We start from the raw sequence: 115,343 nt of genomic DNA, 5'->3' as shown, positions 1-115,343 counted from the left end.
TTCAGCAAACTGCTCAGGTATGAGGGTGACAGATTGAGCTGATTGGCCATGTAGGCCACCGTAGGCAAACCCGATCTGAGCAATTCGTCGCTGTCCAGATAAGCCGCCAGGGTTGCCTCAAACCGGTCCAGGATGTGGTGGTTGGTGATCCGGCGGGTAATGAACTGCCGCTGGTAGAACCGGTCCGCGTAGTTAAGCAGCACCTCAAGCTGAGCCATGATGATGTTCTGGCTGAAGGCATCGATCGGAGCCTGATACTCCTGCTGAATTTGCCGGATGATGTTGACAACCACGGCTTCTTCCTTCTCCGACAGAAACAGAGCCTCCCGGATAGAATAATCGAAATAAGCGTGTTGCCGAATGGTTTTGGCCAGCGGAGTACGCCACAGAGAGTCGGGGTGAATCATCAGCAGCCAGCCGGTGTGCTCGGCGGGTTCATCGGTCGTAACGGCAAGAACCTGACCGGGGGCCAGAAACACCATTACGCCATCGTCGAAATCATACGGCTGCTGGCCGTATTTCAGTTGGCCGTTGAAATTCCGTTTCAGCGCGATCGAATAAAAATTGTTAACAATAGCTTTTGGCTTATCGATCTGTCGCGGTCTGATATCATCAAACCGGACCACGCTGATGAGTGGATGCTCTGGTTTGGGCAAACCGGCAAACTGATGGTAGGCAGATAGGGTATCGATGCGATGAAGTGTCCCGGTTGTCATAAGTCAATTAACGCTGGGCCAGGCTTCACAGCAGCAAATCCCGGCCCAGCGTCTTACAGGTTATACAATCCCTTTATTCCTTCGTGGAGGGGGGTGGGCGTACGGCCCAGCAGCGTCTCCAAATCCGGGCTGATACGGTCTTCCTGCCCATGGGCAATATCTGTGATAAACCCGGTGATTCGGCGGGCTACCACCTCGCTCAGCCCCCGCCCGATCAGCTGCGTTTCAAACGTGGCTGGATCTGCCGGCGTGTAAGTTACCACCTTATCCGACAGATCGGAAAGAGTTTCGGCTACATCATAAAACGAGTAGGATTCGCTCCCCGTCAGCAGGTAAGTCATGTTACCGTCGGTGCGTCTGGCCAGCGCATTGGCAATGGCTTCACCCATCTCGCTTCGAAGGGCAAACGCAACCCGGCCCGCCCCGGCTGGAACATAAATACCGCGCTCGAACACAGCATCACCACCCAAAAATTGCGGCAGAGCGTCCATATAGAGCACGTTCTGAAACAGGGTGTAGGCTAGCCCACTGGCTTTGATATAGTCTTCGGTCTGAAAATGGCCGTTCATCAGCTGGTTGACCAGCGTAGCCGGCTCTTTCAGGGCCCGACTCGTGTAGGCAACTCGCCGAACCCCGGCTTTTCTGGCGGCATCTACCACATGCTGGTGCTGGCGAACCCGGTTTTGCTCGTCGGTGCCCGCAATCAGGAGTACGGTTTCTATACCGGTCATAGCGCGGTCGAGGGCCTCCGTATCGTCGTAATCCCCCGGCGTATCGTTACACCCTGTTCGAGCAGATGGGCGGCTTTCTTTTCGTCTCGCACCAGGGCAGAAAGCTGGCTTGCCGGTACGAGTTGCTGTAACTGCTGAATAACGGCAGTACCCAGCTGGCCGGTGGCTCCGGTTACTAAAATCATAGCGTTGCTTGGTTTTGGTCAGGACAAAGGTCCGCCGGATTCCCCCCGCAAACGTAGCCGGATTTATGGTAGTTGTAGCCGAATCGATGACCGGCCCGGGCTGATACCGGACCGGCCTATACGCCAATGACCCGGGCGCTGATTCGTACAGAACCACCGCCCGGGCCAGCCGATAGAGAGCATTTACTTCCAGCCCCCGCCCAATGCCCGGTAAATAGTTACCATGGCATTCATCTGCTGCATCTTGGTCTCAACGAGTTCGAACCGGGCCTGTACCGCATCGCGCTGGGTCAGCAGCACTTCCATATAATCGGCTCGGGCTGAGTTGAAGAGCGTAGTTGAAATATCGATCGATTGGGTAAGTGCCTGTACCTCCTTCGACTTCACCCCGTAGCTCTTCTCCAGGTTGCTGATGTTCGAAAGCTGGTTGGCCACCTCGATATACGCGTTCAGCACGGTTCGTTCGTAGTTGTAAACCGCCTGGATCTGCCGTGCGTTTGCGCTGTTATAGGTAGCAACAATCGCGTTTTTGTTGATCAGCGGAGCGGCCAGATCTCCCGCCAGCGACATGATTATCGACTCGGGCGTCTTTAGCAGGTAAGCCGGGTTGAAAGCCTGGTAGCCGATACCGGCCGAAATACCCAGCGATGGATAAAAACGGGCTTTGGCCACCTGAACATCCAGTTTACTGGCGGCCAGCTCCTGCTCGGCCCGCCGAACATCGGGCCGGTTTTCCAGCAGCTGCGACGGAATGCCGACCCGTATGCTGTCGGGAACCAGGTCGTTGAACATTGCCGAGTTGCGCACCACGGGCCGCGGGTACCGACCAACCAGAAAGTTGATCCGGTTCTCCGTTTCCACGATCCGCTGCTGAAGGCCATACTGCAGGTTCTGGGTGTTCAGCACCTGCGCTTCGAATCGGCGCACGGCCAACTCGGTAACCCGGGTCGCTTCTTTCTGCAGCCGGACGGTCTTCAGCGCGTTATTTTGAATCTCCATGTTCTGCCGGACAATGGCCAGCTGATTATCCAGCGCCATGAGTTCGTAGTACGACGTGGCTATTTCGGCGATCAGGTTCGTGATCGTAAAGTTTCGGCCTTCAACGCTGGCCAGGTACCGGTTCACAGCCGCCTTTTTCGCATTGCGCAGCTTATGCCATATATCCACCTCCCAGGTAGCCACGGCTCCCACCATGAAGTTGGGCAGCGGGTCCGGAATTTCTTTGCCCGGCTTGATCTCCGTCGTAGCCTCCGTTGCGCCCAGCAGCGTGTAGCGACCCACTTTATCGACACCTGCTCCACCCCGCAGCCCCACAAAAGGCAGGTATTCGCCCTGCCGGGCCCGGATTTCGTTCTGGGTAATCTGAATCTCCTGCAGGGTGATGTTCAACTCCTGGTTGTTGGCCAGGGCCGTATCGATCAGGGATACCAGATTGGGATCGGTAAAAAATTCGCGCCACCGCAGCCGGGCCGTGTTGGTCGAGTCCTGTGAGGTTTGGTAACTCACCGGAACGGTGCGGTTTTCGGTTCTGGTTACCAGAGCAGGCGTCTTGCAGGCAGTAAACGCTACCGACAGGCAGGCCACTACCAGGTAGATAGGCAGGCGTATTTTATACATGGTCAGGATTGTCTTCGGTTACAGGAAACGCATCGAGCTGATGCACCAGATTTTCGGTCAGCGGATCATGTTCTTCATCCCTGATCATCTTCCGGCCGTCGGCCAGATGACCGAATATGTAGTACAGACCCGGGATGATGATGACCCCAAACATGGTTCCGAACAACATACCCCCCAGCGCCGACGCCCCGATGGTCCGGTTACCGATAGCCCCTGCACCGGAGGCCGTAATCAGCGGAATCAGCCCGGCTACGAAGGCAAACGAGGTCATCAGAATAGGGCGGAACCGTACTTTGGCTCCTTCGATGGCCGCGTTCAGGATCGTTTCGCCCTGTTGCCGCTTCTGCACCGCAAATTCGACGATCAGTACGGCGTTTTTACCCAGCAGCCCGACCAGCATGATCAACCCAATCTGGGCGTAGATGTTGTTCTCCAGCCCCATCACCTTCAGCACCAGGAACGAGCCGAATATGCCGACGGGCAGCGAAAACACAACGGCTAGCGGAATGATGAAGCTTTCGTACTGCGCGGCCAGCACCATGTACACAAAAGCCAGTACGATCAGGAACACATACAGCGACTCGTTACCCCGGATCGACTCATCGTAGGAAAGACCTTCGAACGCGATGTCGTAGCCTTTCGGCAGCGTTTTGGCCGCCACCTCCCGAATAGCCTGTATCGCTTCGGCGGTGGTGTAGCCTTTGGCCGGCAGGCCCTGAATGGCGGCCGAGTTATAGAGGTTGAACCGGGTGATCTCGTTTGGCCCCTGCCCTTTTTTCAGCTTCATGAAGGCCGAATAAGGCACCATCTCGCCTTCGTCGTTTTTCACGAAAAGCTTCAGCAGATCGGACGGGAGCCGCCGGAAGCTCGGATCGGACTGCACGTAGACCTTGAAAAACTGGTTGAACTTGATAAAGCCCTGCTCGTAGGTACTACCGATTAATATATTCAGGTTGTCCATCGCTTTGCCGATCGATACGCCTTTCTGCATGGCCAGGTTGTTATCGATCTCCAGCTCATACTGCGGGTAGTTAGCCGCGAAGAAGGTAAACAGGCCCGCCAGCTCTTTGCGCTTACCCAGATCCTCCATGAACTGCTTATTGATTTTATCGAATTCGCTGTAGTCCGTGTCGGTGTTCTTATCCAGCAGGCGCATCGAAAAACCACCCGACGTACCGAAGCCAGGAATAGCGGGTGGTTCGAAAAACTCGACGGTAGCGCCCAGGTTTTTCGACTTCTCTTCCAGCTCTTCCATGATCTCCTTCACGTTGTGCTGGCGCTCTGACCAGGGTTTGAGGTTGATCAGACAGGTACCTGCGTTGGAGCCCCGCCCTTCGGTCATGATCTCGTAACCAGCCAGCGACGAGATCGACTCGATACCTGGCACCTCTTCACAAATCTCCTGCAGCTTTCTCGACACCTGGTTGGTCTTTTCCAGGGTAGAACCCGGGGGCGTCTGGATAATGGCGTAGATCGTGCTCTGGTCTTCGTTCGGGATAAAGCCTGCTGGCAGAATCTGGTTCTCGTAAGCAATGCCCAGACAGAAAGCCGCCAGAATGGCGAACGTAACAAACCGACGGCTAACGATGAGTCGCAGCAGGCCTACGTAACGTCCGGTGAGTTTATCGAACCCGCGGTTGAAGCTGTCGAGCGCGCGGGTCAGCGGATTTTTCCGGCGGGTATGCCCATGGTGGTTCTTGAGCAGCATAGCGCACAGCACGGGCGTCAGCGTCAGAGCAATCAGCGCCGAAATCACAATAGAGCTGGCCATGGTGATCGAGAACTGCCGGTAAAACGTACCGACCGGCCCCGTCATGAACGAGATGGGCAGGAATACCGATACCATCACCAGCGTAATGGCAATAATAGCCCCGCTGATCTCGCCCAGCACTTTTCTGACTGCCCCGAACGGCGACAGGTGCGGCTCTTCTTCCATTTTGGCGTGTACAGCCTCGACCACCACAATGGCGTCATCGACCACAATACCGATGGCCAATACCAGCGCAAACAGCGTAATCAGGTTGATAGAAAGCCCGAACGCCTGAATGACGAAGAACGCCCCGATCAGCGACACCGGAACCGCCAGGATCGGTATCAGCGTCGACCGCCAGTCGCCCAGGAAGATGAATACGACCAGGGCCACCAGCAGGAAAGCATCGCGCAGGGTATCGATAACCTGCTCGATAGACGCGTCCAGAAACTGCGATACGTCATAGCTGATCTTATAATCTACCCCCGGCGGAAAGGAGGCCTTCATGACTTCGAGTTTGGCTTTTACTTCTTCGATCACGTCGCTGGCGTTACTACCGTAGTTCTGCCGCAACACGATAGCAGCCGACGCATGCCCATCCAGGTTGGAGTAGATGTCGAAGAATTCGCTACCCAGCTCAACCCGGGCTATGTCGCGCAGGTGTATACTTTCACCGGCCGAGTTGGCGCGGATAATGATACCCTCATACTCCTCGGGTTTGTTGTATCGCCCTTTGTAGGTAAGTACGTATTCGAGTGACTGAGCCGCTATACCCGAGCTTTGACCAATCCGGCCGGGCCGGCCAATGATGCTCTGTTCGCCCAGGGCCTTCATCACTTCTTCGGTAGAGATGTTGTAGGCCCGCATCCGCTCGGGGTTCAGCCAGACGCGCATGGCGTACCGCCGGCTTCCCAGAATCTGCGCCCTGGCTACCCCTTTTGTCCGCTGAATTTCAGGGATCATCTTAACGGTAGCGTAGTTGAACAGGAATTTTTCGTCGATGCTCTTATCCTTCGAGTAGAGGTTGACGTACATCAGCATGCTGGGCTGGATGGGCGTAATGATGACCCCCTCCCGCTGAACCAGTTCGGGCAGCAGCGGCATCACCTGGTCAACCCGGGTCTTAACCCGGATAACGGCATCGTTCGGGTCCGTACCCGGCTCAAAAATGATCCGGAGCGTGGCCTCACCGGCGCTGGTTGCATCGGTAGCGATGTACCGCATATCCTGCACCCCGTTGATGGCCTGCTCCAGGGTAATCAGCGTCGATTTCACCAGCACATCGGCACTGGCGCCGGGATAGGCAATAAAGATGTTTACGGTTGTTGGGGCGATATCCGGAAATTGGGAGATCGGCAGTTTTTTGATAGCCAGTACGCCGATGAAGACGATCATGACCGATATCACAATGGCGAATACGGGCCGGCGAATGAATTTGCTAAACATATCCTGGTTTGAATGACTACTAAATAATGAACAGGACACAACAGATCCGCAAATCGCTATCAATCAGCCGATAGCGACCAACCGTCGTGTCTTTCACAGGGTGCATTCTCTTATTCGGCGTACAGGCTCAAATGAGCGATAACAGCGGCAGGCTGCTCGAATTTGTATTGTATCTTCTCGTTCTCTTTTACCTGACGCAAGCCTTCCAGCAGGATTTTGTCGTTTTTCGTCAGACCCGACCGAACCACAAAAATGTGCGGCATCTCGGCGGCTACGGTGATTTCACGCGACCGGATCACGTTGTCTTTGTCGACCACGTAGACATACTTCTTTTCGAGCACTTCGAAGGTGGCTTTCTGCGGAATAATGAGGGCGTGCTTCAGCGGCAGGGTCATCTGTACCGTACCCGTCTCGCCATGTCGCAACAGCCCTTTCGGATTGGGGAAGGTGGCCCGGAACGCAATGTTGCCGGTTTCGTTGTTGAAGTCGGCCTCAATGGTTTCGACTTTACCCGAGAACGGGAACAACTGGTTGTTGGCCATCAGCAGGTGCACGTTCGTCAGATCGCCCGACTGCGCTTTGGTCCGGTAGTCGAGGTATTCGGCCTCCGGCACGTTGAAATAGACCCACATCCGGCTATTGTCCGATAGCGTCGTCAGCAAGTCGCCTTCATCGACCAGGCTACCCTGCCGTACGTGGAAGTGGTCCATTATGCCCGAAAAGGGCGCTTTGATTTTCGTGAACCCCAGGTGCGTCTGGGCCAGCGACACCTCTGCTTTGGCCTTGTCCAGTTTGGCATTGGCCATGGACAGTTCGTTGGGCGCCACGATTTTATTGTCGGCCAGTTTTTTGGTGTTCTGGTATTCGATGTTGGCAAAGTTGGCCTCGGCCTGGGCCTTCTGCAGCTCGGCCTCGTACAACTTGGGCATAATCTGAAACATCATCTGTCCCTGGTGCACATACTGCCCTTCGTCAACGAAAATGTTCTGAATATAGCCCCGCTGCTGCGCCCGCATCTCAATGTGGCGGATGGCCTGTATCTGCGATACGTACTCTTTGGTGATCGTCGTATCGCTCACCAGCGGACTGGTAACCTGATACCTGACCGCTTCCTCCTTCTTTTCTTCTTCTTTCGTACAACCTGTGCAGCACCAAACGGCAGACAGGCTCACAAGCATCAGGATTTTTTTCATACAGGTTGTATGGTTTACACGAAACGTTTTGGATAGGGGTGTATGGGGAGTTATTCTCGGCTAAGAACGCTAGTCTGACGATTGGCGCCGGGCGCTGACCATCTGCTGCGGAGGAGCGTTGGGCGCTTGCTCTAGCTGGTGAATCAGGCTGTCTTTGTGCTCATTAGCGCGTTTGCAGTCTGACAGCTGCTGCTGCCAGACCAGCAAATCGACGGGATGTACGGCGCTGCCCGCATCATAATCGGCCAGCCGTGGCGGGCGGCTTTTTTCATGCAGCAAAAAACCGTTGAACACCAGCGAAAGAGCCAGTGCTAACCCGAAGCTGTAAAGCAAAATCGATGGAGAATGCCGACGCTGCATGACTCGTGTCCGTGTTAGGTTGACACAAAGCAAACACCACCACATTAGAACGGTGTGAGAGGGAAATTAGAAGATATTAGAATAGTATAATGGGTAGTTATTGTAAAGCTCCAGCCAGCTATCTGCACTATAAATAATTATATTTTTTGATACATAAAGTCAAATCAACAAAACTAACGTAGTGTGCTGGTTGTCTCTACCGGTAAGCTACAAACGCAGTCTGTTTGGCAGGCAACTCGAACGTTTTTCAGATAATAAATTGAATTACAACTGGTCTCCGACTAAATTCATTAACAATGCGACAGCGACATACAGCTGAACAACTAAGGCATCCTATGCCTGGGCCGGCAGACGAATGGTAACCGAGGTACCTTCGTTGACACGGGAGCTGATCTGAATAGTACCCTGGTGCAGCTCCATAATTTTTTGGGTTACGGCCAGCCCAATGCCATAGCCAGGTACGCCTTCTACGTTTTTGCCGCGGTACAAGGGGTCCAGGATATGGGCCGTGTCGGTTTCGGCGATGCCCCGCCCCTGGTCGGTTACGGTCACGACAATTTCTTCGTTCAGCGACTGCAACTGCACCGAAACGGCTTCGCCGGAGTACTTACAGGCGTTGTCCAGTACGTTCAGAAAAGCCGTTGTCAGCAGCGTAGCATTGCCTTTTACAGTCATCGAGGCTTCGTCGGCGGTGGTGAATCGAAGCGGCAGGCTGCGGCCCGGATACTTGGTCTGCACCTGGCCGATGGCCGTCAGCAGGCAGTCGTCTACCTGAACAGGCGTTAGGGCCACTGTTCCGTCGGTCACCTTGGCCAGGCCCAATAGTCCATTGGTCAGCAGGATGAGTTTTTTGAGTTCGTCAACGGCTACTTCCATGCTGTCGCGCCAATCGTCGGGATTCTGGTCGTAGCGGAGGGAGGTTTCCAGCGTACCCAGGGTGTTGGTAAGCGGAGTTCGTAGTTCGTGCGACGCGTGCGAAACGAAGCTGCGCTGCGATACAAACGCATCTTCGAGCCGGAACAGCATCTGATTAAAGGTCATGGCGAGCTGAGCGATTTCGTCGCGCCGGTTGCCTTCCTGTACGCGTTTGTGGAGGTGTGTGGCGGTAATCTGCTCCACTTCGTCCACGATCTGGGAGATAGGTTTCAGCACCCGGCCCGAAAAATACCAGCCCGCCAGCACGATCAGCGCAAACCCCAGCAGGTTGGCCAGCATCAGAATCTGTTGCAGCGTACCCAGCTTGTCAAAACCGATCCGGTCGTAGCCCGACGCAAAAATATAGAACAGCTGCCCCCGGTCCCGGTACGGAATCAGGATAGACTCCAGCCGACCACTCTTGAATTCGAAGGGGACGTTGGCGGTCAACTGGTCAATCTGGCCCTTGTAGTAGTCCGATTCTTTCAGGTTCCGGTTGGTAAATACCAGATTCCGCTGGCTGTCGTAAATGCTGAGCTGCTCGTCTACGATGGTCAGCAGGTCGGTGCGCACCATATTCTCAAAGAAGTCGTCGTGCAGATGCCGACGCGAAATCAGCACCCGGCCCGTTACCCGCGCCTTTCCTTCCAGCTTATTGTAAAACTCCTCCTGCCGGTACAGCGAATAAAAGTACCAGACCAGCAACGACAGGGTAATCTGGATGGCGGTGGCCAGTAGGGTAAAGCTGATCGTCAGTCGGTTCCGGATGAGCATGGAGGTAGTTGCGCAATGGGCAGGTCTGTATTACGGCATACTTGTCAGCACCTGTCGGCCGCCATCAGTCTTCGCGGAGAACATAGCCCATACCCACAATAGTATGCAGTAGGCGGGGCGAAAAATCTTTGTCTATCTTCTTCCGCAGATAACTGATGTACACATCGATAACGTTGGTGTTGCTATCAAAATTCAGATTCCAGACGCGCTCGCTGATATCGACCCGCGAAATGATCTTTCCTTTGTTGAGCATCAGGTACTCCATCAGGGCGTATTCGCGGGTGGTCAGGTCAATCCGCTTGCCGGCGCGCGTAACGGTTTTAGTATCCAGGTTCAGTTCGAGGTCGGCCAGCCGGAGCACCTGCTTGGGTTTGGGGCCATTTCGGCGGGTTAGCGCCCTGAGCCGCAGCAGCAGCTCCTGAAACTCGAATGGTTTGGCCAGATAGTCATCAGCTCCGGCGTTGAACCCATCGGCTTTATCGGCCAGGCTATCCAGCGCAGTCAGCATCAGTACCGGTACGGCCTCGTTTTCGGTCCGGATCAGCCGACACAGTTCAAACCCGTTGATCTGCGGCAGGTTAACGTCCAGGATAATGATGTCGTAACTATCCTTGCGAAAGAGCGACAGGCCGGTACGCCCGTCGTAGGCCACGTCGACGTCGTAGCCCTCGGCCGATATGCCTTTGCGGATAAACGAAACCACCCGCTCCTCGTCTTCAACTAAAAGGATTCTCATGAACGTTCTTCATTGAGCCGCACAAGACCTGGTTGTTGCTGGCAACGGCTTCTGGTACAGACACGGCAAAGATACCAGTAGATTCATTCATATCCGGCGTGTACAAGTTACGCAAACAACCTCCATACGGCTTTAGGCGGAGCTGATTGCCCACGACGCGCAGCCAAGACAGACACGGGCTAACGATCAGCCCGCATGAGTCGTGTTATTCGGCGAAAGTCCTGGTATTCCGGTGAAATTGGGGGTTTGGCTAAACCAGGGCTCGCCAACTTGCGTTGCGTACGTATGTCTATTCTCCTTTCTCCCCTGCAACTCCGCAGCATCCGGCTCCGGAACCGGATTGTTGTCTCGCCTATGTGCCAGTACTCGAGCGTCGACGGGTTTGCCGACGACTGGCACCTGGTACACCTCGGCAGCCGGGCCGTTGGCGGAGCGGGTCTGATCATTACCGAGGCCGCTGCCATATCGCCCGAAGGCCGCATCAGTCCCGACGATCTCGGCATCTGGTCCGACGACCATATACCTGCCCTGCAACGGATCACCCGCTTCATCAGCCAGCAGGGTGCAGTAGCCGGTATTCAACTGGCCCATGCCGGTCGGAAAGCCAGCCATCGCCGACCCTGGGACGGCGGTACGGCCATTGCCCCCACGGAGCCACGCGGCTGGCAGACCGTAGCGCCCAGCGCCCTTCCATTCAACCACGGCGAACCCGAACCGACGGCCCTCGATGCCGCCGGTATCGAAACCGTGCTGTCCGACTTTCAGGCCGCTACCGAGCGGGCGCTCAGGGCGGGTTTTCAGGTCGTTGAAGTGCACGCGGCCCACGGCTATCTGCTTCATCAGTTTCTGTCGCCACTGAGCAACCGGCGAACCGACCATTACGGCGGCTCGTTCGAGAACCGGATTCGCCTGTTGATTGAGGTGATTGGGCGCGTTCGGGCGGTCTGGCCGACTGAGCTGCCGCTGCTGGTTCGTATCTCGGCAACCGACTGGACCGAGGGCGGCTGGACACCCGACGATTCGGTAGCGCTGGCGACCGTACTGAAACAACACGATGTTGACCTGATCGACTGCTCAACGGGTGGTAACGTGCCGCGCGCATCGATTCCGACCGGGCCGGGCTATCAGGTGTCGTTTGCTGATCGGGTCCGGAACGAGTCGGGTATACCGACCGGCGCCGTGGGCCTGATTACCTCCCCTGAGCAGGCCGAATCCATTCTGGCCAGCGAACAGGCGGATCTGATTTTACTGGCCCGCGAGTTTCTGCGCGATCCTTATTTTCCACTTCATGCCGCCCATTCTCTGGGCGACGATATGCCCTGGCCCGTGCAGTACGAACGGGCTAAACCAAGACAGTAATCGTTATGATGACATTTGCATCCAACCAACCCGAAGATCTATTCTTCGATGCCGCCCGCCGGGGTGATGTGGCTTACCTGAGCGAACAGATCGACGCGGGCTTCGATGTTAACCAGCAGAATGGCAAAGGCTTTACACCCCTGACCATTGCGGCCTACGACGGACAGGTCGAGGCTACCCAGCTTCTGCTCAAGGCCGGGGCCGACCCCAACATACAGGACGTGAGCGGCAACACGGCGCTGATGGGCGTAAGCTTCAAAGGCTACGCTAACATTGCTCAACTGCTGATAGCGGGTGGTGCCGATCTGAACCTACAGAACAGCAACCAGGGTACCGCGCTGATGTTTGCCACGATGTTTGGCCGCAATGCGCTGGTAAAGCTTTTGCTCGACGCGGGTGCCGATACCACCATCCGCGACGTCCGCGGCCATACGGCACGCGACCTGGCCATTCAGCAGGGCAACGAAGAAGCCCTGGCCTTGCTGGGTTAAGGATTCATCGGCATAAATGCCGATGCTATTCATGGGTCGCCCGGGAAAGGATCCGGACCGGGGACGAATCATGAATAGGCCCGGCATTTATGCCGGGATATAAATACGGGTGGGGAAACAGGGTCATCGGCATGAATGCCGATGCAATTCATAGATCGCCGGGGAAAGGATCCGAACCGGGGACGATCTATGAATAGGCCCGGCATTCATGCCGGGATTTCAATACGAATCGGATTCATTGGCATTCATGCCGGGATATCAATACGGGCATACATATCAAAATACAAATCCCGCGAGGCTGGCCGTTCATCAGGAGCGGAAGCCTCGCGGGAGTAAAGGTATTCGTTTACTTAGTTACCTTTCTTTTTGTCGGCTGGCGGAGTCGATGATCCCATTTTGGCGGGAGCGCTGGCCGGAGCGGTAGCGGTTACGATTGGTTCACCTTCTTTGTCGAGTTCAACCAGTTCGTAGCCGAGCTTGGCCAGACCGGGCTTGATCAGCTCTTTATTACCGACCACCGTAATGATCATGTTGTTGACCGGCAACCGCTTCTTTGCAATGGCATCGATCTGCGCTTTGGTAATGTTACGCAGGATCTCGCTCTGCTGCTCTACGTAGTTGCGGGGCAGGTCGTAGTCGATGATCCGGCTCAGGAAGTAGGCTTTCTGGAGCGACGTCTCGTACCGCAGCGCGTCGACCTGGCCGAGCGAGCTTTTCACGAAGGTCAGCTCCTGGTCGGTAATGCCCGTCTTGCCGTAGTTGGTGATCTCTTTGATGAATTCAACCACCGAGCTGTCGGTAGCGGCCGCTTTCACCCCGGCCTGTGCCGTAAACGGACCCGGCGTTTTGGTGCTCGAGAAGCCCGAGCGGGCCCCGTAGGTCCAGCCTTTATCTTCGCGCAGGTTCATGTTGATCCGGCTGCTGAACGCACCGCCGAGCATGTAGTTGGCCAGAGTGGTCTTGTAATACTCACCCGTGGCGTCGTAAGGCATGTCGGTCAGGTAGCCCACCCGAATCTCCGACTGAGCCGCCCGTTCCTTGTCGATCAGGTAAATCCGGGTTTTGTCGATTTTACGGCTGACGGCGGTTTTCGGCATGGCGACGGGCTTTGCCGCCCATTTGTTCAGGAATGCCAGCTTGGGCATCACCCCTGCCTGCTCGACATCGCCCACGATGACCAGGTTCGTTACCGACGGCGACAGGTACTTCTGGTAATACGCTTTTACGTCGTCGAGCGTAATGGCCTCCACCGTTTTGGTCGTACCACTTACGGGTACCGACCGGATGTTGGATGCGCCGTAGAGCAGCTTATTATAGGCCTTATTGGCAATGACAACCGGCTGGGTACTTTGATTGGCAATCAGTTCCAGCTGCTGTTTCTTGAGCCGCTCAAAATCGTCGGCGGCAAACTTGGGCCGGAACAGTTTTTCTTCGACCAGCGCCAGGGTCGAGTCCAGATTTTTGGTCAGCGACTCGACCGATACGTTGATTTCTTCGGTGCTGGCCCGAATGTCGATACTGGCGCCCAGCTTCTCGAGTTTGGTGTTTAGCTCTTCGTTCGAGAACCGTTCGGTGGCCTCGTTCATTAAGGCTGCGGTCAGTTGCGCAATACCCGCTTTAGACGGATCATTGGCCGACAGCAGGTGACCGCCTTTAATGGTGAACAGCATCGTTACGGACGGAATTTCGTCGTTGCGCGTTCCGATTACTTTCAGGCCGTTGGGCAATTTGTCGGTCCAGAAAGGCGGCACTTTCAGGGCCGGATTAGCACCGGGGCCGGGTTTCACGCTCCGGTCGAAGCTATCTTTCGCCTTGGCATAGGTCAGCGATTTGTAGCCGTAATCGGGTGCCTGATAGCCCGCCGTCGAGATCGTGTAGTTGTCGGGTTTGGCCACAATGTCGGCTTTACCTTTCGGATATACGGTCAGCAGCACCGCATTCTTACCTTTCACGTACTGGTTATACACCCGCATCACGTCGGCTTTGGTTACCTCGCGGTAGCGTTTGAACTCCTGCGGCAGGTAGTTGGGCGTTCCCAGATAGGTCTGGAAAGCGGCCAGCTGCGACACCTTACCCGATACGCTCGACAGACCGTCGATAAGCTGAGCTTCGCGGGTGGCGGTAAACTGCGCAATGTCATCGTCGGTAACGCCCCGGCGCTCAAACTCGGCCAGTGTCCGCCGAACAATGGCTTCGGTACTATCGAGCCGTTTATCGGGAAAAGGCAGGATCGTCATCGTCAGCTGACCCGCCAGTTCGGTAGCCGGATGCCCCGCGTTGGCCTGCACTGCCAGCTGCGGCTTCACCAGGTTTTTGTAGAACAAGGAGTTTTTACCACCGCCCAGAATCTCGGCCAGCGCGTCGAGCGGGGCTTCGTCGGGGTGGTAGTTCGGCACCGTTGGGAAAACGATCTGCAGCATCGGGAAACGCACGTTATCCTCGTACGAAACGTACCGGTCTTTATCCAGCACGGGCGTAGGCACCTTGGTTTTGGTTACCTCAGGGCCGCGCGGAATGGAGCCGAAATATTTTTCGGCCATCGCCACGACCTGTTTGGGGGTTACGTCGCCCCCTACCGTCAGTACCGCATTGTTGGGGCCGTACCAGCGTAGGAAAAAGTTTTTCAGATCGTTAACGTCGACCCGGTTCAGGTCTTCGATGTAGCCAATGGTCAGCCACGAGTACGGGTGGCCGTACGGAAAGAGGTTTTTGGCCACGTATTCGCTGGCCAGGCCGTAGGGCCGGTTGTCGTAGTTCTGGCCGCGTTCGTTTTTGACGGTAGCCCGCTGAATCTCGAATTTTTTCTGAGTGACGGCATCCAGCAGAAAACCCATCCGATCGGCTTCGAGCCAGAGCGCGCGTTCCAGCTGGTTGCTGGGCAGGGTTTCGTAGTAGTTGGTCCGGTCGCGGTTGGTCGATCCATTGAGCGTTCCGCCCGACTCAGTAACGATCTTGAAGTGTTCGTCATCGGCTACGTGGTCGGAGCCCTGAAACATCATGTGTTCGAAGAAGTGCGCAAAGCCCGACTTGCCGATCTCCTCACGGGCCGACCCTACGTGGTAGGTAACGTCGACATGGACAATCGGGTCAGAATGGTCTTCGTGGACAACCACCGTCAGCCCGTTAGGCAACACGTACTTTTCGTACGGGATCAGGAGCTCTTTCCCCTGCCGGGTGACTTTCTCCACGAGTTTCGTTTGCGCACTGGCTGGGTTGGTCATTAGCCCAGCCAGCAGCAACGAAAGGTAAACTGTAGCTTTTTTCATGTAGAGTACTAACAGAAGTAAGCTTCTAATTTACATAGAGAAGCCAACTCGTTAGATACTCCTGACCATTTTTTTGTCACTTATTTGCCACCCGGTCGGGATGGGCGTACTTCTACCTTGCTGGGCAGCGTACGGGGATGCATTTTCAGCAGGTCATAGACAATATTGCCAATGTCTTCGGGCTGTATTTTCCAGGCGTCGGCATCGCTGGGCTGGTGGTCGGCAAACTCCGTGGCCACCGAACCGGGCATGATCGTCGACACCTTGATGCCTTCTCCGCGCAGATCGAGCATGATGGCCTGCGTAAAGCCAACCAGCCCGAATTTACTGGCGTTATAGGCCGATCCTTTCTCGAAGAAATTGGCCCCGGCCAGGCTGGCTATCGAGATAAAGTAACCCTGGGTCTTTTTCAGTTCAGCAATGGTGGCCTTGGCGGTGTTGAAGACGCCGGTCAGGTTGATATCGATGGTTTCGCGCCACTGGTCGGGCGTCAGCTCCTGAATCGGCGCAAAATGCCCTACGCCCGCGTTGGCAATGACGTAATCGAGTCGCTCCCACTGCTGAACGATGGTGTCGACCACGCGCTGCTGCGACGCCAGGTCACGCACATCGGCCGCCAGCCCCAGCGCGTGGCCGGGCTTGATCTCGTTCAGTTTAGCCGCTGCCAGCTCGGCCGCCACCGACGACCGGCTTGTAATGGCCACTTTGATGCCTTGTTTGATGAGCACTTCGGCCACGCCGTACCCAATACCTTTTGAACCACCCGTAATCAGCGCGGTTCTGATGTAATCTGCCATGAATTGTAGAATCGGAATAATGAAAAACTCTCTGTGCCGATAACCGCGTATCAATCCCGAAGGTTTTAACGGAAAAGCCCTGACCCGCATCGCCGACAACCGATTGACCCACGTGCGCGACAGGCTGCCCGGTCTGCCCTACCGCTTTTGCGTCAGCTGTAACGAGCTGTCGTTGATCTCGAACTGCTGCTTTTTCAGCAGATGAATCACCTCCGCGCCTGCCAGCAGCACCGGACCGTAGCCATGGGCTGCGTACAGGTTGATCGGCCGGTGGTAATAAAACGCCGGATCGAAGCCCATACCCGTACCGACGCAGGTTCCCGCCACCTGTCCTTTTTCCGTTACTTTAGTCGCCACGGCGTTCCAGCCCAGCAGAACGACCGGTGCGTAGGCCAGCGGATCGATCCAGCCCCGGTTAATAGCCCGGGCCATCGAGTATACATAGATCGCCGTGGCCGACGTCTCCAGATACGAATCGGTGCGGTCGAGCAGCTGGTGCCAGAAGCCTGAACCCGACTGGCAGGCGGCCAGCCCCCGCACGTGTGTCCGCAGCAGGTCGAGCACAGCCGCCCGGCCCGGGTGGGTTTCGGGTAACACGTCCAGCAGTTCGACCGCCGTCATGACCGCCCAGCCATTGGCCCGCGCCCAGTGAAACTCCGGATGAACGCTCATGCCTTCGACCCAGCCGTGCATGTAAAGTCCGTTCTGACGGTTGAACATCCGGGTCGAGAATTGAATCACCTGTTTTACGGCTTCGTCATAGTAGGCTCCGTTACCCGTCAGTTTTCCCATCTGCGCCAGAGCGGGTACGCTCATGAACAGATCATCGAGCCAGAGAGTGTTGGGTTGTGGGCGGTTGCGGGCCAGGGTTCCGTCGGCCAGACGATGTTCTTTGGTCTGGATATACGACAGGTAGGTGTCGATCTGCGGACGCAGGTCGGCTTTGACTCGACCGGTTCGGGTGGCTTTGATCATAGCCGCTGCCATGGCGCCCGCATCGTCGAGGGCGTGGGGGGCCAGCATGGGCCGCAGCGGGGTGTTAGCCTGCGGATTAGCGCGCACCTGCTCGCGGAAATACGGAATCAGGTTGACCAGAAACGCCAGGCGCTGGTTGGTATATTCGGCATAGCGCGGATCGCCGGTGGCTTCGGAAGCCAGCAGCATACCCGCGTAGGTAACGCCCCATTCGTAGCTGGTCAGCCGGAAGTCGCCGGGTTTCAGCACTGCGTTGGGGTTAAACGTACCGAAGCTGGTAATGGGCTGGCTGGTTTGCTTGTCGATGACCTCCATCGGCGTCACACCGGCCAGGTAGGTATAGACTCGATTCAGCACCTTCGTTACATCGGCAACGGCGGGCTGACCATACGGAACGGGGTAATCGGGTTGTAACAGATGCAGGGGCGTGGTCGAGTCGTTGGCTTTGGGCGGAGTCGACTGCCCCGACGACAGCGCAGCGGTAGCGGCCCAGCATACAGTCAGGGCAGCGCGAAGAAAAACGGGAGATGCGGGCATAGGAAGTGTCTGTACGGAAAATAGGTACGTTGCCCTCAAAAGACCCCGTCGGGCCGCGGTTACTGTGCCGCCCGCGCTAGGGCTTAACCCCGACAAACCGAAGCAGACTCCGGTAGATCACGTTGTTTTTCCAGTACAGCTGCGTTACCATGCCTACGTGCTTCTTGCGGGGCAGGGTAGTATACTCGTGTTGTATACCCAGCGCCTGCAGCCGCTCATGAAACCGACGGCTGCTGCTGGTAATGCTCGGGTACGTTTCGCCACCCACAAACAGCAGCATGGGCGGATTGCCGACCCGAACGTGGTACATCGGCGACACCGCCCGCCAGACGGCCGGGTCTTTACCGAACGGAATCAGGTACTGCTCGTCGTTGGGGTACTCCAGCTTTGTCAGGTAATCAGCCATATCAAGACCGGCCGGGTCGTCGAGAATGGCTCCTTTAACGGGATTCGCTGACCGTCCCAGTCCGGCAAACAGTTCATCCTTCACCGCCAGCAGGGCCGCCAGCCCGGCACCGGCCGAGTGACCCATGGTAAACAGCCGGTTCGGGTCGCCCCCGTAGTCGGCAATGTGCCGCGCAGTCCAGTCGACGGCGCGGGCACAGTCGGCGGCCATATCGGGCACCCGAACGCCGGGCGAAAGCCGGTAGTTGATCACCACCGCCACCACCCCCTGTTTAGCCAGCCGCCGACCCACGAAACTGTACAGGTTTTTGCTGCCGCTGTTCCAGCTTCCGCCGTGGATGAACACCACGACCGGCCGCAAAGTCGATGATGTCGCCCTTGGCGCATACACATCGAGCCGATGCCGGGCGGCATCGAAATCAGGGGCCGCTGCGGCTACATACGCAACATCTTTAGTTCGGCGGCTGGCGCGGGCGGTAGCGTATTCGCTGGCAACGAGCAGCACCAGCGCCAGGGTGAGCAGCAGCGCCGGCACCAGCCAGAGCAAACGGGGGATCAGCATAATCCGGTGGGTTCAGTATACGATAACAGCCGCGCTCCTGTTGCAGAAACGCGGCTGTTGTACATACGCAGTCGGACCCGTTTGGGTTCAACCCGCTAGTAAGTGATCTTCTGTATTTTGCCGTCGGCCAGGCTGTTGATGTAGTAGGTATTAGCCGCGTTTCCCAGCTCAATATCGGTTGGCAGGTTCAGACCTTCCAGCAGCGTGGTGGCCTGCCCATTCGCCGACCGGATCAGTTTACCCGTCTTGGGCGTCAGCCCCTGGGGACCAAACTGGGCAATCTCCAGAATAAGCGGGTTCTGATCGGGCGCAAACAGCACATCGACCAGACTCGTGAAGCCATCCTGATAGAGCGATACGTTTCCGGCCACATCGATCTGGAATACACGGGCTTTACCCACCGGAAACGGGAAACCCGACAGCGTGGAGACCAGGAACCGCTTGCCGTCGAACGCGATACCGGTTGGTACCGCCTGGATGACAGGAGGCCCTACCGGTGTTGGATTGGGCAGACCCGGCAGCGTGGCAAAAACGCTTAGCGCACCGTTTTTGGCCCGGCGAATGATGGCATTGGCACCCGCATCGGCAATGAACAGGTCGCCGTCGGGTCCGAAGGTTAGGTTATACAGGTTCGAATCTTCTGTATCGTCGGTGAACTTGTAATCGAGCACAAACTGACCGATGGCTTCGCTCTTCAGCGTGTTGAACGAAACCGGTGCGTCGCCGGGTTTGAACGACCCTACATTGGCGATGTACATTTTTTCATCAATGCCATGCAGGATATACAACATCCCATCCTTATACAGCAGGTGGTTAAGTCCGTCGGGGGTATTTTCAGGGCTGATGCTAACGCTGAACCCGGTAATGACGGGGTATTTCTGACCACCGGGCATAATAACGGATACCATACCGGCTGCTGTCTCGGCAACCCAGATACGGCCCTGATTATCGGCCGACATCCCGATCGGGAAAGCCAGCTGAGTGGCTACATCATCGACCCGTAACCGGCTGGGGCCGCTGGGGACCAGGTGGTCCTGACAACTGTTGAGCAGAAGTAGCGTGCATACAGAAAGAGCAGCAAGTAATGAGGTACGCATACGTTTGGTTGTTTTGGAAGGAAGAAAAGAAAATATGAGCGTAGAATAGAGCTATTGAGAATACGGACAAAAGTTAGAAACAGCTCATGGGCGCCCTTCTTTTTAGTTAGGCAGCGGTACAACGATTTATTAATAGGTAGTTTACTGATTACCAACCAGTATGTACCAGCCAGTCGGTCGCGGCCATGCCGTATGCTGACCGTCCAGACCATTGGCTCCTCAACCTGCCGTACCTTTGTCACGTTACGACGATCAGCCCATGCAAAACCTGAAACCCACCTCCGCCAGCGGGCCTGTTACCGATGAACAGCGAGCCTACGCCCTCGACGCGCTCAGCGCCACCCGCATCAACCTGCGCCAGTCGCTGGAAGGCCTGACCGATGCACAGCTTTCCTACAAACCGGCCCCCGATCGCTGGTCGGTAGCCGAGTGTATCGAACATATCGCTTTGGTTGAGCGGGGTATCTTCGGCGGCATCCAGAAAGGAATGAGTTACCCCGCCGACCCCGCCAGGCGGGCCGAGGTGCGGCTATCCGATGTCGATGTGATCAAAGCCGTTCGCAGCCGCGCCGTTACGCTGCCGGCGCCCGATCCGTTTATACCGACGGGGCGGTTTGGCTCAACCGCTGCGGCCCTGCTGGATTTTGAGCAGCAGCGCGACATAGCCATTGCCTACGTACAGGCCCAGACAGACGACCTGCGAACGCACTACTTCCGCCATATAGCCCTGGGGTGGCTCGATATCTACCAGGCCGTTCTGCTCCTGTCGGCCCACGTGGAACGGCATCGTAAACAGATCGACGAACTCAAAAACAGCCCCGACTTTCCGGCATGATCGATTCAGCCCGCCGGGCGCTGCTGCCCATTTTGTACCAGTCGGCCGAACTGGTGGCCATCAATAAACCGCACGGACTGCTGGTCCACCGCTCGCCCATTGCCAGCGACGCCAGCGAGTTTGCGGTGCAGTTACTACGCGATCAGCTGGGGCAGCGCGTCTACCCGGTGCATCGGCTCGACCGGAAAACGGGGGGCGTCCTGTTGTTTGCGCTGGATGAGGCCATGAACGCGGCCATGCAGCAGCGATTTATGGACGGGCTTATCGACAAAACCTACGTTGCCATTGTGCGGGGTTTTACCGACGATACACAAACCATCGACTACCCGCTTCGGCGCGACGATGGGGTGGTGCAGGAGGCTGTCACGCACCTGAAAACGATTAGCCGTACGGAGATCCCGCTGGCCGCCGGGAAACACGCTACATCGCGGTATTCGCTCGTCGAGCTAACCCCCACCACCGGCCGGATGCACCAGCTGCGCAAGCATATGGCGCACGTTCTTCACCCCATCATCGGCGACCGGCCCCATGGCTGCAACAAGCAGAACAAGCTATTTCTGGAACATTTCTCGATGAATACGATGCTGCTGCACGCCCGGCAACTCCGGTTTCAGCACCCCACCACCGCCGAACTCATCGATATCACCGCCCCTTTCCAAACCGAGTTCACCCGCATGCTGGCCACCCTGTTTGGCCGTACGGAATGACCTGCCTGAATAGCATAGCTGACGCATGAACGGGCCGTGTCCTCACGGCCCGCGATGCAGGAGTCGGACTGCGCGTCCCGGACTACGCGTCCCGGACTACGCGTCTCGGACTCCGCGTCTCGGTGCAAACATGGACTACGGTTTGGAAACGCGAGCCTGCGGACCGTAGAGACGCGACCCATCGCGTCTCAGACGCGTCAGCCAAAGTCCCATCCCAAGATCCGTGTCCCCACATCCCCTGACCGAAGGGTCTGTTGCTGACGTCAGTCAGAAGTGATGGGTTGTGTCTCTACGAGAACCGGTAGAGCGTTACAGATTCTTTTGCCAGATCTCGCGCAGCTTCAGCTGTTCGGGCGTGGCCTGGGAATTGACCTGGAACGCGAACCGTTTGACCTCGTCGGTTTCGACCATGGCGTTTTTGATGGTCAGCTCCTGCCCATTCCGGCGAATGGTCATCTCGTAGCTGTCGGCCGGGGTAAGCTGGCTCATCTGTTCGATCACCGCGCCCGCGTTACCCATCGACAAAGGTTGCCGGTTGTAGCCGATCCATTCGTCGTTTTCCTGCAAACCGGCTTTGAGGGCAGCCTCGCTGAGCTTGCTGAGGATCAGCTTACCCTCTACCGGCCTTACGCCATAGCCCCTCGACACCGTTTTGCGGCCCGTTGCCAGCGCCGGACTGTAGTTGATACCCAGCTTACCGTAGTACTCGGTAAACGGCAGCGGCTCGGCGGCCTTTACGTAGCGGTTGAAGAAGTCGGCAATTTCGGGGTAGGTCTTCTGGGTGAAGATGGTAAAAAACTCTTTCTCCGGAAAGGCTTTGTTTGGGCCATAGGTTGTAGCCAGTTCGTTGACCACCTCGCGCAGGCCGCGCGTTCCCTTCGATAGCTCCAGCAGCCGAATATCGAGCAGCCCCGCTACCAGGGCACCCCGGTTGTAGATGTTGAAATACTGTTTCTGGCCTTCGTCGGTGAAGCACGTCAGGCCCAGCTGGCTCAGGGTGTAGGTCGTATCGAGCTGCTTGTCGATGCTGATTTTCTTGCTCTGCTGGTCCAGGTACGTCGGCAGGTCCATGATCTGGCCGCGCAGCTGCATGGCGTTGCTGGCCCATTCGGTTACGCCTTCATACAGCCACAAATGCTCCGATGGCGTCGGCGTAACGAAGTTGAACTGCTCGATCAGTTCGCTGTGGATGTTGAGCGGGGTTACTACGTGGAAGAACTCGTGGGCCGCAATGGAGGTAACCTCCTCCCCCACCTTCTTTGAGAACTCTTCTTCTTTGAGCACGTACTCCGAGCTGTACGAATGCTCCCAGGCGCCCCAGCTCTCGTCTTCGAAATGGTACAGGAACGTATACCGCTTTACGGGCAGCTGCTTCAGAAACTGACCGGCCGCGTTGAGCATAGCCTGCATACTGCCCAGCAGCTGTTCCGACTTGATTTTATCCGTCTTCGAATAGGTATAAACATCGATCTGTGCCCCGGCCACGGTCGTGGAAGCCTTCGTTAGCCGACCCAGCAGAATGGGCGAGTCAACGATGCGGTCGTAGCTGGCTGCTACGAAGTTACCCCTGGCATTTTTGTCCAGGGCCGTTCCTACGCTCCAGTCGGCGGGGTAGTTGATTTTCACCTCCAGCGGGGCCGCCTGCATACCCGTCGGAAAGCCAAACACACCCTGCCCGTTGATCAGTACATGGTCGTTTTCGATGGATGTGCCGCACATGTTGTACGGTTTGTGTTCGGCAACCGGCGTATCCCAGGTTTCGGCAATGCTGTACTGAATGGTCCGTACGTTCTTCGGCTCGGCAAACTTCCACTGGTTGGTAGATACCTGCTCGGTTTTCAGCTCGCGGCCTTTGCTGTCGAACGCTTTGAATGAGCGCACATACCGGCCAATGTCCATGATCTGATACGTACCTGGTGCCGTGGCGGCAAACTGGTATATGGCATTATCGGCGGTGAGGCCATTTACGCGCAGGGTTACCTTGAACTGATCGTCGGCGCGGTTGGTAAGATCGATCTCGTAGACCAGCGGAGTTGCCGGTTTAGTGGCGGCCACCGTTTCCTGGCCCAATAACAAAGCAGCCAGCAGGCCTGCCCATCCAAAACGCTTCATAGAGTTTCTAGCTGATGAAAACACGATGAAGCAAGTTACCGCAATTTGCCAACCCCGGAAACCGGGCCGTTGTTGGCGGAACGATTCGAGGATGAGCGGTTGGTTGGCTACACTAGTATCCCATCAGATCCAGTTCGTCGGTGGGACGGATCTCGACCCGCTTCCCCATCTTTTTCTGGATAATTTTGAAGTGGTGCTCATCGTCAGGGGTTATGAGCGAGATGGCTTCACCCGAGGCTTCGGCGCGTCCCGTACGCCCTATTCGGTGGATGTAATCTTTGGGCGAGCGGGGTAGTTCGAAGTTGATCACGTGGGGCAGAAACTGGATGTCGATACCGCGCGCAATCAGGTCTGTAGCCACCAGCACCGTCAGCTTACCCGACTTGAACTGCCGCAGCGCTTCCGTTCGGGCACCCTGCGTTTTGTCGCCGTGGATAGCCATGGCCTGAATACCGTTCTTGCTCAGTTTCCCGACCACGTTATCGGCCGTTCGGGTCGAGGATACAAACACCAGCACCTGCTTCATCTGGCCCGTTTTGATCAGATAGCGCAGCAGCGGCCCTTTCCGTTCAGGATCGACCCGGTACGCCAGCTGCCGGATCTGGTCGATATCCTGCGGCTCTTCGGCAATCTCGATTTTGGTCGGGCTTCGCAGCAGATTAGCGTTGATATCCTGAATGGCGTCGCCCAGGGTTGCCGAGAACAGGATGGTCTGCCGGTTTTTAGGGAGCCGCGCAAAAATGGCTTCCATCTCCTTCGCAAAACCCAGCTCCAGCATTTTATCAGCTTCGTCGAGCACCAGCACCTCTACCCCCGACAAACGCAGGGCATTGCTACTGAGCAGATCGAGCAGCCGCCCCGGCGTAGCCACCACAATTTCGGCGCCGTGAACCGCAATCATCTGCGGGTTGATCGACACGCCCCCGTACACCGCTACCGTTTTCACTTTGGGAAACAGATACGCACCGAGCATCTCGAATACTTCGGTAACCTGTGTGGCCAGCTCGCGGGTGGGTACCAGCACGAGCACGGTAGCCGACTGACTCTTGGCCGTTTTTGTCCGGTGAAACAGCTCCAGAATCGGCAGCACAAAACTGGCCGTTTTGCCCGATCCGGTTTTGGCGATGCCCAGAATATCTTTTCCGCGCAGAATGGCCGGGATGGCGGCCTGCTGAATGGGGTAAGGTTTGGTATACTGCTGATCGGCAACGGCCTTCAGCAGGGGGTCGGACAGGCCGAGTGATGAAAATGACATAGAGGTAGCTTGATTACTTTTTCCCGCTCCGCTTGATGGGTCGGCCGTATTTGATCCGTTTCTCGGCGGCATAGTCGCGCCGGACGTTCACCTTCTGATTCTTAGCGGCTTTCTCATGAAAGGCCGGTCCGACATCCTCGCGTTTGGGCGCTTTGGGCTCAACGATCTTCATGTACACCTTCGGCTGTTCGTCGTCGGTGAGCTCGTCCGAAATGGCCAGGTCGTCGGGTAAGGGCAGCATCGGAATGGTGTAGTTCATCAGCTGTTCGATAGCCGCCTGCTGGGGTTTCTCTTTCTCCGTAATGAACGTAATGGCAATACCAGTGCGGTCGGCCCGACCGGTGCGCCCAATCCGGTGAATGTAACTCTCGGGTTCGGCCGGTACGTCGAAGTTGATTACGTGCGATACTTCGGCCACGTCGAGGCCACGCGCAATGATGTCGGTCGCAATCAGGATACGGTAGGTTCCGGCCTTAAACCGCCTGACGGTTTCGAAGCGCTGGTTCTGCGCCTTGTTGGAGTGAATAACCCCGATCTGATCCGGAAAGTCGTCGTCTATTTGGTCAAGCAGCTGATCGGCCAGGGCTTTGGTGGCCACAAAGATCATCACTTTGCTCATATCGGCCTCCTGCCGGAGCAGATCGGTGAGCAGATTAACCTTCGTATAGAAGTTAGGAACCAGATAGGCCGTTTGCTGAATATTTTCCAGTGGAGTACCGGCTGGAGCCGCTTCTACCCGGATGGGGTTGTTGAAATAGGTCTGAATCAGCTGCTCCACATCGCCGGTGATGGTAGCCGAGAACAGCAGGTTTTGCCGCTTGGGGGGAAGCAGGTCCAGGATATTTTTCAGCTGAGTCCGAAACCCGAGGTTCAGCATTTCATCGACCTCATCGATCACCATGCGCCGGATCGATTTGGTTTTGACGGCGCCGTTCAGCAGCAGATCGGCCAGTCGACCCGGTGTGGCGACCAGCACGTCGGCGCCTTTCTGCACCTCGGCCACCTGCGGCTTCATGTTGACGCCCCCATACACGCCTACCGTTACGACGTTCATGTAGGCGGTCAGTTTATTGACGGTTTCAACCACCTGCACGACCAGTTCGCGGGTAGGTACCAGAATCAGTAATTGCGGCTGTTTATCCTGGGTAAATTGAAACTGACGCAGACAGGGCAGCAGATACGCCACCGTTTTACCGGTTCCGGTCTGGGCAATACCGCATACGTCGCGTCCCGACATGACCACCGAAAACACATGCTGCTGAATGGTGGTAGGCGTCGTATAGCCGAGGTCGGCAACCGCCTGCAGCAGTGGCTTGTTCAGATTCAGTTCCTCAAACGTCATGGCTATGGTGCTAACGAAACCACAAAGGTACGGCTAATCTGCCGAATGCCCGGTCGGCGATAAAAAAGACCCCTCCACGGGTAGGGCGGCATCGACCCATACGCTACGGCTCGCGGGTCCAGACCTCGTCGACTTTACCGCCGGTAGAACTCTGACCGGTATGCCGCCATTCGCTGCCGGCCACAGTATCGGTGAAGGTCAGCGACCGGCCAACGCGGCTGTTATCGCGGGAGAAGAAATCGATGGTTTCGGTATATTGCCCACCCGCGAAGCGATACGTACCGCCACCCGTCCCGGAAAACTGCCGCGTCTGCGGGTTGATGGCAGCCCACTGAAACCGGGTGCCGGTCAGCAGCTTGATGGTTTTGCGCGCCCCCCGCTGCATAGTCGTCATCTGCCCGGCTTCGCTGGCCCGCCCCGTAATGCGCCACAGGCCTGCGAGTGGGGTTTTGTCGGATGGCTGATCTACATTCGCAAAGGTCCGTACACCCGCCGGGCCATTGAGCGTCAACTGCCCGTTTTTCAGCGTTACCGAGTACAACTCAACCTGCCCCACCCGGCTGCTGTCGGCCGTATCGAACTCGACCGACAGGCTCAGCTTGTCGCCCGACCGCTGCCAGGCTCCGCCCCGGGTACTGACAAACCGGCTGGCCTCATAGGTGGTCTGCATCAGGTAGTTATCAACGATGGTCAGCATTACCGTTGCGTTGGTAGAGCCGGTCTGTTTCCACGCGCCGTCCAGGTCGGTACGGGCCGGGCGCGTAGCCAGCAGGAATCCGCAGGCCATAATAACGAAGCTAATCAGAAGCGTTTTCATAAAGGATTTATTTGTTTATTTCCTTGGCTGGGGAAACCGATTATTATTCGCCCCCGGCATGAATGCCAGTCCTATTCATGGGTCGTACTCCATTCAAATCCGGCCTGGTTCAGTCAATGACTAGCACGAGCATTTAGGCCGGAGAAACATCAACGCCGGAGAAACCGGGAATCATTCCTTCCCCCGGCATGAATGCCGGTCCTATTCATGGGTCGTACTCAATGTGAACCCTGCCCGGGTCGGTCAATGACTAGCTCCGGCATTCATACCGGAGAAACCCAGAGTCCTGTACCCGACTACTGCTTTTCCAGCTTTTTGAGGGCTTGTTGTATGTAGGCTTTGGATACCCAGTTCGTACCGATCATTACCCCTTCGATATTGTGGGTCTGATTGATATCAGCCAGAGGGTTACCGCTCAGCAGGACCAGGTCCGACACATTGCCGGTTTTAATGACGCCCGAGTCCGGTTTGTTCAGGTACGAGGCCACGTTGACCGTACCCGTCCGCAGCGTCTCGTAGGGTGTAAGTCCGGCATCGACCATGTATTTCATTTCGTGATGGATGGAGAAACCGGGCACATTAAAAATCTGGGGAGCGTCGGAACCCAGCAGCAGCTCGACCCCGTTTTTCTGGCAGGCGTAAATGAGCTTCCGGCGGATATCGATCAGCTTTTCAGCGTGCTCTTTCGAGAAGTTCGGGTTGCTGGTGTAGCTGGTCTTGGCGTTGACCCAGTTCTGCACGTCCTGGGGCTTCATGTATTTCATCTCCGGATCGGCGGTAAAAGCCTCGGCGGGCTTGGGAGAGAGCCATCGCTCGGCCAGCGCCTGCGTCGGCACCACCCTTATTTTCTTGTCACGAAGCGCACGGACGAGTTTCGGAATACGGGCGGCATCGGCCTGCCAGGCTATCCAGGAGCCAAATAGTCCCGTTTCGGGTTCGGCCAGGGTATCGCTCCCCGGCGTGATGGCTTCAATGAATCCATCCAGATGATCGATTGAGGAATACCGCGCATCAATGGCCCGCCACACGCCGACGTTGAACGAAACGTGACCTACAAACGGAATACCTACCTCCTGCGCGGTTCGGGCAATGGCCGGAAACGTTTCTTTGGTCAGACCGGGGTGTAGCTTCAAATAATCATACCCGGCAGCTTTCTGCTCCCGTACCATTTCGGCCCCGCGCCCGGCGGTTTTTACGGTCTGCCCGTTAAACGAGGGGCCCGTCGCGTAAAAATGCGGCCCCAGCACGTCACCGGCATTAATCATCCGGCGCAATTCGAGGTGTCTGGGATGGCCAAGCATGCCGCGTATGGTCGTGATGCCGTTGGCCAGGTACAGCGTCAGCACCTCTTTCATCGGCTCCAGATTGTCGATGGGCGGAACGTGGGCGTGCATCTCCGCCCAGCCGGGCGTCAGGTACTTACCAGCAGCATCGATGATCAGCGCCCCGGGGGCCACCTTCACGCTGCCGTCGTTCCCCATGGCCGTGATCCGGCCGTTACGGACAACAACCGTCTGGTTGGTCAGCACCCGTTCCCGATCCATCGGAATCACATGAACTGACCTGAACACGATGTCGCGCTGGCGATTGCTGATCACCTCCTGCGCCAACCCGGCAGCAGGCAGAACAGCGAGGATAAAAAAAAGGAAGCGTAGCATAGGCATAAAGAAACGAAACCGGACAAAAATACCCCTGATTCCAACAGGTATCAGGGGTTTGCAGCAATAATAAGCCCGCCAATCAGGCGACCTGAACGTTTACTTCGTAATAGTCAATGACGGGCGGGCCGGCAAAGTAAGTGCTCATTTCGCGGAGAACTCCCTGAAGAAATCCGTTTGTCTCGGCCTCCTGCCGGTGTGTTTCTGACTGCCACAGCGTTACCATCAGGCCTTTGTTCGTGTCAGAATTGGTCAGAAAACGGCTATTCATAAACCCGTCGAGCTGCCTGAGGGCGGGGCCAACCGTATCGCGAAAATAAGCGATAGCTGGCTCGACGCCATCGGGCCTGAGCGGAACCTGGATGATTCGTGCGTACATACTGGTAGTAGGTTTAGAGAGGAAAACGATACAAGGTATGGTCAGGTTATTCGGCCTGCTTCCGGTAGCTAATCACGAGAAAAAGTTTACTTCTTCCAACTCGCTTACCAAACCCTTATCCAAAGGTCTACCCTATTGACCGCTAAAGAAATATCCCCCCCCGCATCAGCCCTTTGCCGAACCAACCCGCCCGGTGTATGAACCTATTTGGGCCCGTTCGGATTTTGGCTAATGATACACCGGGCTGATCAGGCGGTCATGTCGGCCTCCATGATCGCCTGATCAGCCCGGTGCTCAATATAACTAACCCATGAAAGTAAACGCAATTATTACAGGGGCCACTGGCATGGTTGGCGAGGGCGTACTCCATGAATGTTTACAGGACGCCGATGTAGAGCAGATTCTGCTGTTGAACCGTAAACCAACCGGGATCTCGCACGCCAAAGTACGTGAAATCATTCACGACGATTTTTTCGATCTGACACCCGTAGCGGCTCAGCTGACGGGCTACAACGCCTGCTTCTTCTGCCTGGGCGTATCGTCGGTTGGCATGACCGAAGCCGATTACTATCACCTGACCTACGATCTGACCATTCATGCGGCTCAGCTGATGGCGCGGCAGAATCCAGACATGACGTTCTGTTACGTTTCGGGCAGCGGTACCGACAGTACGGCGCAGGGGCGGGTGATGTGGGCGCGGGTCAAAGGAGCAACCGAGAATGCGCTGCGGCTGTTGCCATTCCGGAAAACATACATGTTCCGGCCCGGTTTTCTGCGGCCGACGAAAGGGCTCAAAAACGTAAAGAGCTATTACCGGTACATTGCCTGGCTGTATCCGGTTTTCCGGCTGGTACTGCCGAGCTTCGTCTCTACGTTGCAGGAACTGGCCAAAGCCATGATCAAAGCCACAACCAAAGGCTACGACAAGTCGATTCTGGAAGTCAACGATATCGTGAAGCTCGCTAAGTCCTGATGCGGGTAGACCCGTCTGGAGTTGACAACGCTTTGTTAGCGGGGTATCTCCGCTATGTCAAGTTGCTGAATGAGCGCGGGATTTTCAGGGGTGAGCGTGAAAAACACGTCGATGTTGGCGTTCTCGCCTTCGATGATGAAATGGCCACGCAGCTGGTTTTCGGGAACTAGCTCCCCAATCCGCTTGATCTTTCCGGCTTTGGCATACAACGCCTGCACCGCTTTCCGACGGCTATCGACCGACTGATCGGGAAAGAAATTTTCGGCGAAGATGCCGCTCGATTCAGCACTGGTCCAGTCGGGCAGGAGTTTGACCAGTTCGGCTTTGCGCTGGTTCAGAATGGGCGAAACGGGTAGCTGCCGGGGCATCAGGCCAGCCTGCGATACCAGTGTATCGAGCACGACCGAATTGATGGTTCCCAACCCCGCATACGTCAGGTTTGCATAGGCAATGACGGCGATACCGTGGTTGGGTAACATGCGCCACTGGCTGCCGAAACCGGGCAAACCACCGCTATGGCCAACGCTCACCCGCCCCTCACAATTCTGCGACCAGCCGAGTCCGTAGCCGTAGCTGCTGGTAACGGGGCAGGGTTTACCAGCCGAGGTTTTTGCCTGGGTGGCCAGCCCCGAAAACATCCAGGGTTGCTGCATCTCCCGCACGGAACTGCGCTTCACGGGTCCGCTGTCAGCCCCGCTCCTGGGGGGCCAGGCAGCCAGATGAAACGCGACGTACTTACTAAAATCCTCGATCGAGGTGATCAGACCTCCCATCGCCCCGTACGAACCGTCATGAAGCAGCGGCTCCTCAACCCATTGCCCGTCCTGAGCCCGGTAGCCGTGCGCCAGCAGGCTGGCGGGCACGCTGGTGTACTCCCAAAGCGTTTGGTTCATGCCCAGTGGCTTTAGAATAGCATCGGTGATGTACTGCTGATACGGCTTACCCGACACCTTCGTGATAATATTACCCAGCATGGCGAAACCGAGGTTACTATACTCGTAGGCCACGCCCGGCGCATTGGCACTGGTCAGCCCACCTTTAATGAGGCTGATCAGGTCGGCGTCCGAATCGGCCAGCTGACGGTCGCCCCAGGGGTTGTCTTCCGGAAAGCCGGCCGAGTGTGTCATCAGGTTACGAATCGTGATCAGGGGCGCGTCGGCGGTGACGTACGCGATTGATTTCAGCTCCGGGATGTACTGTTGTACCGGGTCGTCGAGCCGTAGTTTGCCCTGGTCGCGCAGGTGGAGGATAGCCAGGGCGGTCAGACTTTTGGTCATGGACGCAATCCTGAACAGCGACTTAGGGGTAGCCGCCGTTTTCTTCGCCACATCGGTATAGCCCGTGCTGCCGGCATAGACCAGCTTTCCGTCGACCACGACACCGTACGCCAAGGCCGGGAAATTACGCCTGGCGGCATAGTCTTTGTAAAGCTTATCGATCGTTGGGGCGAGGGCCTGTATCTTTTTCAGCCGGTCAGGGTCGGTGAAAACCGGGGGTTCGTAGGTCTTCACCGATGCCACAGGTGAGCCCACTGGCTGGGCATACAGGCTGGTGAGGGTAGAAAGCAGAAAACAAACAGGGATAAGTCGCTGGAGCATGGCTATCAAGGTATGAAGCCCAAGATACGGCTTATCGCAAAAAGACGAGTGCGTATCCCAAAATCACGTATCGATCACCACCCCTGGTCCCGAACCGCCCGATACAATTCGCTGTCGCCTGCTAAATTGTCTTCGTCCGATACCGCTGCTGGACAGCCCACAAATACGGCAGGTCCGTTACCAGCCCACCCGGGGCCAAAACGGACCTGCGCTATGTTCATGATTTGTTGTTGACTGGTACTAGCGCGGCCCGCGCGAGCCCCCACGACCACCCGGAAATCCGCCCTGGGGCATCTGCGGCTGGCCAGCCGGTGCGGGTTGCCCCTGACCGCGGGACTCGAACCCACCCGACCGCTGTGGCTGAACGGGGCTGTTATCCCGTTGCGGGAACGACTCGACCCGCCCGCCCCGACTCTGGGGCATCGACTCGCGCTGGGTCGGAATCTGTCCCTGACCGCGTGATTCGAAGGTGCCGCGCGACTGACCACTCTCACGCTGCGGAAACGATTCGCGCCGGTTCGGCTGCGGAAAACCCGACCCTGCCTGTGGCGCCGGCTCAGTCGACTGAGCCTGGGGTTGCGGTTCATAACGGGGTGTGCGTCCTGAGTAGTCGGACGACTGACCCCGTGGCGAATAGCGGGGGCTATCGTAGCGTGGTCCATCGGTACGGGATGCTCCCGAACCACGTGACTCTACCTCTGGTGCTTCCATACCGGTCGCACCCGTATAGGCCCCTGAATTGGTTCGGTAGTCGCGACGACCGTAGTCAGGACGAGTATTGGAGTAAGCAGGCCGGTCGTTGGCATAGGCAGGCGCACCACCTCGCGAACCCCGGCTGGCTTCGGGCCGGTAAAAGCCGACCGTATTGTCACGCACCACGGTTCGTCCCGGGCGACCTGCGTTTTCGACCCGGTATACCGGCACGCTCCGTCGGGTTACGTATTCGATTTCTTCCCGACGCGGCCCGTACGCATAAGCCCGGTTATTGACCCGGTATACGTTATTGATGATGGTTGTATTGTGGTAGATATTCACCACGCGCGGCCGGGGTACGCAGTAGTTGTACAGGCGCGGGCTGGTGATGTACACCTGCGGTACAAACACCCAGTAATCGGCCGGAATGTTGATGTTCACGTTGATGTTGATACCCGGTCCGAGCGGAGCCCAGCCGTAATAGCCGCCCCCCGACCGCCACGATACCCAGGCTGGCCCCCAGTCGTAGCCCGGTACCCAGGCCCAGCGCCGATAGCGGTCGAGGTACCACCGTCCATAGTGGAACGGTGCCCAGCCCCAGGCGTAGTCAGATACCCAGGTATTTCCATATTCCGTTACGACCCAATGGCCGTTGGTAGCGTAAGGTTGAAAGCCCGGCTCGACATTGGGAATCCAGACCCGGCCGTATTCGGGCGTGTTGACCCACTGCCCGTAGGGGCCCAGGTCATTATAAAAATCCTGCGACGGAACGGGACCACCCGGCTGGTTATACGGTTGACCATAGGCCTGGTCATAGCCCGGCTGGTTGTAATCCGGCTGTCCATAGTCCGGTTGACCATATCCGCCTTGTGCCAGCGTCGTCGTTATGCCAGCCAGGCTCAGCGCCATGCCGACAATCATTGTCCGGAAGTTCCCTATCGTTTTCATCGCCTTGTGTTTGGCTTATAGCCATTAGATACCACTGATCGCGAAACGTTTAATCCGGGACGGATTATTTCTTTCTCCGGCATGAATACCGGGAAAATTGGGGGATTTATGTATTGCCCGGTACGGATGACGAATACCAATCAGTTTCTCTGGCATAAATGCCAGAGCTAATCATTGACCGTATCAGGCGAGATTTGAATGGAGCACGACCTATGACCAGCATCGGCATTTATGCCAGAGGAGTCCGAGCTACCCCTGATCATTGATCGAACCGGGCGAGATTTGAATGGAGTACGACCTATGACTAGCACCGGCATTCATGTCGGGAAAAATGAGGGGTATATGTATGGCCCGGTACGAATACCGGGCCATACATATACCCCCTTAAAAATGTCCCCTCACGAACTTCACCCTTTCTGGCTGGTCATGCCGGGCTGGCGTTTGCCTTGCAGTACGGGCCGGGAATCTTTGGTGTTGTTCAGTTTGGAGAGGCTGCTTTCAAAAGCAACAGACAGACTCCCGGCATCGTCGAACTGGCAGGTTACGGTTTCGTAATGCGCCGTTTCAATGAACCGCCACGTCATCAGGAACGTGTTGGCATCGGTCCAGGTGCCCGTACCCGCTACCCGCGTCTGGGTTTCGCCGGGAACGGGGGTGGCAACGAGTTTGAGCGGAGCCGTCGGGAAGGTCGTTTCTGACTCGACCCAGCGGTTCAGGCCGCACGTCACCTGATGGGTCCCCCGATCGTCACGCAGTTTGAAGATACAGCCATCCTTGCCGAACGTCAGCGAAGCCGTAGTCGCTTTCAGACTGTTATCAGCCAGAGCGTAGGTGTATCCACTGATCGTAGCCGTCAGTGGCGAGGTCGTATCCTGCTTCGGGAACGGCAGGGCCAGGCTTTTGAGTTTGCGGGTCAGGGGTTCGGTATCGGCTTTCCCGGCCGCGAGTCCTTCACCCCGCAGGGCAGGCAGGATATGGGTCCAGACCGCATCCAGAATGGCCTGCATATCGCCGGTTTCGGAAGTGATCGCTACCACAGCATCCTCCTTCGGGAGCACGATGCAATACTGTCCGAAGGCGCCATCGCCCCGATACGCATCGTGCCGACACCGCCAGAACTGGTAGCCATAGCCCTGTAGCCAGTCGTTCTCCTCGGCCTTCCGTTTGCCGCCGGCCGACATCACCTGCGAGCGGGTAGCGTCGGCAATCCAAGCTTCACTAATGAGCCGCTTCCCGTTCCAGACACCCTTTTGCAGATAGAGCTGGCCAAATTTGGCAATGTCTTCGGTGCGGACCCGCAGGCCCCAGCCCCCCGTATTGATTCCGTTCGGGTCCACCTCCCAGTCGGCTCCTTCGATGCCCAGCGGGTCCAGCAGACGCGGTTTGAGATAAGCCAGTACCGGCTGGCCGGTCAGCTTCTGCACAATGGCCGAGAGCATGTACGTCGCCCCGCTGTTGTAGACAAAGTGCGTACCAGGTTTGTGGTCGACGGGTTGGGCCAGAAACGTTCGAATCCAGTTCGTATTCCCGTCGGCGCGCATAGTGGCGGTCGTGTCTTTATCGTGGCCGGTCGACATGGTCAGCAGGTCTTTAACCCGCATAGCCGCCAGGTTCTCGCTGACCGTAGCCGGCAAATCGGCCTTGAAAAACGAAACCACTTTATCGTCGACAGACAGTTTTCCCTCCGCCACCGCCATACCTACGGCCGTTGAGGTAAAACTTTTGCTGAGCGAATAGAGCGTGTGTTTCAGCTGCGGAGCGTAGGGTGCCCACCAACCCTCGGCCACGACCTGCCCGTGCCGAACAACCATCATGCTGTGGACATGCAGCTTCTCCGCTTCTACGGCGGTGAGGAAGTTCAGCAACCCCGTCGGCGAGACACCCTGAAGGCCAGGCAGACTACGGGGCAGTTTGAGGGTACGGGCGGGTGCGCCCCAGCCCCAGCTCGTATGGGCAACGCTCAGGCTCACGGCGCCCAGGCCCAGCTGTTTCAGAAAAAGTCGGCGAGATGATATCACAACAGTAGATGAGTAGATGTGCCTGTGAAAGAACCACTCCCCCAAATTATACTTTGGTCAGCGCATCGGCAGCCCCTGCTTACCAGCCGGTCTACGGCCGGGCATGCCGCATCTCCAGACCTACCGACGTGCGGGGCTTAAAGCCCGTCCAGAGCTTGGTATTGGAATTTTCGGGCAGATCGAAGTATCGGGCGTAATCCTGTTTTTTGAGGTACATACCCAGAAAGGCCGTCACGAAATGCTGGTTGATGTTGTTGATACGCCGTTCGTTCCAGGCCGGTTCGGCATAGCGCAGGTATTCATCGAGTGGCAACCCGGGCTTCAGCGACTCGGCCGGCGGAGGGTTCGGGGCTACGTTATGCCGAGCGTTGAGGTAGGTCAGCAGGTACCGGTCGGCGTTGACAGCTCCGTCGTAAATTGCCTTGATCCCTTTCTCATAACCCGATATATCGTCCTGGCTACCCGCCACGAAGAGCGTTGGCCGGGTCAGCCCCGCCAGACCCTCGGCATCCCAGACGCCCCGTTCCATGCCCCAGGGCGCAAACGCCACTACGGCTTTGATACGCGGGTCCTGCGAGGCTTTGTAGGCCGGCGAGCTGGTCGTGCGTGCTTCCAGCGCCGTGCTGCCACCGGCCAGCTGGCTGAAAAATTTGGCAGCCTGGGCGCTGTAACCGGCTCCGGCGGCATTCAGGGCACCGTATCCCCCCATCGAGTACCCAATCAGGGCCGTGTTGCTAGCATCGAGCAGTCCGGCCAGGAACGTTTTGCTGGTTTTGGCACTCAGCCGGGCCATTTCATTCAGTACGAACAGATCATCGAGCGAGCGGTTCAGCAGCGTACTCGGAAAACCGGCCGCATCGCGAAAGGTCGATTCAGTATGGTCGATCGAAACGACAACGTAGCCTTTCGAGGCCAGGTTTTCGGTCAGATAGGTAAACAGCAGGCGTGACCCCAGATACCCGTGCGACACGATCACCAGCGGATACGCGCCCGTTCCGGGATCAGGGTCGGCATCGCGCAGAGCCCGCCCGGCAAAGGTGAACGGGATCAGGGGCCGCTTGGGATCGTTGGCACTGCCCATTACCTGCTCGTAGACCACCCGCTCGGCCTTGCCCGCCGGAATCCGGGCCGGATACCAGATCTCGACCGTAAGCGGACGGTCATAGCGGGGTGTCTGGCCATCTTTGGTGCGCAGCACATCGGCCTGATCCTTGTTGGTCAGCGTCATGGTACGCACCCCAACTCCGTACGAACCCCGCGCGGCTAGTTCGGGCGCGTCGGGAAGCAGGTCACCAAAGACAAAGCCATCCGGCGCAGTCTGGGCTTTCAGGGTAGATGGGACGAAAAGAAGGGTAATGAAGACAATAGCGAGGAAGCGGTTCACAAGCAACATACGATGGCAGGGGTTTAGGAACGGTCGGTCCCGGCACAGGCCGGTGTCGGGCGGCCAATATACAGAGAAAAGGTAGCTCCCAACCGACACTATCGGACAATCGGGGGCAGTCGCGGGCGGTTTGGCGCTGACAACGGTGTCGGCTCCGTCATTTCGGCGTACTTTTGAGGTATGCTTACTCCCGAACAGTCGGCGCAGCTCCTGGCGAATCTGGACATCACCGCCCTCAACCCCATGCAGGAGGCTGCCCAAGCCGCCATCCAGCCCGACACCGACACCTTTCTGATTGCCCCCACCGGCTCGGGCAAAACACTCGGGTTTCTGCTACCCATACTTCAGCTCCTCGAACCCGCCAGCCCCGGCGTACAGTGCCTGATTCTGGTGCCCGCCCGGGAACTGGCCCTGCAGATCGAACAGGTCTGGAAAAAGATGGGAACCGGCTATAAGGTCAACGTCTGCTACGGTGGCCATTCGATGGAGACCGAGCTGAAGAACCTCAGCAACCCGCCGGCGCTGCTCATCGGTACCCCCGGCCGCATCAGCGACCACATCGACCGGCAAACGGTTGCCCTCGACGGAGTTCATACGCTGGTGCTCGATGAGTTCGACAAGTCGCTGACGCTGGGGTTTCACGAAGAGATGGCCTTTATTGTCGATAGCCTGCCCGCCCTCCGCAACCGGGTGCTGGTATCCGCTACGGCAGGCATTACCGTTCCTGACTTTATCCGGCTCAACAACCCGACGAAGCTTAGCTTTGCCGCACCCGACGATACCGAAACCGGGCTGGCGATCAGGCTAGTCTCCGCCCCGGCGCGCGACAAAATCGATACGCTCTTTCGACTACTCTGCTCGTTTAATTCCGAAGCTGCGCTTATTTTCTGTAACCACCGCGAGGCAGCCGAACGAACCAGTGAGCTGCTGGCCGACAGGGGTATCTACTCGCTGGTGTACCACGGCGGTCTGGAGCAGGACGCCCGCGAACGAGCCCTCATCCAGTTCCGAAACGGCAGTGTCCGGTACCTGATCACGACCGATCTGGCGGCCCGCGGCCTCGACATTCCAGAGATGAAACACGTAGTCCATTACCACCTGCCGGCTCATCAGCACGAGTTTACCCACCGCAACGGCCGCACCGCCCGTATGCACGCGTCCGGCACAGCCTACGTCATCCTCCACCCGGCCGAAGACAGGCCAGCCTGGCTCCCCGCCGACCTGGAGGAGCTACCCCTGCCCACCGACGGCCCGCTGCCTCAGGCGCCCGAGTTTCAGACTCTGTACATCAGCGGAGGCCGCAAGAACAAGCTCAACAAAGTCGATATCGTAGGCTTCTTTTCGCAGCAGGGCAAGCTCGCTCCCGGCGACCTGGGCCTGATTGAGGTGAAAGATTTTATGTCTTTTGCCGCCGTCAAAACAGCAAAGGTCAGCGCCCTGCTGACGCAGATCCGGGATCTGAAAATGAAAGGTCGTAAATACAAAATCGAACTAGCCCGCTGATGGCCGAACACATACCTTTTGGCGACCCTACCCTGCTGGTCGAACTGGTCGATTATAAAATGCCGTTTGGCAAATACAAGGGTGTGCTGCTTCGTCACCTGCCGATGGCGTATCTGGAATGGTTCGCGCAGAAAGGGTTTCCGGCCGGTAAACTGGGGCAGCTGCTCCAGACACTGTACGAAATCCGGCTCAACGGACTCGACTACCTGCTCGACGGGCTGAAGCCAACCCGGCGGTAAAGCTAGCCCGGCTACTCGTCGGTCGGCTCGGGGCGGGGGCCGTATTTAGCGTCCCGGATGGCGATCCAGTCGCGGGCGGTGCCGCCGGCCGAGAAATGATCGTCTTCGTCCTGCATTTCCTGATCCCAGCTGAATTCAGCCGTAAACTGCCCCTGTGCACTCAGATCGATCTGCAGGTAGTTGGCGGGGGGCTGGCCTTCCTGTTTCCGCTGGATAAACAGCGCCTGTACAGCCTGTGTCACGTCTTCAGGCATATCAGTAGAGAGTGGTGCTTCCTCGCCCGCCGGGGTCAGGTAGGTGCCGTCGTACTCAATATCCTGCCCATCGCTCAGGGCCTGTACGTTCAGTCGGGCAATGGTCCATTCATCAGGAATGGCGCGGCTGATGGCGTCGGTTAGTATGTCGTAAATTTCGTTGGTTGTCATAACGGAATCGATTGCGGTGCAGTTACTGTTCAGCAACGCCGAAGCGCCGGATTCGGGAGCAAAAATAATCGGTCTGCTCCCGAACCCGGCGCTTCGGCGGTATATAAGTGGGCCGGTGGTCTATACCGCGTTCCCGATTTTCATCTTGACGGGGTCCCAGCTCACTACTTTTTTCTGGAACAGGCTCATGTTGCCGCACTGGGTGGGTCCGCAGGCCCGCAGCCCGAACGTAGCGTCTTCGATGTTGGGTTTCTTGTCGCGAACCGAGTTGAAGAAATTTACGAAGTGCTCGTACCGGTCGCCCTTATAGTCTTTGGGCACCGTATACTTAAACTCCTTCGGCCCTTCCATCTCGGGCACCGATGGGTACATTTTGTTGTACTCCGCCACAAACAGTTCTTTCTGATCTTTCGGAAAGTTATCGACCGACATGCCAGGAGCTTTCGGAAACTTGTTCTTGCGAACGGTCAGGCTATCCCAGCCGATAGACAGGTCGCCCTCGGTACCGACCAGCCGCACCAGATACGCGCCCCCACCGCCATCGACGAAGTTAGACCGGGTGGTCAGGTTGAACTCCGGATGTTCGGCGGTTTTGGGGTAGTCGTAGATGCTGAGCTGAATATCGGGCACGTCGCGGCCGTCTTTCCAGTAACGCGTTCCTCCGCTCGAATAAACGCGGTTGGGGCCGAGCGATCCGGTAATGGTATGCAGACTCGTGAGCAGGTGTACGTACAGATCACCCGCAATGCCGGTACCGTAGTCCTGGTAATTGCGCCAGCGGAAGAACCGGAGCGGGTCCCAGGGGCGCTTGGGGGCGCTGCCCAGGTACGTATCCCAGTCAACGGTCTGGGGCGATGCATCCGGCGGAATCGAGTACTGCCAGGCGCCCATCGCGCTATGCCGGTCGTACTGGGCTTCGGCAAAAACCAGCTCGCCAATATCGCCCGCCTTCAGCAGTTCCTTGGCTTTACTGATGATGATCGACGACGCAAACTGGCTGCCTACCTGGAATACCTTGCCCGTATCGGCGGCTACCTTAATGAGCGTATGACCGTCTTCTACCTTCTGCACCATCGGCTTTTCGCAGTAGACGTGCTTGCCTTTCCGCATGGCGTCTGACGAAATTTTCTCGTGCCAATGGTCGGTGGTGGCGTTGATCACTACGTCGATGTCCGAGCGGTCGAGCAGCGTGCGGTAGTCGCGGGTAACGGTCAGGCCATCGCCCCACAGTTCTTTGGCCCGGCGCAGACGGCCGTCGTAGAGATCGCAGGCGGCTACCATTTCAACCCCGTCGACCATGAGCGCGGTCTGCGTGTCGCCAATGCCCATACCGCCCGTTCCGATCAGGGCCAGCCGGACCTTGCTGTTGGCCGAGGTACTGGCGTGATTTTTCACCAGGTTCAGGTACTGGGTCGTGGGAGTGCTGGCCGCTTTCGTTTCAACCAGCGCCGTCGGAGCCGTTGCAGCGGCTACACCGAGGGTCTTGAGAAATGTGCGCCGGGATTTACTACCCATCGACTCCTGACTGTTGTCTTTCATCATGAATTGAGGTTAACGATTGGCTCATGGGTCGGCACGTGTCGAGACTTCCGATCCACTGAGATTATACAAAGTAACAAATTTTTAGAACGGTGCCGAAGCAAATGGCAATCATTATATGAGGGATATGGGTTTCACTGCAGATGATTTACGCCTGTATCTGATGATTGAAAGCAGATATCTTTCGATGAATTGATTGAGTCAGACACAGCAGAGCCAGGCCAATTATCATCGTTACAGTGCCGTTTTTTTAAGCGACACCCCCACTGTTTTTCAGACAAAAGGGGGAAATGCTGATGGCATCTCCCCCTACTTTATGAACGTGAGTTTCAGACTGGCTACAACCGTACCACCTGGCCCGTCCGGACGCTTTCGTCACAGGCGAAGGCGATGCGGAGGCTGTTGACGGCGTCCTGCAGATGATCTGTCAGGTCAAGATTTTCCTGAATAGCCCGCCGGAAATAGCGCTGTTCGCGGTTGCAGAGCTCCTGATGGTCGGGTTCATCGTGCATGTCGATCCAGGTGTCGGGTTGTGTAAACTGATCGTCGGCGGTCAGATCGGCCCGGTGAACGCGCAGCGATTCGGTCTTGGTGTGCGCGTCGACGTTGTCCGACTGCCCGGTATTGCCAGCGTTTTTAGCCACGATCGACACACAGCCTTTAGGGCCGATCACGTCTTTGACGAAGAAGGCCGTTTCGCTCATCATCGGCCCCCAACCCGCTTCGTACCAGCCTACGGAGCCATCTTCGAACCGAATCTGGAGCTGGCCGTAGTTGTAGTTATCAGCCGGGATATCGTCAGTGAGCCGGGCGCCGATGGCCGTTACCTGAACCGGTTTGGAGCGGGTCATCTGGCACATGACGTCGATGTAGTGAACCCCACAATCCACAATCGGGCTGAGCGACTTCATCAGGTTGCGGTGTACCGTCCACATCTGTCCGTGGCTCTGCTGGTTGAGGTTCATCCGCATCACGAGCGGTTTGCCCAGCTGCTGCGCTTCGGATACGAACCGTTCCCAGGACGGGTGAACGCGCAGGATATAGCCGACTACTACTTTTTTATCGGCTTTCCGGGCCGCAGCCACCACCCGCTCGGCTCCCTCAACGGTGTCGGCCAGGGGTTTTTCGATAAAGACGTGGCAGCCCTGTTCGAGCGCCATCAGCGCAAACGACTCATGGGTATCGGGGTAGGTAGAGATGCAGACCGCATCGGGTTTGGTTTCGGCCAGGGCCGTGGCGTAATCGCTGAACAGCGGATACCCTCCGCCGAGTTTTTCGTTGAGAACGTGTTTGCTGTTTCCGGTCGAGACGATGCCGCAGATATCAAATCCGTCGAGAGTCTGGTACGCACTGGCGTGCGACGCGCCCATATTGCCACAACCGACAACCAGTACGCGAATAGAAGGAGTAGTCATCCGGCAAAGATAAAAGAAACGCCCCACGTAGAGACGCGATCCTTCGCGTCTCACGATCCTTCGCGTCTCACGCGCGTCAGCAACAAACCATCCGGACGAGAGACGCAAGAGCCGGGATGGTTTTGCCCTTGTGTCTCCTGTGCGTCAGCAAAACCATCCGGACGGGAGACGCAAGGGATTGCGTCTCTACATGCCGGCAGCAAAACCATCCGGACTACGCGTCCCGGTGCAAAGGCAACCCCGTCTCTTACTCTCCTAATCCTTTCAACTTCTGTTTCGTATCGGCGTCGGCAGGGTCGAGTAGCAGCGCTTGCCGGAACGCATCAACGGCCCGTTGCTTCTCGCCCCGCAGCTGGTAAAGATCGCCCAGGCGTGCGTATACGATGCCTTCTTTGGGATACTGCTCCCGGGCCAGCTCCAGAATCGCTTCGGCAGCGGGCAGATTGGCGGGGCGGCTCAGCGCAAAATCATAGGCCATGTAGGTCAGTTGATACACGTTGAGTTTCAGCGCCCGATAGCCGTTCACCGCATCGGCCAGGCGACCCATCCGGATCAGCTCATTGGGCAGGTAAACGGTGTCGGGCAGTCGAGGCCATGGCTTCTGATCCCACTCGATGCGTAGCGAATCGATACGCCCAGTCTGCCCCCGGCTAAAGTACGCTTTGGCGGTATAGTCGGTCAGGGCGATGGTATCGGAGCCTACAGGTACGCAGATAATGTCGTTGCCGTTGTTGATTTTTTCGATGAGCAGATTCCCGGCGCGCCGGATCGACACAACCTCGTCGGGCCCGCGCCGGTAACGACCCACGTAGGTATCCAGCAGGGAGTCGGGCAGGACTTTGGGAACGAGCAGCTTCGGCAGAAAATCGGTCCAGCGGTAGACCTGCGCCACCGCTCGCCGAATCTCTTTGCCCAGTTCAGATGCGCCATTGTTGTTGTTCATCATGACCACCATGCCGTTCCCGCCTTCTATGCTGCCGATGGCGTAGGCAATAAAGCCCGCGTTGGTGCCCGTATGCTCGAAATAGCGCCCGCGCTCGTTGGTGCTCAGCGCACTTTGCAACAGAAACGCGCCCAGCCCGATCTGCTCCCACATGAAGCCTTCGCTGATAACGGCCAGTGGCTGCATCATGGCCCGGGCCGACGCCTGACTCAGCAGACCGCCCCGACCCCGGTAGCTGTTTTGCAGGTCAATAATAAGCCGGGCCAGTTCGGCAGGGGTGGCGTACAGACCGGCGGCAGCCTGTTGCGGATAGACGTAGGGCTTCCCTTTGAACCAGCCGTTCGACGAGTAGGCGCCCGAGGCATAGGGAGCCAGCGCAGGCGGCAGCGGCTGCGCGAAGGTAGTGCGGGTCAGGCCCAGCGGTTTAAACAGCAGCGTTTCGGTGAGGGTCGCAAAATCCTGCTTCGTCACGTCCATCAGGGCCATCTGCACCACCAGATACCCCCCGCCCGAGTACCTGAACTCCCTGGCAGGCTCGCTGTTTACGACCACCGGGCGACTTTCGGTACCCGGCTTCCCGGCCAGAATATCCGGCACCGACGGCAATGGCGTACGGTCGGGCGTATACCCGAAATACGACGACTGACTCGTGCCGCCCCGGTGGCTCAGCAGCATACGGAGCGTAACGGGCGTTTTCCGCGTGTAGTCGCTCTCGGCCAGTTTCCAGGACGTCAGGTATTGATTGATGGGGGTGTCGAGGTCGAGTTTGCCCTGATCGACTAGCCGCAGCGCGGCCATGGCCGTTACCAGCTTCGAGATCGACCCTGCCGAAAACATGGTTTCGGCCGTCACCGGCTTACGGGTTACCGTATCGGCCAGGCCATACGACTTCTGCCAGTCCAGCTTATAATCGCGAATGACGGCCACCGACAAGCCGGGTACCTGGTGAAAGCGCATCCGTTCTTCGAGCGACCAGCCTTTCAGCCCGGCCACCGGCACGTACGGGATAAGACTATTTTCGACGGCGGTAATCCGGTCGGCCAGCCGGGCGGGGGGTTGCGCCCAGACGGTGCCGACAACGCACACGATGAGCCAAAGAGCAGACAACAGTATTCTGACAGTCATGATCGAGTGATTTTTGGCTCAAACATCCGACTCCTGGAGGTCTGCGTCGTCCCGAAGTGTGATTTGGGACATCTTCAGATACGCTTTTGGGGTATATCCCGTCTGTTCTTTGAAAACCCGGTTGAAGGTTGTCTTCGACGAAAAGCCCGCGTCGAAGGCCAGCGCCAGAATAGTCAGTCGCTCGGTGTCGCCGGCGGCCATGCGTCGTTTCACCTCATCGATCCGGTAGGTGTTGATAAACTCGTTGAACGACTGGTTGAAGCCGCCGTTGATAATGCGCGACACGGCGTTTGGCGTTTCGCCCAGGTGCCGGGCCAGCGAGGCCAGAGTCAGCTCCGGGTCTTTGTAAAGTTCCTGCGCCCCGATCGCGTCGAGCACCTGCCTGCGCTGACCAGCCGAAACGGGTAATAGCCGACCAACTTTTTCGATCTTCTGCAACCGGTCATAGAACAGTCCGATCAGCGCCAGTACGTACACAAAAACGGGCAGTATCTGCGAGGTCAGGTAAAAGCGCGGCCATCGCGGGGGCAGGTAGGCCTGATTTACCAGCGGCTCAACGGCAGCTATTCCGTAAAACACGGCTAGTCCGTTCAGCAGGAGCCGCAACCAGGGTTCCGATGCATAGGGCCGACTTCGGTAGATGGCGTACAGCACCATCAGGCAGGTTCCGTAATGCTCTACATAGCGGGTGTAGGGTTTATGGACGTTCAGCCAGAACCAGGCTTTGGTATCGAGCGACTGTACCATCAATATCGTATAGAATAGCCCCTGCACCGCAACCGGCGCCCAATACCAGCGCAGCCCCGGAACCGCCTGACCCGACCGGGCCCGCACGTATCCGTACAGCAGCGGCCCGAAACTCCAGGAGAAAAACAGCGGGGAGAAATACAGCCAGCGGTGGGAGTAATACACGCCCGACCGGCTCAGAAAGTAATCGAGAACCTGCAGGGTAAGCCCGCTAATGAGCCAGGCCAGCCAGCGGTTAGACGCCCGGTCGGACCGGACAAAAAGCAGAATGGCCGTAGTGACGCCCTGTACGATGCAGAACAGATCGAACAGGTTTTTCAGGTCCAGATAAACGGTCATACGTTGGCGTAGGATTACCCGCCTAATCTACACCGATTTTCTGATTCTGGCCCAGCTTTGTCGCCCTTAATACGTGATCTCGCTGATCTGGAGCATGTCCTCGCCCTTCATGGTTCGGACTGCAACGAGATCGCCGGTTTTCTTTCCCTGCATGGCGCGGGCAATCGGGGCGGTGAAGGCAATGAGCCCTTGGGCGGCATCGGCTTCATCGACACCCACCAGCGTTAATCGGCGTTCGGGCGGGGTGGTTTTACCGGGGCGGGGTTTGAGCGTAACGGTGGCGCCAAAGCGGACCTCGTCCGTAGCGGCATGATCGTGCGGATCGACAACCCGCGCGCTGGCAATACGCTGGTTCAGCAGCCCGATGCGGCCGTTCAGTTCGGCCAGCTGACGCGTCCGCTCGCTATCATCGGCCGACCGGGCGGCAACGTGGGCGCGTTCCGTTTCCAGCCCGGCCAGTTCGGCCCGGAGCAGCGCCAGGCCCCGGGGCGTAACGTAGTTGGCAACACCCGGCGGCAGCGGTGCCCGCGCCGGAATCACGACCGGATCATCGGCCGACTCGTTTTTCAGAAAAGCCCGGCTCATCGCGTTGAGGTTTGTTTACAGAATAACCACCCAGACAAGCCGATGTTTGTCATAATCGGGGCTAACCCGCAGATTCAACCTTGCTGGCTTTAACTGACCAGACCGGGCCAGTTGCCCGGTTCTATTCTAGACGCAGCTGGCAGGAACGAGCCGAACGCTCACAGCGGGATAGCGCGCTCGGTCAGGTCTTCAACGGGAATCGTCCAGGCGCAGCGAAAATGGCCGAGGGGGCAGGCCGGCCGACCGTGAATACCGCAGGGTTTACAATCGAGGAGTTCGGGCGTCTGCACAACAACGGCGTCGTTGGCCAACGGACCAAAGCCAAACTCAGGAACCGTTGAGCAGAATACGGCCGTTGTGGGCGCGTTCATGGCCGAGCACAGGTGCAGCGGGGCCGAGTCGTTGACGTAGTTCATGATGGCGCCTTCCACAAGGGCGGCCGATTGGAGCAGCGTCAGCGTGCCCGCCAGGTTTTTCACCCCATCGCGACCGCTGTCCTGCCCGATCTTCTCGCAGACAGCCGCATCGGTGGGCGCGCCCAGCAGATAGACCGTCAGGTGGCGGGGCAACGACTGAATCAGTTCAACCCACCGTTCGGCCGGGTATTGTTTGGTGAACCAGACCGAAGTGGGTGCAATACAAACGTACGACTGCTGCTGCAAGGGCTGAACCATGTCGTAGTCGGCCCGCGACGGGTAGAGCCGGGGGCGGGTTCGCACGTAAGAGAGACCCAGCGGTTTCAGCATCCAGGCGTTTCGGTTCACCTCATGTACCCCCGGCATGAACTTGTGGGTAATGCGGTGGGTAAAAAAGCGCGAAAACGGATTTTTATCGAAGCCTACCGTAACGCTGGCGTTCGACAGGGCCGTCAGCAGGCCGGTGGCCCCGAAGCGCTGCAGGTTCAGCACGGCATCGTACCGACGCACGCGGATGGTCTTCAGCAACGCCCATAGGCTACCGTATTTGGCCCCTTTTTTATCCCAGATCAGTACTTCGTTGAGAAACGGATGATTGGCCAGCAGACTCTCGTTACCTTTCCGAACCAGTACGTCCAGTACCGCCTGCGGACGAGCGCGACGTAGTTGTTCCAGCAGAGCGGTTGCCAGGATTACGTCGCCGATGAACGCGGTTTGAATAATCAGGAACCGGGGCGGATTACTATCGGTTATCATGAGTACGCTGATCTACGTCAGGTGGACGGCGTTTATGGCTTAGAATGGAAGATTACGAAGTATATACCCTGCCCAACGGTATTCGGATTGCGCATAAGCAGATGCCCCATACGCAGATCGCTCATTGTGGTATTATGCTGGACATCGGCAGCCGCGACGAACAGCCCCATCAGCAGGGACTTGCTCACTTTTGGGAGCATATGGCTTTCAAAGGTACGGAGAAACGAAAATCCTACCACATTATTACCCGACTGGAAACCGTAGGTGGCGAACTGAATGCCTATACTACGAAAGAAAAAGTGTGTTTTCACGCGTCGGTGCTGGGGGCGCACTTCGAAAAGGCAACCGAATTGCTGGCCGACATCACCTTTCACTCGGTTTTTCCGGAAAAACAGATCGAACGGGAACGGGGTGTTATCCTCGAAGAAATGGCGATGTATTACGACTCGCCCGAAGATGCCATTCAGGATGACTTCGACGAGCTGATGTTTCCGAACCACGCACTGGGCGGCAACATCCTCGGCACCACCGAAACGGTTGGCTCGTTCCGGCGCGAAGACCTGCAGCGGTTCATCGGCGAAAACTACGACACCCGCAGAATCGTGTTTGCATCGGTCAGCAACCTGCCGTTCAAACAGGTGGTGAAGGTGGCCGAGAAGTACCTGCGCGATGTGCCCGAACAGCACGCCATCCGCCAGCGAAAAACGCCTACCGACTACGTACCGCGCCAGACCCGGGTTGAACGGCCCATTACGCAGGCGCAGTGTGCGCTCGGACGCCCCGCCTACGGACTGACCGACCCGCGCCGGCTGCCGTTTTTCATGCTCGTCAACCTCCTCGGCGGGCCGGGTATGAACTCACGGCTGAACCTGAACCTGCGGGAGAAAAACGGCCTTGTTTACTCCATCGACGCCAGCTATACGCCTTTTCTGGACACCGGTTTCCTGGGTATTTACTTCGGTACCGACCCGCGCAAGGTAGAGCGGGCACGCACGCTGATCATGAAAGAGCTGAAACGCCTGCGCGAACAGCCCCTCACGACCCTGCAACTGCACCAGACCAAAGAACAACTGGTTGGGCAGCTGGCCATGGCCGAAGAAAGCAACAACAGTTTCATGCTGATGATGGCCAAAAGTCTGCTCGACATCGACCGGGTAGAGGCTCTCAACGATATCTTTAACGACATCAAAGCCGTAACCGCCCGGGAACTACAGGACCTGGCGCAGGAAGCCTTCATGGACGATCAGTTTTCGTCGCTCACCTTTGTTCCGGAGAAAGAGTAGTTCCTGTAGTCCCGGCGGGTTTTGAGGGTGGCCGGTGGCTGCGCCGGCCTGATTTCTACCTTGTTTTCGGCATGGTCTTTACGAACGTCTTCTGGCTTAAAATAACCCTGATTCCGTCTATCATCGCCCTCATTACGCTGGTTGCCCGGCGGTGGGGCAACCAGGTTGGCGGGCTGATCGGAAGTATGCCGTGGGTAGCAGGCCCTATTTTGCTGTTCTTCATCCTGGAGCAGGGAACGCCGTTTGGCATCCAGTCTATTCAGGGCGTCATGCTGGGTATCCTGGCTTTGATCAGTTTTTCGTTCACGTACGCCACCCTGTCGCAGCGCCAAAGCTGGTTGCCAACTCTGCTGACTTCGTACAGCATCTACGCCATTACGGCCCTGGGGTTCAACGCGCTCCGACCGAATCTGTGGGTCGGCTACGCGCTGGTGCTGGGTAGCGTATGGCTGGCCCTGCGCTTTTTCCCACGCCCAAAAGCACAGACAACGTCGGCCCGACGGCTGCCGTACGAGATTTCGATTCGCATGGCCGTTGCCACGGTTTTTGTGGTCGTTATTACGGGGCTGGCCAGCGTGCTGGGACCGACCTGGAGCGGTATCCTGACGCCCTTCCCGATCCTGACGTCTATTCTGGCCATTTTCTCGCATACGCTGCAGGGCAGCAACGCCACGATCTCTACCCTCCGCGGGCTGGTTATGGGGCTGTTCGGTTTCAGCACATTCCTGTTCATGCAGGCTTTTTTGCTACCTCATTTCTCCATAGCCATCTCGTTTGGCGTGGCGCTGCTGGTCAACGCCCTGATCAACCTGCTGGCTAGCCGCTACGGACAAACCGCCTTCGGCAGGGCCGTGGCGAAAACCGGCTCGTAGGATCTCGTCAATCGGAGACAAGCCATCCATAACATTACGTTATTACTAACTCATATACAGCGCAGACCATGACCATTGAAGCAGCCCAGCGCACCGTCGACGAATGGATAAAAACCGTTGGCGTCCGGTATTTTTCAGAACTTACAAACATGGCCATACTGACCGAAGAGGTCGGTGAGGTAGCCCGCATCATGGCCCGTCGCTACGGCGAACAGTCGGAGAAAGAATCGGATAAACACAAAGACCTCGGCGACGAGATGGCCGACGTACTGTGGGTGCTGATCTGCCTCGCCAACCAGACCGGTGTTGACCTGACGGAAGCTTTCCGGAAAAATCTGGAAAAGAAAAACATCCGCGACGCCACCCGCCACCTCGACAACGAGAAGCTTCGGTAAACCCCGTACTACCGCGACGACTGGCTGAGGTAGCCCGAGCCGTAGTAAAACTCCACCCGCTGCGTCTGGCCGTTTTTGTGCCGAATCAGCCGAACGGTTTCGCCGGGTTTGGCGCGGGCGGGTTTCTGAACGACACGCGGTTTCAGCAGCTGCAGCGGGCCGTTGTTGTTCGACGCCAGATACCACAGGGCCGACCCCGTAGACAGAGCCGCGAGGGCTTTGGCATCGCCATCGACCGACAGACCAGCCTCGGCGGGCATTACCGCCCGGAAACCGCCCCGCCCGTTGCCCAGCAGCAGACAGCCGCGCCCGGCATCGTACCAGCCCGTATAGGTTTCGGGGGCGTAGGAGTTCCCAACCAGCAGCGCGTCGGGCAGGTTGTCGCCGTTGAAATCGCCGGTCTGAACCCCGAAAACGGGCGAGGCCTGTGCCAGCGTTGGCAGCGGGTGAACCACGAAGCCTTCTTTCCCTTTGTTTTCGAGGTAGCACGACCGTAGTTCAGTAGCTGTCAAGACGGTGGCTCCGTCGAGGTCATCGTCCGTAAACGCGTCGGCAAACGATTTGTCGGCGTACTGCTGGAAGCTGGTGAAGCGTTTCCGGGCAAAGGTCGGCATCTGGTCGTTCAGCACGTCGCGGATAGGAACGAGCTGTTCCTGTCCCTGGAGATAGTACGTCAGGATGGGGTCCATCTGGCCGTTTTTGTCGAAGTCTTTGGCGTATACCCGCAGCGGCTCCTGCGCTGACACCCGATAGCGCGTATTCAGCCCCAGATTACCGGCTATGTAGTCGATATCGCCATCGCGGTCGAAGTCGGCGCCGGTGAGCGAGTTCCAGAGGCCGGCTGGCAGCCTCGTTTCAGCCCTACTGAATACGCCTTTACTGTTCGTATAGATCGTGATCGGCATGAACTCACCCGCCAGCATGAGATCGGGGTCGCCGTCGTTGTCGTGATCCGTCCAGAGAGCCGCGCAGACCATACCGGCCTGCCTCAGCCCGGGGGCCAGCTGGTCGGTCACATCGGTGAAGCGCGGTGGCCCGCCGGGGGTTTTGTCGTTCCGGAGTAGGTAACAGCGGGCCGCCAGCGGGTACTGCCCCACCCTGACCCGACCGGCCCGGAACAAATCGAGATCGCCATCGCCGTCAAAGTCAGCCGCCACGACGCACGCGCCCGACGAAGTAGTTGGCGGCAACACGCCCTCCGACCGCGTCAGCGCCCCCCGGCCGTCGTTGAGGTAGAGTCGGTCCTGGTAAATACCGTTGCTGTCGGGCTGGGCGCTGCCGCCACTCACGACGTACAGATCCTGGTCGCCATCGGCGTCGACGTCGAGAAAGAGAGCGCCCATATCTTCAAGGTCGTTGGCGCCCTGTTTCTGTTCGGCAAAGCGGCCGGGCGCGGTCTGCAGGAACACACTTCGTGTTTGCCCCGGATCGGCCCCGATAAATACATCGTCGAGTCCGTTGCCGTCGGCGTCGGCGATGGCAATGGCCGGGCTGTTTCGGGCGTATACTTGCGGCAGCAAAGGGGTGCGCTCCAGATCGTTGAGCGGGGCTTCGCGGTGCTGGAAGGTCAGTCCGGCCGTGCTGCCCGCTACAGTGTCGAAAAAGGGAGAACGATCGGAACCGGCTGACGGACTGAAAGCCTGGGCGTTGGGCTGATACGCGATTCGGTGCAGCCGGTCGGCGGAGAGCGCGCCCAGTCGCTGGAACGTGCCGTCGGCCCAGCGTATTTCGACCTCGGCGCGGGTGTGTTTGCCGACGCCCACATGCACGAACGGCTCTACCGACGACGCGTACCCGCGTACCGGATGCACCGCTACCGACTGGGTTTGCCCATCGGCGGTACGAACCCGCAGTTCGGCCCCCAGCCCGCGAGCATCGGCAGGCAGATGCAGCCGGAGCGCGTGACTGACGATGGGCTTGCCGGGCTGGTTGGTTTCGTTGCGGTACAGCCCGGCTTCGGCATCCATGTTGTTGATAACCAGGTCGAGGTCACCGTCGTTATCTAGGTCAGCATAAGCCGCCCCGTTGGAGTAGGTCGGTTCGCTCAGGCCCCAGGCTTCGGACTTGTCTCCAAAAAGCGGTGGTCCCGATGGCCCTGTACCCGTATTGCGGTAGAGGTAGTTATGCAGTTTGGCGTCGGGCAGTTTATACAGTTCCTCGAGGGTTTTGCTGACGGAGCCGTTGCTGGCGTTGGCCATACCGAAGCTCGAAGCCTGGTTGTTGAGGTAGGCAATGTAGTCGAGGTTGGTAATATCGCGCCGGTAGCCATTGGTCACAAACAGATCCTTGTGGCCATCGTTGTCATAATCGGCCAGCAGGGGCGCCCAGCTCCAGTCGGTCCGGAAGACACCCGCCAGCTGACCGATTTCGCTGAAGGTGTTGTTGCCCATGTTCAGCTGCAGCGTGTTGCGCACATACTGGTCCTGATACCCCTGCTGCCGGGCCAGGTGAAAAAACTCCCAGCTGGTTTTGATGAGCATCATCTTCTGCCGGACGTTGGTCTCGGGCAGCATGTCGAGCACCATGATATCGGGTCGGGTGTCGTTATTGACATCCTGAATATCGACCCCCATGCTGTTATAGCTGGTGTGTTTAAAGTAATCGGCCGCCCGATCCGTGAAACCGCCGTTTCGATTGTTGATATAGACCAGATCGTTCGACAGAAAATCGTTGGCGCAGTAGACATCCAGCCAGCCGTCCTGGTCGATGTCCGCTACGGCGAGTCCGAGTCCATACCCTTCGGCCAGGATGCCGGCCTGCCGGGAAACGTCCCTGAAAACGGGCGACTGCTGGCCCGACCTGTTCGAACGTCCGGTCGTACGGCTCGGCTGAACATTCTGGTATAGCCGATCGGTACTCAGACCTTCGCCGTTGATCCGTTTGGGGCGGATTGAGTTTCGGCCGGTGCGCTCCATGGCGTTGTTCAGTACGTAACAGTCCAGGTCGCCGTCGCGGTCGTAATCGAAAAAAGCCGCCTGCGTGTTCATGCCGCTATCGGCCAGGCCGTACTCGCTCGCCAGTTCGCGGAAGGTGGGCACCTGGCCGGGTCGGGTCTGCTGGTTAATAAAAAGCAGGTTATGCCGAACGGCGCGGTTCGTATCAGGACCAGCCACGCTGACATAAACATCGGGCCAGCCGTCCTGGTTGACATCGGCCACGCTGACGCCAGTACACCAGGCCCGGGTCGTAACACCCGCCCGGGCCGTTACATCAACAAAGCGAAAATCGCTCCGGCCCGGCTGCGTCCGGTTCATGTAGAGTCGGCAGGTCACGTTGTTGCCCGCAAAAAACAGATCCATACGCCCGTCGCGGTCGAAATCGCCGATGCCTACCCCGGCCCCGTTGTACATCGGATCGTAGGTATTGGCGTTGAGCGAGTCACTCTCGAACGGCTGCATAAGGTTGTTGAACGTTACCCCCGACTCGGCCGAACGAATGGATGTGAATAGGGTAGTAGCCGACGGTTTGGGTTTGCACCCCACGAACCCAGCCAGCACAAACAGCAGCAGAACAATACGAACAGGCATACACAGGAGCGAAACGACTCCGGCTAAAACAAGCGGAGGAGACAGACGTTTCTTCTTTATCAATAGTAGTATAAAAGGAAGAAGTAGTAAAAATACGGAGAAAAGGGCGGAAGTTTGTGCACCCCTTTTTTGTAGATTTACTAGTCAACCCCCTATCTCGCTGACAGTGGACGGCTTACTCAACTATCATCAGGCGACCGATGCCCAGATCTGGGACGATTTTTTGCTGGGTAGTCAGCCTGCCTATTCGTTCATGTACGAGAAGTACGCCCGGATGCTGTACAACTACGGCTACAAGATTGCCCAGAACCGTCAGCTGACTGAAGATTGCCTGCAGGATCTCTTTCTGACCATTCTGGAAACCCGCGAACGGCTGGGCCATACCGACTCGATCAAGTTTTACCTGATGCGTTCGCTCCGGCGCGAGATTGTCCGTAAGCTGAACGCCCAGCACCGCTTTGCCGATAACGCCGAGCACGATGTCGATTTCAAAGTCGAGTTTCTGTACGAGCCGACCTGGCTCGATTCACAGATCAGCAAAGAGAGGTCGGAGGCTGTACTGCGCGAGTTGAACCAGTTGCCCGCCCGCCAGAAAGAAGCCCTGTTCCTGAAGTTTTTCGACAACCTCAGTTACGAAGAAATTGCGGGCATCATGGGCATCGAAACAACGTCGGCCTATAAGGTCATCTACAAGGGTATTGCCGCCCTCCAGAAACGAATGCCCGTTGATCTACTGTCGGTTCTACTGCTGTAGAGACGCGATCCTTCGCGTCTCCTATGCGTCAGCAATGGACTACACCATGGTCCGTTGGAACACAAACCACACCCGCGTCAGCAACAGACCATCCGCACAGGAAACGAAAAACCATCCGGACAGGAGACGCAAAGGATTGCGTCTCTACAAGCCTCAACGACAGACCATCCGGATAAATGGTCGAACTACGCGTCCCGGACTACGCGTCCCGGTGCAGACACGGACCATGGTGTAGGCCTGTAGAGACGCGATCCTTCGCGTCTCCTATGCGTCAGCAACAAACCATCCCAGCGGCCCGGCCATCGCGGTTCTACATAGTATTATATCCGTAAATTTTTTCCCGATTCCGGGGGATAATTAGCCGGGAAGCGCTCTTCTGGTGGTAGTGTGTTTTATACCGCCTGATGAAACAGCCTTACTCCGACTATACCGTCCGCGATTTTGTACTCGACGATGCGTTCCGCCGATGGGTTTTCGAGCCCAACGAGCAGAGCATGACCTTCTGGCATACGTTCATGCTCAAACACCCCGAGCAGCAACCGGCCATCGACGAAGCCTCGTCGCTCCTGCTGCACCTGCAGGCCAACTACGATGACCTCACCGACGCCAGCCAGCAGCGAATCGGACAGGTACTGGAACAGGCGTTTGCCCAGCGCGCCCGCCCGGAGCTGGTGGCGCCTGTTGTACGGCCCCTCTGGCAGCGAAGAACATTCATCGGCCGGGCCGTTGCCTCACTGGCAGGGATCATTATGCTGGCCGGTGCCCTACTATGGTATAGCCTTCAGCCCAGTCAGCAACGCATACAGACCGCTTTTGGGGAGAACCGCACCGTTGCCCTGCCCGACGGCTCAACAGTTCTGCTCAACGGTAACTCCAGCCTGACGTTTACCGACAACTGGGATACCGAAGCAACCCGCGAAGTCTGGCTCGAAGGCGAAGGCTTTTTCAACGTGGCTAAAAAACAGACCCCGGCCGGACGACTGAAATTCATTACCCATACGCCCGGCCTCGACATTACGGTGCTCGGCACGCAGTTCAACGTAAACACCCGCCGGGGCAGTACCGCCGTTACGCTGGTAGAGGGCCAGGTGCGGCTCAGCAAGCCCGGAGCAGCCCGGCAACAGGTTATCGACCTCAAACCGGGTCAGTTCGCCACCACCCAGCCCAGCATTGAGAAAGTAGAGGTACGCACCGAAAAACCGCAGCTGCATACCGCCTGGACCCAGCGGCAGTTTGTCTTCGAGAACACCGCCCTGAGCGATATAGCCCAGCAGCTGAACGACACCTATGGCCTGGAAGTAGTCTTTGAAGACAGCGATCTGGCCAGCCGCCGGTTTACCGGAAATCTGACCAACGAAACCCCCGAAACCCTGCTGACTACCCTTTCCCTGACCTTTGATCTGACCGTTCGGCGCGACAGTAACCGCGTTGTTCTCCAGCGAAACCCATAGCCAGTACCGGCCGGCCCATTGATTTTTCCGCCCAAGGCCCGACTACTTTTTCGTAAAAACCAACTTGATCGCCCGAATTACCACATATCTGTTCCGCTTATGAAAAACAAGTATATAGTCCTCTCGCTGTTGCTGACGGGGGTCGGTGTGTATGCATTGCCGCAGCCGGCTGCTGCGCAACTGCTGAGCCGCGCCCACGCCAGCTATGCCGGCACGAGCTACCAGGCCCCAACGCCTGCCGAAACCACGCCCGGCCGCAACCAGGCAGGCCGCTCGCTCAAACGAGCCCTGTCTGACCTTGAAAAACGGTTCGGCGTTAGTTTTGCCTACGATGAACAGCTGCTGGCCAACCGCCGGACAGAGGTCGATGTCGATGGTCTCTCGCTCGAACAGGCGCTCACCCAGCTCATCGACGCACAGGGCCTACGGTACCGGAAGGTGAAAGCCAGCCTGTACGTTATCCAGCCGGCTCAGCCAAAAAACGGCGCGGCCGGCCCCACATCCCCGGTCACCGCCCTACCCGACCGCTCGGTCAATGAACCAGCAACCGGCCTGGCCGAAGCCCCGCAGGTTAAACGCATTACGGGCCAGGTGACCGATGAGAACAACCAGGGCCTGCCCGGCGCCAACGTCATCGAGAAAGGGACCAGCACCGGTACCAGCACCGACGCCAACGGCAATTTCGTCCTGAACGTATCGGATGCCGCCACGACGCTCACCATTTCCAGCGTGGGCTACATCAGCCAGGACGTGCCGATCGGGAATACGGCTGTCGTGAACGTGAAGCTCGCGCCCGACGACAGAACCCTGAATGAGGTCGTCGTTATCGGCTATCAGGCGGTGCGGAAGCGGGACGTAACCGGGGCCAACGATGTCATTAGCCCCACGCAGGCCAACAAAGTGACGGCTAACTCACTGGCCGAGTCGATTCAGGGTCTCTCGCCCGGTGTCACCGTACGCAATACGGGCGTGCCGGGGCAGCAGGCGTCGATTCAGATCCGGGGGGTAGCCAGCTTCCTCAACACCGATCCGCTCTATATCATCGACGGGATGATTGCCGATGCCAACCCGACCATCAACAACGACGATATCGAGTCGATTCAGGTGCTGAAAGATGCGTCAGCAGCAGCTATTTACGGGTCGCGGGCGGCTAATGGGGTTATCATTATCACCACCAAACAAGGAAAAGAAGGCCCTATCCGCGTGTCGTTCTCGGGTAAATACGGCGTCCAGCAGGTTTATAGGCGCTGGGATGTGCTGGATGCTGCCGGCTTCGCAGCCCTGCAACGCACCCAGTACCAGAACGCCGGCCAAACGCCACCCGCCAGCGTGGCTACGGGTACGTTTAATCCCAACATCAATACCGACTGGCAGGATCAGGTGCTCCAAACGGGCAATCTTCAGGATTATAACCTGACGCTCTCGGGCGGCTCCAAAACCGGTACTTACCTGATATCGGGCAGCTACTTCGGCAACAAAGGCTATGTTATTGGTAGTGGGTTCGACCGGGCCAGCCTGCGGATCAACACCCGTAGCACCGTAGGTCGGTTTACGTTCGGCGAGAACGCGCTGCTGACCAACTCGAACATTGAGAACTTCCCGGCGGGCAATCCCATCTACGACATGGCTGGTATGCTGCCCGTCATTCCCGTACAGGACCCGCGCTATGTGAACGCCAGCAACCCCGGTGGCTACGGCATCGGCACCAACCCCGATGCGGTCACCTATGCCTTTAACCCGGTGGCGGTTCGGAACCTGGCCAGCAACAAAAGCAACTTTGCCAAGCTGGTCGGTAATGCCTACCTCGATGTCAAACTAGCCGACTGGCTAACCTACCGCGCCAACGCCGGGCTGGAAGTCAGTTTCGACTACACCCAGAACCTGCGCCGGATTGGCACCTATCAGTACAGTGCCTCGCCGGTGCTTAGCTCGGTTGCTGAAGACCGGTCGCGTTACCTGAGCCTGCTGTTCGAGCACACCCTGAATTTTGACCGGGTTTTCGGTAAACACAGCGTCAACGGGGTGGTCGGTATCAGCCAGCAAACCGCCCGGCGTGATGTCACCTCGGGTTCGCGTACCAACCTGGGCTTTGCGGGTGGTCAGTATTTCAACACCATCAACGCGGCTACCGGGGTGTCGAACTCGGCGGGGGGCACGCCCGACGACTACCGGATTCTGGGCTACCTGGGCCGGGTCAACTACACCTACAACGACAAATACCTGCTGACGCTGACCGGCCGCGTCGATCAGGATTCACGCTTTGGGGCCAATTACCGGACGGGTTTCTTCCCCTCGGTAGCCGCGGCCTGGCGCATCAGTCAGGAGAAATTCTTTCAGGTCGACTGGATCTCCGACCTGAAGCTCAATGCTTCCTACGGAAAGCTGGGCATTGTGGTGCCAACGCTGGGGTCGTTTCCGTATACGGCCTTCATCAATAACAACCCAAGAGCCATTTTCGGAGTCGACCAGACGGCTGTCGTAGGCGCTTACCAGGCGCAGCTGGCCAACCCCGATCTGCGCTGGGAAGAGCGCCTTCAGCAGAACTACGGCATATCGGCCAGTTTTCTCAACAACCGCATCAGCACCGAGATCAACGTGTACAACTCGCTCTCGAACGATGCGATCCTGAACCTGGCCGTACCGGGCTACCTGGGTAACCTGCGCGGCAACCCGTATGTCAACACGGCCTCGATTCGCAACCGGGGGATCGAGTTCTCGGCCACCTACCGGAACAACAAAAACGCCCTGAAGTGGGACGTATCGGGCAACTTCACAACGATCAAAAACCAGGTCGAGAACGTGGGCAACCAGGGTCAGAATATCAACTACATCCAGAGTGGCAATACCCGCTCGCAGGTGGGGCTGGCCGTGGGGCAGTGGTATGTGCTGAAGACGGCGGGTATTTTCCAGAGTCAGGAAGAGATCAACAACTACCGGGGTCCCAACGGCCAGTTGATCCAGCCGAACGCCAAACCCGGCGACATTCGCTATGTCGATACCAACGGCGACGGGCAGATTACGCAAAACGACGACCGTCAGTTTGTGAGTTCGCCCTGGCCCAAACTACAGGCGGGGGCTCAGTTCAATGCGTCGTACGGCCCGTTTTCGCTGAACGTACAGCTGACTGGCGTTTTTGGCTACACCGTCTACAACGACGTACGGCGCGGGCTCGACAGCTACCAGCTGACCAATTTCCGCCGGGACATCAGCCCCTGGTCAACCACCAATACAAACACGACCGATCCACGGCTTGGCCTCGAAGCGGGCGATCAGGGCATCATCTCGAACAACTTCCCCTATACGGACCGCTGGCTCGAAGATGCCTCCTACGTTCGGATGCGCAACGTAGAGGTGGGCTATACGCTGCCCAAAGCCCTGCTCAACCAGCTCAGAATCCGCAGTGCCCGCGTGTTCATCAGTGGCCAGAACCTGTTTACGGTCACCAGCTACTCCGGACTCGATCCCGACGTAACGGGAAGCGGCATTCAGGAGCGGGGTGTCGACAACGGTCACTGGCCTTCGCCCCGGGTAATTTCGGCGGGTATCAACTGTGATTTCTAAGGTAACCCAACGCACCGGGACCGGGCCAGTCGGGATGGAGTCCTGCTAAACCCGGAACCGCTCTTTCGTTCATCCATTCTTTCGCTTTTTCTTCTACGATGAAACATAGATTCATTCTCCTCAGTCTGGCCGCCACCGTTACCCTGACGGCCTGCGACCGGAGCCTGGACATCGTCAACCCGAACCAGGTAACGACCGAATCGTTCTGGAAAACGTCCGACGATGCGCTGGCAGGGGTCAACGCCGTCTACAGCACCACCCACCGGGGCGGTATTTCCCGATGGCTCCCGTTCTACTACATCATCCGGTCCGACGAAGGCCGTAGCCAGAGTCCGGCTACCGATATCGTCAACAACATGGATCAGTTTCTGGTGACGGACTATAACTACGGCAATGCCTACTCGATCTGGAACGATAACTACATCGGCATCAACCGGGCCAATCAGGTAATCAGCAACGTTCCGAACATCCAGATGGACGCTGCGCTCCGGGACCGGTACCTGGGCGAAGCCAAGTTTATGCGGGCCTTGTTTTATTACCACCTCGTCACGCTCTGGGGTAACGTGCCCCTGGTTCTTCAACAGTCGGTGGTGGGTGATAAACCCAATTCGGCTACCAGCGCCGAGGTATGGGCCCAGATCGAGAAAGACCTGACCGAAGCGGCAACGGTGCTTCCGACCACCTACGCGTCTACGGATCTGGGGCGGGCCACACGGGGCGCAGCCTACGCCCTGCTGGCCAAAGCGCAGATGCAGCAACGGAAGTACACCGAAGCCCTGACGCCCCTGCAATGGCTGGCCGACGGCGAAGGCAAAAGCCTCTATGCACTCGTACCCAACTACCGCGACAACTTCCTGATCTCGACCGAAAACAACCGCGAGTCCGTCTTTGAATGGCAGTTTCAGATCAACCCGGCCGAGTTTACCGACGACGATACCGAAACACCGAACCAGAACTACGGCACATCGATTGCCCAGTTCTTCGGGCCGAGCGGTATTGGCTGGTCAGATGGCGAAGCGCACCGCTGGCCTATCTACGAATTTAACGAGCGAACCACCGCCGGGGCTCGTGACCCGCGACTCGAAGCGTCGTTCCTGTTCGACTCTACCGATGTGCGGGGGCCTAACTTCACCCAGATCTACGGCGAGACGTTCACCCAGCGATACGGCACCGGCAACAAACGGGTCTGGTTCCGGAAGTTTCAGAACGACCACTGGAAAATTGAAGAAGGCTACCGCTCACCCAACAACTGGCGCTACATTCGGTATGCCGATGTACTGCTGATGTATGCCGAAGCCCTCAACGCAACCGGCAAAACGAGCCAGGCCTATCCGTATGTCGATCAGGTGCGCCGGCGGGCGGGGTTGCCCGCGCTGTCGGTAGCCAGACCGGGTCTCAGTCAGGAGCAGTTTCTGGCTCAGCTCAAACACGAGCGGGTTACCGAACTCTCGGGCGAAGGACACCGCTGGAACGACCTGGCCCGCTGGGGTGACCTCGGTCCCCAGCTCGCACCCCGCGACCCGGCTTTTTCTACATTTGTACGCGGAAAAAGTGAACTGCTCCCCATTCCACAGCTGGATCGGGACCTGAACCCCAACCTGCAGCAAAACCCGAATTACTAAGCTCATTCTGCGTCGTCAGGTGCAGCCATTTCAGTACTGAAATGGCTGCACCTGACGGCTTTATGCCGTTTCTCAACGATGAAAAACATCCTGTTTGTTGTCCTGTCGTTCCTGCTGGCCTGTCAGTCGGCCAAACAACCGGACCCCGCACCTACCCCGCCCGTAACCCCGGTCGATACCGTTGGCCGGTTCGCGAACCCGTTGCTGACAGCCGCGCCAGATCCCTGGGTGACGCAGAAAGATGGTTTCTATTACGTTATGCATACGACGGGGGCTAACCTTCGCATCTATAAGACATCGGCCATGAGTCGGCTCAGTCAGGCCCGGCCCGTTACCGTCTGGACCCCGCCCGCTACGGGGCCTAACTCGCGTAATATCTGGGCACCCGAGCTGTTCAACGTCAACGGGGTCTGGTATATCTATTATGCCGCCGACGATGGTAACGACCGGAACCACCGCATGTTCGTACTCGAAAATACGGCGGCCGACCCTACCACCGGCACCTGGACCGACCGCGGACGGCTGAATCTGCCCGAGAATAAATGGGCTATCGACGGTACGCTGCTGCAACGGAACGGCCAGCTCTACTTTGCATGGTCGGGTTGGGAAACGGATCTGGGCGGCTCGCAGCATCTGTACATTTGTCGGTTGACCAATCCCTATACCGCCGAGACGGCTACGACCCGCGTTCGCCTGTCCTCGCCCGACTATGCCTGGGAGAAAGAAGGCTTTGGGGTCAACGAAGGACCCGAGTTTCTAACTCATGGCAACAAGGTGTTTCTGGTGTATTCGGCCAGCTTCTGCGGGACCGATCTCTACGCCCTGGGCCAGCTCTCGGCCGATAGCAGCGCCAACCTGCTCGATGCCAGGTCGTGGACCAAATCAGCTACCCCGGTGTTTGGCCCCAATGCCGGTAATGGCACTTTTGGCGTGGGCCATAACGGCTTTTTTACGTCGCGCAACGGGCAGGAAAACTGGCTGGTTTACCACGCTAACGCGGCTCAGGGGCAAGGCTGTGGCGATCAGCGTTCAATACGGATGCAGCCGTTCAGCTGGAAGCCCGATGGTTCGCCCGACTTCGGCCCGCCCAAACCCCTGACCGAACTACAGAAACGGCCCGGTGGCGAATAAAGTCGGCTGGTTCCGCTTCGTAGTTATAAAAAATCCCCCTTGACCGCGTCGAGGGGGATTTTTTTGATGTGTATTTATTGCTGACGCGCGGGAGAGACGGTATATAACTGCTGACGCGCGGGAGACGCAAAGGCCGGGCCGCCGGGCGGTTGCGTCTTTACTTTTGGAATGATCCAAAGATGTAGTCCCACATAGGAGTCGAAACGCCGTAGTTGCTCTCGGGGTTTTTGTAGTGGTGAACGCTGTGGTTTACCCAGAGTTGCTTGAAGAAATTCTTCGGGGGGGCGTAGGCATGAACAATGAAATGCACGGCCAGGTAGCCCGAGTAGCCAACCAGAAATCCGGGGAAGAACGCATAGGCCGCTTCGCCCATCATCAGGAAGAACAGGCCAAAGAAGGCACCCGCTACGACGATAGCCAGCGCAGGCGGCATGGCCAGGCGGGTTTTGTCTTTCGGATATTCGTGGTGAACGCCGTGAAATGTGTACTGGATTTTAGCCCGCTGGGGCGTGCTGGGCGTCAGGTGATACAAGTAACGGTGCAACACGTACTCGAACAGGGTGAATACAAACAGCCCCGTAAAAAAGAGGGCAGCAATCATCTGCGTACCCATATCTGTATACGTAAAGGCATACCAGCCCAGGAATACAGACAATACCAGCCACATCGAGATCGGAATCATGATGTGCGTTCGCGACAGCGCTTCCAGGATTGGGTTATCGAACAGTTTTTTCGTACCGCTGTTTTTGGGGCGCGTTCTGCCGTGACCGGCCATTGTTTGTAATGTATCGTTCGGCTTTTCCATAATAAGCTTCATTCGGTTGATGAGGCAAAAATACAACGAAATCCGGGTTTACAGCCCTCATATAGTAAACCCTCTTTACTATAGCCATTCAGGTTTTACTTACTTCCAGCTGGTCGGACAGTTTTTCCTGCATGGCCGAGAAATCTCCCTTCGGCATCTTCTGCCGGATGATTAGCCGCAACGAGTTGTTATACGTCAGGTAATTGAACATCCAGTTGATAAAGATAGCCAGTCGATTCTTAACGCCAACAATGGCCATTAAGTGCACGAACAACCAGGTTAACCACGCCAAAACGCCCTGAAATTTCAGGAACGGCAAGTCAACCACGGCCAGTCCGCGGCCAATAGTAGCCATCGTTCCCAGATCGCGGTAGGTAAACTCCTCCGGCGCCTGGTTTTTCAGCCAGCGGCTCATGTTCCTGGCCAGCAGCCGACCCTGCTGAATAGCGGGCTGCGCTACCTGCGGATGACCGTTGGGCCACTTCTCTTCGCTCATCAGCGCTACGTCACCAATGGCAAACACGTCCGTGACCCCCTGAACCTGGTTGTACCGGTCAACGATGATTCGCCCCCCGCGACCGAGCACCTCGGGTGGCAGACCCGCCAGCGGACTGGCTTTGACGCCCGCAGCCCAGATCAGGTTGTTGGTACGCAGGGTCGATCCGTCGTTCATGGTAACGATACGGCCATCAAAGTCCTTGACACGGGTGTTTAGCCGAACGTTTACGCCCAGCTCCTGCAAATACGACAGCGAGTGTTCCTGCGACTGCTTCGACATCGGCCCCAGCAGCTCCCCACCCGATTCGATCAGGTAGATGTCCATCTTCATGAAGTCGAGCTCCGGGTAATCGCGGGGGAGAACCGTCCGGCGCATCTCGGCCAGCGTACCGCACAGTTCTACGCCCGTCGGTCCACCGCCGACCACAACGACATCCATGAACCCTTCGCGCTCATCTTCCGACTCGACACTGAGGGCATCTTCGAAGTTCTGAAGCATCCGGTTGCGGAGCGCAATGGCTTCGGCCACCGACTTCATGGGCAGCGCTTTCTCGATGATATTCTGCTGGTTGAAGAAATTGGTATCCGCACCGGTGGCAATGACCAGCCAGTCGTAGGTGATCGGGCCCAGCTCGGTATCTACCGTTTTATCGGCCGGCCGAACGCCGGTCACGTTGGTGACCCGGATATGTACGTTTTTGCAGTTGCCAAACACCGCCCGCAGCGGAAACAGGATGGAGTTGGCCTCCAGACCTGCTGTGGCCACCTGGTAATACAGCGGCTGAAACTCGTGGTAGTTCTGCCGGTTGAGCAACACCACCTGAAAATCAGACCGATTGGCCAGCTTCCGGGCCAGCTTGAGCCCCCCAAAACCAGCGCCGACGATGACCACGCGTTTCCGATCCGTTTGCGGTATGTTTGGATTCATAGGATAGTTGTTTATCAATAATGACCCGTAGCGCTCATTATTCCTTATTCATTATCTATTCTCAACGCTACATTGTTCAGCATCGGATGGTCATACGTTATCCATCACCTGCTGCAATACCCGTTCATAATGGGCCTCGTAGCGGGGCAGAACCCGCGACAGCTCGAACTCGGTAGCCCGGGCCAGCGCATTTTCCTGAAAGGCAGGCAGGTTAGCGTCGTCGAGCACGAACAAAGCGTTGCGAACCATATCGCTGACGTCGCCTACATTGCTGAGGAAGCCCGTTACGCCGTTTACGTTCAGCTCGGGCAGACCGCCCACATTCGACGAGATGACTGGCACCTGGCAGGCCATGGCTTCGAGGGCTGCCAGGCCAAAGCTTTCGTTTTCTGACGGCATCAGAAACAGATCGGCCACCGACAGCACCTCCTCTACGGCGTCCATCTTACCCAGAAAACGCACCTGATCGTAAATGCCCAGGTCGCGCACCAGCCGTTCGATACGCGCCCGTTCGGGGCCGTCGCCCACCAGCAGCAGCTTGGCAGGCACCTGTTGCTGCACATGGTAAAACACCATCACCGCATCATCGATGCGTTTGACGCGCCGGAAGTTGGACGTATGTACAATCAGCTTTTCGCCGTTGGGGCAGATCGCTTTCTTGAAATGCTCTTTCTTCTGCCGCTTGAAGCGCGACAGGTCGATGAAGTTCGGAATAACTTCGATGTCGCGGTGCACCTTGAAATGTTTGTAGGTATCCTGCCGAAGGTCTTCCGATACGGCCGTAACCCCGTCAGATTCGTTGATGCTGAAGGTAACCACGGGTTCATAGGAGGCATCTTTCCCGACGAGCGTAATGTCGGTTCCGTGTAACGTCGTCACGACCGGCACCGACCGACCTTGCGACCGCAGAATCATTTTAGCCATGTAGGCAGCCGACGCATGCGGTATGGCATAATGAACATGGAGCAGATCAACATTTTCGTTCGTTACCACATTGACCATCTCGCTGGCCAGCGCCGACTCGTAGGGCGCGTACTGAAACAGCGGATAAGACGGGATGTTCACTTCGTGATAGAAAACGTTTTCGTTGAAGAAGTCGAGCCGGGGTGGCTGCTGGTAGGTGATAAAATGGATCTGGTGACCATTCTTGGCCAGTGCCTTACCAAGCTCGGTAGCCACCACACCACTGCCCCCAAAGGTTGGGTAGCACACTATGCCAATTTTCATGCGAAGGAAGCCGCGAAGGCCGGAAACAGTTTGTAGGTCAACAACAAAACAGGAGTAAAAGAATCCCGAAGCGGGCGGAAAGAACGAACGATGCGGGTACCCCCGCTCAGTCCCTCGGTTTTGGCCCCGCTCCGGCTGGTACATAGCCAGGCTAAGATTGGCCGGGCGGCCTTACCCCTGACCGCCCTGTTTTCCCTATTTTTCGCGTACTTTTAGGCAAAAATCGGTCATGGTCGTGCGTCAGCCTATTCCTTTCTCGGCCTTTGTGGGTGGCTTTCTGCGGCTGATCCGGGTGCAGAATCTGCTCATTGTCGTGCTGACCCAGTTCCTGGCCCGGATTGCTTTGGTGGGGCCGCGCGAGCAGTGGCTCCAGATCCTGGTCGACCCGACAATCTGGCTGCTCTCGTTCTCGACGGTCTGCATTGCGGCCGCGGGTTATATCATCAACGATTACTTCGACATCAAAATCGATCTGGTCAACAAACCCGACCGGGTCGTGATTGGCCGGTACCTGAAACGCCGGGTAGCGCTGGTAGCGCACCAAAGCCTCAACGTCATCGGCTGCCTGATCGGGTTGTACCTAAGCCGCTGGGTCTTCGTGGTCGATGTGGTGAGCGTATCGCTGCTGTGGTTTTACTCCGCCAACCTGAAGCGGCAGCCCGTAACCGGCAACATCGTCATTTCGCTCCTGACGGCCCTGTCGCTGATCGTACTGGCCGTTTACTACCGGCAAAATGCCGATATGCTGCTCATTTACGCGCTCTTTTCGTTCGGTATTTCGCTCGTTCGCGAGATAATCAAAGACATGCAGGACATTCGGGGCGACGCCCGTTTCGGTTGCCGAACCCTGCCGATTGTCTGGGGCCTCCGCCGGACCAAATACCTGCTCTATGTCCTGATCGCGTCGTTCATTACCACCCTGTTCCTGATTGCCGACTCGCTCAACAACTGGCGCCTGGAGGTTATTTTCCTGATTCTGCTGGTTCCCCTCACCTGGCTTACCTACCGGCTCGTCTACGCCGACAAACGCAGCGATTTCGGCTACCTGAGTACCCTCTGCAAATTAATTATGCTAATGGGCGTGCTGAGTATGATCTGGGCCTGACGCCCATCAACAACCGTTTGCTCAAGGACTTAGGTGTCCATTTGCCGCCATACGTACATTTGTCTTGTATTAACCTACTTGCTTCTGTTCGTATGAAACTACACGGATTTCTTTTAGTGCTGGCGGTGCTGCTGTCGACCAGCGGAAAGGCGCAGAACTGCCTGGGCGTTCCGCTAAAAACAGGTCAGTCGTTCGAGATGTCGATGTTCAACGCCAAAGACAAACCTACCGGCAAGGTAACCTATCAGGTAACCGATATGCGCCGGGAGGGCAGCCAGACGCTGGTCGATATAACCGTTCAGATGACGGACGAAAAAGGCCGGCAGCAGGCTCCGTACACCGTTCGCTACACCTGTACCGGCAGCGAACTCCTGGCCGACCTGTCGGGGCTGGCGCAGACCATGCAGAACGCTGGCATGAAAGACACCCAGATCAAGCTCAAAACCAATCAGCTCGTTTATCCCGGCCAGCTAACCGTGGGCCAGAAACTATCCGATGGTCAGATGGAAGCCGATATGATCACGAATGGCAGCAACATGATGGAAATGTCGCTGGTGATGAGTAACCGGCAGGTAGAAGCCCAGCAGCCCGTAACCACGCCCGCCGGTACCTTCAACGCCTATAAAATTAGCTCGGATCTTTCGCTTACGAACCGGGTCATGGGTATGCCGATCCGGAGCACCATGCGCGTGGTCAGCTACCGAACCACCGATCAGCTGCTGGACATCCGGTCCGAAACCTACAACAAAAGCGGCAAGCTGATGGCCTACACCCTGCTGAGCCGGGTGAACTGAGCGTCTTTTTCTAATTTTTCGCAACTTTGTTGCAAGAAATCGGGTTGGATTGAAATACGGTTGCCGAACGCATCGTATTTTTGCTCCTGCTTATGAAGACAGATCTGTTATCCAGCAAAGCCGACTACATCGGCATCACCGGCTCGGTGCTGTGTATCATCCACTGTTTAGTAACCCCCGTGCTTTTGATGACAACCGCCGTGTTTCAGGACGAGCAGCTTCGGGTTGGTTATCTGAGTCTGGATTACGTCTTTATCGGCGTCAACATCATGGCTGTTTTCTTCGCCACCCGGCACCATGTACAACCCGCTACCAAACGGGCGCTCTGGGGTTTTCTGCTGCTGTTTGCTACGGGTATTATGCTCGAAGACGTTAACGAGATCTTTGAATACGTAGGCTACGCAGCCTCGGCGGGTCTGGTCATCAGCCACCTCATCAACATTCGTCAGCATCGGCTGAACCACGCTCACTAGTTGGGAGCGCTGAGCCGCCGGTCGGCTATGTAGTCCGTATCGGTTAGCGTCCGCAGGAAGGCCACCAGCTGCTTTTTCTCCGTGTCGGTCAGCGGCACCCCCGGTCTGCCGTTTATCCGCAACGCCGGGTCAAGTTCGGGCACATCCTGCATGTTGGTACTGTAGTGATTCATCACCTCTTCGAGCGTCCAGAACCGGCCGTCGTGCATGTAAGGACTTGTTCGCTCCACATTACGCAGGCTGGGCACCCGGAACGTAAACCGATCTTCGGGTCGGAGCGTAATCAGCGACCGGCCTTCGTCTTTGTTAGTAGCCCGGCTCAGCCCGTTGTTGCGGTACGACTGGTCGGTAAATAACTCACCCGCGTGGCAGGTGCTGCATTTCTGTTTGAACAGCGTAAGCCCGGCCAGTTCGTCGGTCGATAGCCGCCCCCCAGCCTCGTTGCGGACGTACTTATCATAGCGACTGTTGGCCGATACCATCGTGAGCATGAACTGCGATAGCGCCTTCAGAAACCGGTCGGTCGTGATGGAGTCGGTTCCGAAAGCAGCCAGGAACATGGGGCGGTACCGGGGCGACTGCCGCACCGCGTTCAGCAGAGCCGGCATCGAATGGCCCATCTCGACCGGATTTTCGATCGGTGCGATGGGCAGCAGATCCAGATCCTGGACGCCCCCATCCCAGAAAAAGGCCTTGTAGAACGCCATGTTCTGTAGCCCCAGGTTGTTCCGGGTGCCAATTTTGTCGTTGATGCCGTGGCTCAGGGCGTGGTCGGTATGGGCAAAAGCAGCCCCCTGCTGGTGGCAGAACGCGCAGCTGACCGTCCCGTTCACCGACAGCATATCGTCATAGAATAAAGCCCGGCCCAGGGCGACGCCCTCCAGCGTCAGCGGATTTTTGGCGAACGCGTAGGTTGGTTCGGGGAAGTTGGCCGGCTTTTTCCAGGGGTAGGGTGTGGTCTGGTATTCAATGGGTTTGGGCCCAGTTGGTTCCGGATCGGTAGTAGGGTCGGACCCGCCCGGCTGGCACGACACCACCGCCCCGAACAGGACGATACTGATCCATACTCCGAAAATTTGCCAGCGCTGCATAGTCTTAGTTTAACGTAGCCGTTGTTTTACCCCGGTAAGCGAACATTTGTGCGTAGTTGTTCGCAATGCTGCTCGAAAAAGGCGATATCATCACTTCCGGATTGGCCTTTATACTGAGCAGGGTTGGTCCATCAAAGATTTTGAGCACATCGGCCTGCAGCAGCACCGTTGGCACCTTCTCCGCATCGACCTGCGCCACGTCGGTACCGAACAGGACCGGTATCGTTTTCAGGTTGTTGATGGTGCGGGTATCGCGCCCACCGAAGAACCCGATGTGGTACCGAAAGGTGTTGCTGCCCGTAGCATCGACGGGGGCGCTGGGCGAGGTGCCTTCCAGCTTCATGAAGATATAGCCCGAATTCCAGGACCAGTACATCCCGTTCGCGCCGGTATGATCGCTGCCGGGATCTAGCGCGCCCGTTCGGCGGCTGATGTCCATGGTACTCCGCAGGCTATCGACACCCAGTACGAACGAAACCCCTTTGTAATCGCCGTAGGGCACATTTTTGAGGGTGATCCGCTGGCTGGCCGGGTCGGTTTCCCGTACCAGAAAGTAGCTGCTGTCCTGCGGCACCACGTAGTCAGCGCCGTTGGTCCGTATCAGCCGGATGTTGCTGACGAAGTAATTGAACGCCGTTGGCGTAAACGACTCACCCAGCGCGTTGCGGTAGGTACCCGTGTTGAGCTGGAGGTTCTGGTTACCCGCCACGTTATCCAGCTGAATCACGAACGTACCCGTAACCGCTTCGGGGTCGGGCGTATCGCAGGCCAGTAAGCCAGCCGTCAGGCCCAGGCCGGTAAGAAATACATACAGAAGTGAACGGTACATAGTGTCATCAATTAGTTAAGTCGGTTCCGACTATATAGGGTGATGAGCGTTACAATACCCGCGCTGACCAGCAACAGAAAGAGCCACACAACGGCATTGGTTACGCTGAATGGCTGCTGGAGAAATTCATTCACCAGCCCAGCTGCTGTTCCCAGACAGATACCGATCATGCTGACGTAGATGAACTGAACAATGGGCGGCAGTCGTCGGAACATCGGGTCATTGGTTTATGGTAAAAGAGTAACGAACTGTTCCGTAAAATCGTTAGTCCGGTTCAGGCTTTTTTAGGAGTACAGGCGCGGTTATGACCACATAACCGCGCCTGTTTTTACGGTTGCTTGCCCAGGAAGGCGTTGGCGTCGGCCATACTCCGGCGCATCTGATCGCGTACCTGGTTGACTTTGTTTTGCTGATCGCTCAGGTAGTCGAGTGCTTTCGTCTGGTCGAGTTTACCGAGCGTGTCGCCGTTGTACTGGTTCATCCAGGTCATCATCGCATCGTCGGCCTCGCCGAGCCGTCGGCTGATTTCGGTGCCCTGCCTGCTGGCAGCCGGCGCTGCGGCTTTGGCCGAAACCGCCTTTTTCAGCCGCATCAGGTCACTCATCTCAGCCATCAGGCTGTCATGAACGGCAAGGATTTCCTGTTCTTTTTTTGCCACCGGACCAGCAGCGGCTGTTTCGGACGAATGAGCATGATCGGCATGGCCGGCGTGGTCATCGCTTTTTTGGGCCGGCTGACAGGCAGCTGTGGTCAGCAAAGTACCGATCCAGATCAGGTGTATGAGTCGCATATGTGAAGGGGTTTGCCCGGTAGTTTCCGGGTGTTTACTGTTGATACTTGATTCAGGCTTGTTTGAGCCCATTCATTCTAATTTACCTACCCGTTGTGTAGCCAGATTTGACCCATTCAGGATCAATTTAACGGCGATCTACCCAATTTTTACCCTGCCCTTTTCTGCTCATAAGCCAGCAGCCCGGCATTTCTCACCGGCAGCGCTACCGGACAGGCAGCCTGGGCGGTTAAAACAAAAACGTTACGTGCGTACTCAACTGGTCGTTCGCCCGCAATTCGCCTTCCGACAGGTTCTGGGCAACAGGGTGCCGGTAGCTGACCCCAATCGAAACCTTTTTTAAATAAACTTCTGTCCCCAGACTCAGGTGAGTTGCGTAGCCGCCGGTTTGTTTATTTACAATACCCTTGCTGGTATCATGACCGGCCTGCTCCACAAAAAGCCCCACATTAGGCATAATGGATCGATTGTCTCCCCCTGCCAGATAAAACAAAGATAAACTGGTTGTGAGTCGGTTACCGAACTCGTAACCCATTGAATTGGTCCCGGTGAGCCGGTAGGTAACATCGGCGTTGGCACCCCAGTTTTTGTAGCGGGCTGTATAAATGGCACTGGCCATCCAGTCCGTACTGCCCGTACCGAGCTGGAAGTTGGCATTGGCCACTTCGGTCAGGCTGTTTTCGTCGTATTGATAGCGGCCTGTGGGCAGTTTAACGCCACCACCTACCAGCAGGTTGTGGTTGACAAGGTAATTTTTGTCGTTGTCCATAAACGTGTTCAGCAGATTATACTGCACCAGCGCCGACACATCGCCCAGGCCCCGCAACGGAATGGTCTGTCCGGTCTTGAGCAGGGTTTGTTCGTTAAACTGATACGGTACAAACGCCAGCACCTGCACCCGTTTCAGCGGATAAAAGCGCCCCCACAGCTCGGTGGTGCGGAACGTCTCACGGCTGCTCAGATTGAGGCTGGTCAGGTGCGAGTTGTAGGAGCCGTAGCGATAACGAACCCCAGCAAACCCCCGGTGTCCCTGTGGCAGAATACCAAAGAAAGAACCGCTGTTGCTGCAACCACACAAATCGCAGGCCAGCACAGGAGAAGCGAGGCAAACGACCAAAAAAACAAGCACACATTGTTTCATAACTGTCTACTTTTAGGGTTCAACGAAGCGCGAATCCCGCAGAAACTGGTCGTCGGTCAGTGTTTTCAGAAACGCGATAATCTGCCGCTTTTCATCGGCCGATAAGGCGATTCCCGGGCGGCTATTTTTTTGCAGGAGTGGATCGAGGTTTTCGGTCAGCTGCACATTTTCGGCGTAATGATCGAGCACCGCTTCGAGCGAGTAAAAGCGGCCATCGTGCATATACGGCAGCGTTTTCTCTACATTTCGTAGGCTGGGCACTTTAAACGTGTAACGGTCCTGCGGCAGTTCGGTTACGTGGGCTCGGCCCAGGTCTTTGCTACCCTGAATAAATAGACCGTTGTTGCGGAAGCTGTTGTCGGTGAACAGTTCACCAGCATGGCAACCGCTGCATTTGGCCCGAAACGTCGTTAGGCCCGCCTGCTCATCGCTGGTGAGCGTACCACCTGGCTCCTTCCGCACCCATTTATCGTATCGGGAATTACCCGACACCAGCGTAAGCATAAACTGCGACAGGGCCTGCAGAAACCGGGGGCCATTTATTTCGTCCGTACCAAAAGCAGCTTTAAACATGGCCGGATATTTGGTACTCTTGCGAAGTTTATTGATAACGTTTGTCGATCGCTCATCCATCTCGACCGGGTTCTCGATGGGTGCAATCGGTACCAAATCCAGATCATGTACGCCACCATCCCAGAAAAAACTGGTACTCCAGGCCAGGTTCTGGATGGGCTGCGAGTTGCGGGTTCCCACCCGATTGTCAATCCCATGACTAACATCGTGCTGATGATGGGTGAACGCATAAGCCTGGTTGTGGCACTCGGCACAGGCAATTGAACCGTCGCGCGAGAGCATGGTATCGTAAAACAACGCACGTCCCAGCTTAAAGCCCGCGCTGGTAGGCTGATTCTGGTCCAGTGCATATACTGGTTGCGGAAAGTTGGCCGGCTGCTTAAACAGAACGTCGGGTTGAGCATCGGTCTCGGTTGTCTGACAAGCGGCCAGCCACAGACAACCAACCGTCAGCGCGCTCAGCACAAATAGGCTTTTTGACATACTTACGGAACCGTTGTGAAGCCCCGGCCTGCGCAGGCCGGGGCTTCGGCATTACTGTTTTTCGTTATGGACGTGATCGACCTGAAACATGGTCTTGTAGTTGTCAGCTACCGGACCAGCAACCGCCGGGCTGTGAATCGCAGCTGTTTTGGCCAGGCTGATCCTGGTCGAGCCATCGAAGATTTTCAGTGCATCGGTAAACACATGTACAACAGGCGCAATATTGCTGCGTACCGTAGCGGGAGCAGGCATCGGTACGGTGACCGTACGCAGGTTGTTGGCCGTTTTGGCCGCCCCATTCCAGCCTCCGCCGTAGCCGCCCACGTGAATGGCAAATGCCTGACCGGGGCTGGTGGTTGTCGGAATCGCGGTAGATGTCCCTTCCAGTTTCATGAAGATGTACCCCGAGTTCCACGACCAGTACATACCGTCGTCGCCATAGCTGGTTGGATCGAGCACACCAGTGCGTTCGGCCACGGGCGAAATGCTCTTCAGGCTATCGACCCCAATCATGTACGAGAGTTCGGTATAATTACCGGACGGAACATCCTTTAGCGTGATTTTCTGCGAGTTGGGATCGGTTTGTTTTACCAGAAAGTACTGATTGGGGAATTTCAGCACCGTACCGTTTTCGTTCTTCAGCGTGATGTTGCTGACAAAATAGTTGAGCCTGGTAACGGCAAAGGTCTCTCCCGAAGCGTTTTTATAGGCAGGTGTGTTCAGCACCAGTTTCTGATCGCCGACCCGGTTTTCGAATTCGAATGTAACACTGTTCTTAACATTGGGATCGATGGCATCTACGCTTTCTTTGGAGCACGAAACCATCAAAACGCCAACCACCAACAGGGTGCCCAGCACCTGAGTAAATGATTTGTTAATCATTGGTAAACAAGATGTTGTAATAAAGAAAAAGTAAATGGAAACAGACCAGAAGCCAGATTGCCAGCTCAAACGATCAGCGGCAAACTATGACCTGGTAAGTACGGGCAGCTAGCCCAGGGGGGCAGGAAAGGGTACAGATATAGGATACCGCTCATTCAGCGACGTATACATCTGAAAACCTTTTCATTACCCGGAGAAAATCAGCCTACAAGGCGGGGGGGATGGAAGAGAGGAGCCAGGCTAATCATGTACGTACCCAGCGTATAACCGAAACGAGAGTCGGCCTGAATATCCGTCAGCACTGGCGCGAACCGGAACGAAATTACGTCATTCCAGAACAACTGCAGTGTGGGCAGATTCTGCACGCGCTCCGTCGTTTCTTTATCCTGCCGCTCCTGCGACGCCTTCAGCCGTTTGGCCAGAAAGCATTTGCCATCGCAGTGAAGCTGAGGCTTGTCGCGGTTTTCGCACAGAACACGGGCAATGTAGTCTTTGTTGGCATGGTAATACGCAATGACACCCCACTGGCTGACCGAAGGCAGCAGCGTAGCAACAAGCAGCAGGTAGATCAGCGCATTTTTCATGACCAGCGCAAAGGTACAAGCCGATATAAAACGATGAAACAAATCTTTTAAAAATAGAATTTCCGGCTGTCTCCGTCAACAGTTGTTGAGTATTTTCAGTTGTACCTAGTCTTGAACCTGGTAATGAAATTTCTCACCCACTTCCTGCGGATCCTGACTTACCTGTGGCTGGCCTTCCTGCACTTACCAACGCTGGCCCAGTCCGTACGTCCCTCCACAACCCGACCCTGGACGTACTGGTGGTGGATGGGTAGCGCCGTCAACGAAGCTGATATTTCGTGGCAACTCGACGAGTTTGCCAAAGCTGGACTGGGGGGTGTTCATATCATCCCGATCTATGGCGTACGAGGCTACGAAGCGCAGTCGATTCCGTTTCTGAGTCCGCGCTGGCTACGCGTTTTTGCGCATACCGTCCGCGAAGCCAACCGGCAGGGCCTGGGGGTTGACCTGACAACCGGAACCGGCTGGCCCTTCGGTGGCCCGAATGTAATGCCCGACATGGCGGCCCGGCAATGGCAGCTGCAGGCAGGGCAGCTGGTTAGTAAGCCCACCCGGCAGCAGGTTAAGCGGGCCGCGCCAGGGGGCGAGGGACCCGTTCTCGATCCGTTCAGTCAATCAGCCATGCAGCAGTACCTGCGCCGGTTCGATTCTACCCTGGCGACCCTGCCAACCCAGCCCCGCGCCGTGTATAACGATTCGTACGAAGCCTACGGGGCCAACTGGACAACCGATTTCCCCACTGAATTCCGCCAGCGCCGGGGCTACGATCTCAGCAGCCAGCTGACGGCCTTCCTCGACAGCACCAGTACCGATGGCGGACGCGTCCGGCAGGATTATCAGCAAACACTAGCCGAGCTGCTGCGCGATGCGTCGGTCGGCACCTGGACCCGCTGGGCGACGCAGCGAGGGTACCAGACGCGCTACCAGGCCCACGGGTCGCCGGGTAACCTGATCGATCTCTACGCGCTGGCCAGTATTCCGGAAACCGAATCGTTCGGGAGTAGCCGCTTCCCGATTCCGGGGCTCCGGGTTGACGAGAACTACGAAATCGATCGGTTCGGAACGCCCCACCCGCTGGCCATGAAATTTGCGTCGTCGGCCGCCAACCTGACCGGCAAACCGCTCGTCAGCTCCGAAACCGGCACCTGGCTGGCCGACCATTTCAAGGTGAGTCTGTCGCAGATCAAGCCGCAGGTCGATGAGTTGTTTACGGCTGGCATCAACCATATTTTTTACCACGGCACCACCTATTCACCCGCCAGCCTTTCCGGGCCGGGCCTTTCCGGGCCGGACCAATCCTGGCCAGGCCTCTCCTGGCCGGGCCTCTCCTGGCCGGGCTGGTTGTTTTATGCGTCGACCAACTACGGACCGTCGTCGCACTTCTGGCCACAGCTTCCGTTGCTGAATCAGTACATCGACCGCTGTCAGAGCCGCCTGCAGGCATCGCGCCCTGATAACGACCTGCTGGTTTATTTCCCCATGCACGACCTGTGGGCTACCCGCGCCCGATCAGCTGGGGGGCTGCATATGCTCGAGGTTCACCACGTTGACCGCTGGCTGCTGCCCCTGCCCTTCGGGCAGTTGTGCGACAGCCTGCGCCAGCGTGGCTATGCCTTCGACTACGTATCGGATCAGCTGCTGAGCACCCTGAAAACCAACCGGCAGGGCCGTATTCTGGCGGGCAACGCCAGCTACCGTGTGGTTGTTATTCCGCGCTGTACGTACCTGCCCGAAACAACAATGGCCCAGCTCGACCGGCTGGCCCGACAGGGCGTTCGGATCATCTTTGAGGGTGGCTTACCCGAGCAGGTACCCGGTTTCTATCAGCATCAGGCGCGCTCACAGACCCTCCGTCAGCTGGGCGCAGGCCTGCGTCGGCTACCGGTCGTTTCGATCAGCCGGGACGTGCTGGCCACACTCAACACCATCGGTATTCGGCGCGAAGCCTGGGCCAACCGGGGCTTGTCATTCATCCGCAAGCGGCAGGGCGACAGTGTTCAGTATTTTATAACAAATCTGGGAAATCAGTTTCGGGCCGGCTGGATAACCCTGGCGGCTCCGGGCGGCCCGGTCAGTCGCTACGACCCGCTGACGAATCAGTATACTACCCTGCCCGACCGGCGTTCGCCGTCGACCCGCTCGGTCTGGCTCCGGCTGGAACCGGGGCAGTCGTGCTTTCTGACCGTATCGCCAGCCGCCCCCCGGCCCGATCGGTCGCCAACCGTTGCGTCGGTCGGGCCCGGTCAGTCGGTCGCGCTGCCGATCGGTGGGCCCTGGCAACTGACGTTTATGACCGGCCAGCCAACGCTCAACCTCAGCCGACAGATTCCAGAGCTGACCTCCTGGACAACCCTGGCCGATTCGGCCGGTTACTTCTGGGGCACCGTTCGGTACGAAACCACGTTCGACCTGGCGGCCCGTATAGACCCGGCGGCTGTTTATGAACTGGACCTGGGTTCGGTACGCGAGGTAGCCGCCGTCCGGCTCAACGGCAAGCCACTCGGTACGGCCTGGTGCTTACCGTTTCGACTGACCATACCGGCCGGGCAGCTGCAGCAGGGCCGCAACCGACTCGACATCGACGTAACCAACCTGTCGGCCAACTACATGCGTCTATACGACCGGCAGCAACCCGGCTGGAAGAAATTCCACGATATCAACATCGTCGACATTCGGTATCGACCCTTCGATGCCAGCCGCTGGTCGGCCGAACCCTCGGGTCTGCTGGGTCCGGTGCGAATTGTGTCCTACAAATAATCAGGTATTCTGGCGGGTGGGGAGTGCTTGACTATCAAAAAGTACCCAATCATCTGTGAAGCCTTCAGCCACTCACCCACCCGCAACGAGAATGCCGAGCCGGTACCGCTATCCGTTCCTCACCGGCTTATTCCCAGACCGGGAACGGATCGCGGAAAGCGCCACCCGATTCCATATGTTTCAACTCCAGTTCGGTACAGAGGCAGTCGTTTAGCTCGGCGGTAATCTGCGGCTGGTCCAGATCCTGCCCTATAATGACCAGCTCGTTTTGCCGATCGCCAAACCGCTTGTGCCAGCGTGCTTCGATCTGCGGCTGATTGTCCAGAAACGACCCGTAACGCACCCGCTGCTGAAACGGCATTGAGGCCCACCAGACGCCAGCCGCTTCGGCCCGCAGACTGCCCCCGGCCTGACTGAAATTCAGCGCGTCGGCCGGGCGCGACGCCAGCCAGAATAGTCCCTTGCTACGAAGAATACCGGCCGGAAAATTTTCACTCAGATAGTTCCAGAAGCGGGCGGGATGAAATGGCCGCCGGTCGCGAAACACGAACGATGAAATGCCGTACTCCTCGGTTTCAGGCTTGTGTGCTTTTCCGGCCTGCTGGTTCTGCAACTCCTGAATCCAGCCGGCCGACTGCGAAACGACGTCGAAATCGAAACGGCGGGTGTTGAGCACCTCGGTCAGATCGACGCGACTGAACTGACTCTCGACCAGCCTGGCTCCGGGATTGAGCGTACGCAGTATGGCTTTCAGCTCACCGGTTTGCTGCCGGCTGAGCAGGTCCGTTTTGTTTAGAACCAGCACATCGGCAAATTCAATCTGATCGGTCAGCAGGTTCACGATGGTACGCGTGTCGCTGGCGTCTTCGTTGAGCGCCCGGCTATGTACCGTGTCGATACTGCCGAAATCCTTGGGGAAGTTGAGCGCATCGACCACCGTAACCAGCGTATCGAGCCGCGCGAACCGAGACAGGTCTACCCCACCCGTGTCCCCATCGGCCGACTGGAAAGTAAACGTCTGAGCCACCGGCAGCGGCTCCGAAATACCCGACGATTCGATGATCAGGTAATCGAACCGGCCTTCGCGGGCCAGCTTTTCAACCTCAACGATGAGGTCTTCGCGCAGTGTGCAGCAAATACAGCCGTTCGATAGCTCGACCAGCTTCTCTTCCGTACGCGACAGTCCGCCCTCCTGCCTGACCAGCTCGGCATCAACGTTGATCTCGCTCATGTCGTTCACGATGACTGCCACCCGCAATCCCTGCTTATTGCGCAAAACGTGGTTCAGCAACGTAGTTTTTCCCGCTCCCAGAAAGCCGCTCAGTACCGTGACCGGCAACCGCTGATCGGCCCGTATTGGCTGGCTGACAGCTCCCTGTATTTCTTTTGTCGTGCTCATAGTCAGGCAAAAGTAATGTTGAACTCCTTAAATGCAACAACGTTGCATAAATAATTTTGACTATTCCCGATCTGAAGTGGTTATTTCGGTATGCCACACACACACGCTCACGGGCCAGCGCATGATCATAGCCATGCGGGGCATTCGCACGGGCCGGTTACGCTGACGCACGTGAACCGGGCGCTGATTGTCGGCGCAGTGCTCAATACCGTCTATGTCATTGTTGAATTTAGCCTGGGGGTTTATTATAACTCGGTAGCGCTCATTGCCGATGCGGGTCATAACCTCAGCGACGTAGCCGGGTTACTGCTCTCGCTGCTGGCGTTTCGGCTGGCGCGGGTGCGCACCTCGACCAACTTCACTTACGGGTTCCGGAAAAGTACGGTGCTGGCATCGCTCGGTAACGCCGTCATTCTGCTCGTAACGATCGGTGCTATTCTCTGGGAGAGTATTGGCCGTTTCTATCGGCCCGAACCGGTGGCGGGCGGACCGGTCGCCTGGGTGGCGGGCGTCGGCATTGTGGTCAATACGGTATCGGCGCTGTTATTTTTTCGGGATAAAGATCACGATCTGAACGTTCGGGGGGCTTACCTGCACCTGCTGGCCGACGCGCTGGTATCGGCGGGGGTCGTGGTGGCGGGGGTACTGATCAGCTATACGGGCTGGGTCTGGCTCGATCCAGTCATTGGTATTAGCGTAGCCGGGGTCATTCTGCTCTCGACCTGGCGTCTACTGACCGAAAGTCTGCGACTCTCGCTGGACGGGGTACCGGCAGGGATCGATCTGGCCGAGGTGGTTCGCGACCTACAGACGGTGCCGGGTATCAATGCGGTTCATCATGTACACGTATGGGCGATGAGCACGACCGAAAACGCCCTCACCGCCCATCTGGTTCTGGAACCGGACCTCAACGATATACAGATCGTTACCCTGAAAGAAGAGGCCCGGCATCGGCTGCTGCATCAGAACATCAGCCACGCTACACTGGAAACCGAAGCCATTGCCAGTCCCGGTCACGACCCGATTACCTGCTGATGCACGATGTTTGTGCCATCAAATACCCGAACCTGCCGGGGTTAAAGCGTTCACAACCAACGCAAATAACCAATCGATTTACTGACATTCGCCATCGGGTGTGCAGGTCTGGCCCTGCGCCACCTCCAGGGCCGACGCGCCCGCTTCCCGTTTCCACTCGCCAAAAGAGGTTTTGATAGCCTCCAGAAACGTTTGACTTGGCTGCGCGCCCGACACGGCATACTTCCGGTCGAAGACAAAAAACGGCACGCCCTGCACGCCAAACTGCCGGGCTTCGTAGATGTCGTGCCGAACGGCATCGGTGTGCTGGTCGCTTTCCAGAACTGAACGCACCTCGGCGGGATCAAGGCCGATGGTCTGGCCTAACTCGATTAGGGTAGACCGATCGGCAATGTTCCGTCCCTCGGTGAAATAAGCCGCAAATAGCCGCTCTTCGGCTTCGTTCTGACGGCCATGCTGTTTGGCCAGGTGCAGCAATCGGTGCGCATCGAACGAGTTGGCCGTAACTGATTGATCGAAGTGGAAGGTAAGCCCAACCTGGCTGGCTACGTCGGTGACGTGGGCCGTCATTTGGCGGGCCTGCGCGACCGACATCCCCTTGCGTTCGGCCAGGTATTCGTAAATCGTTTTGTCGGGAAGCGTCGGCTGATCGGGGTCGAGCTGAAAACTTTTCCAGACAACTTCTACCGAATCCCGATCAGCAAACTGGTCCAGGGCCGCTTCAAATTTCCGCTTGCCGATGTAGCAGAACGGGCACATCACATCTGACCAGATCTCTACCTGCATTTTCGTTTCCTGAGCAATCATTGGCTTTTCTAATTAGTTAAAACAATTGGTTTTGGCTCATCAAGCGCCCCGGTTTCAACCCGTCTGGCCATACCCGGTGAGCCCGTTGGTTGTAACCTTACGGCAGCAGCAGCAGCTTTCCGGTGGTGCCTCGTCCCTCCAGATCTCGGTGCGCCTGCGCGGCATCGGCCAGGGCGTAGGGTGGCTGAATACGTACGTTCAGCTGGCCCGAACGCACCCAGTTCAGCACGGCAGTAGCCCGTTCGAGCAGGGCCGCGCGGGTAAGAATATAATGGCCCAGCGCGGGACGGGTAAACATCAGCGACCCTTTTGTATTCAGGATAGCGGGCGCAAACGGTGGCACGGCCCCGCTGGCGTTCCCGAACGATACCATGGTACCCAGCGGTCGTAAACTATCGAGGCTGCCTTCAAAAGTCGATTTCCCGACCGAGTCGTAGACCACATGAACGCCCTGCCCGCCCGTTAACCGACGTACTTCGGCAGTGAAGTCGGTCTGGGTATATAAGATAACTTCGTCGGCTCCGTTCTGGCGCGAGAGTTCGGCTTTTTCTTCAGTCGATACGGTCGTGATGACGCGGGCGCCCCGCATCCGGGCAATCTGGGTCAGCAACAGGCCAACGCCCCCGGCACCCGCATGTACCAGCACCGTATCGCCCGGCCGGATCGGGTAGGTCGTAAAGGCCAGGTAATGCGCCGTCATGCCCTGCAGGAGCACAGCCGCGGCCTGCTGATCGGTAATCTCATCCGGTACGGGAACGAGCCTATCGGCCGGAACGACCACATATTCGGCATACGAACCGGGGCCCATGCTGTAGGCCACCCGCTGCCCGACCGACAAGTCCGTTACGCCTTCGCCGACGGCCTCGATCACCCCCGCCCCTTCCGAACCGGGTACATAGGGTAGCGGCACCGGATACAGACCCGTGCGGTGGTAGGTATCGATGTAGTTGATCCCAATAGCCGTCAGCCGGATCAGCGCTTCGCCGGGACCAGGTGTCGGTGTCGGCAGATCGACCAGTGTCAATACGTCTGGTCCGCCGGTCTGAGCAAATTGAATGGCACGCATACAAAAGACGTTTGCCCTCCTAACCAAGCGACCACACGTCCGCGTTCAAAAACAAATCTAAATTTCTGGTAGTGTCTCGATTTAAATTTCAATCTCTTTTCTACTCAAAGTGCAATTGATCAGATAGTTTGTAAATTGTCTTTTATTCGAACAAGTGTTATAAATAACAATATGTAAAGAGAATAAACATTGAAGTTAAGTGTGTATTAAATAGATTCCTATCTAAGAATTATCCAATTTCCTCCTTACTGAATATCCTTCAGCTTAATCGACTTTTCTAATTTGTCATACTCAATACTACAGTCTTCAGAGTCAGATCCATCAATGAAGTTTATCTGAAAAAAATGCCCTTCTCTTGGTATAGCATAATTTCTATTTCTTACCTTGATTGGAGTACCATCAGCCAATTTCATAGTAAACTTGGTGACAAAATAGACAGATTTAACACCGTCTATTACCTTTTCTTCAGGTCTTTTGATGTACTCCATGTCTTTGAAAATCTGCTTCATTCCATTTGCGCTCTGCGTAATTACGGACATGAAATCATCAAAGTTCTTAATCGGGTTTTGCCTTACTAAGACATTGATAGTTGGAATTAGCCCGGCATGAGCTTGGGGATTGTACTTGTAATAAGAGGTTAGAGCTACTGAGTTTTGATTTTGTTTGATGATATCGTTAAGTGTTTTACTACCTATTTCATAGCGTTTAATGTTATTGATGAACTCCGTATTTTGTCGTTCTATCCAATCCGCTGGTTTGAGCATTGAAAAACTGTAGGCTTTATTAACAAAACGTTCCTGGGCTGATACACTTGTAAATTTCAACAGGCAAACCCAGACTAGAAATACATACTTTATCATTGATATTTAATTTACATTATCCCATGCAAAGTAACCTATTTTATTGTTGTATAAGTCCCGTAATGTTAACAGGTCTCTATCAGTTATCTACAACTTTTCAAAAATAGCATAGCTAATCATAATTTAAAGCGAGACACTACCAAATTTCTCGATCCATCAGTCCGGCCAAAAACCCGCGTCCCGGCTACCGTCCGACGCAGCGGAAGAACCAACTAAGCTAATCGAAGCGTAGACATCCTAATAAAATATGGCTAATTCATGGATTAGTAGTATTTATTTCTAAAAAATAGGCCATTTGCCATATAGTATAGGGAAAGAGATGTCAGTCAGTTAGTTTAGCCTATCGGACCAACTGGCTGAGTATATGCTACCTTACTTTCCTTTCGGCAATGAATTTGACCATCGTATGGGTACGGCTCTCCTGCGACCCGACGAAACCCTGGTTGAAGTAGATGAACACTACCCAACCGAAATTGCCCGAAAACGAGTGCTACTCACCCAGGATCATCAGTATTACTTTCAGGCGCGGCCCGGTACCGAGCCGGCGCAGTGGGATGTGCTGGAACGACTCCTGACCGAGGCCGCCACGCATTACCCGAATCACTTCTCCCTCACGCAAAACGGCCCGGACTGGCACTGGCAAAACTACCTCCTGAACGAAGACCAGCACTTCACCTTTGGTCAGCCCGACACGCTGCCGCTGGCCCCCCTCGACTGGGTAGGCCGTCAGGTACAGGAAGACCTGCTGATTCTGAGCGCCGAAGAAGGGGCCGCGCTGGTAGCGGGTCAGCTCTGTTTCCCGAACGGCTGGTGCCTCGATGATAAGTTCGGACAAACGTTTCTGGGTATTCACAAACCCGCCCCGGACGCGGTACAACCAACCTTGCAGGCGGCTCAGAAACTCCTGGAACGCATCCCAACCCACCGCCCCGTCTGGCGGGCCAGCTGGAATTTCAAGATTACCGACCAGCTGGATCTCTCGACCCGGTATTCGGCGTCTTACAACGACGACCTCAGCCAGCGCGCGCCCGATATGGCGGCCGATACCATTGGCGATCAGCTGTTTATCCGGGTAGAGCGGCAGACATTTACGAGACTGCCCCGCTCGGGAGCCATCCTGTTCGGTATTCATACCTACCAGAATCTGCTCGCCCGCGAAGCGTTTCGATACGATCGGGCCCGACGGATGCTCAACACCCTTCGCACAACGCCCCGCGATATGCTGACCTACAAGGCCATTGCGCCGTTCGAACGTCCGCTCCTTGAATTTCTGGAACAGCAGGTCGCCAATGGTATAGGGCTGTAGCCGGGCAACGCGATCTACTGTTTTACGTATTTATTGAACGCAATTAGTACTGACCCGGCCACAACGACATGCATCAGCTCCAGTACGACTGCCATACCAGCCGGCACGTTGGGGATCGTGAACGGCGAGGAAAACGACAGGATCAGAACGATAGCAGCTACCCAGTTAAAAATCCGGAGCGGGTTTCGGGTAAACCGAATCAGCAGAAAAAAGACGAGTCCGGCCACCAAAGCCGGTAGTATAGAGCTGATAATGACCGGCACGATGGTAAGCGGCTGCCCGGCATTCGGAATAATCAGATCAGCCGGAACAGCTCCCGTTGCCGAGCCAACCCAGAACAGAACTGCGTTGATCGCAGCCGCAACCAGGCCAGCTGCCAGGGCCGGATACAGAACTTTTCGTACACGAATAGAGAGATTTACTTGAGATTCCATAGGACAGACTGGTTTGAGATGGATACTGGATTTGGATATTCTGGTACAAGGGCAACCGACTATCGACGCAAGGGTAGTCAGGGGTCAGAGCTCCACTACAACTATTCTATATCATCGATATTTTTCATAACACTGTTTTAAATTAGGCAAAAAATAAAAGGCTACAAACCTTTTATAAATCGGCTCACGGCCTCGTCGACAAGCTGTTCAAATCGATCAGCGTGGCAATCGTGCAGAGCCAGGGCCACAAAGCCCTGCATCATGGCAAACCAGTGCATGAGTACTGACTCTACGTTATCGGCGGTAAGCTGCTCTACGACCGACTGAACCTGCCGCATGATCACCAACGCTTCTTCTGACGCATCACCATGGCAAACAGCCCCGTTGAGATTGAACATCAAAGCGTACCGCTCCGGGTTCTCCTTCGCAAACCGTAACATGGCCAGCGACACGGCTTTCAGCTGTTTCTTTGGTTTTCCGTCACGGGTAACCAGAGCCGCTTCCTGAGCAGCAGCCAACTGGCGAAATCCTTCCCGCTGCAACTCGGCCAGAATAGCATCTTTACCGCCAAAATAATGGTAAATAGCCGTGGTACTGGTCTGAAGCCGATCCGCAATCTTCCGCGTCGAAACCCCCGGCCACCCTTCCTCGCTGGCCAATGTTAACGTTTGATGAAGAATATCCTGTTTTAGCGACTCCTGGTACTCCGCTTTCCGTGACATATTTATCCCGTAACAGTGTTACACAAAAAAGGTTCATAGACGATCGAATGCATACGCCTGTTCTACCCGGCAAATCCGAACCGTGAAGGATTCATACCAGCGCTGGCGACCCTGCTGCTGGGCCAGGCGGTGTTCGGCATGCTGCTTCCACTGACGAATTGCATCCAGGCTATCCCAGTACGAGACCGTGATGCCTACCCCCTGCCGGGCCGACTCGACACCCAGGAAACCCGGCTGTTCGTGAGCTAACTCAACCATACGAGTTGCTGTATCGCCGTATCCGTCGGTCTCGCTGGTCCGGAGCGAGCTGAAAATGACGGCGTAATAAGGAGGTTGGGGCGTTTGAGCCAGCATAAAACTCTATTGATGGGACTACTGTAGACTACCCTATTGCTACTGCAATAATACGATACCCGTCGGAATAACCGTTTGACGCTATCAGCAGGACGTCTATCTTTAACGCCCTAAAACAACCCTGGCCGTATGCGTACTCTTTTCTTATGTCTGCTTATCGTGATAGTCAGTCTGGGCCCGTCGGTAGCCCAGTTGCCAGCCAGCCGGCCCGTTGGCTCATCGGCGCGTACCTACTGTAATCCAATGGATATCAGCTACCGGTACAATTTCGAACAGCTGAACGAACGAATATCGTACCGCTCGGGCGCTGATCCGGTCATCATCAACCACAAGGGCGAATACTACCTGTTTGTCACGATTCAGGGCGGCTGGTGGCACTCTAAAGATCTCTCGAACTGGCAATACGTGGTTCCCGACAAGTGGCCGATGGAAGATATGTGCGCGCCCGCAGCGCTGTCGGTACGCGATACGCTTTATCTGTTCCAAAGCACCTTCGAGCAGCGGCCCATCTTTATTTCGACCGAGCCCGAGAAAGGGAAGCTAAAATTCTACAACCGCTGGTTACCACGCCTGCCCAAAGACATCGGTCCCTGGGACCCGGCTCTTTTCCATGACGAGGATACCGACAAGTGGTATATGTACTGGGGATCCTCGAACGTTTATCCGCTCTTCGGCGCCGAGTTGGACAAGAGCCGCAACCTGACCTACGCCGGAAACAACCCGGCCGAGGCCTACAAGGCGATGCTTTGGCTCGACCCGTACAAACACGGCTGGGAACGCTTTGGTCCGAACCACTCCGACCCGTTCAAGCCCTTCGTTGAAGGGGCCTGGATGACCAAACACAACGGTAAATACTACTTACAATACGGCGCTCCCGGCACCGAATACAACGTCTACGGCAACGGTACTTACGTAGGTAAAAGTCCGCTGGGCCCATTCGAGTACGCGCCGTATAACCCCATTGCCTACAAACCGGGGGGGTTCGCCACGGGCTGTGGGCACGGAAACACCTTTCAGGATGTGTATGGCAACTACTGGAATACCGGAACTACCTGGATTGGGGTCAACTGGGGCATGGAACGCCGGATCGTGATGAATCCGGCGGGCTTCGACAAGGACGATCAGCTCTATGCCGATACCCGCTTCGGCGACTACCCGCACTTCCTGCCCACTAAAAAACTGGATACCCGATCGGGGCCAGGTCGCGAAGACCTGTTTACGGGCTGGATGCTGCTCAATTACAAAAAACCCGTTACGGCCTCGTCTACGCTCGCTACCGGTCCGGCCGATACGGTCAGCGTTGATCGCGTAGCCGACGAAAATCCCCGCACGTTCTGGGTGGCCGGCCACAACCGCGCGGGCGAAACGCTGACAACCGACCTCGGAGCGGAGCATGACATCCGGGCCGTACAGGTCAACTATTTCGACTACAAACTCGCCATTTTCGACTCTGACTCGACGGTCTACACCCAGTTCCGGATTCTGACCTCGACCGATGGGAAGACGTTCGAGGTGGTGGCTGATCTGACCAAAGAGCCGAAAAAAGATCACGCCTGCGCCTATGTAGAGATTCCTGCCCGGGCAGACGGCAAGCCGGTTCGGGCGCGCTACGTACGGTACGAGCACGTATATACCGCCGGCAAGCACCTGAGCATTAACGCGTTTCGGGTATTTGGCAACGGACTGGGAAAAGCACCCGCCCCAACGACCCTGACGGCCAAACGCCAGACCGACCAGCGCAACGCCGACCTGAGCTGGAAAAAAGTGCCCGGCGCTACCGGCTACAACATCCGCTGGGGTATTGCCCCCGATAAACTTTACCAGACCTACCAGTTCTGGAACGACGCGCCGGGCACCTTCGAGCTGCGGGCGCTGAACGTAGGGGTTCCCTACTACTTTGCGATCGAGTCGTTCAACGAAAACGGGGTGTCGAGTCTGAGCGAAGTGGTATCGATCAAGTGACCGGGCTGTTGTTTAGAGCAAATCACGAACGGCCTGCCGAATATTGGCCGACATCCGGTCGGTGGGCAGGTCGTTGTCATCGGTACCAAAGGGGTCTTCAATCTCTTCGGCGATCAGTTCCAGACTGGTCAGTACGTAAAAAACGATTAGCACGACCGGGATGACCCAGTAATGCAGCGACAGCACGTAGCCGATGGGAAGCGTAAGGCAGTATAAGGCGACAAATTTCTTCAGGAACGAGGAGTACGAGTACGGAATCGGCGTCGTATGAATTCGTTCGCAGATACCGCAGATGTCGGTAAACGACTGAAATTCGGCATTCAGCACCAGCAGGTGTTCGGGGCGTAACACACCCCGCTGGTAGAGTTCGTCCATTTTGCCGAAAAGCCGGGTCGCGATCTGGTTAGGCTGGTGCCGCTTCGGGTCGACCGTAGCCGGGTCAAAGCCAGGGCAGGCTTCCCACTCGGCGGGTTGCGCCACACCACGCAGGTGGTTCTTCAGCGCATAGGCGTAGTTCGGAATCATAACCTTAAAAAAGAGTCGGTCTTCTGCATGCTCGGCCAGGATATGCGCTAGTTTAATGGCCAGGTTCCGCGAGTTGTTGGTCAGGCTGCCCCAGGCCTTACGCCCTTCCCACCAGCGGTCGTAGGCGGTGTTGGTACGGAACACCAGCAGGGTCGAGATCACGAATCCCAGCAGCGAATGCATGATCGCTATGTTCTTCAGATCGGACTCGGGACCGGGATGAACATATTCGATGATAAAGTAGGCTACCGCGCTGCAGTACACCAGCATACCAAGGAGTGTAGGGCCCAGCTTCCGGGCCGTATCGCCCCTATGCATCGAAAAGATGGCATGAAGCCAGTCCCTGGAGTTATAATCAACCATATGGCAACCAACAAAAAGTGCCGTTAACTTGCAACTATGACCATTACCTTTCGCAACGACCGACTTGACGATTTTCTCGCCATCCTGCACGAAGTGGGCCAGTGGATCATCGATACGGGGCAGGAAATGTGGCAGTTAGACACGCTGACTATAGACAACCTAGTCGATGAGTATACACGGGATAATTGTTGCGTTCTTTACGTCGACCAAATACCGGCGGCCACGTTTATCCTGCAATGGAAAGACCCGCTCTACTACCCAGATGTACCCGACCATACGGCGGGTTTCATTCATAAGCTGGCCATCCGACGCCAGTTTGCGGGTCAGGATCTGTTCGCGGCTATACTGGACTTTTGCCGGTCGCAGTGCCTGGCCCGCAACATCCACGAGATTCAGCTCGAAACCGATGCCACCCGCCCCGCCCTCCTGCGTTTTTATGAGCGCCACGGATTTCAGCCCACCTACCAGAAACGCATCCACGAGTTCGGCCAGTCTTTCGACTGCCAGTATTACGTCCTGCCCCTCCCGTAGAGACGCAACCCCTTGCGTCTCCTATGCGTCAGCAACCCCTTGCGTCTCCTGTGCGTCAGCAACCCCTTGCGTCTCCTGTGCGTCAGCAACCCCTTGCGTCTCCTGTGCGTCAGCAACCCCTTGCCGTTAGCACGCGGTAAAGGATGTTGATATTGCTGACGCAAAATTGTTGCTGACGCGAGTGAGACGCAAGGGCCGGGCCGCCGGGCGATCGCGTTTCTACCAGGGCGTTACCCAATTTGTCGGATACCGTCTGTAGCTATAAACGATGCAGGAAAATCTGTTTGGCGGACGATACCGGATCGAGTCAACTCGCCTGGCCAGCTACGATTATGGGTCGAACGGTATGTATTTCATCACCGTTTGCACCCGCGACAGAGCCTGTTGCCTGGGCGAAGTCAGGGTTGACCCAGCGGGCGAATGCGTCGTAGAACCGACGCTGCTGGGGCAGCGGGTTATTGAGGGTTGGCTGGCTATCACCCACTATCACCCCTACGTACTGCTGGATGCGTTTCAGCTCATGCCGAATCACGTACACGGCGTTTTGTGGATCTGCAAACCCGATTACACTGATTGGCAACCGAACACGTTCGGGCCACAACGCCAGAATCTGGCTTCCATAGTCCGGGGTTTTAAATCAGGCGTCAAGACCTTTGCCACCCGAAACAAGATTCCCTTCGATTGGCAACCTCGTTATTACGACCGGGTCATCCGGAACACCGACGAACTGGATCGCATTCGCCAGTACATCGAAGCCAACCCCTCGACCTGGCACCTGGACCGCGACAACCTCGAGAACCTGTACATGTAGAGACGCAATCCTTTGCGTCTCTGGGCGTCAGCAACAGTCTGCTTTAGCAAATTGGTAAAGGTTATTGATAGTACTGTCTTGTAAGAGACGTGTAATTGCTGACGCGCAGGAGACGCGAGGGATCGCGTCTCTACAGGGTTCCCGTTGCTTTTCGTAGCTGTAGCTGGCCGCGCAGGACGTCGTATACGGCACGGAGGTAGTTATTTTCGGCGGTTTGCAGGGCGTATTCGCTGTTGCGGAAATCGGCCAGCAGCAGCGTGCCCGCGTCGAAACGCACCCGGTCGATGGCTACAATCTGCTGCGCCTGAACGATATTTTTGCGACTCTCGTCGAGGTTCTCGCGGGCTTTTACCAGGGTGTTCTGAGCCGATCGGGTCTCGTAGTCGAAATCATTCCGGAGTCGTTGCAGCGTATTCTGGCTGATTTGCGCCCGGCGCACGTAATCCTGTCGGTTAATACGCGTTTGCCGACCGTCGAAAACAGGAACACTAACCCGAACGCCTACGAAGTTATACGGAAACCATGTACCGGCCGCAAAGGGCTGAAACGCATCGGCCAATTGTTGCGCGAAGTATGCACCGTAGGCCGTCACGACCGGTGCCAGCCGGGCCTGCTCCCGGCGCTGGTTGAGTTCGTTTACCTGCCGGTTTGCCTCCTCCTGCTTTAGCTCCACCCGGTTTCCACCAGCTGGTTCCTGGGCCTGAAACGAGGTAAACAGCGCCGTCAGCGAATCGGCGGGCTCAACGGCCTGGCTGCTGTTGATCCGGTAGCGAAGGGTCTCCAGACTCAGAGCGTAGTCGCGCTGGTCGTTGCGGTAGGCCTGTTCGGCATTGCTTAGGTCGAGCGCAAAGCGGTCGAGGTCGGTCTGGAGCAGGGTGCCGCTCCCGAACCGCGTACGAGCCTGGTCGAGATACCCCTGGGCCCGCAGCCGCGCCCGCTCCGACAGCCGGATTTTTTCGCGATCGAATACGGCCTGATAATAGGCTTCCGTTACCTGCTGGCGTACGTCGACCCGCACTTTTTCGAGCAGGGCCTGCTGACCCTCTCCGTTCAACTGATTGATTTGCCGATCGATACGGCTCGTAGCGTCATAGACTTTCTGTTCGGCCTGTATATTCAGTACGTTATTGACACGGGTTCCGAAACGAAGGATCAGGTCCTGTCCATTGGCAAACGGCGCATTCTTGATCACACTCTGCTGAATCTGCGTGTTCCACCGAAAATCACCGCTGGCGCTGACCTGCGGCTGCCAGCGGGCCCGTCGGCGGGCTTCGTCACTTTCCGTAAGCTGGATCTGGAGCTGCTCGTTTGCCAGCTCCAGCCGGTTAACCTGCGCCTGTTGAAGCGCCTGGGGCAGCGTAATCTTCGCGGGCGATTGAGCGAATGAGTGATTGAGTACCAGTAGCCCAATCAGTATAAACATAGATTTCATGAGCATTCGTGAGGAAGAGCAATTGAATAATCGAGTGCATGGACACGCATCATTCAGTCACTCAATGAAACTTATCGTCTGAATACAGATGCAGGCTCCAGCGAGGTGATACGTCGAATGGCGAACAGGCTACCGCCCAGGGCGATGAAGAGCGTGATGCTGATGAAGCCAACCTCGAGCCAGACCGAGAACGAGAAGTTGGAGCCGATGGACATAAGCAGCAGCCGGAAACCTTCGACAAAAATTCGCCCGATGGCGTAGCCAATAACGGCCATAAGCATCGCCTGGAGCAGAATAAGCCGGGTTATGTAGCCGTTAGCCGCGCCGATGGCCTTGAGGGTGCCATAGTCCTGAATCCGTTCGTTCGCAGCCGAGTATAGGGTTAGACCGATGATGACGAAGCCCGCAATGATGGCGAACACGATCAGGAAACCAAACGTAGCCGCAAAGCCTCCCGATACCACGGCCTGCGTAAAGGTACTGTCGGCAAAAGCGTCGCCCGTCCAGGCCCGTACACCCGCTATCGACCCGTTGATGCGCCTGACCACAGCCGCCGGATCGGCGTCAGGCTGGGCCTCGACCAGGAAAAAACTTACCTTGTTGGGTGAGAAGCCGGTCAGGCTCCGGGCCCGCTCAATCGTGGTAAAGGCGTAATCGATCCCCAGACCCTGAGTACCCCGGGTCTGCCCCGCTTTATAGACTCGCTTGCCGTTAAACTCGAATGTTTCTCCGGTTTTCACGTCGCCGAGGTTCTCCGAAAAGACATCCATAAACAGCGCGCCATCGGTGAGCAGCAGGGCGGGCGACACGCCCGGTTCGAGGTTCCATAGCCCCACGTAGGTCGGGGCCTGTACGCCAATGAGCGATAGTCCGGCGGTTTTACCGTTGAGCCGCTTGACGGACCCCGCTGAGATCACCACTTCATGCACCCGCCTGACCCCGGCGATGCTGGCCACCTGCCGACCGATCCGAACATCGAGCGGTACCGTCTTGTTGGCGTCGCTGGTACTTTCGTCCACTAGCCAGATGTACTGCTTATTGCTGTTCACGACGTTGATGATCGAGTTGGTCAGGAACAGGAACACCCCCGACTGCTGACCGACCAGAAACACCGACAGCGTAATACCAACCACGGTTCCAATCGACTTGGCCTTGTCGTATTTGAGGAATCTGTATGCCGTTCGAAACATGATGAGAAAGAGATAAGGATGGAGAAGCAACCGCACGGCCTACTGCCCGTTACCAACCTGGATAATGCATTCGACCCGCGCGCCGATAATTACATTGGCCGGATTGTCGAGCTGTACCCGCACTTCGCGGACGCGCCGGTCTTCGAGGTTCGATGCGTTGTCGGAAAAGAGCGATTTTTTACGGAGGTAAGGCGACGCCAGCACCACCGTTCCCGTTGAAAGCCGCTCGTTGCTACCCTGGGGCCGTATATAGGCTTTCTGCCCCACCTTGACCCGAAGCGCGAACAATTCGTCGATTTCGGTCAGAGCTACCAGCGGACCGGCGGGCGCAAAATCACCGATCGACTGGTTCGTAGCCAGAAACTGCCCCACCTTGGCGTCGAGGCTCAGCAGCGTTCCGTCGACCGGCGCCTTCACGGTTTTCAGGCCCGCTACGGTTGACGCATAACGGATATCGGCGCGGAGTTCGCCGATCCGGCCCTGGGCCTGCTTCACCTGCGCTTCCGAGGCCCTAATCTGCTGCTGGAGGTTTTGAACCGCATAGCGGGCGTCGTCGAGTTCTTTTCGGGTCAGCGCGTTACCGGCAAAAAGCTTGTCGCTACGGACCAGGTCGGCTTCGGCTTTCTGAAGCTGAACCCGCAGCGTCTGCACCTGCTGGCGGGCGGTTTCGACAGCGTCCTGCTGGGTATTGATCTTAACCGCAGCCTGCCGCAGCTGGGCCGACTCCAGGGCGTTATCCATCGTCAGGATCACCTGCCCTTTCCGGAGCTGCTCGCCAATGGTTACGTTAATCTGCTGGACAACGCCCCCCGTTTCGGCCGAGAGCTGGCTGATGCGGGCGGCCGGTTCGATAACCGCTACGCCCATCACCTCGCCAATGCGTTTCGGCGCCTGTACCGTTCGGACCGAATCGGCCTGCTGTTCAGCTGTCTTTTGCTTGTTGTCCGAACACGCATTCAGCAACAAAAGAGTAAGTAGTATGTAGGGGGCTTTCATGGATTGGATGGTACAATTTTTCGTGGATCGGTAAGGCCTATGTGCAACGCTTCGGCAATTTTCAGCGATCGGTCGATGCGTTTGTCTGTCGATTTGACCGCCGTTACCAGGTAGATGAGACTTCGCTGACGGCCGGGCGTCAGTGCGTGAAAGATGTCGTTCGCTTTGGAATCGGTGGCCAGCACTTCGGCCAGTTCGTCGGGCATCTCGCATCCATACCGGCTGGTATCGGGAGACAAGGTTATCGTAACCGCACTTCCTGCCGAAACGCCTGCCGCATTGCGGGCTTGCCTGCCGATGATCAGCTGATAGCCGCCAAGACCATTGTGCATGAAGCCGCCGTGATACGACTCACCGTCGAACAGTTTGTACAGACAGCGTTTGCCGTTTGCGGGCAGCCAGGCTTCGGCCACGTCGGCCGGAATCTCGACCACCTGCATGGGGCCGGGTACGGTATGGATTCGGGTCTCAAACGTTATCATACGGCGGTGTTTATATCGGTTTCGGTAACTATTCCATTGTCTACTTCCACAATGCGGTGTGCGTAGGGCTTCAGCCGCGGGTCGTGGGTAACGACGGCTACGGATTTACCCCCGTCGGCCAGCGTCCGCAGTTCGCGCATGACAACGCCAATCGAGTCCTTGTCGAGCGAGGCCGTCGGTTCATCACACAGGACCAGCTTGGGGTTGGTTACCAGCGCGCGGGCAATGGCAATACGCTGCTGCTGCCCACCCGACAGTTGGCGGGGTAGGTTGAGCCGGCGATCAAGCATGCCTACTGTTCGGAGCGCCTGTTCGGTACGGTCGCGGGCTTCGGCCCGGTTCACCCCCTGAAGCTGCAGCGGCATCATCACGTTCTCTTCGGCCGTGAGTGGGGCCAGCAGGTTGAAATTCTGGAATACGAAGCCAATGGTGTTGAGCCGCAACATAGCCAGCGCCTTCTGACTCAGCTGATTTACATGTTTCCCGTCGACCCACAGATCGCCGTAACTGGGGTATATGACACAACCCAGCAGCGACAACAGCGTCGTTTTCCCCGAGCCGGAGGGCCCAATGATCAGCAGCAGTTCGCCCTCGTTGAGCCGGAGCGAGGCTGGCTGCAACGCCACAATAGTCTGATCGCCGGTTTTGTACTCTTTGCCAGCTCCTTTCAGTTCTGCAATCATATGGGTTAGTGCATGATAGGGTCTACTAAAACGATCATTTTACTATTATTCCGTAGCTTCTTCTCAATATCATCGGCAATATTACTACGAAAGCATAACTATTGTTACGACTTGCGTAAAAAAAATTTTAGTTTCGTAATGAATTGCCCCAAAAAACGCGTTGATCTGTACGAAAGCACAGTAAAATGGATAGAGGAGAACAGAATCTGGTTGAGCTGGTAAACCAATGGGCGGCCTATAGCGCCAACACCCCGAATGCTGATCTGGCGGGCTTCTGCCTGCATTACCTGACCGAGCAGGCCAGCAAACCGTCCATGGCTGCCGCGGAGCCGGTTATAAACGAAAACGGAGAGGTTAACCAGCACTGGGCCAACAGCCTGACGGGCGATATAGACTGGACGATGGTTCCTGTCCGGCCCGAAGCACGGCTGGGCGCGCTGGTCGGACGACTGGCCAAGTATGCTTATTTCTACTCGAAAAAGGCTATGCAGGATCTGGCCATCAAAGGCCTCGACGACCCTATATACCTGCTCGTGGTTATCCAGATGGGCACGCCTAAGAAAAGCGAAGTGATTTATGAGATGATGGCCGAATTTGCCTCGGGCATCGACGTCATCAACCGGCTGATTCGTATGGAACTGATTGAAGAGTTTCCCGATGAGCAGGATCGGCGGTCCAAGCGGCTGCGCATCACGCCGAAGGGGATAGCGCTGATTCAGGAATGCTTCCCCGTCATGAACAAAGTGGCCGATGTGGCCTACAGTTCGCTGACCGAAGGCGAAAAGGCCATTCTGGTTCAAATCCTGGACAAACTCGACCGATACCACGCTGAGCACTACAAACAGAGCCGCCATTGCGAATTTGACGAGGTCTATGAACGAATGGTAGGGTAACTTTGCAGCATGTCTACCCCACCTCCCGTGCGCGACCGCCGACTCATTCATATTTACGCGATTATTTTCATCGACGTGGTGGTAGGGTCGGCTATCGGGCCGGTGCTGCCCGAGTTTGTGAAAGGACGCCCGCAGCCGCAGCTCTGGCTGGCGCTCGGTACGGCGCTCTTTCTGGGCGTGCAGCTCTTTTCGGCCCCGCTGCTGGGCAAACTATCCGACGGCTACGGACGCCGACCGATCTTCATCGTGTCGGCCGTGGGTACGTTTCTGGCCGACTGTCTGCTAATTCCCATCACCCTGGGCTCGCAACTGGCCAACCGGTTCAGCGACGGCCTGACCAACGGCATGTACGCTACGGTGCGTTCGGCCATTACCGACATTTCGCCCAAAGAGGAGCTATTCCGGAATCTGGGCATCGAAGGAGCTATTCTGTCGCTGGGGTTCGTAATCGGGCCGGCCGCGTCGGGCCTGCTGCTGACGAGCTTCGACGTGGTTGAAGGTGATCAGGCGCGGGTGGTGGTCATCATGGCGGTCGTTCTGTCGGCGGTAAATATGCTGCTCAGCTATACCCTGCGCGAAACCCACGCCAACCCGTCGGGGGTTTCGACCGAGGCTCTGAAAACGGAACTGATCAACTCGCTCAACGTGTGGCGCATCTGGTCACGGCTGTCGGCGAAAGACCGGAAGTACCCCGGCCTCAAGCGGCTGGTGCTGATGCAGCTGGCGCTCACCATGAGTACGGGCTACTACTTCTATTTCGTAACCTTTGCCAGCTTTGGGGCGCTCCAGCTCGATGCCAAGGGAATTTCTTACTTCTTCATGTATTTCGGTGCCCTGAGCGTGGGGATCAACTACGTGTTCTACACCTATTTCGCCGACCGCATCAACCAGCGCCGGGGCATTATCTGGTTTGCCGTGCTGGGCGCGCCGGTCCTGGCTGGCTACGGCTTTATCGGCGATTCGGTCCTGTGGCTCTACATCCTCGTCACAATCGACTGCCTGACGCTTTCGCTCATTCAGGGCCTGATTGAAGGGCTGATGGCGCAGCGCACGACCGACGAAGACCGGGGCGAAGTGTTCGGGATCAACCAGGCGTTGCAGGGGCTGGCCAGTTTTGGCACGACGGTGGTTTTCGGGGCGTTGTCGCTGCTCGATTTGCGGCTCCCGTTCGGCTGGTTCGCCATCTGCCTGGCGCTGGTGGCCTGGCTGGCGTGGCAAACCCGGCCCACCCCAGCAACCGAAACCAGCCCGAATTAACCTTACTGCACCTGAATAAGTTGCGTGGCCGCTACCGGCCGGCCGTCCTGGGTTATGCCCTGAACCGTTACCCGAACTGTCCGAACCACATCCGAGAGCGGGAACAGCAGGCGCGTTTGCCCGTTGCTGTCGGTCTGGGCAATGGGTTTCCAGTAGAGCACATCCCGCCGGTCAACGGGGCTCCCTTCGGCGGGTGCGACACCAGCCTCGTAACGCGGCACGGTAAACGCCGGCGGCACAGACGGGTAACCGATCAGCTGGAGCGATTGCGCGGTCTTTTGCCGACCCGGTCCGCTGGGTTCCGAAGCGCTTCGTTTGGAATAGAACGCAATGACCCCGTTGCCGCCCCGAACCCCGTACATCCCTACCGACCCCGCGTTTTTCAGTACTTCAATCCGTTCAATATCGTTCGGACTGAAGCCAAACAGCGCTGTGGATGGGTCGCCGGTAATGGGCATACCGTCCATCAGATAGAGCGGTTCCGTACTGCTCTGCAGGCTGTTGATACCCCGTATCGTAACGGCATACCCATTGGACGACTCGCTGGATGCCAGCTGCATGACCGACACCCCCGACACCTGGCCGCGCATCATCTCGTACAGGTTCGAAAACTGGGTGGTATTGCCCGAAAACGTAACGGTAGCGTCGGCTTTTCCGTGGAGGCTCATGCCCCGAACCGCATCGCGGGGGTCGGCCTGCTTCCGCGCGCTTACGTTCACCTCGGCCAGCTGACGGGCTGCTTTCTGCCGATACTGCCCCGGATCGGCCTCCTGCCGGAGCCGGGCCGCAGCCAGCACCGCCGACAGCCGTTCCCAGTCGACGAGCGTATCGGCGCTGGTTCGCGGCCAGATCATGCCGGGGCGCTGTAGCACCAGCCGGGTATCGGTAACGGGCAGACTTTTAAACTGCCGGTCGGTAAACTGCACCAGTAGCGGCAGAGTATCTTTAACGGCCAGCCCCGCCAGCCGGAAACGCCCCTGCTGATCGGCTCCAACCGAGTTGACAAAATACTGGGCCGCACTAGTCGATGCCACGACCAGCTGCGCATCGGGTATCGGCAACCCGGCCGCATTCAGCACCTGTCCCATTATCGACACCCCACCCAGCCAGCCGGCGTCGTGGATGCCCCCCATGCGTCGCCATTGTTGCCGCGCCAGCTGCTGGCTGAGCCGCTGGTGCAGGTCGGGCCGGTTCGTTTTCAGATAGTCGTTGGATAGCCGGATGGGTTCGCTCAGCTCACCGGTAAGAAACAGATGCGTGGGCAGGTCGTCGGCAGCGGTATCGGGCGGAACCTGGTCAGCGTCGGTGATCGACACGGATAAAGCGGCTACGGCTGGCCGGCCACCGTCGTTGAGTGAAATGGTGAGCGAAACCGACTCGCGGGGCTGGTAGCGGGCTTTGGGTGTCGTCATGGTCACGGCTACGGGCGGCAACCGATCCGGCACAACGACCAGCCGTTCGGCCTGCAGGCGGGCCACATCGTTATACAGCCGCAGCTGAACCAGCCCCGGCGGCAACCGGAGAACGGGTATGCTCAGCTGCGCACGACCGGCCTGTAGCAGCACTTTCTGCTGATCGACCAGCTGTCCCCGTTGCTGAATGAGGAGATACACCGAATCTGGCCGCTGTTGCGCGCCCCCATCCATGGTAATGGCGAGTCGGCTGGTATCGGTGCTGAGATCGACCGACAGACTCAGCCCATTGGTTCTGGCGGGCTCGGCCACAACCTGTTTTGCCATGGCGGTTTCCCGGGCGGGTCTGGCCGAGCGGTCGAGCGCATTGTAAATAGCGACCGAACGCTCGAAGGCGGGCCGAAACTGCCTATCGTCTTCGTCAGTATAAACGCGCAGCCGGTACAGGCCCGACCCCAGCGTATCCGACAGCCGGAAGTTACCCACGCCCCGCCCCTCGGCTACGTGGAGCCACTGGTGCTGCACGAGTTGTCCGGAAGGGGTCAGCAAATCGGCCTGGGCGGCTGTTTCGCCGGCCGGGCGCCGATGGGTGGGCGTGTCGAGCAGGTAGACGCTGAACCAAAGGCGGTCACCGGTCAGGTAAAACGGCTTGTCGATGTGGGCATAGGCCGTCGGGCCCAGCTGCCCATAATGACTCGTAAAATCGGCGGCAATCCGCTCCAGTCGCTGATCAGGTGGCAGCAGCTTCCCCTGTGTTATGAAAGTCTGGCTCGCTTCATCGCCTGGCTGGGTTTGGCCCGGCAGCCCGGTTAGTTTCCAGTCGGCGGGCATCTGGGTCGACAACCGATCGTCGGCGAGCGATCCGGAGGCTTCCAGCCCGTTGGGAACGGTGATCAGCCCATCGGTCGCCAGCTGGCTCCATCCCTGGGGCAGGGTCAGCTGCGAGTAGGCGTAGCGGGCATCGCGATAGGGTGAAAAGGTAGAGGTAGCCCGCGTATAGAAAACGACCAGCGGGCGGGCCGTTTCGAGCCGCCGTTCAAACGGCAGCCTGCCGGGCTGAATCAGCGTAGCCACCGTAACGGGCGTTAGCCGTTTGTATTTGTGTATGGCCTCGTACAGCAGCGGCTGCCCATTGATGGGGCCCATGGGTTTGGTAATGTCTTCGTAGTAGACCTGAAAGTCGTTCTGTTCGTGCGTACCGCTGATGAGGCTGGCCATCAGATGCCGCAGCGACCCCAGATAAGCCTGCATCCGGTTCCGGTGGTAACGCTCGGCCTGTCGGTCGTCGGCGGGGGTCAACGGCTCGAAGCGGCTTGCTCCGGCATAATACACCTTGACCAGACTTCCGTCGAAGCGCTGAAGATCGTAGTAGAGTCGGTAGCCCAGGGCCTGATTCTCGATGATGAGCGGAGCGGTAGCGGTAGCGATCAGGTGTCCTTTTTCTTCCGTAAACGACAGCACGAAGCTGTTGGTAATCTGGCACTGGCTGCCGAACGGATCGCCCAGGAGCTGCCGCCTAAACTGGCGAAACTGCCGCTCCCAGGTCCGGTTCTTGCGGTTGGCCCGCACCGTCACGTCGGCCAGTACCCGGCTGTCGGGCGTGAGCGCGAAGGCGAGGGTAGCTGGTCTGGCCTGATCGAGCCGCAACGTTTGCCGCGCCGTTTGATAACCCAGAAACGACGATACGACCTCAATGGTACCGAGGGGCACATTCGGCAGGTCGAACCGCCCCTGCTCGTCGGTAGTGGTGCCGCGCGTTGTTGCGTTCAGGTACACACTGGCAAACGGCAGGGGCTTGCCGGTAGCCGCATCGGTTACGCGCCCCGACAGGCTGGTTGTCTGCGCCAGTCCCGACCTGACCAGGAGCAACAGGCCAACCGCCAGAAAAGCAATGGTTCTTGAATAAGAGTGACCCGCCATACGAATAAACTGCTGGTAAACTGCTGGTTATTCTCAAAAGTACAGCGGGTGAGTATTTTTACTTAACCCCAGTACGTCAGGGCAGTACTTCCAGCTTCTCGCCCGAAAAGGCCAGCGCTTTTTCGGCGAAGAGGACTTTGGTAGCAGCCCAGGTCGTGCGGAACAGCGCGCTCTGCCGATAGGCCTCCAGGGCGTCGGCAGAGTCCCAGAGGCTGTAGGTCATACGCACCGCGGGATGGTCAGGGTCATGCAGGAGCTCGAGGTGGCGGTTGCCGGGAAAAGCCCGGATGTGGTGTTTCGACCGATCGAAGATAGCCTGAAAATCAAGCAGGGCATCTTCCCGAAAGGTCATGCGGACAAGGCGAACAAGCATAGCGAATCGGTGACGACAGCCCCGGATACCGGTTGTTTTACCTGCGCAGTACCTGGTAGCTGTATGTTTTCTGGTTGCAAGGTAACACCTCTGTGCCAACGCTACCAGCCTTACCGGTCTGTATGTCACTCATGACCCCGTCGGTATGCCGCTGGAGGAGCCGTATAACCGTATGCGGCTGTACTTCACGACTCTTTAACTTACCCCGTTTCAGACCCGGCACTGTTTTTGTACACATCATCTTGTATCCATATAGAATAACCTCACTTTAAGCGCTTCTTTTTCCGTTTCAGCCGACCATCGGTTGCCAGCAACCGGACCGCGACGGACTTTTGCCAGCACTGACACAACCCGGAACTAACTACTACCATGTCATTTACTTACCCGCATTCCGTTGAAAACAGTACTGGCGAAACGCTGATTTTTCACCAGGTCATTCCCGAACCCGATGGCGACCGCGTGGTTGGGGAGAACTTCGTAGCCCCGGGCTCTGGCCCACCTATGCATGTACACTGGCTACAGGATGAAGGCTTTACGGTCCTTAGCGGAATCATAGGCTACCAGCTGGCCGGCCACAAAGAGCAGTATGCGCAGGCAGGTGAGACTGTCGTGTTCAAACGCGGTGTACCGCATCGATTCTGGAACGCGGGTACCGACCCACTGCACTGTAGTGCCTGGCTCAAGCCTGCCAACTCGATTGTCTTTTTTTTATCGGCCCTTTTTGCCGCTCAGAAGAAATCAGGTAGCCCTCGCCCGGAAGCCTTCGACGCGGCTTATCTGCTGACCCGATATGCCGACGAATACGCCATGCTGGAGGTTCCCTGGCTTGTCAGGCATGTTCTGATGCCCATTACGTACCGGCTGGGAAAACTGCTGGGTCGGTATGAGCACTTCAAAGACGCCCCAGAACCGCTGAAACGGGCAACCCGTCTACGGCAGTCGGCTGTTTCGACCACTATTGTCCAGTCGAAACAAACGCTGCCGGCTACGCACTAGCATCAGTTCCGACTGGGCTATGGCCGGGCATAACTGGCTCATCAGTCAATTATCACGATCTGCTTTTCATCCCTGCGGGTCAGGACAGGCCGGGTCATCTACTGGGCATCGAAATTGGTAACGAATAGAGTACGGAGCACCACCTGTCTACCCAGACTGGACAAGCGACGAACCAGATGGTCGAAACGGTTTCGTAAGCCTATGAAACCTTAGATACCACGGCTGAATAGTGGCAACAACGCGGCTGTCTGACCAGCAACCTTACCTGCACCCTCGGCCCGGCAAAACAGGGTCTGCTTTGGGATAAACCGCTTTTTTTACCGGATAACCGTCAATTCGTACCAGTTCCGCAGGCTGCCCCGCCGGTAGCTTTGTCTCATCCATTTGGGTCAGGCACTTCCGTTTGCCCGATTGGCAACCATCGATCGACATTACTCGGAACAGGTATGGATAATCGCATTTTAGGTCTTCATCATATTACGGCCATCGCCAACAGCGCCCAACGCAACTACGACTTTTATACCCGCGTGCTGGGCCTGCGGCTGGTCAAGAAAACGGTCAACTTCGACGATCCCGGTACCTACCATTTTTACTACGGCAACGAAGAAGGCACACCGGGTACCATCCTGACGTTCTTTCCGTGGGAGGGCATCGGGCCGGGTAAAAACGGCGTCGGTATGGCCACCGAAATCGGCTATTCGGTACCCGTCGGGAGCCTCGACAGCTGGGCCGAACGGTTCCGCGAAACAGGCGTCGTTACGGGCGAACGGGCCGAACGGTTCGGAGCACGCTACCTACCCTTCAAAGACCCCGACGGGCTGGCGATCAGCCTGATCGAGCATCCCGACAGTCGGCCCGCCTGGGAAACCGAAGCCGTTCAGCAGGCTATGGCAACCCGGGGGTTTCACAGCATAACCCTGACACTACAAACGGTAGATGCCACAGCACGCATACTGACCGACCTGTTCGGCTATGAGCTACAGGCGCAGGATGGCAATCGCTATCGATTCGGTACCGACGCCATCGACACAGCGTCGATTGTCGATCTGCTCGAAGAACCTAAAGGCCCCATAGGCCGCAATGCCGCCGGCACTAATCACCACGTTGCGTTTCGGGTGGCCAACGAGGCTATTCAGATGGCGCTCCGCGATAAAATTTTGAGCCAGGGCCTGTCGATCACCCCCAAAATAGACCGCGACTACTTTTTCTCGCTCTATTTCCGCGAGCCCGGCGGGGTGCTGTTCGAGATAGCCACCGACAATCCCGGCTTCACTGTCGACGAACCCCTGTCGGCCCTCGGCTCGTCGCTCCGGCTCCCGAAACAATATGAAGCCTCACGAGTGCACATCGAGAAGACCCTGCCTGTACTGACCACCACCTGAGGGTTGGTCGACCTGTTTTTCCCAGCCTCTTTACTCATCAATCACCAATCCTGACTGCGTATGGCCACGATAGCCTTATACGGATTTGGCCGCATTGGCCGACAGTTTCTGCGTATAGCTCTGCAACATGACCTGTTTACGCCGGTTGCCGTGGCCGATATCCGCGACGAAGCAACGCTGGCAGCTCTGTTTGCGGTCGATACCAACTATGGGCGCTGGCCCGAAGCCGTTACCGGACGGGCCGGTACGCTACAGATCGGCGATCGCAGCCTGCCCTACATCAACTCAATGCAGGAAGTACCGAACTGGGGCGCGCTGGGCGTCGATCTGGTCGTTGACTGTACGGGTCGGGCTACTACCCGCGCCGGGGCCCAGGTTCACCTGGATCGGGGCGCCCGCTACGTACTCATCAGCGCCCCCAGCAAGACCCTGGCCGACTGCGATGCCGTCCTGCTCAAGGGAATTAATCTGGATACATTCGACCCGGCCCGCCATCACCTCATCAGCATGGGCAGTTGTACAACCAACGCCCTGGCTGCGGTGGTGAAGGTAATCCGGGAGAGTTTCGGCATTCAGTACGGTCTGTTTTCGACGGTACACTCGTACACGAACACCCAGTCGCTGACCGATCAGCCGATGAAAGACCGGCGTGACTCCTGGGCCGCAGCCGAGAATATCATTCCTTCTTCGTCAGGAGCCGCCCGGGCGTTGCAGTTTATCTGGTCCGATCTGAAAATTACGGGCAAAGCCTACCGCGTTCCGACCCGAACAGGCAGCATTGCCGAGCTGAATCTCATTACCGAAAAAGACTGTACAGTGCAGAACGTCAACGACGCGTTTCGCCAGGCCGCTACCGAGGGACCACTGAAGGGGGTTCTCGACGTACTGGATGGCGAATGGGCCTCGTCGCGGATTGTGGCCGATCCTCACTCCTCAATCGTTGATTTACCCCTGACCGCCAAAGAAGGTAATCTGCTGTCGGTAGCCACCTGGTACGACAACGAGTGGGGCTTCGCTAACCGCCTGGCCGAAGTGGCTGCGTTTCTGGTCGATCGCATCTAGCCGACCGCATCTAGCCGACCGCATCTGGCCGACCGCAAATTTTCTAATCAACACCCGCGCACCATGGGACAACTCCATTACGATACCGTTTCGGAGGCCGTTGCTGCCTTACAGAAACAGGGGTTCACGACCGATTTCCGACTCGAGCAGGACCGGCTGGTCTGCCCGGTGGCGTCCTTTGGCGCCGATGAGTTTACGATCGTCGACATCTACCGCTACGAGGGCGATACCGACCCCGCCGACGAAGCCAGCGTCTACGCCATCGAGTCCCGGTCGGGATTGAAAGGGATACTGGTTACCGGCTACGGCGCTTCGGCCGATGCGGTATCAACCACCCTGCTCGAAAAGCTTCATAGCCGATAAATTCCATTCCTGGTCTCCCCCACGACAACAACCAGATTCTTATGAAAACAACTATTGGTATCTCGCCCGAAAACCGCGAAGTCGTTGCGCATCAGCTGGCCATACTGCTGGCCGACGAATTTGTACTCTACACCAAAACCCTCAATGCCCACTGGAATCTGGAGGGTATCGACTTTCACTCCGTACACCGTTACTTTGAAGAGCTTTACACCCAATCGGCCGACATGGTCGACGATGTGGCCGAGCGCATCCGGCAACTGGGCCACTATGCTCCCGCTACCCTGAAAAATTTCCTGCAACTCACCCACCTGACCGAGCAGGACGAAGATGGCAATGACAGCCGCAGCCTGATCAGAAAATTACTGGCCGATCACGAGAGCCTGATCGAGTTTATTCGGGGTACGATCAACGAATTTCAGGAAGCCCATCACGATGCCGGTACGAGCGATTTCGTTACGGGACTGATGGAAAAACACGAGAAAATAGCCTGGATGCTGCGGTCCCATCTGCGCTGAATAACTACAAAAAGAGACAGCAGCCTCCAGAGAGAGCCTCCAAAAAGAATGCGACTCTCCAGAATAACTGGAGGTTGCTGCCAGACTAACAATAGAATAAATCCTTAACAACCAACAGATTACCCCAAAAACAGCCCCATTTTTCAAACTGGCATTTTCTTGGCAATGTAGTTCGTACTGGCCGGGTCAACCTCCCCTCCGAACTCTTCGCTTTATGAAACCAAATACGCAACACGGGCTCCTCGACGTACAGCGATTCGAGGCAAGTCACTGGCCGCTGGCCGGTCGTGCGCAGCGCCAGTTCAAGCTGATCCTGATCCGGGCCGGCTATGGCTATCACTGCATCAACGGCAATCAGTTTCCCTACCGGTCCGGCGATATTTTTTTTCTTGGCCCGGTAGACAACCACTCTTTCCTGATCGATCAGCCGACCTCGTTCTGCGTACTCTCCTTTACGGAGTTATACCTCTCTCGCCTGTCGGCAAGCGGTCGGGAGGCCTGGCCGCAACTAAGCGAGCAGAGCCAGCTGGTCAGCCAGCCGTTCGCTGGCAGTATTGTCAGCAACACGACAGAACAGCAGCACCTGAGCGCGCTGGTCGATATGGTCCAGGCGGAACAGCTCAACCACGGGCATTTGCTGGCCAACCCCATTGTGGAGTCGCTGATGAAAACGATTGTCAGTCTGATAGACCGTCAGCTGGCGCGGCATCCGATGCGGCTCCCGACGCCGAAGAATGCCGCGCCATCGCTGATCCGGCGCATGGGTGCTTATATCTGTCATCATATTACCCAGCCCGATCGGCTCCGCATCGACAAGATGGCCGATGTCTTTCATTATTCGCAGAGCCACCTAAGCGCGCTCTTCAAGCAACAGGCGGGTGAGTCGATTCAGCAGTACATTATCCGGTACAAGCTCCAGCTGGTAGAAGCCCGGCTGCGGCTGAGCAACATGACCGTTTCGCAGATTGCCGACGAGTTTGGCTTTACCGACATCTGTCATCTCAACAAACTGTTCAAACAGCGGTATCAGACAACCCCTACCTCCTACCGCAGGCGGGTGCAGGTGTCGGGGCTGATCGACCCTACCTACGCCCATGACACTTTTGATGCTGTCTGACCACTCCGCCCGGATCGACCGAACCGATTGGTCATACGCCGACTATTGGCTGTTGCTCTATTTTTTCTTCCGCAAAGGTCAGGCTGATCTGTACGCCGTTGGCCTGGCTGATCTGGAGGTTGCCGCCAAGCTGCTTGCTCAGCCCCCGAATCAGGCTCATGCCCAGCGTACGACTCCGGTTCGGGTTCAGGTCGGGGGGCAGGCCGACCCCGTCGTCTGCCATGACAAGCCGGTAGGTCTTTTTGTCGAGCACTACGAAGTCGATGCGGATGAGCCCACTTTGCTGACCCGGGAAGGCGTATTTGAGCGAGTTGGTGATCACCTCATTGATGATCAATCCCAGCGGAACGGCCAGCGTAACATCCAGATCGACCGGGGCGATGGCGAGTTGTTTCTGCACCGTATCCTGCCGCGCAAAGGTCGTCAGCAGGTACTCGACAATATCGGCGATGTAGGCCCTCATCGAGATCGTGGAAAGCCGCTCGGACTGGTATAGCTTCTGATGAATGAGAGCCATCACATGTACCCGGTTCTGGCTTTCGCGGATGGCCGACAGGGCGGCTTTATCTTTCAGGTAAACGCCCTGCGAATGAAGCAGGCTGCTGATGATCTGCAGGTTGTTCTTGACCCGGTGGTGAATTTCCTTGATCATCCATTCTTTCTCGTCCAGCAGACCTTCTTTTTCATCGAGCAGGCTGTCTTTGTCCCGGATGAGTATTTCCTTTTCGGCCAGAATCCGCTCCAGCGATTCGTTTTTACGGTTGATTTCGAGCTGTTTGGCTTCCAGCAGCTGGTTGCTGCGCCGTTTCAGCCGGTACTGGCTGTAGCTGAGTCCCAGCAGGCCGAGCAGCAGAACGGTGCCGGACAGTATGCCGTTGCGGGTGGTCTGGGCGCGGGCCAGCTCGTTCTGCTGCTGCTGAATCTGCTGCACTTTTTTGGCGGTGGCATACCTCACTTCCAGCTCAGCCAGCTTCCGGGTTTTGGTAACGGTAAAAATACTGTCGTTCAGCGCCTTGTGCTGCCTGAAGTGATCAATAGCCGAGAGGTAGTTACCTTCGATAGAATCGACCTTGAAGAGCATGTAATGAATATCCTTGACGGTCGAGAGCGAGTTTTTCTGTGGATTATACGACAGCGCCTTTCGCAGATAAAACCCGGCCTTTCTGACATCGTTGCGCGCCAGATAAAACTTGCCGACGTCCTGCTGCACCTTCTGCGACATCTCGAAGTCACCGCCCGATTTTTTATAGTGGGCCACCGCCTGGAGGTAGTAGCGTTCGGCCAGGTCGTATTTTTTCAGATCATCGTAGCAGTAGGCATAGCTCTGGGCCACGCATCCGTTCTGAATGTTGTTGATTGTCGGAATCTCCTGAACCAGATTGGTGATCAGCCCCAGCGCTTCGTAGGTTTTCCGGTGCGCAATCAGATCCCGCACCAGCTGGCTGGCTGCGTTGTACAGCGAGAAATTGGGCAGCTTTTCCTGACGCCATTGCTCGAAGCTCTTCCTGTACCAGTAGATACTCTCGCTCTGATGCCCCAGCTCCATGTACATCTGCGCTAGCGTACCGTAAAAAACGGCCGCCGACAGCGTATCCTGGGTCCGGTTCATGCTTTCCAGACACTGGAGCGCATAAAAGAGCCCTTTGTCGAAATTACCTTTCAGCCGGTTCACGCTGGCCAGACTGTTGTAGGTATAATGCAGCTTGGGGTACTTCAGCTGTTTATAGCGCCTGAGTACGTCGGTAAAGGCCTGTTCGGCCACGTCGAGTTCGCCAAAGTCCATATGCAGCGACGCTGCCTGCTCCATCACCTGCACTTCTTTCGGCTGATTACCGAGCTTTTTGTACAAAGCAGCGGCCTGTCGATAGTACGCAAAGGTTTCCGGGTAGTTCTTGATGATGTACCGCGTACAGGTCGCAAAACGCAGCGTAGCTTCGGCCTCGGTTTGCAGGTCGCTGGTTCGGCGGCAATCGTCGATCAGGTTAGCAAAAAGTGCCTTGCCCAGCTTTACATTCCCCCGTTCAATGTAGGCAACGACCAGCAGGCTCTGAGCATCATGCTGGTCGTTTACCCGATGCAGGGCGTTGCTGAGCTCGTTGGCCTGCTTCAGGTAGGTTATCGCACTATCCAGGTCGCGGGTAACCTCGCCCGCCTTATACACCTGAAACTTACCCAGCTCGATCAGCGCGTGGAGCCGGTTGGTGTCGGGCCCACTGTTGTTGAGCTGAACCAGCAGCTGGCTCGCCATTTTGCGGGTAATGTTCTGCGCATCGGCGGGCCGGGCCGCCAATGCCGCTAACGCCAGGCCACACAAAAGCAGCCTCGCTCCCCGTTCTGGTCCGGGCAGTTGCCTGATGAATCGAAAAATAGCAGCAGACTCAGCCATGGGTTATGTTTTTAGCAGAATGGCACCGGCAGTAAGACATAACGGACTTAGCGATCACCCGACGAAGAGGTCGGAAACTGGGTGGCCAGCACTTTCCGGATGCCCAGTTTCTCCATCCGGTATTCCAGCGTTGTGGGCTTCAGATTCAGCCGTTCTGCCGCCCCCCCGCTTCCCCGGATACGGCCGTTGGTTTGCTTCAGCACCGACAGGATGTACTCCCGTTCGGTATCCTGCTGAATCTGTTTCACATCCTGTAAATCCCGGGGCGCCGACATGGCGGACTGCCCCTGAGCCGGATAATCGCTGGCAGACGGCACCCGGGCTACCGGGCAGCTCATAGCCAGCAGACTGTTGACCAGCGGCCGCCCCAGGCTAAGTGGTGTGTAGCCGTCGTTGATGATAACGGCCTGCTCAATGACGTTTTCCAGCTCCCGGATATTACCCGGCCAGTTGTGCCGGATCAGCTCGTTCAGTGCGGCATCGCTGATGCCGTGGTAGGGTTTGCCCAGTTTGCGAGCCGATTTCTGGGCGAAGAACTGGGCCAGCAGGGGTATATCGCCCGGTCGTTCGCGCAGCGAGGGCAGCGTAATCGGGAAGGTAGCCAGCCGAAAATAGAGGTCCATCCGGAAGCGGCCTTCGGCTACTTCTTTCTCCAGCTGCCGGTTCGTAGCGGCAATGACCCGCACGTTGGTTCGGATGGGCGTTTTGCCGCCCAGGCGTTCAATTTCTTTCTCCTGCAACACCCGCAGCAGCTTGGCCTGAAGCTCCAGCGGCATCTCACCAATTTCGTCCAGAAAGATGGTGCCACCCTGCGCCAGTTCGAACTTGCCGATCCGCTTCTCGAAGGCGCCCGTAAACGCGCCTTTTTCGTGGCCAAACAGCTCCGATTCGATGAGGGTAGCCGGCAGCGCAGCGCAGTTGATCTTGACCAGAATTTTATCTTTCCGCGCCGACAGGTTGTGCAGCGCCCGCGCAATGAGCTCCTTGCCGGTGCCGCTCTCGCCCAGAATCAGTACCGTAGTGTCGGTATTGGCCACCTGCGTAACCTGATCGAACACCTGCAGCAGCCGTTGACTGCGCCCGATGATTTCTTCGAAGTTGACCAGCGTTTTTACTTCTTCCTGCAGATAGGTGTTCTCCCGTTTGAGCTGTTCGCTGAGCCGGGCCACTTCTTCGAACGCAAAAACGCGCTCCAGCATCAGCACAATGGGCTGTTCGAGCCGCTCGAGCAGGTTACTATGCCGCGACTGGTAGACATCGGCAGTACGGCTCATGAACGTGATCACGAACCGGTCGATCTGCCCCAGCTGCAGCGGCATGATCAGCGCCGACTCCAGCCGAAAGGCAGCCGCCAGGGCCTGCACCCGCCGATTCCGTTTGCCCAACGCGGCAAAGGTATCGGTGCTGTAGCGCGCCGGTCCGTCGGCAACTGAGTCGGCCGGTACCTGGGTCAGCTCGCCGACGGTTGTGCTGGTTACCTGCCGCAGATCGTCGAGGCTGAGGGTCTGGTATTCGTCGAACCCGACCCGGTAAAAATTGAAGCTGTGCGCCGTTCCGTTTTTCTGGTAGCTGACGGTCAGGAAATCGAACGGTACGTGCGGCTGAAATACTCGGGCTGCGCTCAGCAGCTTCTGTTCCCAGCTCACCGGCTCCGAAAGCGCATCCGTCAGCGCAATCTGAAGCGCCTTTTCTTCGCGAAGCCTTAGTTCAGCACTGTGCGCCTGGCGGTACCGACTGATCTCCAGCGTAGTTAGAATGTCTTTCTCCCGAAATGGCTTAACAATATACCCAATGGGCTGAGTGGCTTTTACGGCTTCGAGCACCCGCCGGTTGTCGTTGGCCGATATATAAATAAACGGAATGCCGCGTTCCTCCAGCTGCTTGGCCAGGTCGATGCCGGTTTCGTGGCCTTTCAGGTAGATGTCAAGCAGGACGATATCGGGCTGCTCCTGCGCCATAAAGGCCAGGGCTTCGGCTACCGAGTCGGCAATACCGATGATGGAATAGCCGGCCTGTAGCAGAATGAGCTCCAGATCGTTGGCAATGATGTATTCATCTTCGACAATCAATAGTTTGCAGAACGATGTTGATGAAAGAGGAAGGCCGATGGATGATTGCATAGTCTGAAGAGCTTTATCTGAATATCGAATACAGACCGCGTTGTCGTCTGGCTAACAAGAATTATTCCCGTTCGTGGCCCGGCGCCGTTATCGCCGAAAAACCCCGGCCAGGCCAGCCGTTTTGTGTCCATATCTACTCATCACTGCTATAAATACGCGGCTAATCAGATCAAAAATAACAACTCTGCGCCACGTTACCGGAAATAATCGCTAGATGTATCCGACTGTCGGCAGAGCACCCGCTACGGGCTGTATGGAGAACTCCAAACATTCTGGAGTTCTCCATACCTGACGGCTCAACTTACTGGAGCTACCCAAACAGGCTATGCGCGTTATGAATTGACAATGAATAATTTATTCCTCCACCACCGTCTGTGTAAGATATAATTACTAACCGGAGAGGTTGGCACTTGGGTTGATGTAGGGTCTGGATAAAGCCCTTCCTTTTCAGATCGTTATGCCCACCTCCAGGCAGCTTATCGAAGTCGTTTATAGTGTGGCTACAGACAGCAATCTGAGCCGAATCCTGCCGATACTGGACGAGGATATCGTCCTGTATATGCCCGACTACATGTCGATCGGTGGCGAGTATCACGGGCGGAGGGGATTCCTTACCCTTATGTCGAGGGTGTACAAACGCTGGGAGCGCATCGAGCTCAGCGCGCTGGTATTCTTCATGCCGGACCATGACCCTCTCTCGAACGCGGTTGTAACAACGGGCCTGTTCAGCGGAACTCTCATCCCCGATAGCGAACCGGTCAGCCTGCCGTTTTTGCATTACTGGCAGCTCAAAGACGATAAAATAATCGCGCTACGGGCCTTTAGCTGGCATACCGCTCCCCTGCTCAATCGGTTCAGCCGGGACCAGACCCCGTTCAATAACGGCCCGTATACCTGGCCGAACGGGAAGCGGTCCAACGGATCAGCGCCCTGATCACAAGGTTCGATCGGGTACCAGCGGTAGCCCCGTTCGGCTACCGCATTCCGGATCACCCCGGCCCGTCAGGGCCATTATAGCGCAGCGTCGGTAGCGAGGGAATCAAATATCCGGCACCCCGGCCCGTAGGGCCTTTACAGCGTAGCGTCGGTAGCAGGCGGGCCAATCTGTTGTAATCAATCCCTCTTCCCTGATAATTCCTCTGCGCGGGCACGTACTGCATTGCGTATAAGGCACCGCGTTATTGGGTTCCTAGGGGCAGGCTGATGGTAAACTCGGTAAACTGCCCCTCTTCGGAGGTCACCGTAATGGTGCCGCCGTAGCCTTTGGTGATGATATCGTAGCTTAGGGACAGGCCCAGGCCGGTGCCCTCGCCGGTGGGCTTGGTCGTGAAAAATGGTTGAAACAGCTTGGGCAGCACCTCGTCCGGAATGCCGGTTCCATTATCGCGAATTTGCAGGCAGATGCAGGCATCGTACCCGCGAGTGGTTATGTGTAGGGTAGGCTGATAGCCCGGTTCAGCCGTTTGCTGCCGTTTGTGCAGCGCGTACAAAGCGTTGCTGAACAGATTGAGCAGCACCCGCCCCACCTCCTGCGAAACCACCGACACCAGCCCCAGGGTCGAGTCGAAATCCGTGACCAGTGCGGCCTCGAAGGCCGGCACCCGGGTCTGGAAACCCGTGTAGGCCAGCTTGTACGTTTCGCTGGCCAGCGCGTTCAGATCGGTAAGCTGTTTCTCACCGGCAATGCTGCGGCTGTGCTCAAGCATGCCCTTCACGATCGACGAGGCCCGGTTGCCGTGGTGGGTTATTTTTTGCAGATTTTGGGTCAGGTCGGCCAGCAGCTCGGCTTCCAGCGCCTGGTCGCGGTTGGGGCTCTGGGCTTCCTGCACCAGCTCCGTAACCAGCTCGGCCGATACTTCGGAGAAGTTCTTCACGAAGTTGAGTGGATTCTGGATTTCGTGGGCAATACCCGCCGTCAACTCACCAAGACTGGCCAGCTTCTCCCGTTGAATCAGCTGCGTCTGGGTGTCGCGAAGCTCAATCAGCGACTGATTGAGCTCTGCCGTCCGATCGGCTACCTGTTGCTCCAGCAGTTGGTTCTGATTGGCCAGCAGGTACTGCTTTTCCTGCTCCTGCGCCAGCGTTTGTGCTGACAGACGCCTAACGGCCTCAAACTGCTCCCGCAGGGCCTGGTACGTACGGGCATAGTCGCTGACGAGCGAAAACGACAGGCCTATCGGGATGCTAAACATCATCATCAGCCCCAGAATGGCCGTTGGCAATACCAGCCAGAACGAGGGCGGTGCCGTATCCGACAACCCGTTCAGCAGCTGGGCCACGATGTTGATACCGATGATGGCCAACAGTGAAAACAGCGAAAAGCGCAGCGATTTCCAGGGCAGATGGGAATCCGGATCGGGGTTTCGGCGCCGGGCCAGCCAGCTTACCCGCGTGTATTCGATCAGCACAACGATGAACGAAATCCAGGCCTTGCCATTGATAACGGAGTACAACACACAGCCATAGACCACCATAAACAGCAGAACAGCCATAATGAGCCAGAAAACAACTCCTAACCGCCGGCCCAGGTAGATATAGACCGATAGCAGCAACAAGCCGAGCGCCAGATTGACCATGACCCAGAAGCCCATCAGCAGCCCGGAGTCGAGAGTCAGCGTACCGACCTGACTACTGATCTGATCGATCAGAAAAATCAGCGCGAACGACAGCATGGTCAGGGCAAGCACCAGGTTGACCCGTTGGGATCGGTTAGCCCGGTAGAACAGCAGGTGTAGCAGGCTGAGTACCCCAAAAATACCCGCCAGCAAATACTCCATAGCGGCCGACTGAACCTGGTTGCTCATGAGTTCGACGGGGGCCCGGTCAGCCGTTTGGAATGACACCTGAAACGGCATTTTGTTCACGGAGTTGCCGATGATCGAGTCGCGCCGAAAGGTATAATGAACCGCGAGCGTATGTCGACTGGTATCGCTGATCGGAAGCGGCACGAAGGCAATCAACCGCTGTGAACCACCCGAATCGAACAGGGCCGGTTTCAGGGTAGCCAGCTGCTTTCCATCCAGGTAGACCTCCGATGCGCCAAACTGCCGGAACGTCATGACCAGTTCGTCTTTTTCGGGCCGCTGTAGCTGAATGATTCGGCGGAACCAGCCATGTCCCGCCTGCCAGAGCTTCGTGTTTTCTGTAATACGGATTCGGGGGCTGATTTTTTGCCAGTGTCCATGATCATAGGCCGGGTTGGCCCAGCCTGTACTATCACCAGCCCGAAACCGCCAGGCGTTTTTCCAGCCCACGTCAACCGACGAAAAATTTTCGATCACAATCGCCTGAGCGCGGGCGTTCAGGGAACCTGACAGAACAAAAAGGCACATACCTAAGCGGTAGAGGTATCGCATCATAAGGCAAAGAAAGTAGACCCGGTCAGCAAAACATTTTTACTGTATTTAGTTGTACAGCGTAGTATCTGCAGGTAGCCAGCGTCGCCAGACTGCGGCACCGCTCTGTATCTAAACCAATCCTATCGTATGCAATATCGCACATTCGGCCGCACTGGCTGGCAAGTTTCTGAAATCGGCTATGGCATGTGGGGCCTGGCGGGCTGGACCGGCTCCGAGCGCCCCCAGATCGAGCAGGCGCTCGACCGCGCCGTTGAACGGGGCTGTAACTTCTTCGATACGGCCTGGGCCTACGGCAACGGCCTGAGCGAACAGATTCTGAAAGACCTGCTGGCCCGTAACCGCGACAAACAACTGTACGTGGCCACCAAAATTCCGGGCAAAAACTTCAAATGGCCGTCCAAACCCGACTACGCCCTGGAAGACGTTTTCCCGGCCAGCCACATCATCGAATACACCGAAAAGAGTTTGAAAAACCTGGGCGTCGAAACGATTGACCTGCAGCAGTTCCACGTCTGGGAAGACGCCTGGGCCGACCAGGACGAATGGCAGCGGGCCGTAGAGCAGCTGACTCAGCAGGGCAAGGTACGGGCGTGGGGCATTTCGGTGAACCGCTGGGAGCCCGACAACTGCCTCAACAGCCTCCGCACCGGCCTTATCGACGCGGTACAGGTTATTTACAATATTTTTGACCAGAACCCCGAAGACAATCTCTTCCCGCTCTGCCGCGAGCTGAACCTCGGCGTTATTGCCCGCGTCCCGTTCGATGAGGGTACGCTGACGGGTACGTTCACGAAAGAAACGACCTTCCCCGCCGACGACTGGCGGTCGACCTATTTCGTACCCGAGAACCTCAACAGCAGCGTTGACCATGCCGACGCCCTCCGGCCGTTGATTCCGGCCGGCATGACCATGCCAGAAATGGCACTTCGGTTCATTCTCAGCAACCCCGATGTGCACACCACCATTCCCGGCATGCGTCAGCTCCGTAACGTAGAAGCCAACACGGGCGTCAGTGACGGGCAGGCTTTACCGGCCGAGCTGGTAAACGCCCTGAAAGGCCACCGCTGGGACCGTACCCCGACCGAGTGGAGCCAGTAGGTAACGCGTGTCCGTCAGTCAACAACCAGTACGGAGTGTAGCGTCAGTTGCGGAACCGTTACGGTAGCCACGCCATTGGCATAGCGCATCGGCAATGACCGGCCTTCCGGTTGCTGTACGATGCGCTTTGGCTTTTTGTCGGTCCGCACCCGAACGGTCAGGTTGGTCAGGGGCGGCACTTCATCGTACGTAAATACCCGGGGGTCGGCATGTCGACCCCCGGTATTGATCAGGTTGACTGTCAGCCGATTGTTATGCCGACTGGGTACCACATGAACCAGGCGCGACCCACTCACCTCCACGATCGGGTTCGGCAGCAGCGGCCGGGCCAGACCCGCCAGAAAGTCACGCAGTTTGGTCGACTGGTGGGTGCGGTAATCGGTGCTCAGGTCGGCATACACGGCCGTTATCCGCCCCTGCCCGAATGGTGTTTCGGTAGCCGCTACGCCAGTTACTGACCCAGCCGTTGCCGAGCTGTGGAGCTGCGCCACCGGCCGGGTGTGGGCGCCTGTAAGCTGAACGGGCAGAAACGGACCCGCCAGCACGACCGACTGCCCGCTGGCCTCCACCCGCCGGGGGCCGTTCAGCACCGACCCCGTTGGCAATACGCCCAGTTCAGCGGCAAACTGACGGGTATTGGTAGCGCCGATGATGAGCAGATGGCCGCCCTGTTCTGCGTACGTAAGCAGCTCTTTCCGAAACGACGGGTCGAGCGAATCCTGCTGCGACAGCACAATGACCGGGTACTGCTGCATACGGCCGCGCAGATGATGCTCTGACAGGATTTCTACCGGTAGCTGTGCATCGAGCAGGGCCGTCAGTATGCCATTGATGCGCTGGGTCTGGCCACCAAACAGTGACTGGCTGGTGGCTCTGACCGTGGTATTCGAATACAGCAGCGCCACCTGCGGTACGGCTACGCTCCCCTGACAGAACGGTTGTCGGGCTCTGACAAACCGGCCCAGTTCAGCCATAACCGGCAGGTCGCCCAGCGGTAGTGAGCCGTCGCGCTGCTGCTGGTAGTAGGCCTGAAACCCGCCCCCCAGCGACAGCACTTCGGCCGCTTCCTGCATGAGGTGAACGGCCGTTTTCTGATCACCCTGCCGTGGCGGGCCAAATTCGTACCAGAATCCCCACGACATTAGATCCCAGGGTTTCCTGTACAACTGCCCCTGCGCGGCCAGGATACGCCCTTCTAGGGCGGCCGAGTTTACGCTGTTGCCCGGCGTCAGATCGCCCGATAGGTAATCGACGTTGGTGGTGATGGGCTCGGGCATCATGGATGAGTAAGCCCAGTTGGAAGCAATCTGGAACGTGGGCCGATGACGGTGTACTTCGTCGACGTAATGGCCGATGTACTGGATAAACGACTCGCGGGCCATATTCTTAAACAGGTCGTAGCCAGGATCATTGCTGGAGCGCGGAACGGATTGCAGCCCCGTTGTGGTCCGGAACCGGTCGAGCGCAGCGGGCGAATAGTCGGGTACCGTGGCCCAGCACTCGCCATCGACCCAGACACCATCGGCTCCATAGTCGGCCAGTTCGCGGAGCTGCGGAATCAGCAACGAATCGGCGTAGGGGCCATAGACCGATGCTTTCGACAGGTCGGTGCTGCCGTCTGCTTTCCGGGCGGCCCAGCCGGGATACTTGGCCAGTGCGGCATCGTCATATACGCCCGAATAATGCAGATACAGACCCACGCCGTGCTTTTTAGTGATGGCCCGGTAGAAGGCCAGCGGGTCGTTAGCAATACGGGGCGCTACCGAAGCTGTAGCCACCCGCGATGGGTAACTACTGATGCCGGGATGACCCTTGCAATCGACCTGGATAAAGTCGGGCTTAACGGCCGCCAATAGTGAATCGATCTTTTTCTCGGAGAGGTTTCGGCCAATCAGCGAATCGTTGGAGCCGGC

Annotated in this window: 94 protein-coding genes and 1 pseudogene (2 of these 95 cut by a window edge); 34 read left to right on the top strand and 61 right to left on the bottom strand. The window is 57.0% G+C overall.

Going from position 1 to position 115,343, the window contains the following annotated elements; translation table 11 throughout:
* The 8 genes and pseudogenes from FBR45_RS03675 to FBR45_RS03640 form a co-directional block, all read right to left on the bottom strand.
* Positions 1-716 carry the 5' portion of a helix-turn-helix domain-containing protein gene (locus FBR45_RS03675; protein ID WP_138499429.1) on the bottom strand. The gene continues 199 nt to the left of window position 1, outside the view, so the window shows 716 of its 915 coding nt (coding positions 1-716); the start codon lies at positions 714-716; the stop codon falls past the left edge of the window.
* A gap of 53 nt (positions 717-769) precedes the next feature.
* Positions 770-1,632 (bottom strand): annotated as a pseudogene (locus tag FBR45_RS03670) (SDR family oxidoreductase).
* A gap of 183 nt (positions 1,633-1,815) precedes the next feature.
* A complete protein-coding gene (locus FBR45_RS03665; protein ID WP_138499427.1) occupies positions 1,816-3,249 on the bottom strand; it encodes a TolC family protein in 1,434 nt (477 codons plus the stop codon).
* Complete coding sequence (locus FBR45_RS03660) at positions 3,242-6,445, bottom strand: efflux RND transporter permease subunit (protein WP_138499425.1); 3,204 nt, start codon at positions 6,443-6,445, stop codon at positions 3,242-3,244. Before FBR45_RS03660 ends, FBR45_RS03665 begins: the two co-directional genes overlap by 8 nt.
* Before the next feature lie 110 nt (positions 6,446-6,555).
* Positions 6,556-7,638: an efflux RND transporter periplasmic adaptor subunit gene (locus tag FBR45_RS03655; protein WP_138499423.1), complete on the bottom strand. Its 1,083-nt coding sequence runs from the start codon at positions 7,636-7,638 to the stop codon at positions 6,556-6,558.
* Positions 7,639-7,707: 69 nt separating this feature from the next.
* Complete coding sequence (locus FBR45_RS03650; RefSeq protein ID WP_138499421.1) at positions 7,708-7,998, bottom strand: hypothetical protein; 291 nt, start codon at positions 7,996-7,998, stop codon at positions 7,708-7,710.
* A gap of 333 nt (positions 7,999-8,331) precedes the next feature.
* Positions 8,332-9,687 (bottom strand): sensor histidine kinase, encoded by a 1,356-nt coding sequence (locus FBR45_RS03645; protein WP_138499419.1) that lies wholly within the window; start codon positions 9,685-9,687, stop codon positions 8,332-8,334.
* A 64-nt stretch (positions 9,688-9,751) separates the two neighbouring features.
* The gene (locus FBR45_RS03640; protein WP_138499417.1) at positions 9,752-10,423 is read right to left on the bottom strand and encodes a response regulator; all 672 of its coding nucleotides are present in this window, start codon (positions 10,421-10,423) and stop codon (positions 9,752-9,754) included.
* A 285-nt stretch (positions 10,424-10,708) separates the two neighbouring features.
* Between FBR45_RS03640 and FBR45_RS03635 the strand changes: the two genes are divergently transcribed.
* Both FBR45_RS03635 and FBR45_RS03630 read left to right on the top strand, forming a co-directional pair.
* The gene (locus tag FBR45_RS03635) at positions 10,709-11,782 is read left to right on the top strand and encodes an NADH:flavin oxidoreductase/NADH oxidase (protein WP_138499415.1); all 1,074 of its coding nucleotides are present in this window, start codon (positions 10,709-10,711) and stop codon (positions 11,780-11,782) included.
* A gap of 8 nt (positions 11,783-11,790) precedes the next feature.
* Positions 11,791-12,273: an ankyrin repeat domain-containing protein gene (locus FBR45_RS03630; protein ID WP_138501905.1), complete on the top strand. Its 483-nt coding sequence runs from the start codon at positions 11,791-11,793 to the stop codon at positions 12,271-12,273.
* A gap of 350 nt (positions 12,274-12,623) precedes the next feature.
* Here FBR45_RS03630 and FBR45_RS03625 read toward each other — a convergent pair whose 3' ends face one another.
* From FBR45_RS03625 to FBR45_RS03605, 5 genes are all read right to left on the bottom strand, one after another.
* Positions 12,624-15,539, bottom strand: a complete 2,916-nt coding sequence (locus tag FBR45_RS03625) for a M16 family metallopeptidase (protein WP_138499413.1) — start codon at positions 15,537-15,539, stop codon at positions 12,624-12,626.
* An 80-nt stretch (positions 15,540-15,619) separates the two neighbouring features.
* Positions 15,620-16,336 carry an SDR family oxidoreductase gene (locus FBR45_RS03620; RefSeq protein ID WP_138499411.1) on the bottom strand — a complete coding sequence of 239 codons (717 nt, stop codon included), beginning with the start codon at positions 16,334-16,336 and terminating at the stop codon, positions 15,620-15,622.
* A gap of 138 nt (positions 16,337-16,474) precedes the next feature.
* On the bottom strand, positions 16,475-17,848 hold the full coding sequence (locus FBR45_RS03615) for a glycoside hydrolase family 88/105 protein (protein WP_138499409.1): 1,374 nt from the start codon (positions 17,846-17,848) through the stop codon (positions 16,475-16,477).
* A gap of 76 nt (positions 17,849-17,924) precedes the next feature.
* Positions 17,925-18,815: an alpha/beta hydrolase gene (locus FBR45_RS03610; protein WP_138499407.1), complete on the bottom strand. Its 891-nt coding sequence runs from the start codon at positions 18,813-18,815 to the stop codon at positions 17,925-17,927.
* Between the two features lie 95 nt (positions 18,816-18,910).
* Positions 18,911-19,912, bottom strand: a complete 1,002-nt coding sequence (locus FBR45_RS03605; RefSeq protein WP_138499406.1) for a ScyD/ScyE family protein — start codon at positions 19,910-19,912, stop codon at positions 18,911-18,913.
* Between the two features lie 235 nt (positions 19,913-20,147).
* On the opposite strand from FBR45_RS03605, the gene FBR45_RS03600 reads away from it, so the two are divergent.
* A complete protein-coding gene (locus tag FBR45_RS03600; protein ID WP_246082094.1) occupies positions 20,148-20,747 on the top strand; it encodes a DinB family protein in 600 nt (199 codons plus the stop codon).
* Entirely contained in the window at positions 20,744-21,454 is a 711-nt protein-coding gene (locus FBR45_RS03595) for a pseudouridine synthase (RefSeq protein ID WP_171044824.1), read from the top strand. The genes FBR45_RS03600 and FBR45_RS03595 overlap by 4 nt, the downstream gene beginning before the upstream one ends.
* Before the next feature lie 309 nt (positions 21,455-21,763).
* On the opposite strand, the gene FBR45_RS03590 is transcribed toward FBR45_RS03595, so the two are convergent.
* From FBR45_RS03590 to FBR45_RS03565, 6 genes are all read right to left on the bottom strand, one after another.
* On the bottom strand, positions 21,764-23,566 hold the full coding sequence (locus FBR45_RS03590) for a M61 family metallopeptidase (RefSeq protein ID WP_138499404.1): 1,803 nt from the start codon (positions 23,564-23,566) through the stop codon (positions 21,764-21,766).
* 112 nt (positions 23,567-23,678) lie between these two features.
* Positions 23,679-24,821, bottom strand: a complete 1,143-nt coding sequence (locus FBR45_RS03585; RefSeq protein WP_138499402.1) for a DEAD/DEAH box helicase — start codon at positions 24,819-24,821, stop codon at positions 23,679-23,681.
* A gap of 13 nt (positions 24,822-24,834) precedes the next feature.
* On the bottom strand, positions 24,835-26,163 hold the full coding sequence (locus FBR45_RS03580; protein WP_138499400.1) for a DEAD/DEAH box helicase: 1,329 nt from the start codon (positions 26,161-26,163) through the stop codon (positions 24,835-24,837).
* 103 nt (positions 26,164-26,266) lie between these two features.
* Positions 26,267-26,980 carry a membrane or secreted protein gene (locus tag FBR45_RS03575; protein ID WP_138499398.1) on the bottom strand — a complete coding sequence of 238 codons (714 nt, stop codon included), beginning with the start codon at positions 26,978-26,980 and terminating at the stop codon, positions 26,267-26,269.
* Between the two features lie 296 nt (positions 26,981-27,276).
* Positions 27,277-28,638, bottom strand: a complete 1,362-nt coding sequence (locus tag FBR45_RS03570; protein ID WP_138499396.1) for an amidohydrolase family protein — start codon at positions 28,636-28,638, stop codon at positions 27,277-27,279.
* 82 nt (positions 28,639-28,720) lie between these two features.
* On the bottom strand, positions 28,721-29,017 hold the full coding sequence (locus tag FBR45_RS03565; RefSeq protein ID WP_138499394.1) for an antibiotic biosynthesis monooxygenase family protein: 297 nt from the start codon (positions 29,015-29,017) through the stop codon (positions 28,721-28,723).
* Between the two features lie 310 nt (positions 29,018-29,327).
* On the opposite strand from FBR45_RS03565, the gene FBR45_RS03560 reads away from it, so the two are divergent.
* Positions 29,328-29,990 carry an NAD-dependent epimerase/dehydratase family protein gene (locus FBR45_RS03560; RefSeq protein ID WP_138499392.1) on the top strand — a complete coding sequence of 221 codons (663 nt, stop codon included), beginning with the start codon at positions 29,328-29,330 and terminating at the stop codon, positions 29,988-29,990.
* 35 nt (positions 29,991-30,025) lie between these two features.
* On the opposite strand, the gene FBR45_RS03555 is transcribed toward FBR45_RS03560, so the two are convergent.
* From FBR45_RS03555 to FBR45_RS03540, 4 genes are all read right to left on the bottom strand, one after another.
* Positions 30,026-31,588, bottom strand: a complete 1,563-nt coding sequence (locus FBR45_RS03555; protein WP_138499391.1) for a serine hydrolase domain-containing protein — start codon at positions 31,586-31,588, stop codon at positions 30,026-30,028.
* 240 nt (positions 31,589-31,828) lie between these two features.
* Positions 31,829-33,229: a DUF6600 domain-containing protein gene (locus tag FBR45_RS03550; RefSeq protein WP_138499389.1), complete on the bottom strand. Its 1,401-nt coding sequence runs from the start codon at positions 33,227-33,229 to the stop codon at positions 31,829-31,831.
* Positions 33,230-33,636: 407 nt separating this feature from the next.
* Positions 33,637-35,247, bottom strand: a complete 1,611-nt coding sequence (locus tag FBR45_RS03545) for a serine hydrolase domain-containing protein (RefSeq protein WP_138499387.1) — start codon at positions 35,245-35,247, stop codon at positions 33,637-33,639.
* Positions 35,248-35,338: 91 nt separating this feature from the next.
* On the bottom strand, positions 35,339-36,640 hold the full coding sequence (locus FBR45_RS03540; protein WP_138499385.1) for an alpha/beta hydrolase family protein: 1,302 nt from the start codon (positions 36,638-36,640) through the stop codon (positions 35,339-35,341).
* Between the two features lie 171 nt (positions 36,641-36,811).
* On the opposite strand from FBR45_RS03540, the gene FBR45_RS03535 reads away from it, so the two are divergent.
* On the top strand, positions 36,812-38,134 hold the full coding sequence (locus FBR45_RS03535) for a DEAD/DEAH box helicase (protein ID WP_138499383.1): 1,323 nt from the start codon (positions 36,812-36,814) through the stop codon (positions 38,132-38,134).
* Positions 38,134-38,373, top strand: coding sequence for a DUF3820 family protein (locus FBR45_RS03530; RefSeq protein ID WP_138499381.1), 240 nt, complete (start codon positions 38,134-38,136; stop codon positions 38,371-38,373). Before FBR45_RS03535 ends, FBR45_RS03530 begins: the two co-directional genes overlap by 1 nt.
* 11 nt (positions 38,374-38,384) lie before the next feature.
* On the opposite strand, the gene FBR45_RS03525 is transcribed toward FBR45_RS03530, so the two are convergent.
* From FBR45_RS03525 to FBR45_RS03495, 7 genes are all read right to left on the bottom strand, one after another.
* Positions 38,385-38,798 (bottom strand): hypothetical protein, encoded by a 414-nt coding sequence (locus FBR45_RS03525; RefSeq protein WP_138499379.1) that lies wholly within the window; start codon positions 38,796-38,798, stop codon positions 38,385-38,387.
* A 120-nt stretch (positions 38,799-38,918) separates the two neighbouring features.
* Positions 38,919-40,340, bottom strand: a complete 1,422-nt coding sequence (locus tag FBR45_RS03520) for a Gfo/Idh/MocA family oxidoreductase (protein WP_129600709.1) — start codon at positions 40,338-40,340, stop codon at positions 38,919-38,921.
* 335 nt (positions 40,341-40,675) lie between these two features.
* On the bottom strand, positions 40,676-41,752 hold the full coding sequence (locus FBR45_RS03515) for a Gfo/Idh/MocA family protein (protein WP_138499377.1): 1,077 nt from the start codon (positions 41,750-41,752) through the stop codon (positions 40,676-40,678).
* Positions 41,753-41,999: 247 nt separating this feature from the next.
* Positions 42,000-43,820, bottom strand: coding sequence for a serine hydrolase domain-containing protein (locus FBR45_RS03510; protein ID WP_138499375.1), 1,821 nt, complete (start codon positions 43,818-43,820; stop codon positions 42,000-42,002).
* Positions 43,821-43,838: 18 nt separating this feature from the next.
* On the bottom strand, positions 43,839-44,906 hold the full coding sequence (locus FBR45_RS03505; RefSeq protein WP_138499373.1) for a helix-turn-helix domain-containing protein: 1,068 nt from the start codon (positions 44,904-44,906) through the stop codon (positions 43,839-43,841).
* A 66-nt stretch (positions 44,907-44,972) separates the two neighbouring features.
* Positions 44,973-45,491, bottom strand: coding sequence for a GreA/GreB family elongation factor (locus tag FBR45_RS03500; protein ID WP_138499370.1), 519 nt, complete (start codon positions 45,489-45,491; stop codon positions 44,973-44,975).
* 158 nt (positions 45,492-45,649) lie between these two features.
* Complete coding sequence (locus FBR45_RS03495) at positions 45,650-46,663, bottom strand: glycosyltransferase family 9 protein (protein WP_138499368.1); 1,014 nt, start codon at positions 46,661-46,663, stop codon at positions 45,650-45,652.
* A 44-nt stretch (positions 46,664-46,707) separates the two neighbouring features.
* Between FBR45_RS03495 and FBR45_RS03490 the strand changes: the two genes are divergently transcribed.
* The 3 genes from FBR45_RS03490 to FBR45_RS03480 all read left to right on the top strand — a co-directional run bounded on the left by FBR45_RS03490 (position 46,708) and on the right by FBR45_RS03480 (position 49,213).
* Positions 46,708-47,946: a M16 family metallopeptidase gene (locus FBR45_RS03490; RefSeq protein ID WP_138499366.1), complete on the top strand. Its 1,239-nt coding sequence runs from the start codon at positions 46,708-46,710 to the stop codon at positions 47,944-47,946.
* A 71-nt stretch (positions 47,947-48,017) separates the two neighbouring features.
* Positions 48,018-48,818, top strand: coding sequence for a hypothetical protein (locus FBR45_RS03485; RefSeq protein ID WP_138499364.1), 801 nt, complete (start codon positions 48,018-48,020; stop codon positions 48,816-48,818).
* A 68-nt stretch (positions 48,819-48,886) separates the two neighbouring features.
* Positions 48,887-49,213 carry a nucleotide pyrophosphohydrolase gene (locus FBR45_RS03480; RefSeq protein ID WP_138499362.1) on the top strand — a complete coding sequence of 109 codons (327 nt, stop codon included), beginning with the start codon at positions 48,887-48,889 and terminating at the stop codon, positions 49,211-49,213.
* A gap of 8 nt (positions 49,214-49,221) precedes the next feature.
* Here FBR45_RS03480 and FBR45_RS03475 read toward each other — a convergent pair whose 3' ends face one another.
* Positions 49,222-52,740 (bottom strand): VCBS repeat-containing protein, encoded by a 3,519-nt coding sequence (locus FBR45_RS03475; protein WP_138499360.1) that lies wholly within the window; start codon positions 52,738-52,740, stop codon positions 49,222-49,224.
* Positions 52,741-52,906: 166 nt separating this feature from the next.
* On the opposite strand from FBR45_RS03475, the gene FBR45_RS03470 reads away from it, so the two are divergent.
* The 5 genes from FBR45_RS03470 (at position 52,907) to FBR45_RS03450 (ending at position 61,259) form a co-directional block, all read left to right on the top strand.
* Positions 52,907-53,494, top strand: a complete 588-nt coding sequence (locus tag FBR45_RS03470; protein ID WP_138499358.1) for an RNA polymerase sigma factor — start codon at positions 52,907-52,909, stop codon at positions 53,492-53,494.
* Between the two features lie 404 nt (positions 53,495-53,898).
* Positions 53,899-54,945 (top strand): FecR family protein, encoded by a 1,047-nt coding sequence (locus tag FBR45_RS03465; protein ID WP_138499356.1) that lies wholly within the window; start codon positions 53,899-53,901, stop codon positions 54,943-54,945.
* Positions 54,946-55,044: 99 nt separating this feature from the next.
* A complete protein-coding gene (locus FBR45_RS03460) occupies positions 55,045-58,506 on the top strand; it encodes a SusC/RagA family TonB-linked outer membrane protein (RefSeq protein WP_138499354.1) in 3,462 nt (1,153 codons plus the stop codon).
* A gap of 98 nt (positions 58,507-58,604) precedes the next feature.
* Positions 58,605-60,128 (top strand): RagB/SusD family nutrient uptake outer membrane protein, encoded by a 1,524-nt coding sequence (locus FBR45_RS03455; RefSeq protein WP_138499352.1) that lies wholly within the window; start codon positions 58,605-58,607, stop codon positions 60,126-60,128.
* A gap of 78 nt (positions 60,129-60,206) precedes the next feature.
* Positions 60,207-61,259, top strand: a complete 1,053-nt coding sequence (locus FBR45_RS03450) for a glycoside hydrolase family 43 protein (protein WP_138499350.1) — start codon at positions 60,207-60,209, stop codon at positions 61,257-61,259.
* A 157-nt stretch (positions 61,260-61,416) separates the two neighbouring features.
* Here the strand turns inward: FBR45_RS03450 and FBR45_RS03445 are convergent, their stop codons facing one another.
* From FBR45_RS03445 to bshA, 3 genes are all read right to left on the bottom strand, one after another.
* Positions 61,417-62,064 (bottom strand): sterol desaturase family protein, encoded by a 648-nt coding sequence (locus FBR45_RS03445; protein ID WP_138501898.1) that lies wholly within the window; start codon positions 62,062-62,064, stop codon positions 61,417-61,419.
* An 88-nt stretch (positions 62,065-62,152) separates the two neighbouring features.
* Positions 62,153-63,490: an NAD(P)/FAD-dependent oxidoreductase gene (locus FBR45_RS03440; protein ID WP_138499348.1), complete on the bottom strand. Its 1,338-nt coding sequence runs from the start codon at positions 63,488-63,490 to the stop codon at positions 62,153-62,155.
* A gap of 90 nt (positions 63,491-63,580) precedes the next feature.
* Positions 63,581-64,717, bottom strand: coding sequence for an N-acetyl-alpha-D-glucosaminyl L-malate synthase BshA (gene bshA, locus FBR45_RS03435; protein WP_138499346.1), 1,137 nt, complete (start codon positions 64,715-64,717; stop codon positions 63,581-63,583).
* A gap of 229 nt (positions 64,718-64,946) precedes the next feature.
* Here bshA and FBR45_RS03430 point away from each other — a divergent pair, with 229 nt between their 5' ends.
* The 3 genes from FBR45_RS03430 to FBR45_RS03420 all read left to right on the top strand — a co-directional run bounded on the left by FBR45_RS03430 (position 64,947) and on the right by FBR45_RS03420 (position 67,089).
* Positions 64,947-65,822 carry a geranylgeranylglycerol-phosphate geranylgeranyltransferase gene (locus FBR45_RS03430; RefSeq protein WP_138499344.1) on the top strand — a complete coding sequence of 292 codons (876 nt, stop codon included), beginning with the start codon at positions 64,947-64,949 and terminating at the stop codon, positions 65,820-65,822.
* A gap of 92 nt (positions 65,823-65,914) precedes the next feature.
* Complete coding sequence (locus FBR45_RS03425; protein ID WP_138499342.1) at positions 65,915-66,616, top strand: TapB family protein; 702 nt, start codon at positions 65,915-65,917, stop codon at positions 66,614-66,616.
* A 92-nt stretch (positions 66,617-66,708) separates the two neighbouring features.
* A complete protein-coding gene (locus tag FBR45_RS03420) occupies positions 66,709-67,089 on the top strand; it encodes a MerC domain-containing protein (protein WP_138499340.1) in 381 nt (126 codons plus the stop codon).
* Here FBR45_RS03420 and FBR45_RS03415 read toward each other — a convergent pair.
* The 8 genes from FBR45_RS03415 to FBR45_RS03380 all read right to left on the bottom strand — a co-directional run bounded on the left by FBR45_RS03415 (position 67,086) and on the right by FBR45_RS03380 (position 73,462).
* Positions 67,086-68,180, bottom strand: a complete 1,095-nt coding sequence (locus FBR45_RS03415) for a cytochrome-c peroxidase (RefSeq protein WP_138499338.1) — start codon at positions 68,178-68,180, stop codon at positions 67,086-67,088. The genes FBR45_RS03420 and FBR45_RS03415 overlap by 4 nt on opposite strands.
* Positions 68,181-68,184: 4 nt before the next feature.
* Entirely contained in the window at positions 68,185-69,009 is an 825-nt protein-coding gene (locus FBR45_RS03410; RefSeq protein WP_138499336.1) for an MbnP family protein, read from the bottom strand.
* 11 nt (positions 69,010-69,020) lie between these two features.
* A complete protein-coding gene (locus FBR45_RS03405) occupies positions 69,021-69,224 on the bottom strand; it encodes a hypothetical protein (protein WP_138499334.1) in 204 nt (67 codons plus the stop codon).
* 113 nt (positions 69,225-69,337) lie between these two features.
* Positions 69,338-69,799, bottom strand: a complete 462-nt coding sequence (locus FBR45_RS03400) for a hypothetical protein (RefSeq protein ID WP_138499332.1) — start codon at positions 69,797-69,799, stop codon at positions 69,338-69,340.
* Between the two features lie 229 nt (positions 69,800-70,028).
* Positions 70,029-70,940 carry a hypothetical protein gene (locus tag FBR45_RS03395; RefSeq protein WP_138499330.1) on the bottom strand — a complete coding sequence of 304 codons (912 nt, stop codon included), beginning with the start codon at positions 70,938-70,940 and terminating at the stop codon, positions 70,029-70,031.
* 12 nt (positions 70,941-70,952) lie between these two features.
* Positions 70,953-71,996, bottom strand: a complete 1,044-nt coding sequence (locus FBR45_RS03390; RefSeq protein ID WP_138499328.1) for a cytochrome-c peroxidase — start codon at positions 71,994-71,996, stop codon at positions 70,953-70,955.
* A gap of 51 nt (positions 71,997-72,047) precedes the next feature.
* Positions 72,048-72,878 carry an MbnP family protein gene (locus tag FBR45_RS03385; protein WP_138499326.1) on the bottom strand — a complete coding sequence of 277 codons (831 nt, stop codon included), beginning with the start codon at positions 72,876-72,878 and terminating at the stop codon, positions 72,048-72,050.
* A 200-nt stretch (positions 72,879-73,078) separates the two neighbouring features.
* Entirely contained in the window at positions 73,079-73,462 is a 384-nt protein-coding gene (locus FBR45_RS03380; RefSeq protein ID WP_138499324.1) for a hypothetical protein, read from the bottom strand.
* Between the two features lie 123 nt (positions 73,463-73,585).
* Between FBR45_RS03380 and FBR45_RS03375 the strand changes: the two genes are divergently transcribed.
* Positions 73,586-76,219 (top strand): glycosyl hydrolase, encoded by a 2,634-nt coding sequence (locus FBR45_RS03375; RefSeq protein ID WP_138499322.1) that lies wholly within the window; start codon positions 73,586-73,588, stop codon positions 76,217-76,219.
* A gap of 127 nt (positions 76,220-76,346) precedes the next feature.
* Here the strand turns inward: FBR45_RS03375 and FBR45_RS03370 are convergent, their stop codons facing one another.
* A complete protein-coding gene (locus FBR45_RS03370; protein WP_138499320.1) occupies positions 76,347-77,618 on the bottom strand; it encodes a GTP-binding protein in 1,272 nt (423 codons plus the stop codon).
* A gap of 90 nt (positions 77,619-77,708) precedes the next feature.
* Between FBR45_RS03370 and FBR45_RS03365 the strand changes: the two genes are divergently transcribed.
* The gene (locus tag FBR45_RS03365; protein ID WP_138499318.1) at positions 77,709-78,653 is read left to right on the top strand and encodes a cation diffusion facilitator family transporter; all 945 of its coding nucleotides are present in this window, start codon (positions 77,709-77,711) and stop codon (positions 78,651-78,653) included.
* A gap of 78 nt (positions 78,654-78,731) precedes the next feature.
* On the opposite strand, the gene FBR45_RS03360 is transcribed toward FBR45_RS03365, so the two are convergent.
* The 3 genes from FBR45_RS03360 to FBR45_RS03350 all read right to left on the bottom strand — a co-directional run bounded on the left by FBR45_RS03360 (position 78,732) and on the right by FBR45_RS03350 (position 81,386).
* Positions 78,732-79,460 carry a DsbA family oxidoreductase gene (locus FBR45_RS03360; RefSeq protein WP_246082093.1) on the bottom strand — a complete coding sequence of 243 codons (729 nt, stop codon included), beginning with the start codon at positions 79,458-79,460 and terminating at the stop codon, positions 78,732-78,734.
* 97 nt (positions 79,461-79,557) lie between these two features.
* The gene (locus tag FBR45_RS03355) at positions 79,558-80,526 is read right to left on the bottom strand and encodes a quinone oxidoreductase family protein (protein ID WP_138499316.1); all 969 of its coding nucleotides are present in this window, start codon (positions 80,524-80,526) and stop codon (positions 79,558-79,560) included.
* A 245-nt stretch (positions 80,527-80,771) separates the two neighbouring features.
* Positions 80,772-81,386, bottom strand: a complete 615-nt coding sequence (locus FBR45_RS03350; protein WP_138499314.1) for a hypothetical protein — start codon at positions 81,384-81,386, stop codon at positions 80,772-80,774.
* A gap of 364 nt (positions 81,387-81,750) precedes the next feature.
* On the opposite strand from FBR45_RS03350, the gene FBR45_RS03345 reads away from it, so the two are divergent.
* Positions 81,751-82,692, top strand: a complete 942-nt coding sequence (locus tag FBR45_RS03345; RefSeq protein WP_138499312.1) for a heme-dependent oxidative N-demethylase family protein — start codon at positions 81,751-81,753, stop codon at positions 82,690-82,692.
* Positions 82,693-82,706: 14 nt separating this feature from the next.
* Here the strand turns inward: FBR45_RS03345 and FBR45_RS03340 are convergent, their stop codons facing one another.
* The 3 genes from FBR45_RS03340 to FBR45_RS03330 all read right to left on the bottom strand — a co-directional run bounded on the left by FBR45_RS03340 (position 82,707) and on the right by FBR45_RS03330 (position 84,202).
* Positions 82,707-83,126 carry a DUF6069 family protein gene (locus FBR45_RS03340; RefSeq protein WP_138499310.1) on the bottom strand — a complete coding sequence of 140 codons (420 nt, stop codon included), beginning with the start codon at positions 83,124-83,126 and terminating at the stop codon, positions 82,707-82,709.
* 161 nt (positions 83,127-83,287) lie between these two features.
* Positions 83,288-83,848 carry a TetR/AcrR family transcriptional regulator gene (locus FBR45_RS03335; RefSeq protein WP_138499308.1) on the bottom strand — a complete coding sequence of 187 codons (561 nt, stop codon included), beginning with the start codon at positions 83,846-83,848 and terminating at the stop codon, positions 83,288-83,290.
* 33 nt (positions 83,849-83,881) lie between these two features.
* The gene (locus FBR45_RS03330; protein ID WP_138499306.1) at positions 83,882-84,202 is read right to left on the bottom strand and encodes an antibiotic biosynthesis monooxygenase family protein; all 321 of its coding nucleotides are present in this window, start codon (positions 84,200-84,202) and stop codon (positions 83,882-83,884) included.
* Between the two features lie 129 nt (positions 84,203-84,331).
* On the opposite strand from FBR45_RS03330, the gene FBR45_RS03325 reads away from it, so the two are divergent.
* Complete coding sequence (locus FBR45_RS03325; protein ID WP_138499304.1) at positions 84,332-86,164, top strand: family 43 glycosylhydrolase; 1,833 nt, start codon at positions 84,332-84,334, stop codon at positions 86,162-86,164.
* Positions 86,165-86,176: 12 nt separating this feature from the next.
* Here FBR45_RS03325 and FBR45_RS03320 read toward each other — a convergent pair whose 3' ends face one another.
* Complete coding sequence (locus FBR45_RS03320) at positions 86,177-87,052, bottom strand: bestrophin family protein (RefSeq protein ID WP_138499302.1); 876 nt, start codon at positions 87,050-87,052, stop codon at positions 86,177-86,179.
* A gap of 36 nt (positions 87,053-87,088) precedes the next feature.
* On the opposite strand from FBR45_RS03320, the gene FBR45_RS03315 reads away from it, so the two are divergent.
* Both FBR45_RS03315 and FBR45_RS03310 read left to right on the top strand, forming a co-directional pair.
* Complete coding sequence (locus tag FBR45_RS03315; RefSeq protein ID WP_138499300.1) at positions 87,089-87,583, top strand: GNAT family N-acetyltransferase; 495 nt, start codon at positions 87,089-87,091, stop codon at positions 87,581-87,583.
* A 268-nt stretch (positions 87,584-87,851) separates the two neighbouring features.
* Positions 87,852-88,394 carry a transposase gene (locus FBR45_RS03310; RefSeq protein ID WP_138499298.1) on the top strand — a complete coding sequence of 181 codons (543 nt, stop codon included), beginning with the start codon at positions 87,852-87,854 and terminating at the stop codon, positions 88,392-88,394.
* Positions 88,395-88,524: 130 nt separating this feature from the next.
* Here the strand turns inward: FBR45_RS03310 and FBR45_RS03305 are convergent, their stop codons facing one another.
* From FBR45_RS03305 to FBR45_RS03285, 5 genes are all read right to left on the bottom strand, one after another.
* Positions 88,525-89,826, bottom strand: a complete 1,302-nt coding sequence (locus tag FBR45_RS03305; protein WP_246082092.1) for a TolC family protein — start codon at positions 89,824-89,826, stop codon at positions 88,525-88,527.
* 71 nt (positions 89,827-89,897) lie between these two features.
* Entirely contained in the window at positions 89,898-91,016 is a 1,119-nt protein-coding gene (locus tag FBR45_RS03300) for an ABC transporter permease (protein ID WP_138499296.1), read from the bottom strand.
* 39 nt (positions 91,017-91,055) lie between these two features.
* Positions 91,056-92,012 (bottom strand): HlyD family secretion protein, encoded by a 957-nt coding sequence (locus tag FBR45_RS03295; RefSeq protein WP_138499294.1) that lies wholly within the window; start codon positions 92,010-92,012, stop codon positions 91,056-91,058.
* On the bottom strand, positions 92,009-92,494 hold the full coding sequence (locus tag FBR45_RS03290; RefSeq protein WP_138499292.1) for a YdeI/OmpD-associated family protein: 486 nt from the start codon (positions 92,492-92,494) through the stop codon (positions 92,009-92,011). Before FBR45_RS03290 ends, FBR45_RS03295 begins: the two co-directional genes overlap by 4 nt.
* Positions 92,491-93,177 carry an ABC transporter ATP-binding protein gene (locus tag FBR45_RS03285; RefSeq protein WP_138499290.1) on the bottom strand — a complete coding sequence of 229 codons (687 nt, stop codon included), beginning with the start codon at positions 93,175-93,177 and terminating at the stop codon, positions 92,491-92,493. The genes FBR45_RS03290 and FBR45_RS03285 overlap by 4 nt, the downstream gene beginning before the upstream one ends.
* Before the next feature lie 185 nt (positions 93,178-93,362).
* On the opposite strand from FBR45_RS03285, the gene FBR45_RS03280 reads away from it, so the two are divergent.
* Positions 93,363-94,070, top strand: a complete 708-nt coding sequence (locus tag FBR45_RS03280; protein WP_138499288.1) for a MarR family winged helix-turn-helix transcriptional regulator — start codon at positions 93,363-93,365, stop codon at positions 94,068-94,070.
* Between the two features lie 9 nt (positions 94,071-94,079).
* A complete protein-coding gene (locus FBR45_RS03275) occupies positions 94,080-95,327 on the top strand; it encodes an MFS transporter (RefSeq protein WP_138499286.1) in 1,248 nt (415 codons plus the stop codon).
* A 2-nt stretch (positions 95,328-95,329) separates the two neighbouring features.
* Here FBR45_RS03275 and FBR45_RS03270 read toward each other — a convergent pair whose 3' ends face one another.
* Complete coding sequence (locus FBR45_RS03270; protein WP_138499284.1) at positions 95,330-98,659, bottom strand: carboxypeptidase regulatory-like domain-containing protein; 3,330 nt, start codon at positions 98,657-98,659, stop codon at positions 95,330-95,332.
* 76 nt (positions 98,660-98,735) lie between these two features.
* Entirely contained in the window at positions 98,736-99,032 is a 297-nt protein-coding gene (locus FBR45_RS03265) for a putative quinol monooxygenase (RefSeq protein ID WP_138499282.1), read from the bottom strand.
* A gap of 369 nt (positions 99,033-99,401) precedes the next feature.
* Here FBR45_RS03265 and FBR45_RS03260 point away from each other — a divergent pair, with 369 nt between their 5' ends.
* From FBR45_RS03260 to FBR45_RS03235, 6 genes are all read left to right on the top strand, one after another.
* A complete protein-coding gene (locus FBR45_RS03260) occupies positions 99,402-100,028 on the top strand; it encodes a cupin domain-containing protein (protein WP_138499280.1) in 627 nt (208 codons plus the stop codon).
* Positions 100,029-100,474: 446 nt separating this feature from the next.
* The gene (locus FBR45_RS03255) at positions 100,475-101,410 is read left to right on the top strand and encodes a ring-cleaving dioxygenase (RefSeq protein ID WP_138499278.1); all 936 of its coding nucleotides are present in this window, start codon (positions 100,475-100,477) and stop codon (positions 101,408-101,410) included.
* A gap of 60 nt (positions 101,411-101,470) precedes the next feature.
* Positions 101,471-102,472, top strand: a complete 1,002-nt coding sequence (locus tag FBR45_RS03250; RefSeq protein WP_138499276.1) for a type I glyceraldehyde-3-phosphate dehydrogenase — start codon at positions 101,471-101,473, stop codon at positions 102,470-102,472.
* 63 nt (positions 102,473-102,535) lie between these two features.
* Positions 102,536-102,835, top strand: a complete 300-nt coding sequence (locus FBR45_RS03245) for a hypothetical protein (protein ID WP_138499274.1) — start codon at positions 102,536-102,538, stop codon at positions 102,833-102,835.
* Between the two features lie 41 nt (positions 102,836-102,876).
* Entirely contained in the window at positions 102,877-103,350 is a 474-nt protein-coding gene (locus tag FBR45_RS03240; RefSeq protein WP_129600788.1) for a Dps family protein, read from the top strand.
* Between the two features lie 214 nt (positions 103,351-103,564).
* Entirely contained in the window at positions 103,565-104,467 is a 903-nt protein-coding gene (locus tag FBR45_RS03235; RefSeq protein WP_138499272.1) for a helix-turn-helix transcriptional regulator, read from the top strand.
* Between the two features lie 31 nt (positions 104,468-104,498).
* Here FBR45_RS03235 and FBR45_RS03230 read toward each other — a convergent pair whose 3' ends face one another.
* Both FBR45_RS03230 and FBR45_RS03225 read right to left on the bottom strand, forming a co-directional pair.
* Complete coding sequence (locus tag FBR45_RS03230) at positions 104,499-106,853, bottom strand: tetratricopeptide repeat-containing sensor histidine kinase (protein ID WP_138499270.1); 2,355 nt, start codon at positions 106,851-106,853, stop codon at positions 104,499-104,501.
* A 47-nt stretch (positions 106,854-106,900) separates the two neighbouring features.
* Positions 106,901-108,973: a sigma 54-interacting transcriptional regulator gene (locus FBR45_RS03225; protein ID WP_138499268.1), complete on the bottom strand. Its 2,073-nt coding sequence runs from the start codon at positions 108,971-108,973 to the stop codon at positions 106,901-106,903.
* Between the two features lie 457 nt (positions 108,974-109,430).
* On the opposite strand from FBR45_RS03225, the gene FBR45_RS03220 reads away from it, so the two are divergent.
* On the top strand, positions 109,431-109,907 hold the full coding sequence (locus FBR45_RS03220; RefSeq protein WP_138499266.1) for a nuclear transport factor 2 family protein: 477 nt from the start codon (positions 109,431-109,433) through the stop codon (positions 109,905-109,907).
* Positions 109,908-110,151: 244 nt separating this feature from the next.
* Here the strand turns inward: FBR45_RS03220 and FBR45_RS26555 are convergent, their stop codons facing one another.
* The gene (locus tag FBR45_RS26555) at positions 110,152-112,332 is read right to left on the bottom strand and encodes a sensor histidine kinase (protein WP_246082091.1); all 2,181 of its coding nucleotides are present in this window, start codon (positions 112,330-112,332) and stop codon (positions 110,152-110,154) included.
* 126 nt (positions 112,333-112,458) lie between these two features.
* On the opposite strand from FBR45_RS26555, the gene FBR45_RS03210 reads away from it, so the two are divergent.
* A complete protein-coding gene (locus tag FBR45_RS03210) occupies positions 112,459-113,430 on the top strand; it encodes an aldo/keto reductase (RefSeq protein ID WP_138499265.1) in 972 nt (323 codons plus the stop codon).
* Between the two features lie 14 nt (positions 113,431-113,444).
* Here FBR45_RS03210 and FBR45_RS03205 read toward each other — a convergent pair whose 3' ends face one another.
* A protein-coding gene (locus FBR45_RS03205) for a type 1 glutamine amidotransferase family protein (protein WP_138499263.1) crosses the window boundary here: on the bottom strand, positions 113,445-115,343 show its 3' portion. 114 nt of this gene lie beyond the right edge of the window; the window shows 1,899 of its 2,013 coding nt (coding positions 115-2,013); the start codon falls outside the window, past its right edge — the gene reads right to left on this strand; it ends in the stop codon at positions 113,445-113,447.

This window comes from Spirosoma lacussanchae (assembly GCF_005870035.1).
Classification (GTDB): Bacteria; Bacteroidota; Bacteroidia; order Cytophagales; family Spirosomataceae; genus Spirosoma; species Spirosoma lacussanchae.
Note: the sequence above shows the minus strand (reverse complement) of the source record. Positions and strands in the feature narration are given on the sequence as shown.

Excerpts from the sequence above, each read along its gene's own strand:
- FBR45_RS03665 (WP_138499427.1), bottom strand. The coding sequence starts at position 3,249 with ATGTATAAAATACGCCTGCCTATCTACCTGGTAGTGGCCTGCCTGTCG.
- FBR45_RS03660 (WP_138499425.1), bottom strand. The coding sequence starts at position 6,445 with ATGTTTAGCAAATTCATTCGCCGGCCCGTATTCGCCATTGTGATATCG.
- FBR45_RS03655 (WP_138499423.1), bottom strand. The coding sequence starts at position 7,638 with ATGAAAAAAATCCTGATGCTTGTGAGCCTGTCTGCCGTTTGGTGCTGC.
- FBR45_RS03650 (WP_138499421.1), bottom strand. The coding sequence starts at position 7,998 with ATGCAGCGTCGGCATTCTCCATCGATTTTGCTTTACAGCTTCGGGTTA.
- FBR45_RS03645 (WP_138499419.1), bottom strand. The coding sequence starts at position 9,687 with ATGCTCATCCGGAACCGACTGACGATCAGCTTTACCCTACTGGCCACC.
- FBR45_RS03640 (WP_138499417.1), bottom strand. The coding sequence starts at position 10,423 with ATGAGAATCCTTTTAGTTGAAGACGAGGAGCGGGTGGTTTCGTTTATC.
- FBR45_RS03635 (WP_138499415.1), top strand. The coding sequence starts at position 10,709 with ATGTCTATTCTCCTTTCTCCCCTGCAACTCCGCAGCATCCGGCTCCGG.
- FBR45_RS03630 (WP_138501905.1), top strand. The coding sequence starts at position 11,791 with ATGACATTTGCATCCAACCAACCCGAAGATCTATTCTTCGATGCCGCC.
- FBR45_RS03625 (WP_138499413.1), bottom strand. The coding sequence starts at position 15,539 with ATGAAAAAAGCTACAGTTTACCTTTCGTTGCTGCTGGCTGGGCTAATG.
- FBR45_RS03620 (WP_138499411.1), bottom strand. The coding sequence starts at position 16,336 with ATGGCAGATTACATCAGAACCGCGCTGATTACGGGTGGTTCAAAAGGT.
- FBR45_RS03615 (WP_138499409.1), bottom strand. The coding sequence starts at position 17,848 with ATGCCCGCATCTCCCGTTTTTCTTCGCGCTGCCCTGACTGTATGCTGG.
- FBR45_RS03610 (WP_138499407.1), bottom strand. The coding sequence starts at position 18,815 with ATGCTGATCCCCCGTTTGCTCTGGCTGGTGCCGGCGCTGCTGCTCACC.
- FBR45_RS03605 (WP_138499406.1), bottom strand. The coding sequence starts at position 19,912 with ATGCGTACCTCATTACTTGCTGCTCTTTCTGTATGCACGCTACTTCTG.
- FBR45_RS03595 (WP_171044824.1), top strand. The coding sequence starts at position 20,744 with ATGATCGATTCAGCCCGCCGGGCGCTGCTGCCCATTTTGTACCAGTCG.
- FBR45_RS03590 (WP_138499404.1), bottom strand. The coding sequence starts at position 23,566 with ATGAAGCGTTTTGGATGGGCAGGCCTGCTGGCTGCTTTGTTATTGGGC.
- FBR45_RS03585 (WP_138499402.1), bottom strand. The coding sequence starts at position 24,821 with ATGTCATTTTCATCACTCGGCCTGTCCGACCCCCTGCTGAAGGCCGTT.
- FBR45_RS03580 (WP_138499400.1), bottom strand. The coding sequence starts at position 26,163 with ATGACGTTTGAGGAACTGAATCTGAACAAGCCACTGCTGCAGGCGGTT.
- FBR45_RS03575 (WP_138499398.1), bottom strand. The coding sequence starts at position 26,980 with ATGAAAACGCTTCTGATTAGCTTCGTTATTATGGCCTGCGGATTCCTG.
- FBR45_RS03570 (WP_138499396.1), bottom strand. The coding sequence starts at position 28,638 with ATGCTACGCTTCCTTTTTTTTATCCTCGCTGTTCTGCCTGCTGCCGGG.
- FBR45_RS03565 (WP_138499394.1), bottom strand. The coding sequence starts at position 29,017 with ATGTACGCACGAATCATCCAGGTTCCGCTCAGGCCCGATGGCGTCGAG.
- FBR45_RS03560 (WP_138499392.1), top strand. The coding sequence starts at position 29,328 with ATGAAAGTAAACGCAATTATTACAGGGGCCACTGGCATGGTTGGCGAG.
- FBR45_RS03555 (WP_138499391.1), bottom strand. The coding sequence starts at position 31,588 with ATGCTCCAGCGACTTATCCCTGTTTGTTTTCTGCTTTCTACCCTCACC.
- FBR45_RS03550 (WP_138499389.1), bottom strand. The coding sequence starts at position 33,229 with ATGAAAACGATAGGGAACTTCCGGACAATGATTGTCGGCATGGCGCTG.
- FBR45_RS03540 (WP_138499385.1), bottom strand. The coding sequence starts at position 36,640 with ATGTTGCTTGTGAACCGCTTCCTCGCTATTGTCTTCATTACCCTTCTT.
- FBR45_RS03535 (WP_138499383.1), top strand. The coding sequence starts at position 36,812 with ATGCTTACTCCCGAACAGTCGGCGCAGCTCCTGGCGAATCTGGACATC.
- FBR45_RS03530 (WP_138499381.1), top strand. The coding sequence starts at position 38,134 with ATGGCCGAACACATACCTTTTGGCGACCCTACCCTGCTGGTCGAACTG.
- FBR45_RS03525 (WP_138499379.1), bottom strand. The coding sequence starts at position 38,798 with ATGACAACCAACGAAATTTACGACATACTAACCGACGCCATCAGCCGC.
- FBR45_RS03520 (WP_129600709.1), bottom strand. The coding sequence starts at position 40,340 with ATGATGAAAGACAACAGTCAGGAGTCGATGGGTAGTAAATCCCGGCGC.
- FBR45_RS03515 (WP_138499377.1), bottom strand. The coding sequence starts at position 41,752 with ATGACTACTCCTTCTATTCGCGTACTGGTTGTCGGTTGTGGCAATATG.
- FBR45_RS03510 (WP_138499375.1), bottom strand. The coding sequence starts at position 43,820 with ATGACTGTCAGAATACTGTTGTCTGCTCTTTGGCTCATCGTGTGCGTT.
- FBR45_RS03505 (WP_138499373.1), bottom strand. The coding sequence starts at position 44,906 with ATGACCGTTTATCTGGACCTGAAAAACCTGTTCGATCTGTTCTGCATC.
- FBR45_RS03500 (WP_138499370.1), bottom strand. The coding sequence starts at position 45,491 with ATGAGCCGGGCTTTTCTGAAAAACGAGTCGGCCGATGATCCGGTCGTG.
- FBR45_RS03495 (WP_138499368.1), bottom strand. The coding sequence starts at position 46,663 with ATGATAACCGATAGTAATCCGCCCCGGTTCCTGATTATTCAAACCGCG.
- FBR45_RS03490 (WP_138499366.1), top strand. The coding sequence starts at position 46,708 with ATGGAAGATTACGAAGTATATACCCTGCCCAACGGTATTCGGATTGCG.
- FBR45_RS03485 (WP_138499364.1), top strand. The coding sequence starts at position 48,018 with ATGGTCTTTACGAACGTCTTCTGGCTTAAAATAACCCTGATTCCGTCT.
- FBR45_RS03480 (WP_138499362.1), top strand. The coding sequence starts at position 48,887 with ATGACCATTGAAGCAGCCCAGCGCACCGTCGACGAATGGATAAAAACC.
- FBR45_RS03475 (WP_138499360.1), bottom strand. The coding sequence starts at position 52,740 with ATGCCTGTTCGTATTGTTCTGCTGCTGTTTGTGCTGGCTGGGTTCGTG.
- FBR45_RS03465 (WP_138499356.1), top strand. The coding sequence starts at position 53,899 with ATGAAACAGCCTTACTCCGACTATACCGTCCGCGATTTTGTACTCGAC.
- FBR45_RS03460 (WP_138499354.1), top strand. The coding sequence starts at position 55,045 with ATGAAAAACAAGTATATAGTCCTCTCGCTGTTGCTGACGGGGGTCGGT.
- FBR45_RS03455 (WP_138499352.1), top strand. The coding sequence starts at position 58,605 with ATGAAACATAGATTCATTCTCCTCAGTCTGGCCGCCACCGTTACCCTG.
- FBR45_RS03450 (WP_138499350.1), top strand. The coding sequence starts at position 60,207 with ATGAAAAACATCCTGTTTGTTGTCCTGTCGTTCCTGCTGGCCTGTCAG.
- FBR45_RS03445 (WP_138501898.1), bottom strand. The coding sequence starts at position 62,064 with ATGGAAAAGCCGAACGATACATTACAAACAATGGCCGGTCACGGCAGA.
- FBR45_RS03440 (WP_138499348.1), bottom strand. The coding sequence starts at position 63,490 with ATGAATCCAAACATACCGCAAACGGATCGGAAACGCGTGGTCATCGTC.
- bshA (WP_138499346.1), bottom strand. The coding sequence starts at position 64,717 with ATGAAAATTGGCATAGTGTGCTACCCAACCTTTGGGGGCAGTGGTGTG.
- FBR45_RS03430 (WP_138499344.1), top strand. The coding sequence starts at position 64,947 with ATGGTCGTGCGTCAGCCTATTCCTTTCTCGGCCTTTGTGGGTGGCTTT.
- FBR45_RS03425 (WP_138499342.1), top strand. The coding sequence starts at position 65,915 with ATGAAACTACACGGATTTCTTTTAGTGCTGGCGGTGCTGCTGTCGACC.
- FBR45_RS03420 (WP_138499340.1), top strand. The coding sequence starts at position 66,709 with ATGAAGACAGATCTGTTATCCAGCAAAGCCGACTACATCGGCATCACC.
- FBR45_RS03415 (WP_138499338.1), bottom strand. The coding sequence starts at position 68,180 with ATGCAGCGCTGGCAAATTTTCGGAGTATGGATCAGTATCGTCCTGTTC.
- FBR45_RS03410 (WP_138499336.1), bottom strand. The coding sequence starts at position 69,009 with ATGTACCGTTCACTTCTGTATGTATTTCTTACCGGCCTGGGCCTGACG.
- FBR45_RS03405 (WP_138499334.1), bottom strand. The coding sequence starts at position 69,224 with ATGTTCCGACGACTGCCGCCCATTGTTCAGTTCATCTACGTCAGCATG.
- FBR45_RS03400 (WP_138499332.1), bottom strand. The coding sequence starts at position 69,799 with ATGCGACTCATACACCTGATCTGGATCGGTACTTTGCTGACCACAGCT.
- FBR45_RS03395 (WP_138499330.1), bottom strand. The coding sequence starts at position 70,940 with ATGAAACAATGTGTGCTTGTTTTTTTGGTCGTTTGCCTCGCTTCTCCT.
- FBR45_RS03390 (WP_138499328.1), bottom strand. The coding sequence starts at position 71,996 with ATGTCAAAAAGCCTATTTGTGCTGAGCGCGCTGACGGTTGGTTGTCTG.
- FBR45_RS03385 (WP_138499326.1), bottom strand. The coding sequence starts at position 72,878 with ATGATTAACAAATCATTTACTCAGGTGCTGGGCACCCTGTTGGTGGTT.
- FBR45_RS03380 (WP_138499324.1), bottom strand. The coding sequence starts at position 73,462 with ATGAAAAATGCGCTGATCTACCTGCTGCTTGTTGCTACGCTGCTGCCT.
- FBR45_RS03375 (WP_138499322.1), top strand. The coding sequence starts at position 73,586 with ATGAAATTTCTCACCCACTTCCTGCGGATCCTGACTTACCTGTGGCTG.
- FBR45_RS03370 (WP_138499320.1), bottom strand. The coding sequence starts at position 77,618 with ATGAGCACGACAAAAGAAATACAGGGAGCTGTCAGCCAGCCAATACGG.
- FBR45_RS03365 (WP_138499318.1), top strand. The coding sequence starts at position 77,709 with ATGCCACACACACACGCTCACGGGCCAGCGCATGATCATAGCCATGCG.
- FBR45_RS03360 (WP_246082093.1), bottom strand. The coding sequence starts at position 79,460 with ATGATTGCTCAGGAAACGAAAATGCAGGTAGAGATCTGGTCAGATGTG.
- FBR45_RS03355 (WP_138499316.1), bottom strand. The coding sequence starts at position 80,526 with ATGCGTGCCATTCAATTTGCTCAGACCGGCGGACCAGACGTATTGACA.
- FBR45_RS03350 (WP_138499314.1), bottom strand. The coding sequence starts at position 81,386 with ATGATAAAGTATGTATTTCTAGTCTGGGTTTGCCTGTTGAAATTTACA.
- FBR45_RS03345 (WP_138499312.1), top strand. The coding sequence starts at position 81,751 with ATGCTACCTTACTTTCCTTTCGGCAATGAATTTGACCATCGTATGGGT.
- FBR45_RS03340 (WP_138499310.1), bottom strand. The coding sequence starts at position 83,126 with ATGGAATCTCAAGTAAATCTCTCTATTCGTGTACGAAAAGTTCTGTAT.
- FBR45_RS03335 (WP_138499308.1), bottom strand. The coding sequence starts at position 83,848 with ATGTCACGGAAAGCGGAGTACCAGGAGTCGCTAAAACAGGATATTCTT.
- FBR45_RS03330 (WP_138499306.1), bottom strand. The coding sequence starts at position 84,202 with ATGCTGGCTCAAACGCCCCAACCTCCTTATTACGCCGTCATTTTCAGC.
- FBR45_RS03325 (WP_138499304.1), top strand. The coding sequence starts at position 84,332 with ATGCGTACTCTTTTCTTATGTCTGCTTATCGTGATAGTCAGTCTGGGC.
- FBR45_RS03320 (WP_138499302.1), bottom strand. The coding sequence starts at position 87,052 with ATGGTTGATTATAACTCCAGGGACTGGCTTCATGCCATCTTTTCGATG.
- FBR45_RS03315 (WP_138499300.1), top strand. The coding sequence starts at position 87,089 with ATGACCATTACCTTTCGCAACGACCGACTTGACGATTTTCTCGCCATC.
- FBR45_RS03310 (WP_138499298.1), top strand. The coding sequence starts at position 87,852 with ATGCAGGAAAATCTGTTTGGCGGACGATACCGGATCGAGTCAACTCGC.
- FBR45_RS03305 (WP_246082092.1), bottom strand. The coding sequence starts at position 89,826 with ATGAAATCTATGTTTATACTGATTGGGCTACTGGTACTCAATCACTCA.
- FBR45_RS03300 (WP_138499296.1), bottom strand. The coding sequence starts at position 91,016 with ATGTTTCGAACGGCATACAGATTCCTCAAATACGACAAGGCCAAGTCG.
- FBR45_RS03295 (WP_138499294.1), bottom strand. The coding sequence starts at position 92,012 with ATGAAAGCCCCCTACATACTACTTACTCTTTTGTTGCTGAATGCGTGT.
- FBR45_RS03290 (WP_138499292.1), bottom strand. The coding sequence starts at position 92,494 with ATGATAACGTTTGAGACCCGAATCCATACCGTACCCGGCCCCATGCAG.
- FBR45_RS03285 (WP_138499290.1), bottom strand. The coding sequence starts at position 93,177 with ATGATTGCAGAACTGAAAGGAGCTGGCAAAGAGTACAAAACCGGCGAT.
- FBR45_RS03280 (WP_138499288.1), top strand. The coding sequence starts at position 93,363 with ATGGATAGAGGAGAACAGAATCTGGTTGAGCTGGTAAACCAATGGGCG.
- FBR45_RS03275 (WP_138499286.1), top strand. The coding sequence starts at position 94,080 with ATGTCTACCCCACCTCCCGTGCGCGACCGCCGACTCATTCATATTTAC.
- FBR45_RS03270 (WP_138499284.1), bottom strand. The coding sequence starts at position 98,659 with ATGGCGGGTCACTCTTATTCAAGAACCATTGCTTTTCTGGCGGTTGGC.
- FBR45_RS03265 (WP_138499282.1), bottom strand. The coding sequence starts at position 99,032 with ATGCTTGTTCGCCTTGTCCGCATGACCTTTCGGGAAGATGCCCTGCTT.
- FBR45_RS03260 (WP_138499280.1), top strand. The coding sequence starts at position 99,402 with ATGTCATTTACTTACCCGCATTCCGTTGAAAACAGTACTGGCGAAACG.
- FBR45_RS03255 (WP_138499278.1), top strand. The coding sequence starts at position 100,475 with ATGGATAATCGCATTTTAGGTCTTCATCATATTACGGCCATCGCCAAC.
- FBR45_RS03250 (WP_138499276.1), top strand. The coding sequence starts at position 101,471 with ATGGCCACGATAGCCTTATACGGATTTGGCCGCATTGGCCGACAGTTT.
- FBR45_RS03245 (WP_138499274.1), top strand. The coding sequence starts at position 102,536 with ATGGGACAACTCCATTACGATACCGTTTCGGAGGCCGTTGCTGCCTTA.
- FBR45_RS03240 (WP_129600788.1), top strand. The coding sequence starts at position 102,877 with ATGAAAACAACTATTGGTATCTCGCCCGAAAACCGCGAAGTCGTTGCG.
- FBR45_RS03235 (WP_138499272.1), top strand. The coding sequence starts at position 103,565 with ATGAAACCAAATACGCAACACGGGCTCCTCGACGTACAGCGATTCGAG.
- FBR45_RS03230 (WP_138499270.1), bottom strand. The coding sequence starts at position 106,853 with ATGGCTGAGTCTGCTGCTATTTTTCGATTCATCAGGCAACTGCCCGGA.
- FBR45_RS03225 (WP_138499268.1), bottom strand. The coding sequence starts at position 108,973 with ATGCAATCATCCATCGGCCTTCCTCTTTCATCAACATCGTTCTGCAAA.
- FBR45_RS03220 (WP_138499266.1), top strand. The coding sequence starts at position 109,431 with ATGCCCACCTCCAGGCAGCTTATCGAAGTCGTTTATAGTGTGGCTACA.
- FBR45_RS26555 (WP_246082091.1), bottom strand. The coding sequence starts at position 112,332 with ATGATGCGATACCTCTACCGCTTAGGTATGTGCCTTTTTGTTCTGTCA.
- FBR45_RS03210 (WP_138499265.1), top strand. The coding sequence starts at position 112,459 with ATGCAATATCGCACATTCGGCCGCACTGGCTGGCAAGTTTCTGAAATC.